Here is an 87,070-nt window from a genome sequence, read left to right on the forward strand (position 1 = left end):
GCGGCTTTGATCAATTGACGGATGGTTGCCGACTTATGGCTGCCGAGATTGTCCATGACGACAATGTCGCCTGGCTTGAGCACCGGGACCAACTGCTGCTCGACATAGGCGCGGAAACACTGGCCGTTCATCGGTCCGTCGAAGACACAGGGTGCTGTAAGCTGATCGTTTCTCAAAGCGCCCAGGAATGTCAGCGTGCGCCAGTGGCCATGCGGTGCAAATGCCCGCAGTCGCTTGCCTTTTGGACCCCAGCCTCTGATCGGCGACATGTTGGTCTTGATCCAGGTCTCATCAATGAAGACCAGCCGTTCGGGATCAAGGTGATTTTGCAGGGTCTTCCAGCGCTGTCTTTTGCGAGCGACGTCGGCACGAGCTTGCTCAAGGGCGAATAGTGTTTTTTTTGAAGCGCAGCCCTTCACTGCGAATGAATTCCCAGATCGTATTGTGCGAGACGGAAATACCCCGCTCGGTCAACGCCGCCTTCAGGCCATGGAGTGTCAGGTGTGGGTTCTCGGCGAGCCGTTGCACAATGATATCACGATGCGGTTCGAGTATCCGCTTGCGGTGGCCGCCCATCTTGCCGGGATGAACCGATCCGGTCGCACGATGGCGCTGGGACCATTTTACGACTGAAGATGCGGCAATTTCAAACCGCGTCGCCACTGAACGAACGCTTTCGCCACTCAGCACGGCGGCAATAACGCGCTCTCGAAGATCATTCGATATCGGTGCGGTCATCCAACGCTGGCCTCCATCCAGCCAGCATCAGTGAATCAGAACAAAACTGATTTGGGAAGCGCATTCGATTCAGAGAAAAACGGAAACGCTCTAGCACTGGGCTTCACCACCGCCGCGAATGCAGATTCCGTCGCGAAAAGATCGAAGGATTTTACAGGCAACTATCAGACACTCGTGAAGGATCAGCAAGCGGCTCCACAGATCGCCGATTGCGTTGCCAGCGCTTATGATTACGTCAAGAAAAGTAAAAAATATGATCGTCTCGGCTTCACCAAAGATGACATCTCTTCGGCAGAAACCAATGATAAGTCTGGGAAATTCAGCACCAGCGACCCACGCAAGGTTTCGGCTGTCATCTCGGTTCCCGGTGAAGCACGCACCAAAGGCGCATCAACAAAATGGGATAGCGTCACGCTGCGCTGTGGCATTACCGATGGCAAGCTGAAAGCAATCGAGCTGGCTCCGAACAAATCTGGCAAGTAACCATCTGGCCAATGCGGCGAGTGCCCGACGGCGCTCGCCAATTCTATTCAGTGTTTTTTCTTGTCATCTACGTGTTCCGGCAAGCCTTTGCGCTTTGTTTCGGCAAATTCCTCCAGTTCCTTCTCGGTCATCGATTCATACATTTCCTTCGACGCACCGAAGAGTTCGCTTTTCTTGATTTCACCGCGTTTGGCAGCAAGCGCAGCGCCAGCAGCTTTCTGTTGGGCCTGGGATTTCGCGGGCATCAGACTTCTCCTGTTTGAAAGACAAACGCAAACGGACTAAGGCCGGTTCCTTTTTATTCAATGCTTCCATCAAAACGTGAGCGGGCGTCGCGAAGAAGATCGCGGTTCCTGACGGCCCATTGCCCCAGCACGTCGATAGGCACAGCAAGAGAATGTCCAAGTTCAGTCAGCGAATACTCCACTTCGGGCGGAGAAGTCGGGCGCACACGTCGAGACACGAGGCCATCCCGCTCCAGCGATCGTAGCGTAACGGTCAGCATGCGCTGTGAAATACCCTCAATGGTCCGTCGCAACGCATTGAAACGCATCGAGCCTTCCTGAAGATTGAAAATGACGAGAATGCTCCACGTGTCGCCAACCCGATCCAGCACTTCACGGATCGGGCAAGAACCGTCACCATCGTTCTCGAATGCAGGTGTCGACGAAAGCAAAGGTGTTTTCCCGTCTGGGCGTGTCGGTATTGTCATCTTTCTCTCCACAAAAACCGGTTGGCAGACCGGCGTTTTCTCCATCGGTAAAGTTAGAGAGTTTTCACTGAAATACGCATCAGCCACACGTCATAACATGCATAAAAACAATTAGTTATAGCAGCTTCATCGTTCTGATTCGACCGGAGAATCTCTGAACACTTGCCTTTGAAGCGGTTACTTCGGTGTATCCTGCTCATGTAAAAGTGCGTTCTTCACAAGCATGATGGCATCACATATGTAGTTATCAGAAATAACCTGATTATGGAACATACCTTAATTCGTTTGATACGAGAAGGTCGAAAAAAGGAGAATGCCATGACCAAGATCGCACTGATCGGCGCAACGGGTTTCGTAGGCGCTGCAATCCTCAAGGAAGCTGCTGCACGCGGCGGCGAGGTTACCGCACTCGTTCGTCATCCGGAGAAAGTCGAAAAACTGCCTGATGTGACGGCGGTAAAGGCCGACGTGTTCAATACCGACGCGCTTGCAAAGCAGCTTGCAGGGCATGACATCGTGATTTCCGCCTACAATCCGGGCTGGGGCGACAAGGACATCCGCGAAAAGCACATCAACGGCAGCCGTTCCATCACGGAAGCCACCAAAAAAGCAGGCATCAAGCGTCTTATAGCAGTCGGCGGCGCAGGTAGCCTTTCGATCAATGGTAACCAGTTGGTCGACTCGCCGGAGTTCCCTGCGGAATGGAAGGAAGGCGCACTCGGCGCCCGTCAGGCACTCGACGACCTGCGCGGTGAGAAAGAACTGGAATGGTCATTCGTGTCACCGGCGACTATTCTTCAGCCGGGCGAACGCACCGGAAAGTATCGTCTCGGCGGCGACGAACCGGTTTTCGACGACAAGGGTGAAAGCAAGATTTCAGTTGCTGATCTGGCCGTCGCCATTCTGGATGAAGCTGAAAAAAGCCAGCACATTCGCAAGCGTTTCACAGCCGCCTACTGATGCCAACCACAAAAACGCCATGTTTTCGACAGGCATTCGCCGCAAAATCGGTGGTGAAATACGCACATCACCACCGATTTTTTGCGCAAACTGAACGCAAAACGGGTTCACTGCCGCTTTGCCTTAATTTGAGCGCGCATCTTTTCCGAAAACCGTTTCACATTTTTCGGGATGCGCTCTCACTCACACCAGTTCCACATCCACGACGCCCTGAATGGCTTTCATGGCGCTGGCGATCTGCGGACTGACGCGATAGCGATGCGGCAGCTCGATCTCGACTTCACGCTGACCGTTATCCTTGATGACGATGAGGCTCACCTGCCCGTCGCCGCGCGTGTTGAAATGCGGTGCGATATGACGAACCGCATCGGCCGAACGCAGGTAAAGCCGCAAGGCCTTCTGCATACGGCAGGCCTCGTCTTCGAGCGACTGCACCGTCTGGATGCGCAAGCCGATACCTTCAGGACGGTTTTCCGCCTGAACCGTGATCACCACCGACTTGCCGCTCTCCAGAAGATCGCGATATTGCGCCAGCCCTTCTGAAAACAGCACCGCTTCGAACTGGCCGCTGGCATCGGACAATTGCACAATGCCCATCTTGTTGCCGGTGCGTGTCTTGCGCTCTTGCCGAGCAGTCACGGTGCCCGCCAGACGTCCGGCATTGGCGCCGCGTTTCACGGCTGCTGAAAAATCTGCCCAGCTTTGAACACGCATGCGGTTTAGCACATCGCGATATTCATCAAGCGGATGGGCCGACAGATAGAAGCCGACCGCCTGAAACTCCCGATGCAGCATTTCCGATGGCAGCCAGGGAGCCGCCTGCGGCAGGATAAGCGTTTCCTTCGGAGCGCCTGACAAACCAAAAATATCGGACTGACCGCTTGCGGCATTCTCCTGCGTGCGCTGGGCAAAGCCCATGATGCGGTCCATGCCCGCACTCATGGCCGGGCGCTCACGACCGAAACAATCCATCGCACCGGCATTGATGAGACTTTCCAGCACGCGCCGGTTGACGATGCGCGGATCGACCCGCTCGCAGAAATCCTCAAGGCTTTCAAAAGGTTTCTCGGCGCGCACATCGACAATATGATCGACGGCGGCCTCGCCGACGCCCTTGATGGCGGCAAGCGAATAAAAAATCTGCTTTTCGCCGACTTCAAACGGACGGAAGGACGTCATCACCGAAGGTGGCACGACCTCAATGCCCAAACGGTTCGCCTCGCGGCGGAAATCGTTGAGCTTGTCAGTGTTCGACATATCGTAGGTCATCGACGCCGCGATGAACTCGACTGGATAGTGGGCCTTCATATAGGCCGTCTGGTAGGACACAATGGCATAGGCGGCGGCGTGCGACTTATTGAAGCCGTAGTCAGCGAACTTGGCCAGCAGATCGAAGATCATGTTGGCCTGCGCCTTGTCGACACCGCCCTCAATCGCGCCATCCACGAAGCGGACGCGCTGCTTATCCATTTCCTCGCGGATTTTCTTGCCCATGGCGCGACGCAAAAGGTCAGCTTCACCGAGCGAATAGCCGGAAAGCACCTGTGCGATCTGCATCACCTGTTCCTGATAGACGATAACGCCCTGCGTTTCCTTGATCAGGTGATCGATCTTCGGGTGAATAGAGGCTATTTCCTCCTCACCGTTCTTGCGCGCATTATAAGTCGGGATGTTCTCCATCGGACCGGGACGATAAAGCGCCACAAGCGCGATGATATCTTCGATCCGGTCCGGGCGCATACCAAGCAGCGCCTTGCGCATACCCGCACTTTCCACCTGGAACACGCCGACGGTTTCGCCGCGCGACAACATCTCATAGGTCAGTTCGTCGTCGAGCGGCACATGGGATAGGTCAATCTCAACGCCCTTCCGCGCCACCAGTTTGACCGCCGTTTCAAGGACGGTCAGCGTCTTGAGACCAAGAAAGTCGAACTTGACCAGTCCCGCCTGCTCCACCCATTTCATGTTGAACTGGGTGACGGGCATGTCGGAACGCGGATCGCGATACATGGGGACCAGTTCCGACAGCGGACGGTCACCGATCACGATACCGGCGGCGTGGGTGGAGGCGTGGCGGTAAAGCCCTTCAAGCTTGAGCGCCATATCCAGCAGCCTTCCAACCACCGGCTCTTTCTCGCGCTCCTCATTGATCTTCGGTTCTGTGTCGATGGCTTGTGCCAGTGATACCGGATTGGCCGGGTTTTGCGGCACCAGCTTGCAGAGACGATCGACCTGCCCGTAAGGCATTTCCAGAACGCGACCGACATCGCGCAGCACAGCGCGTGCCTGCAGGGTTCCGAATGTGATGATCTGGGCTACCTGATCCCGCCCGTACTTTCCCTGCACATAGCGGATCACCTCTTCACGGCGGTCCTGACAGAAGTCGATATCGAAGTCGGGCATCGAAACGCGATCCGGGTTGAGGAAGCGTTCGAAAAGCAGCGAGAACCGCAAAGGATCGACGTCGGTAATCGTCAACGCATAGGCGACAAGCGAACCGGCACCCGAGCCACGGCCCGGCCCGACCGGAATGCCATGGGCTTTGGCCCATTTGATAAAGTCCGCAACGATCAGGAAGTAGCCCGGGAATTTCATGCGGGTGATGATGCCGATCTCGTATTCGAGGCGTTCGGCATATTGTTCTGTCGTGTAGCCTTCTGCGAGACCGACGGTCTCCAGGCGCATCTTCAGGCCTTCGCGGGCCTGCCGCGCCAGTTCGTCGGCTTCCTCCTGAACGGCGGCCTCCGCATCATCGGATTCGCCGGTAAACCGTGGCAGGATCGGTGCACGGGTCTGCGTGTACCAGCTGCAACGCTCTGCAATTTCGACGGTGTTGTCGAGCGCTTCTGGCAGATCGGCAAAAAGCGCAGCCATTTCCGCACGGCTTTTCATGTGATGGTCCGGCGTCAGGCGGCGGCGGTCATCGTTTGAGAGAATCTGGCCTTCCGCGATGGCAAGAAGCGCATCGTGGGCCTCGAAGTCTTCTGCCTTGAGAAAGAATGCCTCATTGGTGGCGACCAGAGGCAGATCCATCTCATAGGCAAGTGCGACGGTCTTTGCTTCCAGCGCACGGTCGTAACCTGCCTGACGCTGCAATTCGACATAAAGCCGATCGCCAAATGCTTCACGCAGGAAAGCAAGCCGTGCCTCTGCCCTGTCGGGACGGTCAGCGGCAAAAGCGCGACCGATTGGTCCCAATGCGCCGCCGGAAAGAACAATGACGTCTTTCGACAATGGTGGCAGCCAGCTTGCTTCGACATGCACCGGATCACCTGCCGGTGTTTCCAGAAACGCGCGACTGACGAGCCGCACGATATTCGCATAGCCCTCTTCCGTTGCCGCCAGCAGCACAACTGGAGCGAGGTCCAGCGCGACACGGCGATTGACGCTGCGGCCATTATCATTGTGATCGCCGAAGGCTATATCGACCTGACAACCGATGATGGGTTGCAGCCCGTCTTTCGATGCCTTCTGCGCAAATTCAAGCGCACCGAACAGATTGTTGGTGTCGGTGACTGCGATAGCCGGCGCCTCGTCGGCAATCGCCTGTTTGATGATCTTGCCGAGCGGCAATGCGCCTTCCAGCAAGGAATAGGCCGAGTGTACCCGCAGGTGCACAAAACGTGGCGTCAAAGCACCGTCTTTTGCTGCATTGCCTGCTGCTGCATCACTCATTCCATCGACCCCGATCATCTGCTGAGCCGCCCGGATGGACATACATCCGGCGCTCTAAATCCAAGCATCACGCTTTCCGAAAACCGATTCCGATTTTCGGGCCGATGCAGTAGCCGCCTGATAGCACATTGCTTGCAAGATGGGCCACACGCATGGCCCATCGCGGCTGGCGACTCTGTCGCCTGATAGCATCAGTTTCGGGGAATGATATGGCGATGTCCAGTAAGACTATCGCCACCTTGCAGCGGGTTCACAAGAACCAGCCAGAGCATCTCCAATTTTTCCGGAGTCATCGGAAATGCCCTATCGTTTTCACGCATGTCTATATCCCAAAACCGGTTCCCACTTTTGGGAGACATGCTCTATTTCCTTCAGATCGCACTCACCCAGATGGCGAAAGTTGCAATAAACAGGCTTACCGAAATGAAAGACAGAACGTCGTGGACGAGATCGGTCATGTTGGAAACTCCTCTGTGTTCACGTATGTTTATTTTTTGTTCTATTTTTGTTCCAAAGTCAACACCCGTTCTAGCCCGTCATTCATTTTAGGGTTTACGAATAGTGAATATACAACCGCAGACGTTGGCTGCGTGAGCGGGGAACGAAAGCGTCATGTTCAGGCAGAGACGCACCTCGCCCTTCGAGACGCCACCTGTGTCGGCTCCTGATGATGAGGTGCTGCTGTGACCTGAAAGGCTTACAGATCGATGACCTTGCCGTCCTTCAGCGTGACGCGCCGGTCCATGCGGCGGGCGAGTTCGTGATTATGGGTCGCGATCAGAGCCGCAAGCCCCGACTGACGCACGAGGGCCTCAAGAGCTCCGAAGACGTAAGACGATGTCGTCGGATCAAGGTTGCCGGTCGGTTCATCCGCCAGAAGAACGAGCGGCGCGTTGGCAACGGCGCGGGCAATAGCGACGCGCTGTTGTTCACCGCCGGAAAGTTCCGACGGGCGATGCGAAGCGCGCTTGCCGATCTTCATATACTCAAGAAGCTGCTGCGCACGCTCTGCTGCGGCCTTCCTGGACAGGCCGCGGATCATCTGCGGCATCATCACATTCTCCAGCGCAGAAAATTCCGGCAGAAGATGGTGGAACTGATAAACGAAACCGACGTCGTTGCGGCGCACAGCCGTGCGCTCATCATCGGACAATTTGCTGCAGGAACGCCCATCCAAGAAAACGTCTCCGTTGTCAGGACGCTCCAGCAGGCCTGCCGTGTGCAGCAATGTCGACTTGCCCGCGCCCGATGGCGCGACAAGCGCAACCATTTCCCCACGACGAAGTGTGAAATCGGCATCCTTCAGAATGACCAGTTCGCGGTCGGCTTCCTTATAGGCGCGGCCGACACGTTCCAGCCGCATGATGATTTCAGCCGCCATTTATTCGTACCTCAATGCTTCGACCGGATCGAGCTTGGCAGCGCGCCAGGCCGGGAAAATGGTGGCAATGAATGAAAGCACCAGAGCCATGACGATAACGGAAATCGTTTCGCCGGGGTCCATCTTCGCAGGCAACTGGCTCAGGAAGTAAAGTTCCGGGTTGAAGAGCATAGTTCCCGAGAGCCACGAGAAGAACTCCCGCAGGCGCTCGACATTGAGGCAGACGACAACGCCCAGAACAACACCGGCTATCGTGCCGGTGACGCCGATGGCAGCACCCGTCATCAGGAATATGCGCATTACGGCGCCACGGGTTGCGCCCATGGTTCGCAGGATCGCAATATCGTGCCCCTTGTCCTTCACCAGCATGATAAGGCCGGAAATGATGTTCAGCGCCGCAACGAGCACGATCAGCGTCAGGATCATGAACATGACATTGCGCTCGACTTCCAGCGCAGAGAAGAACGTCTGGTTACGCTGGCGCCAGTCGACGAGCGAGAGCTGGCGTCCCGCTGCCTCTTCCACCGGCGCGCGCATCGCATCCACCTTGTCGGGATTATCGACAAAGATTTCAAGCGATTGCACCTTGCCTTCCTGATTGAAGAAAAGCTGCGCTTCGGAAAGCGGCATCATGACAATCGACGAGTCGTATTCCGACATGCCGATCTCGAAGATCGCGACAATCGGATAGGCCTTCACGCGCGGATTGACGCCGAACGGGGTCACATCGCCATCTGGCGAAATCACCCGTAGCGTATCGCCGATTGAAAGGCCGAGATTTTCGGCCATGCGGGTTCCGATGGCGACGCCGCCGCCCTGATCGAAGCCCTGGAGCGTGCCCTGGCGAATATTGCCGGAGACGAGCTTGAGCTTGTCGAGATCCTCCTCACGAAGACCGCGCACCAGTGCACCCATTCCTGCGCCGATATTCCCCTGGACAAGCGCCTGCCCTTCCACCACGGGAATGGCGAACCTGATGCCGGAGATACCATCGATCCGCTTGATAAGGCTGGCATAATCATCCAGCGGACGATCAATCGGCTGCATGATGAGATGGCCATTGATGCCGAGAATTCGTGTCAGAAGCTCGGCACGGAAGCCATTCATCACCGCCATGACGATGATGAGGGTCGCCACGCCCAGCATGATGCCGGTGAAAGAAAACCCGGCAATGACCGAGATAAAAGTCTCGCGGCGGCGCGCTCGCAGATATCGCCATGCGATCATGCGTTCGAAAGCCGAGAAAGGACCCGACTTCGGAGCCTTTTGAGCTACCTTTGTCTTGTCCCCGGATTTTGCTGCCGCCGCGGTGCTCATGCTTCTGCCGTTAACAGGTTGATCGCAGCTTCAACGCTCAGGTTCTTGCGTTCGCCGGTCTTGCGATCCTTGATTTCGACTTCACCGGCAGCAACGCCACGCGGGCCAACGATCACCTGCGTCGGCAGGCCGATCAGGTCCATTGTGGCAAACTTTGCGCCCGGACGGTCATCCGTGTCGTCGAGCAGCGGATCGACGCCTGCATTGGTCAACGCTTCGTAGATCTTCTCGCTTACAGCGTCGCAGCCTTCGTCGCCCGGCTTCATGTTGACGATACCGGCACCGAACGGCGCGATAGCCTTCGGCCAGATGATGCCTGCGTCATCGTGGAAGGCTTCGATCGCAGCCGCGACGAGGCGCGACGGGCCGATGCCATAAGAACCCATCGACACCAGATGTTCCTTGCCATCCGGGCCCTGCACTTTCGCGCCCATCGGTTCGGAATATTTCGTGCCGAAATGGAAGATGTGGCCGACTTCGATGCCGCGTGCCGAAACCTGATCCTCCGGCTTTACCCTGGCCCAGTCGGCCTCATCATGCATTTCGTCGGTCGCCGCATAAGGCGTCGTCCAGCGATTGACGATATCGGTCAGTTGCGCATCGTTGCGGAAATCAGTGTCCGCGCCCGGCACGGCGAGATCAAGATAAGCCTTGTCGCAGAAAACCTGGCTTTCGCCGGTTTCTGCCAGAATGATGAATTCGTGGCTGAGGTCGCCGCCAATCGGTCCCGTATCGGCGCGCATCGGGATGGCCTGCAAGCCAACCCGCGCAAAAGTGCGCAGATAGGACACGAACATGCGGTAGTAAGCCATTTTCGCGCCCTCATAATCGAGGTCGAACGAATAGGCATCCTTCATCAGGAACTCACGCGAACGCATGACGCCGAAACGCGGGCGCACTTCGTCACGGAACTTCCACTGGATGTGATAGAGGTTGAGCGGCAGATCCTTGTAGGAGCGCACGTAGGACCGAAAAATGTCGGTGACCATTTCCTCGTTGGTCGGGCCGAAGAGCATATCCCGCTCCTGGCGGTCCTGAATGCGCAGCATTTCCTTGCCATAGGCATCGTAGCGGCCGCTTTCGCGCCACAGATCGGCTGACTGGATGGTCGGCATCAGGATTTCATTGGCGCCCGCGCGGTTCTGCTCCTCGCGAATGATATCGCAGACCTTGTTGAGAACCTTCAGACCGAGCGGCAGCCAGGCATAGATGCCGGCCGACTGTTGACGGATCATGCCCGAGCGCAGCATCAGCCTGTGGGAGACAATTTCCGCCTCCTTGGGGTTTTCCTTCAGAATAGGCAAAAAATACCGCGACAGACGCATCGTAACCACCAATCAAGAGGGAATGCCTGAGTGCTTCAAGAATCAGGCAAAAATTAAGCATATTTGTCGGTTTATTACCGGGTTATACACCGGTTGGAAACCCGCTTGAAAAAGCTTTCGCGATAGCGGATTTCCCCATCCACAACCATGATCGCCTGTCGAAAGAACCAGAGACGCGAAATGCGGCTTCCGGATTCACATTCAAATTCAATATATTACAGATATATCACTCTCATTCGGGAAAATTTGCGAAAGAAATATGACGCCATAGAAGATTTTTCGTGACAAAAGCTGTGCAGTTCGCTATTTTTTTCAGCATAAGAGCAACAACGGAATAAAACCGTTGGTTTCACGCGGTCAAAGTCTTGGGAGGATGGATCCAGGCGCGACTTTCGCAGCCGCCAGTCAAATGGAAACGGATCGAACGCGTATTTGATTAGCAAGGCGAAAGCCTTGCTTTTTTTTTGAACTTGCAGCACCTCCATGCTTTCCGCAGTTTCCCTATTTTATAGCTTGCAATAACACATTGATTTTGTGGGATTTATCGCAGCGCCCTCTGCGCATTCAAGTATTAAATTTCACTTAAGTATAAATCGATTTATATGAAGAACATTGATCAGGGAACGGTATCGCTGTCACAAATGACGCCGGGTTGTGCTGTGTCGTAAATTCAATACGTTACGCCAACAAGCTCGATATCTTATGCAGCCTATGGTAGGCGTGTCCACTTTTCTTTATACAAAAGAAAGACTGCCTATAATTTAGGCAGCCTCAAAAATTCATGTTGGAACGTGAACGAATGCTCAGGTCAGATCCGGGAAGAAATGCGGGATATCGTCGAGGCCGAAACCGCTGATCTGCGTCACATAATAATAGAGCAGGAAGATGAGTGTTGCGACGATGGTCGTCCGCAGAAAGGCACGACCGATGCGTGGTTTTGCCGGAGCGCTGGCCACCGTGCCCAAAGTCACTTCGTTTTCTTCAGCCTGCGTGCGCAAGCCAACCGGCAGCAGCGCAAACAGCGTCGTCCACCAGATGATGAAGTAAATCGCGATTCCTGAAACCAGAGACATGATTACACCTCTTCCAGTTCGATCAGTGTGCCGTTGAAATCCTTGGGATGCAGGAACAGAACCGGCTTGCCATGGGCGCCGGTCTTCGGTTCGCCATCTCCAAGAATACGTGCACCCTCCGCCTTGAGGCGGTCGCGAGCGGCAATTATGTCCGCAACCTCATAGCACAGATGGTGCATCCCACCGGAAGGATTCTTTTCCAGAAACGCCGCAATCGGCGACCCCTCACCCAACGGTTCCAGCAATTCGATCTTGGTGTTGCCGACGTCGATGAAAACCACGGTTACGCCATGTTCAGGCAGTGCCTGCGGCTCGGTGACTCTCGCACCGAGCTTGCCGCGATAAAGCGCTGCAGCGGCATCGATATCCGGAACGGCAATCGCCACGTGGTTCAAGCGTTCGAGCATCAGCACCTCCCATGCCGGTCATTTTGCAATCCGTATGACTACCGTATCCTATTCACGAATACGGTCACCACCGGCTTTTTGCCCCATGCTTCATTTGCCGCAGCGCGAACGGCACGGCGCACGGACTCCCGGACAAGCTCGATATCCTTGCGGCGAACGCGCGGGATACTATCGATTGCCTCGATGGCTGCATCCAGCAGGATGTCTTCCAACAGGTCGCCCTGCGCGTTTTCTTCCGGCACGCCGAAAGTCACGAGGTCGGGCTCATCGATGATCTTGTGCTCACGGTCCAGCAGTACCGAAACAGCGACATGACCGACATAAGCGAGCTTGCGGCGCTCGACCATGCCGATTTCCTCCTCGTCGCCGATCAGCTTGCCGTCCTTGTAGATCCGGCCCACCGGCGCTTCGTCGATAATCTCGGCCTTGCCGGGAGCCAGACGCAACATGTCGCCGTCACGTACCTGCGCAACCTGCTCGATGCCCTCCATCGCGCCGAGCGACCCCTGGGCAACCAGATGGGCAGCCTCGCCATGCACCGGCACCAGAATTTGCGGACGAACCCACGAATACATGCGACGCAATTCATTGCGCCGTGGATGGCCCGACACGTGAACCAGAGCATCTTCATCGCCGATGATCTTGATGCCGCGATCGATCAGACGGTTCTTGATATCCAGAATGGATTTTTCATTGCCCGGAATGGCGCGGGACGAATAGATGACTGTATCGCCCGCCGTCAGCGCGAGGCTGCGCATTTCGTCACGTGCCAGCTTGGCGAGTGCCGCGCGCGGCTCGCCCTGACTGCCGGTCAGGATCATCACCACGTTCTCACGCGGAATATAGCCATAGTCTTCTTCGCTGAGATATTCCGGCAAGCCTTCCATATAGCCAAGCTCAGTTGCGACTGAGATGGCGCGTTTCATCGAACGGCCAACCACCAGCACCTGACGGCCAGCATCGCGTGCTGCTTCGGTAATCGACCGGATACGACCGACATTGGAAGAGAAAGTGGTGATAGCCACACGACCGCGCGCATTTTCAATCAACTCGCGCAGGCTCTCGCCCACCTGACGTTCCGAAGGAGACTCGCCCTCGCGCAACGCATTAGTGGAATCGCAGATCAGCGCCAGAACGCCTGCATCACCGATAGCGCGGAAACGCGCCTCATCGATAACCGGTCCGAGCGATGGTTCCGGGTCCATCTTCCAGTCACCCGTATGCACGACCGTGCCGAGCGGGGTCGTAATGGCCAGAGAAACCGGCTCGGGAATGGAGTGCGTTACCGCGACAGCTTCAAGCTTGAAAGGCCCGACTTCGAATTTCTCGCCTGCCTTGTAGATCGTGATTGGGATTTCGGGGGCGCCGTGTTCCGACTGTCGCTTGGCTTCAAGCAGACCGGCGGTGAATGGCGTCGCATAAACCGGAACCTTCAGGCGCGGCCATAGATCGAGCAAAGCACCGAAATGGTCTTCATGCGCATGGGTGATCACGATGCCACGCAGATTATGCTTTTCCGCCTCGAGATAACGTATATCCGGGAGAATGAGATCAGCGCCCGGCTGTTCTGGCCCCGCGAAGCTCACGCCCATATCCACGACCAGCCATTCACGGTTGTCCGCAGGACCAAAGCCGTACATGGCCAAATTCATGCCGATTTCGCCTACGCCGCCAAGCGGCAGAAAGACGAGTTCAGTAGTATTGGATCGGGCCATGAAATTTCCTCTGTGATTAATCCCGCCTTGCGGCATCAACTGGACCTAAAGTTATCCTGTTGCAACCCTAGCAAGACAAAACAAAGCAATTATTTGCGTATTGTAGCAGCAGTTCCGAAATAGACATCGCCAGCCGTTACCGCAACTCGCGAACCTTCGTCCTCGCGAATAACAAAACGGCATGCCTCATCGATTGTCTCAAAACGACCTTCGATGATACGGCCTTCAACCTGCATGGTTACATTCTGGCCAAGGCCATGCGCGCGCTGCAGCCAGCGCTTGCGAATATCGTCGAGACCGCGCCCTTCATTCCAGACGCGATAGTTGACCGACCAGGCATCCGACAAGGCTGCGAACAAAGTCTCGGCATCGCATTTGCTGCCGAGAGCCTGCAACGACGTTGCTGCATAAGGCAGGTCATCGGGAAAGGCGACCACATTGGTCCCGATACCGATGGCAACGGCGAACAAATTCTTCGCCAGAATGGACGATTCAAGCAGGATGCCGGTGAGTTTCGCGCCATTGACCAGCACGTCATTCGGCCATTTCAGGCCGATTGTCGGCGGCACGGCAGGCCCCGTCGCAGCGAATACTGCATCAAGTGCATCGGCAAGCGACAAACCGGCAACAAAACCAAGCGTTGCCGCCGTCTTCATTTCATAGGATTCAACAAGAAGCAGCGTGGAGGCAAGATTGCCTTCCGGCGTAGACCAGGAACGGCCCCGTCTTCCGCGACCGCTTTCCTGCTTCTTCGTAACAAGCCAGAGCTTGCCCGGATCACCGCTGGCTGCCCGTTCCAGAGCAACCGCATTGGTGGAACCTACCATCTCGAAAGTTTCGAGACGGTAGCCCTCATTTGCCGCAACAGGCGAAAGCGCAAAACTCATTTATGCTTCCGCCTTTTGCATCAATCAGAAAAACGTCTTGGCTGCGGCTTCGGCAAATCCGCCGATCGGACCAGCAAGGAAGACGTAGAAGAGCACGAAAGCACCCGTTACGCCGAGAACGAGACGAAGCTCGCCTGCGACCGGAACGAAACCACCCGTCGGCTCATCGAACCACATGATCTTGATCATGCGCAGGTAATAGAACGCGCCCACGACCGAAGCCACGATACCGATGATGGCAAGCGGATAGAGGCCTGCTTCGACGGCAGCAAGGAAGGTGTACCACTTGCCGAAGAAACCGGCGAGCGGCGGGATGCCAGCGAGCGAGAACAGGAAGATGGTCATGATCGTTGCCAGCACCGGATTGGTGCGGGACAGACCGGCCAGATCCTCAATGCTCTCCACATTGCCGTCCTTGGTGCGCATTGCGAGAATGAACGCGAAGGTGCCGAGCGTCATGGCAAGGTAGATTGCCATGTAGATCATCACGCCCTTCACGCCGATCACCGTTCCGGCGGCCAGACCAACGAGCGCATAGCCCATATGGCTGATCGAGGAATAAGCCATCAGGCGCTTGATGTTACGCTGGCCGATGGCGGCAAACGCACCGAGCACCATCGACGCAAGCGCGATGAAAATCACGACCTGCTGCCAGTCATGGGTGACCGGAGCAAAGGCTTCCGAGACGACGCGGATGATGAGCGCCATGGCAGCCATCTTCGGGGCGGCGGCAAAGAACGCCGTTACCGGGGTCGGCGCGCCTTCATAGACGTCCGGCGTCCACATGTGGAACGGAACGGCAGAAATCTTGAATGCCAGACCGGCCAGAATGAAGACAAGACCGAAGACCAGACCGAGTTCGCGCTGACCGCCGGAGACGGCATGGGCGATTTCGGTAAAGCCAATGTGGCCGGTGTAACCGTAGACGAGCGAAATGCCGTAAAGCAGCATGCCCGAGGAAAGCGAACCGAGAACGAAGTATTTCAGGCCAGCTTCCGTCGAACGGACGCTATCGCGGTTGAACGCTGCCAGAACGTAGAGCGCCAGCGATTGCAGTTCCAGACCGAGATAGAGCGACAGCATGTTGGATGCTGAAACCATCAGCAACATGCCGAGCGTGGAAATCACGATCAGGACCGGGAACTCGAACTTGTCGAACTTCTCCGCCTTGGCGAAGCCGACCGACATGATCAGCGTCACGATGGAGCCGATCAGCGTCAGCACCTTCATGAAGCGGCTGAAGCTGTCATTGACGATGGCACCGCCGAATGCGGCGCCATTCGTTGGGAAAAGGACCACCAGAGCCAGCGCTGCAATAAGCACCGCGACGGATAATCCGTTGACGAGCGTGGTCGCCCGTTCGCCGGAGAACACGCCAATCATGAGCAGTGCCAAGGCGCCTACAGCAAGGAGAACCTCCGGTGCTGCAAGGGTCAGATGAGCTATCAGATCAGTCTGCATGACCTACGCCTTTATTTCTTACTGTGCCAGCACGGCGCTCGCGGTGCCCGCGAGTGCTGCGTCGTAATGTTGGACCAGGGCGTTCACGGCACCGGCGGTCACGTCGAAGACCGGGGTCGGATACACACCGAAGAAGATGGTGAGCGCCACAAGCGGGTAGAGAATGATCTTCTCACGTGGGCTCAAGTCGAGGAGCGCCTTCAGGCTTTCCTTCGTCAATGCGCCGAAGACTACCTGACGGTAGAGCCAGAGCGCATAAGCCGCCGAGAGGATGACGCCCGTGGTTGCGAACAGTGCCACCCAGGTATTGACCCGGAACACACCGAACAGCGTCAGGAATTCACCGATGAAGCCCGAAGTACCCGGAAGGCCCACATTCGCCATCGTGAAGATGAGGAAGGCCACCGCATATTTCGGCATGTTGTTCACCAGACCGCCGAACGCCGCAATTTCACGGGTATGCATGCGGTCATAGATCACGCCAACGCAGAGGAAGAGCGCGCCCGACACGATACCGTGCGACAGCATCTGGAAGATGGCGCCCTGGATGCCCTGCTCGTTCGCGGCAAAAATACCCATGGTCACATAGGCCATGTGGGCAACCGACGAATAGGCGATCAGCTTCTTGATATCTTCCTGAACCAGAGCGACCAGAGACGTGTAGATGATGGCTATGACCGACAGCGTGAAGATCAGCGGAGCGAAATCGGCGGACGCCAGCGGGAACATCGGCAGCGAGAAGCGCAGGAAGCCGTACCCACCGAGCTTCAGCAGGATACCGGCCAGAATGACCGAGCCTGCCGTCGGCGCTTCAACGTGCGCATCCGGCAACCAGGTATGGACCGGCCACATCGGCATCTTCACGGCAAAGGACGCGAAGAAGGCGAGCCATAACCATGTCTGCATCCCAGCAGGGAAGCTGTACTTCTGCAGTTCCACGATGTTCATCGTGCCAGCCTGCCAGTACATGGCCATGATGGCGATGAGCATCAGAACCGAGCCCAGAAGCGTGTAGAGGAAGAATTTCAGGCTCGCATAGACGCGACGCTTGCCGCCCCACACGCCGATGATGATGAACATCGGGATAAGGCTTGCTTCGAAGAACACGTAGAACAGGAACAGGTCGAGCGCGCAGAACACGCCGATCATCAGCGTTTCCAGAATGAGGAACGCGATCATGTATTCCTTGACGCGCTTTTCCACCGATATCCAGCTTGCGAGAATGCAGAAGGGCATGAGGAAAGCCGACAGCACCACGAACAGGACGGAGATACCGTCCACGCCCATGTGGTAGCTGATGCCGCCACCCATCCAGTCGATCTGTTCGACCATCTGGAAGCCGGGGTTCGAATTATCGAACCCTGCCCAGATGACGAGCGACAAGATGAAGACGAATATCGTCGTCATCAGCGCGACATTGCGGATATTGCGACGCGAAGCCTCGCTGTCGTCCTTGATCAGAAGGATCAGTAACGCGCCGACAAGCGGCAGAAACGTGACCGTTGAGAGAATTGGCCAGTCGGTCATCAGAAAGAGCTCCCGAGCATCATCCAAGTGACGAGCGCGGCGACGCCGATCAGCATCGCGAATGCGTAGTGATAAAGGTATCCGGACTGCATCTTGACGACGCGGTTGGTGACATCGAGCACGCGAGCCGAGATGCCATCCGGGCCGAAGCCGTCAATAAGCCAGCCGTCGCCACCCTTCCAGAACAAGCGGCCAAGCCAGCGAGCTGGACGTACGAAGAGGAAATCGTACAGTTCGTCGAAGTACCACTTGTTGAGAAGGAATTGGTAGAGGCCACGATGACGGGCAGCCAGCGCCTTCGGCGTTTCCGGCGAGCGGATGTAGAAGATCCAGGCGACGATGAAACCGAGAACCATCGAGATGAACGGCGACAGCTTAACCCACAGAGGAACATGGTGGTATTCCTCAAGTATCTGGTTGGCAGCCGAAGTGAACAGCGCGCCCTTCCAGAATTCGGCATATTCGTGGCCAAAGAAGAGTTCCTTGAACACGACACCGGCAAAGAGTGCACCGACGCCAAGGATCAGCAGCGGAACGAACATGACGGCTGGCGATTCATGGACATGATGCATGACTTCCGCCGAAGCGCGCGGCTTGCCGTGGAAGGTCATGAAAATCAGACGCCATGAATAGAAGCTCGTGAAGAGCGCTGCAACGATGAGAAGCGTCGAAGCGTAGCCGCTGGCAGCACTGTGCGAAGCGAAGACGGATTCGATGATCGCATCCTTGGAGAAGAAACCGGCGGTGCCGATTATCGTGCCCGGAATACCGAGCCCCGTAATGGCAACCGTACCGATGACCATCATCCAGTAGGTGATGGGGATCAGCTTGCGCAGGCCGCCCATGCGACGCATGTCCTGCTCTTCCGAAACGGCATGGATAACCGAACCGGCGCAGAGGAACAGAAGCGCCTTGAAGAAAGCGTGCGTGAACAGGTGGAACACGGCGGCGCCATAGGCACCTACACCGAGCGCTGCGAACATATAGCCGAGCTGCGAACAGGTCGAATAGGCGATCACACGCTTGATGTCGTTCTGCACGAGAGCGACCGTTGCCGCAAAGAAAGCAGTGGTGGCGCCGATGATGGTCACGACCAGAAGAGCGGTCTGCGACAGTTCAAAGATCGGCGACATGCGGGCGACCATGAACACGCCCGCGGTAACCATGGTAGCGGCGTGAATGAGAGCCGAAACCGGGGTCGGGCCTTCCATGGCGTCCGGAAGCCAGGTGTGCAGCAGGAACTGCGCCGACTTGCCCATCGCGCCCATGAAAAGCAGCAGACAGGTGATCGTGATCGCGCCCTGCTTGTCGAGCTGATAGCCGAGGAAGTTCAGAACGACCTGATTGGCATCGGCAGGGCCTTCAGCCGGCAGATAATTGGCTGCGGCAGCGAAGATCGTGTTGTAGTCGACCGACTGGAACAGCGCGAACACACCAAAGATGCCAAGCAGGAAGCCGAAGTCGCCGACGCGGTTGACGACGAACGCCTTCATGGCGGCTGCATTGGCCGAAGGCTTCTGGAACCAAAAACCAATCAGGAGGTACGAAGCCAGACCCACGCCTTCCCAGCCGAAGAACATCTGGACCAGATTGTCCGACGTGACCAGCATGAGCATGGCGAAAGTGAAGAGCGACAGATAGGCGAAGAAGCGCGGACGATGCGGATCGTGATGCATATATCCAATGGAATAGATATGTACGAGAGCCGACACCGAGTTCACCACGACCAGCATGACGCCGGTGAGCGTATCGACGCGCAGGGACCAGTCAAAGGAAAGCGCGCCCGACGTCACCCAGTGAAGAACCGGGATGCGGACGGTTTCTGCATCGTGGCCAAGCGGAATCTGGAAGAAGACCACCCACGACAGGATCGCGACGATGACCATGAAACCGGAAGTGATGTATTCGCTCGCCTTGGCTCCGATCTGATTGCCGAAGAGACCGGCAATCAGGAAGCCGAGAAGCGGAAGGAAGACGATCGCGTAATAGAGCATTTGCCCGTCAACCTTTCATAACATTGACGTCTTCCACCGCGATGGAGCCGCGATTACGGAAGAAAACAACGAGAATTGCCAGACCGATGGCTGCTTCGGCAGCAGCAACAGTCAGAACGAAAAGGGCGAAGACCTGCCCGACCATGTCGCCGAGCTGGCTGGAGAACGCCACAAAATTGAGATTGACCGACAAAAGGATCAATTCGATCGACATCAGGATGACGATGACGTTCTTGCGGTTCAGGAAGATGCCGAAGACGCCAAGCGTAAACAGGATGGCCGAAACGGTGAGATAGTGGGCGATACCGATTTCCATATGCTTATCCTCAGATGCCTTTGCCCGTTTCGACCTTCTTGATCTCGATCGCCGTTTCGGGCGTGCGAGCTACCTGGGTCGGGATGGACTGGCGCTTGACATTCGGCTTGTGCCGCAGCGTCAGAACGATAGCGCCGATCATCGCGACCAGAAGGACGAGACCAGCAACCTGGAAGTAGAAGACGAAGTCGGTGTAGAGAATGTCACCCAGAGCAGCTGTATTGCTCCGCTCGGCGATATTCGGGATCGGCACGGCACCCTGCCCCAGCTTCGGCGCAAACATGTTGCTTGCGAACACGAAGATCAGTTCTCCGAGCAAGATCAGACCGACCAGAGCGCCGACCGGTGCATATTGCAATGCGCCGCGCTTCAGTTCGGAGAAATCCACATCCAGCATCATGACGACGAAGAGGAAGAGAACCGCCACTGCACCGACGTAAACGACGAGCAAGATCATGGCGAGGAACTCGGCCCCGGTCAGCAGGAACAGAGCTGCCGCATTGAAGAACGTGAGGATCAGAAACAGCACCGAATGCACGGGGTTGCGTGCCGCAATCACCATGAACGCACTGGCGATCATGATGAAAGCGAACAGATAGAAAAACGCTGCCGCAATACCTGTCAGCATGGGGATCCCCCAACACCTTTCCGTGAGCAAAGCCTTATTGCCTCGCTCGCTTTAGTCTTTGTTTGCCGCGAATATTCGCGAAACTTAAATTCCAGCAACAAGATGGGCCGCCCCTTCCTGTTGCCGTTTGTCAAACCGGATGCCGAAACGAGGTTTCAGCAAAACCAATCAGCGATATGGCGCATCCATCGCGATATTCCGCGCGATTTCGCGTTCCCAACGGTCGCCATTGGCAAGGAGCTTGTCCTTGTCATAGTAGAGCTCTTCACGGGTTTCGGTCGCGAATTCGAAATTCGGACCTTCCACGATGGCATCCACCGGGCATGCTTCCTGGCAGAAACCGCAATAGATGCACTTCACCATATCGATGTCGTAACGCACCGTGCGGCGGGTGCCGTCGTTGCGTCGCGGACCGGCCTCGATGGTGATGGCCTGCGCCGGGCAGATCGCTTCGCAAAGCTTGCAGGCGATGCAGCGTTCTTCACCGTTCGGATAACGGCGCAGCGCGTGCTCTCCACGGAATCGCGGAGAGACCGGGCCCTTTTCATGCGGGTAGTTCAACGTCGCCTTGGGCGCGAAGAACTGGCGCATGGAAAGAAAGAACGCGCCGACAAATTCCTTGAGCAGGAGCGATTTGGCTGCTTGAGCGAATGAAGCCATAGTTATTACTCCTTACGCCAGACCGAAGACTTTGAGGAAGGTCGCGGTTGCGACAACCATGAAGAGCGAGATCGGCAGGAACACTTTCCAGCCAAGGCGCATCAGCTGGTCGTAGCGGTAACGCGGAACGAAAGCCTTCACCATTGCGAAGAGGAAGAAGCAGAAGCAGAGCTTCAGCATGAACCAGATGATGCCCGGAACCCAGTTGAGGAACCACACGTCCACCGGAGGCAGCCAGCCGCCAAGGAAGAGCGTCGTCATCAGGGCGCACATCAGCGTGATCGCCACATACTCGCCAAGGAAGAACAGAAGGAACGGCGTGGACGAATATTCGATCATGTGACCGGCCACGAGTTCGGATTCAGCTTCGACAAGGTCGAATGGCGGACGGTTCGTTTCGGCAAGTGCCGAAATGAAGAAGATCACGAACATCGGGAACAGAGCCAGCCAGTTCCAGTCGAGGAACGAAGCCGGAAGGCCAAGCATGGTCCCAAGGCCCGTATTCTGCGAAAGCACGATGTCGGTGAGGTTGAGCGAGCCAACCGTCAGCAGAACCGTGACAATCACGAAGCCGATGGAGACTTCGTAGGAAACCATCTGGGCGGCAGAACGAAGCGCACCGAGGAACGGATACTTCGAGTTCGATGCCCAGCCACCCATGATCACGCCGTAAACTTCGAGCGAAGAAATGGCGAAGATATAGAGAATGCCAACATTGATATTGGCGATGGCCCAGCCTTCATTGACGGGAATGACCGCCCAGGTTGCCATTGCAAGAACGGCAGAAACGAAAGGCGCAAGGAGGAAGACACCCTTGTTTGCGCCAGACGGAATGATTGGTTCCTTGAAGACGAACTTCAACAAGTCGGCGAAAGCCTGGAACAGACCCCAGGGACCGACAACGTTCGGACCGCGGCGAAGCTGTACCGCTGCCCAGATCTTGCGATCTGCGTAAAGCAGATAAGCGACGACGATCAGCAATACGACGAGCAGAACGACCGACTTCAGCGCTATGATAAGCGCGGGCAAGACGTAAGCTGCAAAAATACCTTCCATTGTTCCGTCTCTCTCTCGCTTACTCGGCAGCCTGCTGGAAGCCGCCAGCCGCGAGCGCCGAGCATTCGGCCATGACGGCGGAAGCGCGCGCAATTGGGTTCGTCAGGTAGAAGTCCTTGACCGGGGAAACGAACGCAGCGCCGCCGCCCAGATTGGATGCTTTCGCTGCCAGCGCCACGAGATCGTCGGCGGAAGCAGGCGTTATGGTGTCGATGGCCAGCATATGCGGATAGTCCGCATAGAGCTTGGCGCGAAGCTGCTGCATCGAATCGAACGGCAGGCGCTTGCCAAGACTGTCGGAAAGAGCGCGCAGGATTGCCCAGTCTTCCTTTGCCTCGCCCGGTGCGAAACCGGCGCGGCTGCCAAGCTGCACGCGACCTTCGGTGTTGAGCCAAGTGCCCGACTTTTCCGTGTAGGCTGCGCCCGGCAGAATAACGTCGGCGGCATGAGCGCCGGCATCGCCGTGCGTGCCGATGTAAACGACGAAGCTCGAACCCTTTTTGGTCATGTCGAGTTCGTCTGCACCGAGCAGGAACACGACATCAAGATTACCCAGCATGTCGCCAGCCACCTTGCCGCCCTCACCCGGCACGAAACCGAGATCCAGAGCACCAACGCGCGAAGCGGCAGTGTGCAGAACGGAGAAGCCGTTCCACTCGTCCTTGATGGCGCCGACGTCCTGAGCAAGCTTGGTGGCGGTCGACAAAACTGCAGAACCGTTTTCGCCGGTGAGCGCGCCCTGACCGATGATGATCAGCGGACGCTCAGCCTTGGCCAGCACGTCGCGGAATGCGTTCTTGCCGGAAGCGACTGCTGCGAGCGTTTCAGCGCCAGCACCCAGATATTCGTAATCGTAACGCAGTTCAGCCTGTTCGCCGATCAGAGCGACCGGGAAATGGCCCATGCGCTGACGCTTGCGGATGCGGGCGTTCAGAACAGCAGCCTCAATGCGGGGATTGGAACCGATGATGAGCAAAGCATCAGCGTTTTCAATGCCTTCGATCGTTGCGTTAAAGAGATAGCTTGCACGACCCAGTGCCGGATCGAGAGCAGCGCCATCCTGACGGCTGTCTATATTGGCGGAGCCGAGCGAAGCCATCAGGCCCTTCAGCGCATAGATTTCTTCAACAGAAGCCAGATCGCCAGCGACTGCGCCAATCTTGTCGGCGGAGGTTGCGGAGACCTTGGCAGCAATAGCGGCAAAAGCTTCCGGCCAGGTTACGGCGACCAGACGGCCATCCTTGCGAACATAAGGACGATCGAGGCGCTGGGTGCGCAGGCCATCCCAGATGAAGCGGGTCTTGTCGGAGATCCACTCTTCGTTCACCGCTTCATTGACACGCGGCATGACGCGCATCACTTCGCGGCCACGGGTGTCGACGCGGATGTTCGAACCGACCGCATCCATCACATCGATGGTTTCGGTCTTGTTCAGTTCCCACGGACGAGCCTGGAACGCGTAAGGACGCGAGGTCAGAGCACCAACCGGGCAAAGATCGATAACGTTGCCCTGCAGTTCCGACGTCATGGCGCGTTCGAGATAGGTGGTGATCTCGGCGTCTTCGCCACGACCGATGAGGCCGAGTTCCGAAATGCCTGCAACTTCCGTCGTGAAGCGGACGCAGCGCGTGCAGTGAATGCAGCGCGTCATCACCGTCTTGACGAGCGGACCGATATATTTGTTTTCAACGGCACGCTTGTTCTCGCGATAGCGCGAACCGTCGGTGCCGAAAGCCATTGCCTGATCCTGCAGATCGCACTCACCGCCCTGATCGCAGATCGGGCAATCCAGCGGGTGGTTGATGAGCAGGAATTCCATCACGCCTTCGCGGGCCTTCTTGACCATCGGCGTATTGGTGAAGATTTCAGGCGCTTCGCCATTCGGGCCGGGACGCAGATCGCGCACGCCCATGGCGCAGGATGCCGCCGGCTTCGGCGGTCCGCCCTTCACTTCAACAAGGCACATGCGGCAGTTTCCGGCGATGGAAAGCCGTTCGTGGAAGCAAAAACGCGGGACTTCAGCCCCCGCGGCTTCGGCAGCCTGAAGGAGCGTATAGTGATCGGGTACTTCGATCTCTGTGCCGTCAACCTTAATATTTGCCATCGCTTGTCCAAACCTGCGGCTTATGCCGCATCTTCCAGATCTCAAACTTTCGAGCGGTCTTCTTCAAACCGCATGCAACTAGTTAAGCCTTATTCCGCTGCTTCCAGACGGATATTGCGGCTCTGAACGGCGTTGCGGGTGTAATCGTCAATGCGCTTTTCAATTTCCGGACGGAAATTGCGGATCAGGCCCTGAATAGGCCATGCAGCAGCATCACCGAGAGCGCAGATCGTGTGACCTTCAATCTGCTTGGTCACATCGAACAGCATGTCGATTTCACGCTTCTGCGCGTTACCCTTGACCATGCGTTCCATCACGCGCCACATCCAGCCGGTGCCTTCGCGGCAAGGCGTGCACTGGCCACAACTCTCGTGCTTGAAGAACGCTGCCAGACGGGCAATTGCCTTAATGATGTCGGTGGACTTGTCCATGACGATCAGGCCGCCGGTGCCGAACGACGATTTCTTGTCGCGCATTCCGTCAAAGTCCATGATGGCATCCATCATGTCTTCGCCCTTGATAACCGGGCACGATGCACCGCCGGGAATAACCGCCAGCAGATTGTCCCAGCCGCCGCGAATGCCGCCGCCATGCTTTTCGATCAGATCGCGGAACGGAATGCCGAGGCCTTCTTCGATGACGCAAGGCGTGTTCACGTGACCCGAAATCTGGAACAGCTTAGTGCCGACATTGTTCGGACGTCCGATGGACGAGAACCAGGCCGCGCCACGGCGCAGGATCGTCGGCGCAACGGCAATCGATTCCACATTGTTCACGGTTGTCGGGCAGCCATAAAGGCCCATATTTGCGGGGAATGGAGGCTTGAGACGCGGCTGGCCCTTCTTGCCTTCAAGGCTTTCGAGCAGAGCCGTTTCTTCGCCACAGATATAAGCGCCAGCGCCGTGAGATACGAGAACATCCATATCCCAGCCGCATTTGTTACCCTTGCCGAGCAGATTGGCTTCGTAGCACTCGTCGATTGCTGCCTGCAGCGCTTCACGCTCACGCATGAACTCGCCGCGAATATAAATATAGGCGGTGTGTGCGCCCATGGCGCAGCCGGCGATCAGGCAGCCTTCGATCAGCGTATGCGGATCGTGGCGCAGAATTTCGCGGTCCTTGCAGGTACCCGGCTCGGATTCGTCGGCATTGACGACCAGATAATGCGGGCGGCCGTCGCTCTGCTTCGGCATGAACGACCACTTGAGACCCGTCGGGAAGCCAGCTCCGCCACGGCCACGCAGGCCCGACGCTTTCATCTCGTCGATGATCCAGTCACGGCCCTTCTCGATCAGGCCCTTGGTGTTGTCCCAATGGCCGCGCGCCATGGCACCCTTCAGGGACTGATCCTTGAAGCCGTAAATATTGGTGAAGATGCGATCTTTATCAGCCAGCATGTCTCACCTGTTTCCGTTCGTGTTTGCCAATATCGAAGTCATCATACCGGCTTCTTTCCGAATACCTTGATGTATTCCTCGACGCCGCCCTTGGCCAAAGCCTTGGCCTGCTTTACCCAGTCTTCACGCTCGATGCGACCGTGGAAGCTGAGATAGCCGTCGACCCACTCGCGCTCGGACTTCTTCCAGGAAGCGACCTGCTTGAAGGTGAAGATACCCAGCTCATGCAGAGTCTCCTCGATCTTCGGGCCAACGCCAGAAATCAGCTTCAGATCGTCAACAGCTTCCGGACGCTCCATGGCAACCGGACGGTTCTTGTCATCAAGCTTGAATGCCTGCTTGCTCTCGACCGAGGCAGCCTTTTCGGCAGCTTTCGACACCTTGACATCCGAAGGCGTCTTGAGCGCCGGATCGGTTTCAGGTGCATTGGTTACCGGCTTTGCAGCATTCGACGGAGCGACGTTCTTCGCTTCGTCGGCAGCTTTTGCAGCGGCTTCCGCCTTGGCCTTCTCCTCAGCTTCGGCCTTCGCCTTGGCTGCGGCGGCATCGGATGCCTTGCGAGTCTCAAGACCGACCTTCTTGTAGTCGAGATCTTCGGTCAGAGCGGTCAGGCCATTGATCGGCTCGGACGTCACACGTCCATCCTGTGGGCCCGGCTTGACGGTGTCGCCCTTGCCAGCTTCAAAAGCGTCAATGATTTCGGCAAGACGTTCCGGCGTCAGATCTTCATAGGCGTCCTTGAATATCATGACCATCGGTGCATTGGCGCAGGCGCCCTGGCATTCCACTTCTTCCCACGACAGCGTTCCGTCGGCATTGAGCTCGAACGGGTCGTGGTTGATCTTGTGGCGGCAGACATCCATCAGCGCTTCCGAACCACGCAGCATGCATGGCGTGGTGCCGCAAACCTGAATGTGGGCGCGCGTGCCAACCGGCTTCAGCTGGAACTGCGTATAGAAAGTCGCGACTTCCAGAACGCGGATCAGCGGCATGTCGAGCATGCCTGCGACATGTTCAATAGCTGCTTTTGTGACCCAGCCATCCTGCTCCTGCGCACGCATGAGCAACGGAATAACAGCCGACTGCTGACGGCCTTCGGGGAATTTTGCGATCGTCTTGTGCGCCCAGTCCTGATTTTCCGCGTTGAACGCGAAAGCGGCTGGCTGGACGGCATCATCTGCGAGACGGCGAACGGACATCAGCGGTCAACCTCACCAAACACGATATCGAGCGAGCCAAGAATTGCCGACACGTCAGCCAGCATATGGCCGCGGCACAGGAAATCCATGGCTTGAAGATGGGCAAAGCCCGGAGCGCGCAGCTTGCAGCGATAAGGCTTGTTGGAGCCGTCCGACACGAGGAAGACGCCAAATTCACCCTTCGGTGCTTCAACTGCTGCGTAAACTTCACCGGCAGGCACATGGTAGCCTTCCGTGTAAAGCTTGAAGTGATGGATGAGCGCCTCCATCGAGCGCTTCATCTCGCCGCGCTTCGGCGGCACGATCTTGTTGTCGGTATTGGAAACCGGACCGACGCGTTCCTTGCCAAGCAAAAGATCAACGCACTGGCGCATGATGCGCGCCGACTGGCGCATTTCTTCCATACGGATCAGGTAGCGATCATAGCAGTCGCCGTTCTTGCCGATCGGAATGTCGAATTCCATCTCGTTGTAGCACTCATATGGCTGCGACTTGCGCAGATCCCATGCAGCGCCCGAACCACGCACCATGACGCCCGAGAAGCCCCATGCCCATGCATCTTCCAGCTTCACGACGCCGATATCGACGTTACGCTGCTTGAAAATACGGTTCGGCGTGATGAGGTCATCAAGATTGTTGAGCGTCTTGAAGAACGGATCGATCCATTTGCCGATGTCTTCAACGAGCTGATCCGGCAGGTCCTGATGGACGCCGCCCGGACGGAAATAGGCTGCGTGCATACGTGCGCCACAGGCGCGTTCGTAGAACACCATCAGCTTTTCGCGCTCTTCGAAGCCCCAGAGCGGTGGCGTCAGCGCACCGACGTCCATCGCCTGCGTGGTCACGTTCAGAAGATGGTTCAGGATACGACCGATTTCCGAATAGAGAACGCGGATCAGCTGGCCGCGCTTCGGCACATCAATGCCCAGCAGGCGTTCGACGGCGAGCGCATAGGCGTGTTCCTGGTTCATCGGCGCCACATAATCGAGGCGGTCGAGATAAGGCAGAGCCTGGAGATAGGTCTTGGCTTCCATCAGCTTTTCGGTGCCGCGATGCAGCAGACCGATATGCGGATCGACGCGCTCGACGACTTCGCCGTCGAGTTCAAGCACCAGACGCAGCACGCCGTGTGCGGCAGGGTGCTGCGGACCGAAGTTGATATTGAAATTGCGGACCTGAGTCTCAGCCATGTTCAGCTTCCTGTTTGGCTGCAAGAGCCGCCAAGAACTCCTCGCCGGTCATCCGGTGGGTGTCATTGGCAAAATCGTAATTCGCAGGCTTGTTATCGATGAAGATTTCTTCGGCGAAATGAAAACGTTCCGGCTCGGCAAAAGCCTGCATCGAAACAACCGTCATTCCGTCATGGACACCGCGCCAGAACAGCGACGAACCGCACTTCGAGCAGAAGCGGCGTTCGCCCCACTCCGAAGAAGAATAAGTCGCCAGGGCAGCTTTGTTTTCGATTTCGACCGAAGTGCCGCAATTGACGGCCATGAAAGCACCGCCCGACCAACGCCGGCACATGCTGCAATGGCAGACATCCATTTCCATCTTCACCGGAGAAGCAGTGAATTTCACCTCTCCGCAAAGACATTGACCGTTCAATCTTTCGCCTGCGCCCATGAGTACGCCCTCAGTTCGCCTTGGCTTTCTCGTCGCCCGGCAGAACGTAATCCGTTCCTTCCCAAGGCGAGAGGAAGTCGAAGTTGCGGAATTCCTGACGCAGTTGGACAGGCTCGTACACAACACGCTTCAGCTCGTCGTTGTAACGAACTTCAACGAAGCCGGTGAGCGGGAAGTCCTTGCGCAGCGGATGGCCTTCAAAACCATAGTCCGTCAGGATGCGACGCAAATCCGGATGGCCGGAGAACAGAACGCCGTACATGTCGTAGGTTTCGCGCTCGAACCATTCGGCACCAACAAAGACCGGCACTGCGGAAGGCACCAGCGTATCTTCGTCAGCCTGAACCTTGACGCGGATGCGCAGGTTCTGGCGCGGAGACATCAACTGATAGACGACATCGAAGCGCTTGACGCGCTGCGGATAGTCGACGCCCGAAATATCCGTCAGATTGACGAACTGGCACTGCACGTCGTCACGCAGGAAGGTCAGAACGCTGATGATGCTCGCAGCCGGAACCGAAAGCGTCAACTCACCATAGGCAAGTTTCGCCTCTTCGATCGCGTCACCGAGGCGCTCCTTAATATAGCCGGAAAGTTCACCGAGAGCTTCTTCGCTCATTTTCCTAACTTCCTTCTTTAGAACTCAAACCGCACTTGCCTTTTGGGAGGCCCTTTTCAGGGGATAGCAGGCAGTAGAACCCTAACAAAACTTGTCTTGCGCGAACCGGTCGATAACCGGCTCAGCGCTCAATCGTACCCGTGCGACGGATCTTCTTCTGAAGCATCAGAATGCCGTAGAGCAGTGCTTCAGCGGTCGGAGGGCAACCCGGAACATAAATATCGACCGGAACCACGCGATCGCAGCCACGCACCACCGAATAGGAATAGTGGTAGTAGCCGCCACCATTGGCGCAGGAACCCATCGAGATAACGTAACGCGGCTCCGGCATCTGGTCGTAGACCTTGCGGAGAGCGGGTGCCATCTTGTTGGTCAGCGTGCCGGCGACGATCATCACGTCGGACTGACGCGGTGATGCGCGCGGGGCGATACCGAAACGTTCGGCGTCATAACGCGGCATGGAAATGTGCATCATTTCCACCGCGCAGCATGCCAGACCGAAGGTCATCCACATCAGCGAACCGGTACGCGCCCAGGTAACCAGAGCGTCAGCGGATGTGACGATGAACCCCTTATCGGACAGTTCGCTGTTCAGATCGTTGAAGAATGCATCGTCGGAACCGACAGGCTTGCCCGTGCGCGGGTCAAGAATGCCCTTCGGCTGCGGAGCCACGAGCGTTGTGTTGGCTGTGGTCAATCCCATTCCAGCGCTCCCTTCTTCCATTCATAAATGAAGCCGATGGTCAGAACGCCAAGGAACACCATCATCGATGCAAAGCCGAACCAGCCAATTTCGCCAAAGGATACAGCCCATGGGAAAAGGAAGGCGACTTCCAGATCGAAGATGATGAAGAGAATCGACACCAGATAGAAACGGATGTCGAACTTCATACGGGCGTCATCGAAGGCATTGAAGCCGCACTCGTAAGCAGAAAGCTTTTCGGGGTCGGGCTGTCTATAGGCGACAAGAAACGGCGCAACCAGGAGGGCTACACCAATTACCATCGCAATGCCGAGAAAGATGACGATCGGCAGGTAGGAACTTAAAAGCTCGTTCATGGTCCTTTATCCGGCTTGAATACGAGGCTGCGCCGCCTGTCATAAGCTTTTTGGAGCTGACGACCATGCGACACATTGCATCTGTTGCAACCTCGTCGCCCCAAGCAGCTTCAAAAGGCATGCCGTGCGAACTAAGCGCTTTTCGCCGGGACGGTTATCGCAGCGCGTTCGCAAGCGCAACCCCTCCGGCATGATCTATTGGGCAAAGACGAGCCAAGATGCTTAACAAGCCATGGCATCAAGCCCGCATATCCCACTGAAAACCCGTATAACATGAAAAGATCATAATTTCGTGAGGAAAAGTCGCACGGACTGGTCGGCTTAGCAATCGCCAGGAGAATCAATTGTCTGCAACTTGGGAATGAAAGGTGGGGGCAGCACTCGCTTTAAAATGAACTCATGGAGCAGCGGAAGCCGTCGCCCCGACCAGCCTGCCGGGCAGATAAAGCACAAGGGAAGCAGCTCCCTTGATTGCAGAAGCGCCATCTGCCAGCACCGCCTGCCCGGTTGTCTGCTTCTCCCGCCCGTTCAGAGCGTCCAGCGAAAGGCTGCCATCACTGACCAAAGCCATGAGCGATGGCGACGATGCAAAGACATTGTGTTCGCCTCCATCCAAATCGGTAGCGTCTATTACCGCGATTCCATATTTCTGGAGCGTCGGAATACTGGTGCCGTCCCCTACTCGCGCATGGCCGCCCGTAATAAAGGATGAGACCCCGAGTGCACGATCGCTGCGCGATGTCATCACTGCCGTTGGGCGCGGCATGGGATCGATATCCTTGATCTGCTTTTCGAAGACGTCGAGATCGATGTCCGGTGCGGCGAGCAACAGCGCATTGATGCGACGCATCACATTCTTTTCGCCACGGAGCGACAAGGTTCTCAGAGCCTCCATAGTCACGAAGCTGCCCATGGAGTGACCAACAAGAACAATACGCTCCGCCTTGCTGCGGGCGACGAGTTCCAGCAATCGCGCCAGACCGTCACGTGCGAAGTCCGCGCTATCACGATCATATACATAAAGCCCAAGATCGCCGCCCGACGGCCAGGCATATTCGACCGCCACCGACTTCATTTTGTAATCATGGACAAATTGCGCAGTGCGGAATGTGCTATCGGCAAAATTATTGTTGTAGCCATGCACGAAGATCAGGATTTCCTTGTCCTTCGGTCCCTGCTTCGCCAGGGCGGCATTCAATTGCGCGAGAAACTGCTCGGCATTGTCGTAAGGCTGGAATGCCGTGGCGGCGAAATTTTTGGCGGGATCAGGCTTGTAGCCGGTAGACTCAACCTGTCCTTTGACGTGAGTTGCCGGAATCCCGACATCAACCTGCGCAAAATTCAGCGTTTCCGAGCGCTTTGAATTGTAAGGCTGCGAGAAATTATCCGAGCGCTGGCGACTCGTCGCAACATAAATAGGAACCACCGCCGCCGGTTTTGCAGGCTTGACGATAGCGGCTTCGGCTGCGGCCACCGATTGCGGGCTTGAATTCGGTCCATGCCACAGCACGGCGCGGGGTGTGCCACACCCGGCAAGAGTCAAAAACGTTGCAAGCACACCAAGATAAGCGCGTCGGGTCATCGTCGCAGCGATCCGTTCCTGTCATCCGATTTCACACGATTGAAAACAGGAAATTCGTTCCATGGCAATGCATGGACCAAATGGGCCGCTTCCCGCCAACTCAAATTGTCGCGAAGTGCCTGCGGCGCGGACATTGAGAAATTCTGTTCGCGTTTATCGAGAAAGTTGGAATGGAAGCGTTCCAAATGCTGCAAGCTTTGCGAAGCCATGCCTTCAGATCGCGTTCGCCCCGGCTATCATGAAGCACATTGTCGGCCAAAGTATCGCAAGGAGGTCACGCATGAGCCATTATCTGCTCGCCAGCGGCGATCTTCTCGCCATTGCCGCGATCATCCTGTCAGTCGCCTATCTGTCCTGGAAGCAGTTTTCCAAATAGTAGGCGTACGGTTCGGCGAAACAGCTACGCTCCGGCAATTCCATGAAGATTCTTTGAAGATGCGCCGACCCGAGAGACAAGGCGGTGGGCACCACTTTCGGTCAACGTTCAATCTATCGATTTGTTGAGAGGAAAGTGGCGCGAGTGACGGGGCTCGAACCCGCGACCTCCGGCGTGACAGGCCGGCACTCTAACCAACTGAGCTACACCCGCGCATTTCTCGGCAACCTTGCGGCTACGTCGCACCGGCGTTTCCGTCCGGTGTGAGCGGTCGTTTAAGGGGTTCTCGAACAAGTGTCAAGCGCGTGTTTGGAGAAGAATTGCGATATTATAAAAATCATTCACAGGGCCTTTCAAGGCCCGTTCACGATCAGCAATTCTGGCTTGAGAAGAAGCAAAAACGGCGGTAGGCGCCACTTTCGTGTCAACGTTCAATCTATCGATTTGTTGAGAGGAAAGTGGCGCGAGTGACGGGGCTCGAACCCGCGACCTCCGGCGTGACAGGCCGGCACTCTAACCAACTGAGCTACACCCGCGCATTTCTCGGCAACCTTGCGGCTACGTCGCACCGGCGTTTCCGTCCGGTGTGAGCGGTCGTTTAAGGGGTTCTCGAACAAGTGTCAAGCAAGCGTCACGAAGAAAGAATAAGAATTTTCGATTTTGCTGCAGAACACCCGATTTCCTGGGTTTTTCAATGACATCAAACTTATCCACAAACCCGGCCATGCCCCCGAAAACAAACCGTTTTCAGAATCACCCGCATCGTACTCCCTGCAAGCCCCTTCCCCGCGGTGTATAGCTGGCTCCAGATACCACTTGATTTCATACCAACCAGTTGGTATTGTACGTTCGGGAGCAAACTATGGCACGTAAACAAAATCCGATGACCCGGTCCAACCTGCTTGATGCAGCATTAAGCGTTATTCGCACCAAGGGTTATGCCGCAACGACGGTCGATGACATCTGCAACAAAGCGTCCTTATCGAAAGGTGCTTTCTTTCATCATTTTTCCAGCAAGGAAGATTTGGCCGTTGCCTCCGCGAACTACTGGTCGAAAATGACTGGTTCGTTCTTTGCGGAGGCCACTTATCATGCTCCCGAAGACCCGCTTGAGCGCGTGCTGGCCTATGTCGAGTTGCGTAAGCAGCTGATTCAAGGCGAGTTGCCAGATTTCACCTGTCTCGTCGGCACCATGACACAGGAAGTCTACGAGACCAATTCCGTGATCCGGGATGCCTGCTGGGACAGCATTTCAAGCCATGCAGACACGCTCGTTCCGGATATTGCAGCTGCGATGAAACGCTATCCGGTTGCAGGTGAGTTCACCGCTGAAAGCCTGGCTCTCCATACGCAGGCCGTCATTCAAGGCGCTTTCATCATCGCCAAGGCAAGCGGTGACCCGCTGCGTGCGGTGGAAAGCGTCGACCATCTCAAGCGGTATATAAGCCTGCTCTTCAAACACCCCGCTAATGCCCATTGAACAGAAAACCGACAAAGGGAGGAAACCATGCCCAGCACTATTCGCCTGCACCGTGTATTCGCCACCAAGCCGGAGAAGGTTTATCGCGCATTCGTCGAACCGGATGCAGTGGCCAGCTGGTTGCCGCCATATGGCTTCACTTGCACCGTCTATGAGCTGGACGCAAAGGTCGGCGGCAAACACAGAATGTCGTTCCGGAATTTCACGACCGGCCACAGCCATTCCTTTGGCGGCACATATGTCGAACTCGTTCCGGCAGAACGGCTGGTCTATACGGACAGTTTTGACGATCCGAACCTGCCCGGCGAAATGAAGGTCACGATAACCTTGAAAACCGTTTCGGTCGGAACGGAAATCAACATCGAACAGCAGGGCGTACCCGATATAATTCCGGCTGAAGCCTGCTATCTCGGCTGGCAGGAATGCCTGGACAAGCTGAAAAAGCTCGTTGAGCCTGAAATCAACCAGTAACGCTGTTTCGACGATGACGCACGACTTGTTGCCAGCCGTGCGTCATCGATCCAACAATCCCTACACAGCCTGTGGCTGCCTCACCGAAGAAAGATGGCGAACCACAACAGGCACCAGCAGCAGCAGCCCCACCATCGAAGAGTAAATCTCCGGCGCGACCAGAAGGATGGCTGCAAAGATCATCAGGACATTTTCCCAAGGCCTGGTCCGCACCAGGAAGAAACCTGACAATGCCGCACCCAGAGCGGTGATGCCTATGGCGCAACCAAGGAACGCCACGAAGAAATCCGGCCAATTAAAGTCAGATGTGACCAGCAGAAGCGACGGAGAGAAGACGAAGACAAACGGCACGAGCACCTTGCCGAGTCCGAGCCGGAAGGCCGTATTGCCTGTTTTGAACGGATCGGCACCTGCCATACCTGCCGCCGCATAGGCGGCAAGCGCAACAGGCGGCGTGATATCTGCCAGCACCCCGTAATAGAAGACGAAGAAGTGGGCCACGATCGGCTCAACACCCAGCAGTCCCAGCGCGGGCGCGGCAATTGTCGCCATGATGATGTAATTGGCTGTCGTTGGAATTCCGCAGCCCATCAGAATACAGACAATCCCCGTCATGATGAGCGTGAAAAGCAGTGTCAGTGTCTGCGGACCGAACCAGGCGGCAGGCAGAATCGTGCCGAAATAGGTCGCGAGCTGTCCCGCTGTCGACGTCACGATATAGGAAATCTTGAAGCCGACGCCGGTAAGCGTCACCACGCCGACAATAATGCCGACGGTCGCCGCGGCCGCACCGACGGCAAGGGCATATTTTGCCCCGTCGCGCAGTCCGTCAAAAACCTCGCCTATCGACATGCGCCTGCGCGGATTGAACAATCCCACCGCAATACAGAGCGTAATGCCCCAGAACGCAGCCAGATAAGGCGTATAACCCGACAGAAGAACACCAATCAGCACCACCAGCGGAATAACGGTCGGCCAGTCCCGCTTGAAGGCTTCCTTGAGATCAGGCAGTTCTTCCTTCGTCATGCCTCGCAAGCCGTTGCGCTTGGCCTCAAAATGGACCTGCATCAGAACGCCGAAGAAATGCATGAAGGCTGGCACAATAGCCGCCAGAATGATCGTCGTGTAAGGCAGGTTCAGGAATTCGATCATCAGAAACGCGGCTGCGCCCATGATCGGCGGTGTAATCTGTCCGCCTGTCGATGAAGCCGATTCCACGGCGGCGGCAAAGTGGCGCTTATAACCAAGCCGGATCATCGCCGGGATCGTCAGCGAACCGACAGTAACCGTATTGGCCACCGAAGAACCCGAAATCATGCCAAACAGGGCGGAGCCGAAAATGGAGACTTTTGCCGGACCGCCGGCGAAACGACCTGCCACCCAGGCCGCACAATCCAGAAACAACTGACCGAGACCGATGCGTGTCGCAAACACCCCGAACAGCACGAAATGGAAAACATAGGTCGCAACCACACCGAGCGCGATACCGTAGATACCTTGTGTCGTCAGATAAAGATGATCGACAAGCTGGCTGACCGTTGCGCCGGGATGCACGAGAATGCCCGGCATATGTTGCCCGTAGAGCGCATAGAGCATGAACAGGACGGATATGATCGGCAGTGGCCAGCCGACGGAGCGCCGCGTCGCCTCCAGAAGGACCAGAATCAGAAGACCGCCGAGAACGACATCCGTGGTCGTCGGATTACCGACGCGGAAAGCCAGATCGTCGAGCGGTATCATCGGAACATGCGCAACGGACACGACCGCGATGATCGCCAAAGCCCAATCGATGACAGAAATGCCGAGCGGCCTAAGCCATGATGACGTGGTCGGCTTGTCGTATCCCTTGCGGGAAAACGGGAAGACGAGGAAGACGAGACCGAGCACGAAGGAAAGGTGAATACCGCGATGCACCATTTCCGACAGAAGGCCGAAACCTGCCGTATAATAGTGGAAAATGGAAAGTGCGATCAGCAGCGCACCAACGATACGGGTTGCGAGCGGCCCCAGCGGGCGGAAGCGAATCTCGGAGTCGAATTTCTCTTCAAGTTCACGTGCCTTGGCTTCATCCAGTTCCATGGGCGACAGTTTCGCCTCTTGCTCGCTCACCATACTGGCCTCTCCATCCAGAGCGCAGCTGATTCATTTGAATCAGAAAATCGCTCTAATCGATTGTTTTAAATACTTATATATCTAAAGATGCTTTGTACCGGACTGGAAGAAAATGCACGGAGTTCTGGTGAAACTCCGTGCAAGTTGTTCATCCGAACCGGGCTGGTCGGCTTATTTCAGAACGCCTGCTTCCTTGTAGAAGCGTTCTGCGCCGGGATGTAGCGGAATGCCGAGGCTAGTCGTTGCCGTATCAAGCTTGATGAGCTTGCCTTTTGCGTGCCCGGCATCGAGTGCTTTTCTGCTGTCGTCGTTAAACAGGGTCTTGGTGATGTTGTAGACGAGTTCATCCGGCTGCTTGACGCTCGTCACCCATTGCGCCGCGACCGCCAGAGTCTCGGTCTGACCGACATCCTTGTAGGTATCGGCCGGAACTGCATCCTTTGAGAAGAACGAGTATTTTTCCAGAATCTTCTGCGCTTCCGGACCGGAAATCGGAACCAGTGAAATGCCGTTCGATGTGGCAAGCTCCGAGATTGCGCCGGTCGGATAGCCGCCGACAAAGAAATAGGCATCAAGCGCGCCGTCCTTCAGACGCTCTCCCGCAGGTCCCGGCTTCAGATGTTCGGCCTTGATGTCGCTTTCGCTCAATCCATACGCTTCCAACACGATGCGGGCATCAACAATCGTACCCGATCCCGGTTCATCGATGGAAACGCGTTTTCCCTTGAGATCGGCAACGGATTTGATTCCCGCATCCTTGCGGGCGACCAGATGAATGGTTTCGGGGTAGAGCGTAGCAATCAGGCGCAGATCCTCGACCTTGCCCTTGCCGTCATAAAGACCGGTGCCTGTATGTGCCCAGTAAGCCACGTCCGACTGGGTAAAGCCGGATTCCAGCGATCCGGACTGGATGGCGTTGATATTGGCGACCGAACCGTTCGATGAAACCGCTGTAGCCACCAGGCCGGGAACGCCTTTATCCCCCGCTCCGGAAATCGCGTTGGCGATCAAGCCGCCGATCGGATAATAGGTACCTGCTGTTCCTCCGGTGCCGATGCGAAAGAAGGCAGGAGCTTGCGCAAAAGCGATGCTGGCTCCGACAGCAACAATTCCTGCAAATGCAGCAACCACACCGCGCCGGGTGAACTTTCCCATTGTCATATCTGCTCTCCGTTCCCAGAATGATTTTGTTCAAATTGTGTCGCCGAGCATGGAAAGCCGGGCGCAGCTTGTCAAGCGTCCCGTCCGTTATTGACCAGATCCGCCGACTTTTAATAAAACTTGAAATACTGGGGCGGCATCCACCACAATCACGACATCAACGAAAAAGAAAAAATGAACTATAAAAAATAATACAAGACAATAATTCAGATAAATTAATTATAAACCGAGAACCATACACCGTTACTTGTAACACCAGAAAAATGCCCTCAAAAATCGATTTCTAATTCCATAAACGACTTGAAAGCGCAAAATTTGTCGCTATCTTGGCTTCATGGCGTGTGCTGCGTGCGCCCAGGGGCTACCCTGAATACGGAGACTGTTTTAACCGTTTCTGTCAGGGAGCTGCCATGTCTGGTCGCATTCAAAATACTATACGCAATTTTCTTGATAGTGAGTCGTCAGGCGGCCTGCTGCTTATAGCTTCTGCAGCAGCGGCATTGCTGGTGGCCAACTCGCAGCTTTCAGAAGCCTATTTCGGCGCCCTTCATGCCTATCTCGGACCGCTTTCTGTCCAGCACTGGGTCAACGATGCGCTGATGGCCGTGTTCTTCCTGATGGTCGGGCTGGAGATCAAGCGCGAGATGGTCGATGGCCACCTTTCGTCGTGGCCGCGCCGTATTTTGCCGGGCGTAGCTGCGGCGGCAGGCATGGCGGTGCCAGCGCTCGTCTACCTTGCCTTCAATATCAACAATGGTGCTTCCCATGGCTGGGCGATCCCGGCTGCGACCGATATTGCATTCGCGCTCGGTGTTATATCCTTGCTGGGACCGAGAGTTCCGACATCATTGAAAGTGTTTCTTGCAGCGCTTGCCATCATCGATGACCTCGGCGCGGTGATCGTCATTGGACTGTTTTATACGACCGGTGTTTCCCTGATGGATCTGGGTTTGGCTGCGGCAGTCGTCGCTGCTCTGGTCGCCTTGAACCTGAGCGGTGTGAAGCGTCTGACACCTTATCTGCTGCTGGGCCTCGTGCTGTGGTTCTTCACCTATCGCTCTGGCGTTCACGCGACCATTGCAGGCGTTTTGCTGGCGCTCACCATTCCAATCAAGCGCACGCCCGCGAAACCTGAAGCGACTGTCTCCGAAAGCCCGCTGCATCTGCTCGAGCATAGCCTGATCAAGCCGGTTTCGTTCATTATTGTGCCCATATTCGGATTCGCCAATGCAGGCGTCAGTTTTTCCGGCCTGGGCATGGAAGCATTTTTCGCACCTGTCACAATGGGCGTTGCCGCCGGTTTGGCCATCGGCAAGCTTGTCGGCATTTTCGGCGCGGTGTTGCTTTTGGTGAAAACCGGAATCGTTGACCTGCCTGCCGGGGCAAGCTGGCCGCAAATGCTGGGAACGACGCTTCTGTGCGGTATCGGCTTTACCATGAGCCTGTTCATCTCGCTCCTCGCTTTCGATGACGTTCTCCTGCAGAACGAAGCGAAGATCGGGATATTGATTGGCTCGCTCGTTGCCGGACTTGCCGGGTTCGTCGTGCTGCGTTTTGCAAAACGCGCAGATGGGCGAAACTTCATCCAGTAAGTTGGATATAAACAATACCGGATGCTGAGCATCCGGGCATTGTTCCGTCAAACAATCCGAACTTATCGAGGCTCTGCTATCCTCGTTGCGCGTTGTGCGTTTTGTTGGATGGCTTCCAGATTCTATAGCGGATTTCGAAGCCATCTTTCGCATAGATGACAATCGGAAGCCGGCTGTTGTAGCGCAGCATGAAGTTCTCGCCCCGAACCGGCACGAAATCGGTCCGCTTGCTGTCCTCCGGACAAGCCATAAGCGTACCCGACATGCGGTCGCTTGCCGCCAGAGTGAAATAATCGAAGCCCCAACCCTCGACGGTGCTCGGCGTTAAACTTCCACCGAACCAGCTGATATTGCAGTCCACGGTTGCGTTGCGACCTGCAATAATTTCAACCTTGGCATCCTGTTCCTTCTCCAGTGGCGGAAGATGGATGACATAACGGTAGGAACCTGATGGGGCTGCAGGGAAAGCTTCGAGATTCCTTTCAGATTCGGTCTTGTCCTGAGCGCTCGCGCCATGTGGGACGCCGAAGCTGGCGGCGACCAGCGCCATCTGTAAGAAATGTCTGACTTTCATATTCATGCTCTCATTTGTTGCAAGTTTCATAGCACTCACTCGGCCAAACCACCGGTTCCGGTCGCGGTTGCGCTATCGAATATCAGGAAGACGATTGGCGTGCCCGGCTCGCATGAGGCATCGGTGCGCCTCGCACCGACCTTACCTGCTACGGGTGCGGAATATTCAGCCACAACTTCCCCGAATGAATTTCTCTGAGTAGCCAGTTTTTGTCCCGCTTGCACCTGTTCATTCAGTTCGACGTGAAGTTCGATAAACCCGCCATGGCTCGTCAGAACCGGTGCCATTCCATCGCCAGTGAAGATGCCGGAATCCTTACCCGTTTTACCCATATTGCCCTCAATGACCTTGTGGTGTTTGAGAACATTCATGGTGCCTTCGACAAAAAGGGCGATCATCGCATAATCGAAGATGCGCGGTCGACCTACTTCCGGCGTGAAGGCCGGAATACCAGCATCTATCAGTGCATTTGCGAGAAGGCCGTGGGCGCCGAAATTGTCGAAAATCTGCTCTATCGGATAAAGCTCCGCCATGGCCCGCACTTCCGGCTGGTCCATTCGCGCCAGATGAAATGAGGTCATATCCATGCCCGTTGCCGCGGTATGAAAATCGATCCCGTAGTCGAGATTGGGCAGCAAGATTTGATTGAACACCAGCCAAGCATGACGTGCCGCCGCTTCCGGTGCGTTTTCATTGCCCGGAAACAGCCGGTTAATATCGACAAGATCAATCCCGCGTCCTGAACTTGGCCATCGTCTTGCCATCGCTTCGAGCGCCGGACGAGACACGTCGAAAACGGCCACCACGGAACCAGACATCGTCTGAGGGTCGAGCTGGTTCACAATGGTGTGCAATGTGTGCACGGGGCTCATTTCGTCACCATGGATGCCGCTGATCAATCCAATCCGCTTGCCCGGCGATTTACCCTTCATCACGGTAACCGAAACATGCCAATGCTGGCCCGTCGGCATCTGCACACCTTGAAAATAGAAATCGTGCCGCTTGCCTGCTTCCAGATCGGAAATATCAAGGAAGGAGATCACCCGCTTACCGTCTATAACGTCACCGGTATAAACCGTGCCTGAGCCCTTGCCGCCAGTTTCCTGCTTCGCATCACCCGTCTGGGCCTCTGCCTGCCCCGACGCGAGCGCCACAGACCCGGCTGCGGCGATGGATGCGAGCATGAAATCGCGCCGGTCGATGCTCTGTGATTTTGTCTCGGTCATCAAGTTCCCCAGTATCGGACAAGAGTGGAGGGTTCCCCGGTATTTTATTCGTGCGCAGGTTCAGTGGCTGGATCCTTTTTCTCATCCGTTTGTCTTCCGAGGCGCTCAGTCAGGCGCTGAATGACGAAGTAGAGACCGGGAGTCAGAAGCAACCCGATCGTGGTCGCTGCAACCATTCCGCCGAAGATCGTCACACCGACAGCCTGACGTGCACCGGCGCCCGCACCCGAAGACAGAATAAGGGGAAGAATACCAAGGATGAACGATACCGCAGTCATCATGACGGCGCGGAAACGCTGCTCGGCCCCGGTACGGGCCGCTTCTGCAGCCGTCAGGCCGGTCTCGCGTTTTTCCTTGGCGAACTCCACGATCAGGATCGCATTCTTTGCCGCCAACCCGATCAGCAACACCATTGCGATCTGAACATAGAGGCTGTTCTGCAACCCGAAAAACGTAAGAGCAGCAACAGCACCCAGCAGCGCAGCGCCCAGTGAAAGGATAACCACCGCTGGCAAGGCCCAGCTTTCATATTGGGCCACAAGGAAGAGATAGGCGAAGAGGAAGGCCAGCGCGAAGACGATTGCCTCCTGACCGCTGCTTCTGCTTTCCTGGAAAGACAGACCCGACCACTCATAACCATAACCATCCGGGAGAGCTTCCGAAGCGACCTGCTCCATAGCCGCCATGGCCTGTCCGCTACTGGCGCCGGGGGCCGGAACGGCATTCACCTGCGCCGAAACCGAGAGATTGTACCGGGTGATGACGAAAGGCGCCAATATCGTGGTCAGCGAGACCACGCTGCGCAATGGCACCATGGTTCCATTCCGGCTCCTGACATGGAGCTTGAGAATATCTTCGCTATGCGCGCGGAAATCGGAATCAGCCTGAAGATTGACCTGAAACACACGGCCATTCAGCGTGAAATCATTGACATAGCGCGAGCCGAAGTTCGCACCGATAGAGGCATAGATATCAGACACGCTGAGTCCCAGCGCTTCAGCGCGGGAGCGGTCCACGTCGACATAGATCTGCGGTACATTCGCATTGAACGTGGTCGCCGCGCCGCCAATCTCCGGTCGCCGGTTGAAGTAACCGAGCAAGGCACTGGTGACCTGCGCTATTTCCTGCGGAGACTGGCCCTGCAAGGCCTGCAGACGGAAATCGAGACCACCAACAGCGCCGATACCGGCAATTGCGGGTGGCGCGAATACCGAGATATTCGCTCCCGGCACCTGTGAGAACTGAGCGCGCAAGGTGTTAATGATGTTGTTGAGCTGCAGCGCCTCCGTCTCGCGATCTTCCCATGGTGTAAGGGCCGCAACTGCCATGGCGCCGTTTGGCGTGCTGGTCGACTGCAGGATGCTGAACCCGGCAACCGTTATGACGTCCTGAACGCCTTCGGTCTCGCTCAGAACCTTGCGCACATTTTCGACAATAAGGTTTGTGCGGTCGAGCGAGGCAGCACTTGGCAGCTGGATATCGACAAAGAGCGCGCCCTGATCCTCATCGGGCAGGAACGTCGCCGGAAGATTAACGAAAACGAAATAGGCCAACGCAAAACAGGCGATGATGCCCGCAACCGGTACAATCCAGTATTTCACCAGAAAACCGACGATCTTGCCGTAGCCTTCGCGGGTTTTCTCCATGAAGCTTGAAAACCAAGCCAGAGGACCTCGCCTGTAGCCACCCTGGCCGCGTTTGAGCAGAAGGGCTGCAAGCGCCGGACTGAGCGTCAAGGCGACGAACGAAGAGAGGATCAGCGCCGACGAGATCGTCACGGCGAATTGCCGGTAGAGCTGACCGCCAATGCCTTCCAAAAAGGCCGTGGGTGTGACCACCGCCAGCAGAACCAGTGTTGTGGAAATGATTGGCCCGGTGATCTGGTGCATCGCCTTACGCGTGGCTTCGACAACCGAAATGTCCGGTGTATCGTCCAGCACATGTTTGACGTTTTCAACGACCAGAATTGCGTCATCCACCACAAGCCCGATGGCGAGGACGAGAGCCAGGAGCGAAATCATGTTCAGCGAGTAACCAACGGCGAGCAGCACTGCTACCGCGCCCAGCATCGAGGCCGGTATGGCAAGGGCTGAAATGAGCGTTGCCCGCCAGTCCTGCAGAAAGATGAACGTGACCACGAGCACGATCACGAAAGCTTCGAACAATGTTCGCGCCGTCAGCTGCAGACTGGCCTCGACGAACCGCGTTGCATCGTAGACGACATGATATTGCAGTCCCGGAGGAAATCTGGACGACAGACGTTCAAGCTCTGCTTGCACGGCATTAGCGGTCTGGATCGCATTGGCATCGGGCGACTGGTTGATCTGCAGCATGGCGGATTCATGACCGGCAAAACTTGCCCGCGATGCGTAATTGCGCGCGCCAAGTTCAAGACGTGCAATATCGCGCAGGAACACTTTTGAGCCGTCCGCTCCGGTGCGAATGACGATGCCTCCAAATTCATCCGTATCGCGAAGCCGCCCCTGTGCCACCAGCGTATATTGAAGCTCGGTGCCCACCCGCATCGGCGGCGCGCCCGCCTGCCCCAGCGTTGCCTGAATATTCTGACGCTGGATCGCTGCCGAAACTTCATCGACCGTTATGCCCAGCGCATCCATTCGTTGCGGGTTGAGCCAGACGCGCATCGAATATTCAGATGCACCAACAACGCTCGCTTCGCCGACACCAGGGACGCGCGAGATTGCATCGACAATCGTAGTCGTCGTGAAATTGGTGATTTCAAGCGCGTTCAGGCTGTCGTCCGGCGAATAAAATGCGATTCCCAGCACGAAATCGGGTGAACGGGAACGGACCGATACGCCCTGCTGGGCCACCGCGGCAGGCAGTCGGGAAATCGCCAGTTGCGCGCGGTTTTGAACATTGATCTGTGCAAGTTCGGAATCGGTGCCGACTTCAAAAGTGACGGACAGTGAATACTGTCCTGCGTTGGAGCTGGTAGATGACATATACATCATGCCATCCACGCCATTGATTGCGGTTTCCAGCGGGCCACCGACAACGTCGGCAATCACCTCCGCACTCGCACCGGGATAAACCGCCGATACGTTAACCGTTGGCGGCGTAATCTGCGGATACTGCTGGATGGGCAGTGAAAAGATCGCAATTGCACCGGCAATGGAAATGATGATCGATATGACGATTGCGAGGCGGGTTCGTCGTATGAAGACTTCAGAAATCATTGCCCCACCCCTGCAGTACCGGAGATCGGGTCACGCGGGGATACGGCCTGCCCATCGGCAATGCGTTGCAAGCCCTCAACAACAATCGTTTCACCAGCCTTGAGGCCATCTGTAACCGACCAGCCGTTGTCGATACGCGTGCCGGTCATGATCGCACGCCGGGAAACCGTATTACCCTCATTGAGAACATAGACATATTTGCCCTGCCGGTCCTGCAACACGGATGACATGGGAACTATCGGCAATTCACCAACCGTTTCATCCAGCAGATTGACGGCAACCACCTGCCCCGGAACCAGAATATGGTTGGGATTGGCGAACAGGGCGCGCACCGCCACTGTGCCGGTCTGCGCGCTCACTTCATTGTCGATGAACTGGATATTTCCCCGCTCGCCATATTGCGTACCGTTGGCCAGCGTCAGAGTCAGCTTGAAGCTTTCGGGATTGACCGTCCCGCCTCCTGCTTCCTTCTGGCGTATAGCGATCAGAGCGCGGTCCGTGATCGAAAACACAACACGCACGGGATCAAGCTGCACAATGCGGGCGAGCGGCCCCATGCTCGGGCCAACGAGGTTACCGACGGTAAAGAGCGAACGCCCTATTGTCCCGTTGATCGGTGATCTGACCTGCGTATAGGAGAGATTGAGCCGGGCATTGTTGAGTGCGGCTTCTGCGTTCCGCACGTCCGCCGTAGCGATATCAAACGCTGCCTGTGCATCGTCGAGGGAGGCCTGCGAAGCGGTGTTCCGGTTGGCGAGCGTCCGCGTTCGCGACAATGATTGCCGGGCAGCATTCTGGGCTGCTTCGGCACGTGCAACCTGTGCTTCAGCAGACATAACTGCTGCCTGCATCTGGTCCGGCTCAATTTCGAAGAGGAGATCGCCTGCCTTGACCGCGGTCCCCTGTTCGAACGCCTTTTCCTTCAGGAAACCGGTGATTCGCGCCTGAATATCGACAGCTTCAATCGCCTCGACTTGCCCGTTGAAACGGAGTGGCGCGGTCGCAGGTGCCAGTTCCACCTGGCGCACGATCACGGGAGGCGCTGCGCCAGCTGGAGCCTGCTGAGCCAGACTTGGCTGCAGAAGCAAAGGCGACAACACGGCTACAAAGGCAGCGTTCACAGAACGACGAACGAGAGTCTTCTTCAATTGCGCGTCCTCCCTCCGGCCGGAAGTCGACCGATCACTCACGCATTTCGGGTACTCAAGGCTATTCCGACATAGGCAACACCAGCGATCAACAGCGCAATTCCCGCTATCGATCCTGATGGCAGGTCACGAGTCCACGGCCATTTTACCACCAGCGCCGCGCTGGCAGTCCAGGCGATCAGGCCTGAAAGAGTAAACCACCACCAACCGCTTGCCGGTCTGATTTTCCAGGACAACGCCAGTTGAAGGAAACCATGCACAAACACCACGATGGCAATCAGAAGCGTGATGGCGAGCGCACCCTTGAGCGGATTCAGATAAATCATGATCCCGCCGACAAGCTCCACGGCTCCGGACAGTTCCTGCCAGACAAAGCCCGCCCAGCTTTTAACCCAGAGCGACTGGATTATCTTGACAACGCCGATAGCCACAAGGACGAGGCCAAACATCGTGCTGGCTGCAAATTCAGAGAATACTGGCAAGAACAGACAGAGTATTCCGCCCGCCATAAGCAAAGCGCCGATCCCGAGAAAACCTTTCCATTTTCTCTGTTCGACAGTTTTGCGTTCCAATAGCTGCAGTTGCTGAACGTCCATTATGGACCCCTCTATGTTAAAAGGGATGCGTTACTGCGAAAGCGAAAGTATGTGCATGTTTCGGTGTAATAGTATAGCCCGTAGGCAACAAATTTAGTGAGCTACCGACCAATCGGTATCTTCCAGTTTCAACCAGCTTGTAGACTTGATGCTGGAACGCAAGCTGAGTTGCGCTACCAACCCTTCGACCAGACGATCATCTTCCTTGCCAGCGAACAGCGTTGCCTCAACCTCGACCTCATCGCTTCCTTCTATGTGGTGACTTCGGATCGCGTGGAAGCGAAGCTTTTTGAGATCAAGCGTCTGGATCAGCAGCGCTCTCACAGAAACTTCGCTTTCCGCAGGACATCGGAATTTTACGAGATAGAACTGCTCGATTTCTGGCTCAACAAAGGAATAGCGGTTCACGAGCACCGCAATCCTCGGCAGGGAAATATTGAGGCAGACGATGAAAAATGCCGTCTCAATGGCAAGCAACCACAGTCCGTAGCCTGTCAGGACACCAACCGCACCAGTGCTCCAGATGGTAGCGGCGGTACTGAGCCCCTTGATGCTTGCGCCGTCCTTGATAATCAGCCCCGCACCAAGAAACCCGATCCCTGTAACAACCTGCGAACCCATTCTCAGATCGCCTACGAGACCGAGAGCATGCGGCAATGAAGCGTAGGCTGCGGCGCCCAGCGCCACCAGACCATGCGTGGCAAGGCCGGAATGGCGTTGCTTCAACTGACGTTCAAGACCGATTGCAGAGCCAAGCAGAAGCGCCAGACCGAGATCGATCATGATGGATTGGATTGGGACGACTTCCGACATGCAGGTCCTTTGTATGCATCGGACGACCAGACAAGAAATTACGTGAATGACGACAGCCAAAACCGCTGAAATGAGCCGATTGTAGTATAGACATTATTTGAAGGAGTTAGGAAGTCTTCCTGTATGACCCACATCATATTTAATTATAGTACTTGAATTATGCCAACTAAAGTAGTTTCATCTACAAATTCCGGACGCATTCTTTCCTACATCGACTGAGGGGTCAGATAGCATGGGTTTGCTTGGAATACTGCTCGGACTAGCTTTACTCATGTGGTTTGCCTATCGCGGCTGGAGTGTGCTTCTGCTTTCTCCTGTGGCGGCACTGCTCGCCGCGCTTATTTCCGGCGAACCTCTTCTGGCGAACTGGACATCGACCTTCATGGGCGGAACGGCCAGTTTCGTAGGCCGATGGTTTCCACTTTTTCTGCTTGGCGGTATTTTTGGAAAGTTGATGGATGACAGTGGCTCCATCACGTCTATCGCGCGATATCTGACGGAGAAACTGGGCGTAAAACGCACCATGCTTTCCGTCGTGCTTGCATCTGCCGTTGTCACCTATGGCGGTGTCAGCGTATTTGTCGCCTTCTTCGTGCTGGTTCCCATGGCACGTGAAATGTTCAAGGCAGCCAACATTCCCGCACGTCTGATGCCAGCCGCCATCGGGCTCGGCGCCTTCACCTTCACCATGTCGGCAATGCCGGGCACGCCCTCCACGAATAATGCTATTCCGATGCCCTATTTCGAAACCACGACCTTTGCGGCACCGGGGCTCGGGATTATCGCATCCATCATTACACTGGCCTTCGGCATGTGGTGGCTGCAGCGCGCCGAAGGCAAGGCGCGGGCTGCGGGCGAAAACTATGTCGATGACACTGGCGATCTTGAAATTACGGAGAAAGTCAGAGAACAATCGACGCTCTCGGGTGACTTCGATCCGGCAGAACTCGAACACGGTGCACGCACTGACAACCAGCCGCCGTTTTTCTTTGCGGTTCTTCCCCTGCTTGTCGTCATCATCGTCAATTTCCTGATGGCGCTGATCATTCTGCCCCGCATAGACTTCTCGTTTCTGGAACAGGAGCCGTGGGGAATTGACGTCGGCTCATCGATTGGCCTGTGGGCGGTTCTGATCGCTTTGGCAGCAGCTATCCTGACCCTGATAGCGGTCAATTTCGGACGGCTGCGGGCAATCCGCGAAAGCCTCGACGCAGGCGCCAACTCTTCTGTTCTGCCAATCCTCACAATAGCCAGCCTCGTCGGCTTCGGTGCGGTCGTGGCTGCCATGCCTGCTTTTGCGGTGGTTCGCGATGCGGTGCTCGAAGTGCCGGGTGGTCCGCTTGTCTCACTGGTCGTCGCCATGAACGCGCTCGCGGCCCTCACCGGAACAGCATCCGGCGGCATGGCTATCGCGCTCAATGCGCTGGGTGAGGAATATATGCGGCTGGCCATCCAATACGGGATCAATCCCGAACTCATGCACCGTTTGACCGTCATCAGTGCAGGTACGTTGGATGCGCTGCCACATAACGGTACAGTGCTTCTCCTCCTGCAGATCAGCAAGCAAACCCATGCATCGAGCTATTTCGACATGGTCATGACCGTGATTGTCGGTGTGATCATATCGCTCGCAGCGGTTTTCGTGCTGGGATCAATGTTTGGCTCCTTCTGAGCATGGCCATTGTTGTTGAAAGGAAGTTGAAATGAAACGGACTTCTCTATTGATTGCCGTCCTGCTCTCCTTGATGGCAAGCCCTGCACTCGCGCATCTCAACCCGGCAGAACACGGTTCGTTTGCTGCAGGGTTTACGCACCCCCTCTCCGGAGCCGACCACATACTTGCGATGGTTGCCGTGGGCCTTTGGGCCTCAATGCTCGGCGGACGCGCACTCGTCGTCGTTCCGCTAAGCTTTGTGGGCGTCATGCTTCTGGGATTCGTGGCAGCACTTAGCGGAGTAACACTCCCCTATGTCGAACCGATCATCCTTGCGTCGGTAATTGTGCTTGGCCTCCTCGTCGCCATGGCATTCCGCGCATCGACCCTGACTGCAGCACTTATCGTCGGGTTCTTTGCATTCTTCCATGGCTATGCCCATGGCGGAGAAATCGGCAGCGCTGCGTTTCTTTCCTATGGCGCAGGGTTTGCTCTTGCGACGGCGTTGCTCCACGCAGCGGGCATTGGTGTAGGTCTTGCAGCTGGTCGTCTGCTGCAGGGGCGCACGGGACAGATACTAATGCGGATAGCTGGCGGCTTTGCTGCCCTGAGCGGACTCTACCTTATGGCCGGGTGATGTGAGTATCATCTTGCTGAATCATTCGAAGAGACACGCTGACGCTGATATTGAAAATGACGGGCCAGAGCCGGAAATGCCAATGCATTCTCCGGCGCTTCCTATGCTGCATCTCATGCGGCTTGTCAGCCCCAGCCAGCCGGTTGGCGCGTTTTCCTATTCGCGCGGCCTTGAATGGGCGGTCCATGCGGGAACAGTGACGAATGAGGAAAGTTGTGCCGGATGGGTGTTCGGCCTTCTGGAACACAGCTACGCTGCGCTAGATGGCGGGATTTTCTGGCGCATGATTTCGGCATTGATGCGAAACGATGACGCCGAATTCCATCGCCTGAATGACTGGCTTGGGGCCGGCCGCGAAAGCAGCGAACTTGAACTTGAGGATCGCCGCATGGGCGAATCCTTGCTCACTCTGCTGTCGGAACTTGGTGTCGAACGGGCCCGTAGCTTCGCTTTGGAACAAAGCGCCACCTACCCGGCAGCCTTCGCCATTGCAGCATGCCATTGGAATATCGAGCCCGTCGATGCGCTGCGCGGTCTCATGTGGAGCGTGGTTGAAAGCCAGATCATGGCTGCAATCCGTCTCGTCCCACTCGGTCATACCGCGGGCCAGAGGATACTTATCGCTGGAGCGGCGAAGATTGAACGGGCCGTCGAAAAGGCACGTACGCTAAATGACAACGAAATCGGCAACACGGCCCCCGCACTGGCCATGGCCAGTGCCTGGCACGAAACACAATATAGTCGCCTATTCCGGTCGTGAGTGCAGCGTTTCACGGTATCGCTTGAGGTTGTCCTCAGCTGAAGTCGCATCAGCCGGTGCGACGGGCACCAGCGCCTTGAAAGCATACTGACCGATCAGCATGACCCAGGTGACGAGCACAAATGTTGAGGTCAGCACCGGCATTCCGATCGGTTTCAGGAAAATGGCGACCGAAGCCCAAAGCCATGTGGCCACGATGGCGCCGAAGATGGCGTAAAGAAAACTGCTCCAGCTGAAAACGAGGAAGAAACCGCCGAGCGCAATTGCCGTCAACGCCGCATTATAACCGAAAAGCCCGTCGCGAATGGCGCCTTCCGGACCACCGAATGCGGCTGCCACCACTGCTCCGGTTACCGCTCCCAGAAGCCCCATCAATGCGCTTATTCGCGAATGGATCGCGATACCGGCCAGGATGATGTAACCGGTGACCCAGTTATCCTGAAAGAATATCTGCCCAATGGCAGTACCGATGCCCATATACCAGGTCGGAAGCACATAAGGGACGGCGTAGGAAAACTGTTCCGGCGAAACCGGCTTTGCCATCGGACCGGCATCTATGGCGTCGAATTTCAGTATCGCAAACAGAAAGAGCCAGCCGACCAGCACAAACGGCATTGTCAGTGGCGCAACTTTGTGCGGCCCTAGCAGTGTGGCGATACTGGCGAAGGCCATGGTGGAGAAAGCGGCGCCACAGATGAGATAGATCGTCATGGCAGGCGACGGCAGTGCGCCGCTGCGGAAATCCGCACTGGTAAACGCAATCAGCGCAAGAGCGACCAGAGCTCCGTTGAACCCGAACAGGCCATCCCGGACAAGCCCCTTGTCAGCCTTGAGGATGATTGCGGTCAGCGTGCTGGCGACAACGCCAAGCACGCAGATAAGTGCATAGATCCAGGAGTTGACCAGAATGGCGAACAAAATGACCAGCCCCGACAGAGGGTTGTTCTGGAACACCACCTGCCCGATACCGCGCAGCGTCCAGTCGACAAACCCCAGAGAAGGATGATCCTGCAAGGCATTGAGCTGCATGAACTTTACCCCTTCTTCGCCGTTTAGAGCGGTTCCAGTGAAAACAGAGCCATTGGAACCGCTCTATCTCTTTGTTTTTACGCATGCCTCCCGAAACCGCTTTCCACTTTCGGGGGACATGCTCTAGTTATCTCTGTCTAAAAGAGAAAATAGCGCTGCGCCATCGGTAGAACTTCAGCCGGTTCGCACGTGATCAGCTCGCCGTCCACCCGCACCTGATAGCTCTGCGGATCGACCTCCAGCCTGGGCGTAAGCCCGTTATGGATCATGTCCTTCTTGCGGATCGTCCGGATGCCCTTCACCGCAACCAGTTGCTTGCTGAGTTTCAGCTTCTCGCCGATGCCGTCATCCAGCGCCGCTTTCGAGACGAAGGTGACGCCGGTGGAACCAAGCGCCCGCCCCATCACGCCATACATTGGCCGGTAATGGACCGGCTGGGGCGTCGAAATAGATGCATTCGGGTCGCCCATCGGTGCAATCGCAATCATACCGCCGATCATGACGAGGCTCGGCTTCACGCCGAAAAATTCCGGCTTCCACAACACCAGATCGGCCCGTTTCCCGACTTCGATTGAGCCGATCTCATGGGCAAACCCGTGTGTAATTGCGGGATTGATCGTATATTTGGCGACATAACGTTTGGCGCGGAAATTGTCATTCCGGCCGCTATCCTGGCTTAGCGGGCCTCGCTGCACCTTCATCTTGTGAGCAGTTTGCCAGCAACGCAACGTGGTTTCACCGATACGGCCCATGGCCTGGGAATCCGACGACATCATCGAAAACACGCCCAGATCATGGAGAATGTCTTCGGCGGCAATGGTTTCACGCCGGATCCGGGATTCCGCGAATGCCACGTCCTCGGGGATTTTCGGGCTGAGATGGTGACAGACCATCAGCATATCGAGATGTTCATCGACTGTGTTGATGGTGTAGGGGCGGGTCGGATTGGTTGAGGACGGCAGGATATTTTCTTCGCCCGCCGCCGTGATGATATCAGGGGCATGCCCGCCACCGGCGCCTTCCGTATGGAAACTGTGGATGGTCCGCCCCTTCATGGCAGCAAAGGTGTCTTTGACGAACCCACTCTCGTTCAGCGTATCCGTATGGATAGCGACCTGAATGTCTTCCTCATCGGCGACGTTCAGGCAATTATCAATGGCGGCTGGTGTCGTTCCCCAGTCCTCATGCAGCTTCAGGCCGACAGCACCGGCCCTGATCTGTTCGCGAAGCGGTTCAGGCTTGCTTGCATTGCCTTTGCCGAGCAGCCCCACATTGATCGGAAGCGCTTCGACAGCTTCAAGCATGCGATGGATAGCCCATGGCCCCGGTGTAACCGTGGTTGCGAGCGTGCCGACCGTCGGCCCCGTTCCGCCACCGACCAAAGTCGTGGTGCCACTGGCCAAGGCTTCCTCAGCCTGCTGCGGTGCAATGAAGTGAATATGTGTATCAATGCCGCCCGCAGTGAGAATCTTGCCCTCACCCGCGATTACATCGGTCGCAGGCCCGACGATAATATTGACGCCCGGCTGAATATCTGGATTACCGGCCTTGCCGATCCCGGAAATACGACCCTCCTTGATGCCGACATCCGCTTTAATGACGCCCCAATAATCGAGAATGATGACATTGGTGATGACCAGATCGGCTGTTTCGGCAGAGGGTCTCTGTCCCTGCCCCATACCGTCGCGGATAACCTTGCCACCGCCAAAGGTTACTTCCTCGCCATAGATACAGCGATCATCCTCGACCTCGATGATGAGCTCGGTATCCGCCAGACGCAGACGGTCCCCCTTGGTCGGGCCATACAGTTCGGCATAGGCCTGTCTTGAGATCCTTCCCATCTGTCCCTCCTAGAGTTTTCCGTCGATTTTTGCATTAAAGCCGTAGACTTCCCGGTCACCATCCAGTGCAACCAGTTCGACTTCACGGTCCTGCCCCGGCTCGAACCGCACCGCAGTCCCGGCCGGAATATTGAGCCGGAAACCTCTCGTCCGCTCCCGGTCGAAGGCAAGCGCCTCGTTCGTTTCATAGAAATGATAATGCGATCCGACCTGTATTGGCCTGTCGCCCGTGTTCTCCACGGCAATGGTGCGCGTTTCGCGACCGTTATTGAGGTCGATCGACCCGTCTTCGATGAAATATTCACCCGGTATCATGATCGTCTCCTGAAGCGCATCCCGAAAGAAGTGAAACGTTTCGGAACAAGATGCGCGTAAAAACAAAAAACCAGAGCGTTTCCCAAGATTTAGGAATGCTCTACGGAATGGGGTTGTGAACGGTCACAAGCTTGGTGCCATCCGGAAAGGTGGCTTCTACCTGAATGTCGTGGATCATTTCAGGCACCCCCTCCATCACCTCATCACGGGTGAGAAGCGTGGCGCCGTAGGACATGAGTTCCGCAACTGTCTTACCGTCGCGTGCGCCCTCCAGAATTTCGGCGGAAATGTAAGCCACAACTTCCGGGTAGTTAAGTTTCAACCCCCGGGCTCTCCGTCGCTCCGCAACCAAAGCTGCGGTGAAAATCAGAAGTTTGTCCTTTTCACGTGGCAATAGTTCCATTTGTAGGCCCTCTCCAAAGTGAGTTATGTTGCCCAGATGCGTGGCGCAGCTGCCGGTTTCCCCAGTCCGGTTTCGCGCAGAACTTCCCAGGCTTTTCGAAACAATGTTTTGGCTTCCGACATGCGCCCGCCGAGATAACGACAGACGATCACCCGCTCGAGCCGTGACACCGAGAACAGATTTCTGGCAGTATCTCCAACTGCTCCGCGAATGGCGTGCAGCGCACTTTCATCTGCCGGTCCGGCATAAACCATCGTCGCGACAATCGGTTTTGCACAGAAGGCAAAAGCGGCATTCATCGCCGGCTCAGCACCGTGAAGACGAAACTGCTCGAACCAGATCGGCTTGCCGTCCCTGAATATTTCGACCCGCTGACGGACTTCGCCAGTGTCAAAACTTTCCTGACAAGCGGGCCGTCCGAGACTGATAATGTCCCACCCCAAATAGACCGCATCTCCACTCAGGGAGACTTTCGTGCCTATGGACGCCTTTGCGCCATTAAAAACGATTGTCTCCTGCGGGAGATATTCGCATATGCCACCCTCACCCACATCGATCCTGGTCGTCTGGATGCTCTGGCCCCGCTCACTGCGATAGAACTTCGTAGCGCCCGGCGTCGTCAGAACTGTTCTGGCGCTCCGACCTAAAAAACAAGAAATATCAAGGACATCATCCCCTGCCACACCACCGGGCGGATGAAGAAGATAGACGTGAGCGCTGCCGTCCTTTTCAGGATAGAAGGGTTGCTGCACCGCAAGAGGCCCCACATGGCGTCGCCGCATGAGCCGCGTCACTTCGCGATTATGCTCAAACCGCAGTTCAAGCTCGGCATGCCAACCTGTGCTCATGGCCGATTGCCACCTCTATGTTCTCTGAGAACTACGTGCGTTATCGATACCGAACAATAAAACCAAGGCAGGATGAAATATTCAGGCAGATTAACTCGCTGGATCACTATAGACAAGTTCAATTAGGGACTTGAGTGATACACCATCAACTTGTTGAGTGTCGAACCGCACAAGAAGCTTAACCTGGTTTATCATCGAGGGCTCACCATGAAGGTGTCGTGTCCCTAACGCGCACCCAGGCGATCAATCACACGTGCAGGCAGATGAAGGGCCAGTGAGGCCTGTTCGAATGTACCTTGCCCGGCGGCGATGAAAGTATCATCCATGCCTGCATACTCATCCGTAATAAGCCTGCGCAGCAGATAGCCCGAACCCAGAAACTTGATCAGCGTATTCGAGCTGGCAAACAGGCTATGACCACCGCTATCGACCTGAGAAATATCAAGAACCTGAATATTCTTGTTCTGCAGGAAGGCGATATCAAAGCCGCTACCGACCCGTGGCGCGCCCCCTGCCAGTCTGCGCGAGATATCGAGTGCCCGATCACGCCTGGATACGACAATCGTGAAAGGTTGAGGCAAATAGTCGATATCATCAATCTGGCTGCGGAAAAGATCCGGATCGAGATCGGGAGCCGCAAGCAGCACGCCTTTGATGCGCTTCAATACGTTAAGGCGTTTATCTGCAGACAGTGTGCGCAAGGCTTCCATGACGACAACGGCACCCATCGAATGACCGACAATAACGATGCCACTGGCTTTTGTCTGTGCCGCGATTTCGAGTGTTTCAGCCAATCCCCTGCGTGCGATGATCGCGCTGTCACGGTCATAGAGATAGCGTGTAAAGGCCGCAGCCGACGCCCATGAAAAATGAACAGGCACCGAAGAGACATCATAGTCATGGACAATCTGCGCATTACGGAAAAGTCCCTCGGCAAAGTTGTTGTTATAGCCGTGGACAAAAACGAATATTTCACGCTGCGCCGCCGGGCGGCTTGCCAGCTGCCGGTCCAACTCCCGGACCGTAGCTTGTCGATCAGGCAACGGTGCATAGTTCGACGCCATGAAATTCCTTCGGGGATCAGGCCTGACCGACGCGGTTTCTACGTTTCCCGCACGGTGCATTTCCGGGATGTGTACGTCAATCGTCGAAAAGTTCAGTAGCGGGGATCTGTTGCGGGAATAGGCGATACTGGGATCGTCAATTCGCTCTCGTACCGTCGCGACCGTAAACGGAACCACCGCTTTGGAATGGGTCTGGCAAGCCACATCTATTCCCAGACCAGTGACAGCTCTGTTTCCGGCACATCCCGTTGCGATAAGCAGAACAAATGCAAGGGTGAAAATCAGCTTCAAATCATGCCCTCGCTCGAGAATCGAGGCAGAACGGCCACGTTGTCACGATGGTGCAGCATCGCCGGGTTTAGGGCAACACCACATTATGAGGTTGTCGGCAACGCTCCTTCGAGTGCTTCCTTGAGGCGCTGCTCCTGCTCGAGAGACAAGGACGTTTTCAGTACCCGGCCACGCAGGTCGGGGAAATCGGCCATGACCCTGTCCCACTGAATTTTGCGCAGGAGAACGAACAAGGCGGACGAGTTCTCCGGGATGGTTTCTCCAAGAGACACGATGAACTTGTCATCAATACCGTAGTCGGCGAGCGAGCCGGACAAGGCTCCAGCACCTGCCCCTACAGCGCCACCAAGCGCCATGCCGGCAAGTGGATTGAGGAAAATAAGCCCCACCAATCCACCCCAGATCGCACCGGAAAGGAGCCCCGATCCAGCGCCCATGGCGGGCAGATTATATTTTTGCTTGAGATGAACCTTGCCTTGTTCATCCCTCACGACAATCACCGCGTCCTCAAGGTCGACGAGATATTCTTTCTGAAGCTGATTGAGCTTCAAAAGAACAGCATCCGCCTCTCCCACCGTATCAAATCCAATAACAACCAGTTCGGACACAACCTTGCTCCTTTCCTCGAAAAGCCTGAAATAAGGACATCACATGGATCAGCGACGCCATCTCACGGTACGAACATTTGTTATTCTTCCGTCTCTCGCCCGCACCGTGACATCGTAGGTTCTACGAGACCGATCAGCTCGATACAGAAAATGACTGCCACGGCAATCAAGGGCGCGGACATTCCGAAAACCACGCATTCTCAGCAATCTGGTACCTTCGGAACAGCGTATCCTATGGCCGTTGTTTATCCGAACTCCGACGGTAATCGACTGGTTTTGACTGAAAGCGGGAACCGTCCCTGCAACGGTTCCAATCGTGAAGATGGCAGTGAATGCAAGAAAAGCGCCGACCGCATGCAGCTTCATGTTCCCCTCCAAAGTAACAAAGAACCACAACTCACAAGCCGAAACTGTTCGCCGGTTTCATGATTGGCGACAGGCATAAAAAGTCCCGAAGCGGATGAGCAGGTTCGGGAAAATATCACGAAAACAAGCTTTTGGAGCGCCTGTCTGATACAATCAGATCGAGAGACGCTCCAGATATCCAATGCATAGATGCGGCACAGCCGTATCAGGACCGCAAGTCTCTATCCCGAAACCGGTTCCCGTTTGCGGAAGACATGCTCTAGCGGCAACGTGCTTCGTAAATACGGCCGTGCTGATCGCGATAGCGGCAGTACTGAACGCCATTACGGGTCTGTGCGACGCCTACGAGCGTACCTGCGGCTGCACCGATGGCTGCGCCGGTGAGCGCGCCACGCGTGTCACCTCCAATGGCAGCTCCGGCAAGCCCGCCAATCGCGGCACCGCCAACACCATAGCCGGCTGTTCTTCTTTCGTCGGTTGTGCACCCGCTCGCAGTGGCGCCAATTACGGCCATCGTCAAGACACTGTACAGGATCGTTCTCATAGAAATATCCTTCCCATTTTGATTATGCCCATTCCCAGATATTACATAGGCTGCATCTTGAAAGGTCAAGGCACCCGCTTGAGGCCCGATTACTGGTTCTTCCATCGTAAAGCTTTGAACGTTATTCGCGGGAAAAGCCGAATATTTCCGCAAACCAGCTTGTTGCGGAGTATTGCGCGCAGAAAGTCAGGGCAACGATCGTGATCGGAACGCCGATAAAAGCTCCGAAGACACCCCAGAGCGAGCCCCAGGCGAACACGGAAAAGAGCGTTGCAAATGGCGACAGGGAAATTGTCTTTCCCGTCAATCGAGGCTCTATCACGCTTCCGATGACGGACTGTATGATGTTCAAACCGACAAAGACTGCGAGCACCCATTGCCAATTGGCAAAGTGCGTGAAGGCAAACGCGGTAATGAAAAGCGTAGCGATCAGCGGCCCAAGGAAAGGGATGAAGTTCAGGATGAACGCGACAAATCCCCAGGTTTCGGCGAATGGCAAGCCGATCAAACGGGTCAGAAGCCAGACAAGTGAGCCCGTTGCAAGGCTCATCAGGCCCCTGAGCAGCATGTAGAACCGGATTTTTGCGGCCGCTGACTGGCTGGCGCGCAGGAATGAATTTGCAGCCTCCTGATTTTTCAACTGTTTGATCCGCGCGCGAAACTCGTCAGTTTCGGCAAGCCCCAACAGAACATAGACCAGCGCCACGAGCCAGAAACTGAATGTGTTGTTGAGGCGGCTTCCTATTGATTGGAGCGTACGTAAAGTCCAGCTTACGCTGAAATTCTCCGACCACAGAACTGATGCCGCGATGCCATGCCCATCAAGCCACGTTGTGAACTGCTCATAGAGGAGCTGATACCGAACTGCGTCGATCAATATGCGGCGACCGACCTGTCCGACTGTCCATGCAATCAGCCATCCAAAACCGAGCAGAAGGAAAACCACCAGAAGAAACGTGATCACCAATGCGAGATAGCGCGACAGGATCGATGAAAGTCTGCGCTGAACCGGCCAGACGAGCATAATGATGAACAGCGCAAAAACGACGGGCGCAATTACGGCCCTGCCATAATAAAGCAATGCAATCAGTACGCATCCCGCGATCAGGGTCAGGGTTGCATTGCCAACCTTCAGCATAAATCCTCCCCGCCGTCAAAAATGAAAACAAGTTATGCGTTCAGGGTATTCTTGTGAACCTGACCGTCTTTCATGACGACCGCCAACGTCTGCTCCGGTTTTTCAAGCACGTGAATATCGTCGAGCGGATTTTCGTTCAGAACCAGAAGATCGGCGAAAGCGCCAGGTTCTACAAGGCCGAGCTTGCCGGGATAAGGATTGCGCAGATTGGAAAGCGCGAGCAATTCCGCATTGACCGATGTAGCTGCACGAAGCACCTCCGCGTTCGAATGCCATTGGCTCAAATGGGTCAGCATGAAATTCTGGCGCGGGGTCAATGCGGGTGAAAACAAAACGTCGGAACCCCAAGCTGTCTTGATCCCATATTTGCGCGCGAACTCGTAAATCCTTGGCGTGCCTGCGAAAAGCTGCTGAATCCGTTCGGCGCCTGGCCCTGTCTGTGACGCCGCATCCTCCATCGTCAGGAAAGGCTGCATGCTCAACCAGACATTCTTTTCTGCAAACATACGCGCAGTTTCCTCATCCATCAGATGTGCATGTTCTACACATGCTACACCGGCCCTGATGGACCGCTGGACCGTATTCGACGCATAGGCATGAACTGTGACGTAGGTGTTCCAGTCCTTTGCCACATCGACCGCCGCGCGAATTTCGTCCTCACTGAATGTTGACATGTCGAGCGGACTGCGGGGCGAGGAAACACCGCCGCCAGCAACGATCTTGATCTGCGAAGCGCCCTGCAACAGTTGCTCGCGCACACGAAGCTTCAAGCTGCCTGCATCATCGACGATTGCTGCAGCCCCCATCAATTCACCGGTGCTGAGTTTGCTGCCATCGCGCGGAATTTCCGTTGGCAGTCTGAGATCACCATGACCGCCGGTCGTCGTTATCATCGCGCCTGCGGGAAAGATGCGCGGACCGGCGATGATCCCCGTGTCGATCGCGCGCTTGAATGAAAACGTTGGTCCACCCATATCGCGCACTGTCGTAAAGCCCCGCAGAAGTGTGCGTTCTGCTTCTGCCGTAGATGCTGCGAAAATTATACCCAGATCTCCCTCCAGAAGCACCGGCAGTGGCACCGCCGCATAGACGGCGTGCCAGTGCGCGTCGATCAGGCCCGGCATCAATACGCGGTCTCCGCAATCGATGACTGTTGCCCCTTCGGGTGGAGCACTGTTTGTCGTATCGACAGCTGCGATGCGATTGCCCTCGACCAGAACCTGCACACCGGATTTCAGAGCGTCCGCCCTGCCGTCGAAAAGCCGCGCTCGCGTCAGGAGAATTTTGGGAGACTGTGCGAAAGAACGATCTGCAATCATCGTTGTCGCAGCAGTCGCTGCCGCACCTGCAAGAAAATGTCTTCGCGATAATCGGTCCAGTCGCCGGGAAACCTGTTGCAGTATCGGATTGGAGCAACCGCAGCTGTCACCGTGAATGAGATGCTGATATTTTCCACCCAGTCTAAACATAGCAACTCCCGATTAAATCAGTTACTCAAACCAACTATTCGACTATCTTGAAGTAATATACGTCGATGAACCTTCCCCTGACGTCGTTTTCGACACGACCCCGAAGTTCGATCTTGTTTTTTGTATTTATTTCTCTCCCACGCCAGACTTCGCGCTCGATCCGAACTCGGGTTCTTCCGGTATGATCCTGAAAAACATACTGAGCCCTTCTGACATTGCTTTTGATCGAACCGGCGAGCAACACACGGGTTCCGACTGGCGTCCGCGTTACGGCATCTGCGGTTATTGTATTTCGAGCTTTGAAAGAATCAAGAAACTGGGCATGGGAAACATCAATGAGGCCTAGAGAGAAAACGCCCAACATCAACGCAAATTGAATCACATACTGCTTTACCGAGGTCATGGATTTTCACCTTCCTCATAGCAATGATCGAACTTCATCTTCGGGGTCAAAGAAACTGCTGCGTTGATGATTAGCTTTATCGTGGGAAGAAACAAGGCTCTCCCCACAAGAAAACTCAGAATCTCAAATGCCGGACAATGTTTCACCTTTGGAAGGCGTCTGTCACATCATGCTCAGAGCAACCGTTACACAGCTTAAAGCGCCGGAGACAGCTAACATTGATGCTGCGGCCCCTATTGAGCGACTCGCCCATGATGGGTTCGCGCTGCTGGTCCCGCATATAATCCAGAAAGCGTGCGCAATCATGTTCGAAAAGAAGGCCGTAAGAAGCAGGTCACGCTTCATCAGCGGGCTCTCCATTGTTCGGTGAAACAGTCCAAAACCGTAGTGAACCTGACTGCCATTCATGACAATCCCCATCATCTGATTGACCAGGACCTCTCGCCTAACCTGTTCACCGAAAAGCCTGCCCCGGTTATCAACGGGCAATGTGTCAACACGTTCCTTCATCGCTTTTCAATATTGGCTGATGGCTGGTGTCAGGTTCATCTCATCGATAGCCACAGGCTTTGCGTTCCGCTTGCCGGAGCGTTTGGAAAGCAATTTACCGGTATAGACCGCGTCTGCCGGAAGTGACTAAACTTCATAGCTGCGAAAAGCGCCATTCAGCGGATAGCGAAGACTGGATACAATGTCCGGCATCGCCATTTTGTCGAGTTTGAGGGCCTGCCTGTCAGTGAAATACAGCACATCGATGTTATAACCGCAGCGCACGCAGCATTCTGACAGAGCGACCTCATCCTTCCTGATGGCATGAGGCCTGACATCTGACGAGCGATATCGCAATCAGAAACGTTGCACTGCGGCATCGTTGAATACTTTGCCGCCCGATTAGTACAGCCTTCTTTAATGAGCACAGACCCGTACCCCAAAACGATTCCTCGCACCGGTTGCTGTAGCCTCAGCAGTTTTGTCAACCGAACAATGTTAGCTAACATCGACAGACCTGCCCCCTACAAAACCTGCAGCTTATCTATGGATGGCAGCCTCCGACAATATGACGGCAGATTTAGGCATGATGCCTGCCAAGACGGCATTTTACCGGATGAAGTGCGGCGGGAGATATGACAGCCTCGACGGTCAAGCGGGAACACAAAGCGGGGCATAGCGCACGCAGATATTCGACTGATTGCGCCCCGTCACTCACGCAGGGTTTGGGTCTGTACCGATTGTTCGCGGGCAGATTTATCAAAGGGTAGTCAGGGACGACAAATGGTGCGGGGGCGGAACTGAAAACGTTGGAACTGGCTCAAAGCGAGCAAAACTATATGCGCGAACTGCGCAGGGAGTTTCACAGACATCCTGAGCTTTCCTTGAATGAAAGACGTACTTCTGCGCGCATCAGGGACGAGCTTGATGCAATCGGCGTCCCGTATACCCAAGTCGGCGAATTTGGGATTGTGGCAACAATCGTCGGGTCGCAGAGCGAACGGGTCGTTGCTTTGCGTGCCGACATGGATGCATTGCCAATCGAAGAAGACAACCCTCACCTCGATTACAGATCTGAAGTGTTTCGCGTGATGCACGCCTGCGGTCATGATGGACATGTCGCGATGTTGCTGGGCGCCGCGCGAGTTCTCGTCAACGCTCGCGATCAGCTTCATGGGACGGTCAAGCTATGCTTTCAACAAGCCGAGGAAGTTGGCGAGGGAACGGACGACATTCTGAAAGAACTTGCCAGATACAGAGTTGAAAGCGTGTTGGGCATTCATCTCTGGTCTGAGTTGGAGACCGGCAAAATCTCCATTGAGGCTGGCCCTAGAATGGCTGCAGGACAATCAATTGACCTCACGATCCATGGCGTGGGAACACACGGCGCTTATCCCAACAGAGGCGTCGATCCCATTATCGCGACGGCAGCGATTATTATGAATTGCGCAGCACTCGTCAGCCGTGAATTCGAACCCACGGAACCTGTCGCGCTGACTTTTGGCAGTATCTGCGGCGGCAATACAGATAATGTCATTCCAGACAAGGTCAGAGTCTCTGGCACCATGCGTGCAACGCGCCCTGAGACAATGAATTATCTCGAAGAAGCGCTGAAGCGGACAATAACAAACACAGCCGATGCTTATCGTACACGAGCAGAAATCATTTTCAGCGGCGGCGTTTCAGCCGTCACCAACGATCCTGCATGCAGCAATGTTGCTCACCGCGCCATCGAGGCTCTCGGTCTGGAGAATGACTGCACAAGCTTCAATACGATCATGGCTTCGGAGAACTTCGCCGACTTCCTGAAAATCTACCCGGGTGTCTTTGCTTTTATCGGTGTGCGTAACGAAGCAATAGGTGCCGTTTATCCCCACCACCATCCGAAATTCAACATTGATGAAGATGTTCTTTTCAAGGGTGCAGCCCTCTACGCACAATACGCAATAGAATACTTTCATTCAGACAAATAAATCAATCCAATAAAAAATCTTTTCATACCCGATCTCTATTTAAATCTAAACAAAATGGGAGGAAGCCATGAACTATTTAAAAACAGCAGCACTCACGCCGTCAGTACTCGCGATGACGTTTTCTTTAGCAACAGGCATGGCTTATGGTGAAGAGCCTTTGAAGCTCATCATCGGCACTGAGGGTGCCAATCCGCCGATGAACTATCAGTTGGCAGATGGAACGCTCGCCGGTTTCGAGGTTGAAATCGCCAAAGCGCTCTGCGATCAGATGAAGGCGCAATGTGAAATTGTCGCTCAGGATTGGGATGGCGCTATCCCCGCCATTCAGTCCGGGAAGTTTGATGCATTTATTGCTTCCATGTCGATCACCGAGGAACGGAAGAAGCAGGTCGATTTTTCCAACAAGTACTTCAACCCGCCTCCTGGAATGGTGGCATTGAAGGATTCGGACATCAAGGGCGTCACCAAAGACGACCTTGCTGACAAGACTATCGGTGTGCAAGGCTCAACGACCCATGCAAACTATGCAGAAGCCTATTTCACCGACAGCACGGTGAAAGCTTATCCGACCTCTCAGGAATTCAAACTGGACCTCGTGAACGGTCGTCTTGATGCCATTAATGATGACAGCGTGTCGCTGGCAGAGTGGCTCAAGACGCCGGAAGGTGCCTGCTGCAAGATGATCGGTACATATCCACCGGTGGCACAATATCACGGTGCTGGTGTTGGAGCCGCTATAAAAAAAGGACGTCCGGAAATGGTTTCAAAGTTCAACGAAGCGATCAAGGAAATCCGGGCCAACGGAAAATATAAGGAAATCAACGACAAGTACTTTGATTTCGATGCTTTCGGAAATGACGGCTAGTTCAGCTTTGTCGGCGGGAGAAACACCATCAAGACTTGAGCGCTGATAGCCGCCTCTCGAAATCGTAGGCGATGCGCTATGGGTGACCAATAGTCCATAGCGCATTGATTGACCGGGCTTGACGTTGATTTCAATGGTTCATTCGAACTTCGGTATCTTATTAAAAATGCACCACTAGCCCTAGGTCCTTTTTGAACTACATCGTAAACGAAACCGTCGTGACTATAGTCGAAACCAAGTGCGCGATAACCTGCAACAGCAAATAGATTGTCCCAGAACTGATATCCAAGCGTTCCGGCAATATCCCAATTTATGCTGCGTTCCGTTGTTACGTTGTCCTGCAGGCATGCCATAACAGCAAAGAGGCAAGTGCCGGAACTCCAACGAATTCCGGCTCATGCTTCATTTTCCCGCGGCCATCCGGTCATTATGCGTTCTGGAGCGATTGCCCGTAGCGATCGTGACGGCGAACCCAGTCCATTCCTCCGGCTTCGTTGCGACCTTTCGGAGCAAGATCGAGCATATTGTAAGTGCCCATCATTACCTCGACGCCGCGTCCATAAGTGGAGTAAGTCCGGAAGACCTCGCCCGAACCGTCTTTGTAAAAGGCGCTGACGCCCGGCCATTCTTCGCCAACTTCCCTCCATTCGCCGAAGTTGTAGTCGATTTTTCCGCCGGCGACTTCATCAGGTGTGAAGCTTACTCGAAAATCGTAGTTGAAGTCGGTACCGAAGGACGACACCCACTTGAACTGCCAGCCCATACGCTCGCGGTAACGTTCAATGTCGGCAAGCGGGGCGCGGGAGACGGCGATCATGGTGACGTCGTGATGCGCAAGGTGCTTGTTCATACCATCGGTGTGGTCAGCCATGAAGGAGCAACTGGGGCAGCCTTCCTTCCATCCCGGCGCGAACATGAAATGCTGCACCAGAAGTTGGGACCGGCCATCGAAGAGATCGGCCAGCGTGCGTGAGCCGTCCGGCGTGTCGAAAACGTATTTCTTGTCGATGCGCACCCACGGCAAGGCGAGCCGCTGCTGGTCAACCTTGTCGCAAAGACGTGTCAACTCCTTCTCCGCTTTCAGAAAGTCCCGGCGAGCGGCTAGCCAATCCTCGTGTGAAACAACAGCATGTTGCATTGTGAGTCTCCTATAGTTTGGTATTGGGGAGTTGGAAACTGGCAGTAAAAAGCTTCATCCACGGCGATAGGTGAAAGAGGCTCATCAACACGTACATCACGGCCATACTGTTGACGGAGGCGAAGGTCGATGCGCCAGAACACATCGTGATGTCCTGCGAGCCGACCGCAGAAATCCATGCCATCAGCGCGAATGTCGGGGTGGCGGCGAGCCCAATCCAACCGGACGCATCACTCGTCAGCCTGGATGGCGAACCAACTTTTTCTGTTACGGTGCGCATTGGCATTTCTGCTTCTCCCATTGAATTGCCGTTTCCAGCCGTTGCGATACAATGAAGCTAGCTCAGATGGAGGGGTGAGTGAGAGTTACAAGTGTGACGGGATTTCAATGGACCTGCTGATTGCCGCCGCTGCAAACGCTCTCTCGGCAGGCGACCCCCTCGCTGCCCTGAAAAGAGTTGCATTACGCGACGATCCGCCAGCGCGGGCATTGCGTGGCATAGCAATGGCGCAACTCGGCGACTTCGTGCGTGCCAGAAGACTGCTGCGAAGCGCGGCGCGCAGCTTCGGCTCTAAAGAAATCGTAGCCCGTGCGCGTTGCGCCGTTGCCGAAGCAGAAATCGCACTTGTTTCGCGCGATCTCGGTCGGTCATTACAAAGGCTCAATGCAGCCCGGTCGGCACTTCAAGCGTTCGGTGACCGCGGCAACGCGGCCCACGCCGGCTATCTCGAAGCCCGGCACCTTCTCCTGATCGGTCGCCTTGATGAAGCCGAAGCATTGCTCATTCAATTGGATGACAGCGCTCTGTCTCGCGCGTCGCTGGCCGGTCGCGAACTGGTGGCGGCTGGCATAGCCATCCGCCGCGTCAAAACAGCGCCAGCGAAAGCGGCGCTGGAACGGGCAAGGCAAGCAGCCACAGACGCACGTATTCCAGCGCTCTCGACCGAGGTCGATCGGGCGGCACAAGCATTCGGCGCGCCAGCAGCTCGCTTGGTAACCTGTGGCAAAGAGCGCTTGCTCCATCTCGAAGACATCGAAAGGCTTTTGGCCTCCGATACACTCATAGTGGACACCTGTCGCAATGTGGTGCGTGGAGGGACAACAATAGTTCCACTCACCACCCGTCCGGTACTGCTCAAACTCATGCGCGCTCTAGCGGAAGCTTGGCCGAAGGATATAGCACGTGAGACGCTTCTCAAACGCGCTTTCAAAGCGCGGCAAGCTGATGCGTCACACCGCGCGCGCCTGCGTGTTGAAGTTGCCCGGCTGCGTGAGGCCATCAAACCGCTGGCGACACTGAATGCAACCAAGGATGGGTTTGTTCTGCAACCTTACACCACGCGCAATGTCGCTGTGCTGCTGCCGCACGTAGAAGGCGGCCGTGCCGAAGTCCTTGCTCTGCTGGGCGATGGAGAAGCCTGGTCCAGTTCGGCATTGGCGCTGGCGTTGAATGTGAGCCCGCGTACGGTGCAGCGAGCACTCGAAGAGCTTGCCCGGGACGGCAAGGCCGAAGCGTTCGGGCGCGGAAGGGCGTGTCGCTGGATCGCATCGGGCGTACCTGGATTCCCGACAAGCTTGTTGCTTCCCGCTACGCGGATTTACAGCTAGGATAAAGACATGAAACATTCAGCCGCTGAAATCATCCGCGAGTATGGCCCCTTCCCCGATGCAGATGACGTGGCCGGGGTCAGCTTTGACGGCAATCAAGTCTGGTTCGCAACGGGCAACAGACTGAACGCCCTTGATCTGGAAAGCGGAGAAATACTGCGTTCACTCGACGTCGCCGCCGATGCGGGAACTGCATTCGACGGCGAGCACCTGTTCCAGATCGGCGATACCATGATCCGCAAGATCAACCCCAGGACCGGCGAGGTTGTCTCCACAATCCCGGCGCCCGGCGGTGGCGGAAACTCCGGCCTGGCATGGGCAGAGGGATCGCTCTGGGTCGGACAGCATCGCGGTCGCAAAATACATCAGGTGGTTCCCGAGACCGGAGAAGTCCTGCGCACGATCGAATCCGATCGGTTCGTCACCGGTGTCACCTGGGTTGACGGCGAACTTTGGCATGGTACGTGGGAAAACACCGGGAGCGATATTCGCCGTATCGATCAGAAAACAGGTGCCGTGCTTGAACGCTTGAACATGCCGGATGGGACCGGAGTATCGGGGCTTGAGTCCGATGGCGGCGACCTTTTTTTCTGCGGCGGCGGAAGCAGTGGAAAAGTAAGAGCCATTCGTCGTCCCCGGCGCAGCATCTAACGGCATCGGGAAAAGTGCGTATTAGAACAAATAGTTAGAGCGTCGACCTAATCAGATCGGCGCTCTAATGTTGATCACGCACGATAAGTCTATCAGTGATCCGATTGGGGCTCATGAATTTTGGGCAAAAACCACGCCAGAAGTCCAAATAATGGGAGGTAAGAGCACAACCGATAAACGGTTTCCACGCCATATTGATCCGCGAGCATACCCAGGATTGCAGCAGCGATACCGCCAAGCCCGAAATTCAAGCCATAGAAGAGGCCACCAATAAGCCCGATACGATTTGGCAAGAGTTCCATCGCATAGATGAGGATCGATGCGAACGCACTCGCCATAATTAGATTAATGAAAACGGTGAGAACTCCTGTCCAGAAAAGATCGACATAAGGAAGCATCAATGTCAGTGGCAAGGGCCCCAGCACGGAAATCCAGATGATCTTGTAGCGGCCTATCCGATCTCCCACGATGCCACCAATCAATGCCCCTGCAGCAGAGGAGATAAGAAAGATAAAAAGCATCATCTGGGCAGAAGGAATGGACAGTCCGAATTTGTCCATAAGATAGAACGTGTAAAATGAGCGAAAGCTTTCGCCATATGCATTCTTTGTAAACATCAGAAGGGTCAATACGACCAACCCGATTGCGATTGTGGCGGGTGCGTGACGGACGGATTCACCACCTGCGCTCGCCCCTGCCCGCACCGCAGTGAATGCCGCACGAATTTCATTCTGCTTACTGCCAATCCAGACCAGGAGCGACATCGCGAGCAATGCCAATACTGCAAACCAGGCAAGACTTTGCTGCCCCCACGGCACCAGTATCAATGCCGCAAGGACAGGTCCAAGTGAACCGCCTGCCTGCCCGCCAACCTGGAAAATACCCTGTGCAAGCCCCTGGCGTCCTCCCGCCGCATATCGAGCCATCCGCGTGGCTTCTGGATGGAAAATCGAAGATCCGATGCCGATCAGCGCCACGGAGACCAGTATCACCGCATAACTATGCGCGAAAGCCAGACTCACCAGTCCAGAAAGCGTGAACATCATACCAACTACCGGCGAAAAAGGCGCGGGCCGTTTGTCGGTAACCATTCCAATGACTGGTTGAAGCAAAGACCCAGCTATCTGGAAAGTTAGAGTGATCATCCCGATCTGCACGAAGTCGAGCGCATAGGCATCTTTGAGGATCGGATAAGACGCAGAAATCAGGGATTGCATCAAGTCGTTCAAAAGATGCGTGAAACCCAAAACGAGCAACACAACCACGTAAGACTTGGAACGCATTCTGGTGGAACTTGATGCTATTACGTTCACTGATCTTCTCCAACGGCAATAGAAAGAAATATAATCCTTGCTTTACGTCATCCTCTAATCCACGTCTATCTGATGTGGCAATAATACTCTGAATACATGCCTTACAAGAACATGGCCAAGCGCGCTGTGTTGCTCGAGAACTTTCTTCACAAGAGCTACCATCATTATCATTAGATGCGATGTCTTGACGGAAAATGGAGACTGGTCGAGCATGCGGTTCAGTATCTGAACCTTTTTGATCTGCGCCAGGGAGTAAATCATGGGTGACAATCATCATGAACATTCGGATCGTTGGAAGCACGACGGCGTACGCGTGATCAAAGGAGACCAGCTCGATCCGAATACTGCGCAAACGCCAGGTATGTTTCGTCAGGCTGCGATCAATCACGCGCGCGTTGGAGCGCAGAAAATCTGGGCAGGGACGGTCGCAATCGAGCCTAATGCGAAGACTGGCGTACATCACCATGGCGCACTGGAAAGCGTCATTTTTGTTCTTCGAGGCAAAGCGCGGATGCGATGGGGAGATCATCTGGAATACGTGGCCGAAGCAGGACCGGGCGATTTTATCTTTGTACCGCCCTATGTTCCTCATCAGGAGATAAACGCCGATCCTGACAACGTGTTGGAATGTGTTTTGGTTCGATCCGACAACGAAGCGGTTGTCGTGAACATCACCGACGTCGATCCGATAGAAGATCCTGAGGAGGTTTATTGGGTTGATCCGATACATCCTCATCCAAAATAACGCCATCCGCCTGTCCGGCTGGAGTCTGATCACCCAGCGCTTGGGCATCCAGATACGGAAAACCATTGAACCACGGTAAGCCTGAAGCCAACCTTTTATGCCTGGGAAATTTGGAAGCATTCATCTGCTTCGTAGACGGGCAGCACCGGGAAGCGGTTGACATCGCCGCTTACCGTACTGCCCCATCACCTCTTGACGGACTGACAGTTGATCACCCTCAATCTTTTTATGAGGACTTGTTGCGATGCGACCGGGACATGGCGTTATTTTTAGATGAACGCGATGGAAAGCTCGCCATTCTTCGCAGAGTGCCATCGTGCCGGATAAGATGGTGATGAAGCGCTGCGATAACATGCAGCGCGACAACAACGATGGTGCCATAAACGAATGCGGTGTGCAGCCACGACCAGAACGCTTCGTCGGCGTCTGAGACAATCAACGGCAAATTCGGCATGACGAACAATTCAAAGACGTAGCTCGGTATATCGAGAGGCGAAGAAGACACGACAGCCCATCCGGTGAGTGGAAGCAAGATAGTCATTGCTAAAAGTATTCGATGAGTGGCCCCCGCAAGCAGCACCTCCAACCGGTTCGTATTCTTGTAGGACACGGGGTGAATGCTCGCTGCAAACCAAAGCACCCGGACGAGCGCCAAACCCAAAATCGCGAAGCCAAGTGATTTGTGCCACTGATAGAGCCTGAACTGGAGTGCCGGATCAGAATCCGTTGCCTGTGTGAGAAAGCCGAGACCGATCTGAAGAACAAACAGGCAGGCAATCAGCCAATGTAGAAGCTGCGCCACAACTCCGTATGTGGTTTCAGTATTGCGCCACATCACAATCTTTCCGAAAGGCTTTAAACCTGTTTCATTCGAACTGCTTATAGGCACTCAAGGCAATTTTCTGGAGACGTGCACGTGGCATGTCTCCGACAAGCACACAACTGATGGCATTGTCTGTCCATACAAGCGCTTCCAGATTATTCTGAGACAAATAACGCAAGGATGTCTCCTTCATATCGTCCGACGGTACGATGAACAGAGTGACGCGCTTGCCCTCCGGATCTTCATACATCAGCTGCGCGGCTGGTCCGCCCTGAGCAGGCAGCAGGCGTCCACCAACGAGAGAAAGCTCTTCCGCCCGCAAATCGGGGACATTAAGGGTGCGATCAAGCCGTCTGGAGAGCCAGGCTGAAAGATGTTGCTCCTGCTCGGCTTTCACCTCCACAGGATGCACGATCTCGCTGGCGTAAAGGCTGTGGGCCACCATAGCCTCTCTTGCGAGTGGCCATGGTGGCGTCAATGCGCCACCCGAAAGATCGCGCCCGAACCAACCGCCAAGCCCTCCTAGCGCGGCCAGAAACACCGCAGCTGCCGCCATGCGCCACCATTTTTGCCGTGCCACAAGAACCCGCTTGTTGACATTGTCAGGGAGAATTCGCGGGGGCAGCGGTTCGTCCAAAGCTTGAGCATATAACGCCCGCAACGTCTCATTCTGCCTTTGCCAGATAGCAACCTCCGACTGCAAGGAGGGATTGCATAAAAGTTCGGCCTCCACTGCCTGACGGCGTTCTTCGCTTAAAAAGCCGTCGACATAAGCCTGCAATTCGGTGTCGCTGATCAGATTGCTCTTCATTTCACGACCCTCAATTGCGTACCTGTCTCCTCTGTAAGCCTGCGTAATGTAGCCCGTGCACGCCCCAACCGCGACATCAGCGTGCCGAGCGGAATATCCAGGACGTCAGCGGCTTCCGTGTAAGTCATACCCTCGATAGCGATAAGCAAAAGCGCTTCGCGTTGTTCGACAGGCAGCAACTGTATCGCGCGCACAGTTTCGGCAAAAACGAGCCGAGAGGGAGATGCGCTGGCAACCTGCGGTTCTGTCATGACGCTCGATAACGGCGCATTATCCGGGGCGCGCTTCCTGTGACGCAATTCATTTCGCCAAAGATTGATAAGCATTCGAAACAACCATGCACGCAAGGGGCCGGAAGGTTGCCAAAGACTACGCTTTCGAATGGCGCGCTCCAGACAATCCTGAACGAGGTCGTCTGCCTGGTCGGCGTCATGTGTCAGCGCCCGGGCGTACCGCCGGAGTGCCGGAACACATTCTTCCATTTCATCCAGGAAGCGCGTCATGTCTTTTTACCCGGCTTTCTCAATCCTTTGCGACATGCCAGACGCCACCGACACCATCGCCAGAAACGTCGCCCGGCTTTTGATCGCCTTGCCAAAGATAGAGAGGCTTGTCTTCATAGGCCCATTGCTTCGTACCGTCCTTGCGAGCAACAAGACTGAATTCTTCACCACCAGTCGCCTTTCCGTCGGCTTTCAGTGGCGGCCACTTCTTCGCACAATCGTCGTAACAGTTGGATGTCCCTTTGGTGTCCTTGTCGAAGACGTAAAGCGTCATCCCCTCGGCGTTCGTGAGAACCTCTCCTTTCGCCGTTTTCATCGTTTTTATGGTTCCCGATGCGTAATCTTCAGCATGCGCAACTAACGGCAAGCCAGTCACAAGAGTGGCGGCTACGAAAAGTATTGTCGATCGGCACATGATAATCCTCCTTTGCTGTGTTGTCGTTGCCTCCATTCACAACAACACCGCGCCCTTGAAATTAATCCGCAACCGGCAACATTATTTTGCTCCGCGCAAATTCATCTCGAATTTGACCACGTTGGAATAGATCGGAGTGCCAATATCCATCCCGTATGGGGAACGGAGCACATCGCCTGTCACGTGAAATGTAACGGTTCTCGCATCGTTGCCGACAAGAGCCGCAAAGAATGTCTCACCATGGGTTTTACCCCGCGCTGTCAACATCCCGTCGATCCGGGCCGTGCGGGGGCCCGTTTGTGTAATACGGGTCGATTTAAAAGTCAGAACCGGATAGTTACGCACATCGAAGACTGCGGAAGACTTCAGAAAGTCCGTGATACGGGGTTGCCTTGCATCGACGCTTGCGGGACGGAGCCGAAACGATACGGAGGACCTGGAGAGATCCTGTGCGTCGAGCTCGAGATTGCCGGTGAACTCGCCAAATGAGCCCCTGAGACCGCCACCGCCGACCTGGCTCACAGTGAAGGCGATGAGTGACGATTGCTGAATGGTATAATGCCCGCCGGCGATACCGAACGTGTCGGCATGTGATGAGATCGGCATGGCAGCCAGAACCATTATGATAGCGAATGGTCGGACCATGACGACCTCCCGTGTTTACTGTATCCAGCATCAACACCGGTCGTGCGTTTTTAATCCGTCTGTAAGCGTATTTTTTTGGTCGCAACGGCTCGTTCGCGATTCAAAGCGACACAACCCGATTGTCTATGACTGAACCATCAATACATGATGAACGCCAGACCGGCGACCACAAACAAGGCCCCTAACCAAGCTCCGGCTGCGGGACGTTGTCCAGTTCGCAGCCACAACAGCGGAAGGATAATGACAGGCGTCGTTGCCGAGATCGTCGAGACCACGCCTGTCTCCCCACCTGACAAGGCAAAGAGCAGCAACGTCATTCCCATGGCGAGTGACAGAAAACCGGAAAATGCAGTCATGGCGGTTACCTGCCATGTCAGCGGATTACGTGGACGAAAGGCTGCGACTGGAAACATCGAGACGAAGCTGAGGCAACAGGCTGCTGTTCCCACACGCAGCAGTGAGGCCAGAAATGGATCGATTCCAGTTGCCATAACCGGTCGCACGATGATCGATCCTACGGCTTGTCCCAGTGCGGCAAGCAAACCGAACAATAATCCAATAGCCAGAGAGCCTTTTACCGTTTCCCAGGGATGAATCTGGGTTCGGCGGTTGCTGAAAAATATCGCCAAGCATACACCCAGAATGGTGAAAGCAATGCCGATGACAACCGAAGTAGTAAGCTTTTCACCGAGCACGACCCAACCCAGAAGGGCAGCAATAGGGGCATTCATCGCAAATAGAATTCCGGACCGGCGTGGCCCTAAGCGGTTCAAGGTCACGAAGAGGATCGTGTCACCAAGGAAGATGCCTATAAAGCCCGAAAGAATGAGCGGAAAAGCGTTGCCAGGATGGATTTGTTGCCACGTTCCGGTTGCGATCACATAGACGACAAGCAGGCAGCTGACGAATATCTGTCGTACCTGATTGAAGGTCAGTGCACCCAAATGGCCTGCAGGTCCCGCCGAGATAAGGCCCGTAAACGCCCAGCAGATAGCAGCCCCAAGCGCTGCCAGCTCATAAATAGGCATTGAAGCCCCTCAGCAAATTCGCGGATTACGACTCGGAATCGGGAAACAATAAAGCTTTCCCAAACTCGCCTCTTTTCCTATCGGACCTTCGATATACTGGCAATACGATGCTACTAGGCGGTATAATTCCGCAGTGCTTCTTCCAGACGCGCGATACCTAGTTCAATGTTCCCTAGCGAGACGGAAGAAAAGCTAATCCGCGCGTGATTGATCTCGGGATGTTTCGCATAAAACGGGTCACCCGGAACATAACCAACCTCGAACTTCGGGATCGCGTGGTCAATCAGAAATTTTCGTGCATCAAAACCGTCTGGGAAAGTCAGCCAGGTGAACAGACCACCGGCAGGGTCGGTGAAACGAATATCCCGCGGCAGCTTGTTGTACAGCGCATCAAGCATAACTTCCTTTTTGCGCCTATAATGTTTTCTGATCGTTGCGATATGTCTCTCCAAGTCATAAGTTTCCAGAAGATTGGAAATCGCGGTCATATTCAAGGTGCTGCACTGGGTATCGGCACCAAGCTTAAGCAGCGTTAGTTTGTGAATGATCTCTTCAGAAGCAACAGTCCAGCCAAGCCGCAGCCCAGGGGAGAGTATCTTTGAGAAGCTGCCCAGATAAATGACACGCCCCTCTTTATCCAGGCTTTTCAACGGCACCGGCGGTGGCGCATCAAAATGCACCTCGCGATAGGGTGTGTCTTCCAGAATGATCAGTCCGTATTTATTTGCGAGCCGGATCAAGGCCTTTCGGCGCTCCAGGCTCATAGTGACACCAGTCGGATTGTGATAATCTGGAATTGTATAAAGTAGTTTTGCATTAGGTTGGCGCAGCAAAAGGGCCTCCAATGCGTCCGTGTCGAGGCCGTCATCATCTACCGGCACGGTTTCATATTGCGGTTCGCAAGCCGCGAACGCACTAAGCGCGCCCAGAAATGTCGGAGCCTCAGTAATGATGACATCGCCCTTGTCGATCAGCAGGCGTGCCACAAGATCGAGCCCCTGTTGTGCGCCCTGCAGGATCAGGATGTTGTCCATTGTGCAATGGATGTGCTCCTGTTTCATGCGGTCCGCGATCTGCTGGCGCAGCTTCGGCAAGCCGACAGAAAAGGAGTACTGCAGCGCCTCACGACCTGAATTAACTATAGCCTCATCGAAGGCAGTCTTGATTGCATCGAACGGAAAAATGTCCCCATCGGGATATCCCCCACCGAAGAAAATCATCTCGGGATTGGTATTCAAGCTGCGGATAGCCGACGGCTTGATGCCGTCCATACGGGATGCATACTGAATATTCATATGGCTCATCTCTTGTCTGAAGAATGGCGCAGACGGGGTCAGGATCCCGTGGGCAAGGCGAGAAGGGCAGGCAGCTGTCGAGCATCGGGAACCACGTCGAGGTTCATGACGAAATCGCAAAGCTCGCGGCAACGCACCTCTGGCAAAACACGTCCGGCAAGCACCTCGAATTTGGCCATGACCGCAGTGTCGCTCATCGGATTGGCCATGCCCCCCAATGGAAACTCAACCGTCTCGCTGAACATACGACCATCCTGCAGCGTTACCGCGATTGTGGGTTCTGCGTTGGCAGCCACGGCAGAATTAATTCCGACATTGGTGAGTGCAAGCCACTGTTCTATTACTGGGGCAGACCATGCCTCCTTTTCGAGTTCATCGAGCCCGACCTTGCCATATTGGAGCCGTGCAGCAACCGCATAAGCCAGGCTCATCTGCGCGTCGGAGCGGCTGGCTATGTTCTTGCCACCGCACATGCCTGCCTGAAACTCACTCATCGTCACGTCGATACGAGCGATTTCCTGCGACGCAATACCGCGTTTGGTCAGAATCTTATCGATAGCGTCGATAGCCGAATGGGTGCCACGGCATGTTGCATAGGGCTTTATGGAGCAACGGTTGACACGCCAGAACTGTCCGAAATCAGCGTTAAGCAGATCCGGCCTGGCTTCGCTACAACAGAAGGTCGTAAAGAAATTACCCCAACCTGTGGCATCCAGTACCGAAAGCGGACCACCGAACCCGGAGGCAGCAAGCTTTGCAGCGATAAAGCCGCCTTCAGCAGCACGACCAGCATGCAGTTTCTTGGTCTGGCTACCATCGTGGATGAACGCCCACGTGCCACCTGCATACGAACCGGCGATGCCCAATGCCGACGCATGCCGGTCGGCACCAAGACCGAAAAGTGTGCTCGTGGCAGCGGCGGCAGCGAAAGCCCCGCATGTGCCGGTGGAATGCCAGCCCAGTTCGTTGTGACTTTCGTAACCGCCGCTAGCTTCCAACATTCGTCGCCCCACCTCGTATCCAGCGAGAACTGCGGTCAGAAAATCCTGCCCTGTGACTGTATCGCGAACCTCACCTAATGCTGCTATTACCGCAGGCATCACGACAGCGCCTGAATGGTCGCAGCCACCACTGTCATCGAGTTCAAATGCGTGTGCGGCGACACCATTGATAAAGCTAGCCGTACGGCTGTCGACCATCAGCGTCGTGCCCCAGACCGGCGCTTGACCGGTTCCGCCGTTGTGGGCGAGACCAAAGGCTTGCAATACCGTCTGCGTCTCAAGGGAAGTGATACCTGCGATGGCCGCTCCCAGCGTATCGAGGATATGGATTTTTGCCTTATGAATCGTCGCTGCCGGAAAGTCGGCAAAGCGCATAGCCGCGACATTCCGCGCCAGCGTTACGGACGGGTGGTCAGTCACGGCCCTGTTCCTTACGATAGTGTTCGAAGATGTTTAGAGGATGCCCGGTTTCGAGCGTGCTTGCCTGCTGTGCTGTCCAAGAGGCAATCTCGCTACCGGTGGCGAGCCAAACATCGTCATGTTGAAGTATGTGTTGCAGAAGCTCTTCGAGAATGAAAATACGTCCTGGTGTTCCGATCATTTCGGGCCGCACTTGCAGCACAAAACAGCATCCATATTGGTGGTAGGCGTCGAATTCCACCTTCCAGTTATGCAACACTCCCTCATAGGAGGCGATGCGACCAAGCCCTTTAGGAAAAGCGGGGGCGAAATTGAACTGGAAATAAGGCCGATCCTCAAGTTCAACATGAACCGGAATCTCAACCAGAGACGAAGAATGGACATAAGGCGCGTCGTCACCGTTGAGTGAAGCTGACCAGTCGAAACCTACCTCTTTCAGCACCTGATCGAAATGGCGCGGCCATAAACCTCGCGGCAGGCGGAATCCGTTCGGACGCTGTCCTGCCACTTCAGCGAGTATCTCTGCAGAACGCAAAAGAACATTCTTTTGCGCCTGACGCCCGAGCGTGGAAAAATCCTCGAACCCCACTCCCCGCGCTGCAATTTCGTGACCGGCTCCGGCCACGGTCGCCACGGCGTCACAATTCTTGATTGCAACTTCACCCGGAACGAACCATGTGGTCTTCACACCAAGATCATCGAAAAGCGTGCACAGGCGGTCAACACCGCGCGCCGCGCCATATTCCCAGACAGAGAAACTCTTGGCCCGTTCTGCGAGATCGGGCGCGCGGGCTATGGCATCGAGCCCGTCATCAAACAATACGGTAACCGCTACGGCACAACGCTTGCCGTGCGGCCACGGGAAGGTCGGGATCATCGTGCTTCTCCTTCACCGTATGGTGCATTTTGGTCTATCCACCATTGAGCGATGTCTCGGCCCCGCGCGATCCAGACATCGTCATGGGCGCGGATTGCCTCGAACAGGCCCTTTATAATGCTGAGCCTGCCCAGTTTCGCCGAAACTTTCGGGTGCAGGATTGTCGTCCAGCACAAACCATGACGGTGAAAGCCCTCGAACTCGGCGCGCCAATTGGCTTCCACAGCGCGAAAATCCGCTATGCGGTCGTGACCGGTTGGAAAATCCGGCTCCTCGAAGTAGGCGAGCGCTGTGTAATCGTCGATGTCCCAGCGGCCCGGAATCTCCACCAATCCCGGTTTGCCGTCCGGACCCGGATGAAAATAAGGCCGATCATCGCCACGCATCGAGCTGGAATAGAGAACACCGAATTCCTTGAGGATCGTCGCGGTATGCGGGCTCCAATCGCCGGATGGCGTGCGAAATCCGACCGGTCTGATGCCGAGACGGCTTTCAAAAACCAGCGCCGAACGCTGCATGATAGCGAGTTGTTCTCCAGGCGTCCGGTCGATAAAAACTTCGTGGTAATGGCCGTGATAAGCCATCTCGTGACCAGCTTTCAGGATCGCCTCGCAGCGCTCGGGCCACTGTTCCACTACCCATGTGGGGGTGAAGAACGTGGCAACCAGATCGTATTCGGCCAACAGACCCAGTAAGCGCGGCAAGGCCCGCCATGGCCCATAGGATCCTTCGGTAAAGTAGCGCAGATTGTCTAACAGGCTGCCATCGAGCATAGCGCCACCGGTCGGACCATCAAGATCGAAGGCAAGTGCCACCGCCGAACGCTTGCCGGACGGCCACTTCGGCGAACCGGGACAACGTCCTCTTACACCTAAATCCTCCACCTTCACCTCCGCAATTTTCGCAAATTTTCACGGGACGGCACCGCGTTGAAGCGGAACCACCCTGTGACGTTCTCGCTGTTGATTTGTGCAGGCCGCTTCCGGTCCCGCTAGCTATTTCAGCGGCTCTTCATTGATCTTGACCGTCTTGACGCCGGCAGACTGCAGTGCCCATTTCTTGAGAACTGCGTCGTAGGAACCGTCGGCAATCATGTCCTTGAGTGCCTTGGCAATGAGATCGCGCAGCTGCTCGTCCTTCTTGCTGATGGCAATCCCCTGATGCACGGTGGTGAATGGCTCGCCGACGATGGCGTAAGTATCCGGCTCCAGATTCAGAAGATACGGGAGCGTTTCGCTTCCCTGTACGGCTGCGTCGAGACGTTTCTGACGTAGTTGGGTACGGGCATCGGCCGACCCTTCCGTGCCAACGATCTTCAGAGCTGGCTTCCCGTTCTTTTCACAAGTTTCCTTGCTCCAGGCTTCCATTTCCTTAGGGAATGAAGTGCGGCGGCTGGCTCCGACTGTCTTGCCGCAGAAATCTGCCGGTGTCTTGTATTGCTCCGCCCGGTCGGCGGTGGTGTAGAACTGGGCACCAGAAGCAAGGTAATCGACGAAATCCAGTGTTTCGCGACGTCCCGGCATATCTGTCATACCGGAGATGATCATATCTGCGCGCCCGGTATTGAGCGCACTGACCATCTGCTCGAAACTGATCTCTTCCCATTTGACGGCGACGCCGAGTTTTGCACCAATGGCATTGCCCAGATCGATATCAAGACCTGTCAGGGCACCTGTTTTCGGATCCTTGAATTCGAGTGGCGGATAGTTCGGAACATTGGCAATGACGATTTCTTTCTTTGCCGCGATGCGTTCAGGCAGCTCCTGCCCCGACGCGGCGTGGCTTACTGCCGTCAAGGCGAGAACGGAAAGTATTAACTTGCTCTCGATCATGTCCTTATCCCCTTTCTTATGAGTTCGGTGTTACTTCTTGTGCACGGCTTTGATGAAGTTTTGCGTTCGCAACTGCTGCGGGTTTGCAAGAACCTGTTCAGGCGAACCGATCTCGATAATTTCGCCCTGATCCATGAAGGCGACGCGGTCAGCAACTTCACGGGCAAAGCCAAGCTCATGGGTTACGACGATCATGGTCATACCGCTTTGTGCCAGATCGCTCATGACACGCAGAACTTCCCCGACGAGTTCTGGATCGAGTGCCGAAGTCGGTTCATCGAACAGCAGCAGCGTCGGTTGCATGGCAAGCGCGCGTGCGATGGCGACGCGCTGTTGCTGGCCACCTGACAGCTGGGCTGGATAGGCATCACGCTTCTCGTAAAGGCCGACCCGTTCGAGAAGTGCATGAGCACGTTTTCTGGCGGCATCAGGTTTCTCACGCAGCACCTGTACTGGTCCCTCGATGATGTTCTCTGTCACCGTCAGATGAGGGAAAAGGTTGAAGCGCTGAAACACCATACCTATGGAGCGCCGTTGGCGGGCGACTTCGGCATCGCTCAGTTCATGCAGGTGATTGCCTTCGCGACGATAGCCGATCAACTCACCATCGACCCAGATTGCACCGCCATTCATATGTTCGAGCTGATTTATGCAACGCAGGAACGTGCTCTTGCCGGACCCCGAAGGACCGATAATGCAAAGCACTTCGCCCTTGATGATCTGAAGACTCACTCCTTTCAGAACTTCAAGCGTGCCGAATTTCTTTCGAACATCCGCGGCAACGACCAGCGGCCCCTGAGAAGAGAGATTTTGTTCCTTGCCGTCAGTTGAAACAGTATTCGCCATGTCTATCGCCTCCATCACTTCGATTCACCTGGCGACATGACGCCCTTCGAGAAGTATTTTTCGATACGCCCCTGAATGAGACTGAGGATGGTCACGACGATCAGGTACCAGAATGCTGCGACGATCAGGAGTTCTACGACGCGAGAATTCGCGTAGTAGATGTTCTGGGCGCTGTGCAGGATTTCCGCGTACTGGATCACGCTGGCCAGCGAAGTGAGCTTCACCATACCGATGAACTCATTCCCCACCGGCGGCACAATGACACGCATGGCTTGTGGCATAATGATCCGGCGCAGCAATTTCAGGCGTGTCATGCCGATGGTCTGGGCGGCCTCATATTGACCCTTGTCGACGGAAAGAAGCCCAGCGCGGACGACTTCGGCGGTAAATGCCCCCTGTTGGATGCCCAAGCCGAGGAGCGTTGCCACAAAAGGCGTCATGATTTCAACAGTCGAGACCGAAAAGACCCCCGGTATGCCCATAGTAGGAAAAACCAGTGCCAGATTAAACCACAACAACAGTTGCAGAAGCGCTGGGACTGCCCGGAAGAACCAGACATAGCCGATGGAGACATAGGAAAGTACCGGATTATCCGACAAGCGCATCACGGCAAACACAATTCCGAGTGCTATGCCCAGCGCCATGGCCAGAACTGACATAATAATGGTGTTCACTAACCCGGTCATGATGGCCGGAACGGTGAGAAATTCTCCCACATAGTTCCACTCGATCTGCCCGACAGCAAATGCATGGATGATTGCGGCAAGCGCGAGAACCACGACCGCAGCCGCGAAGAGACGGCCATAATGGCGTCGCGGTACATGCACGAGATGGCTGATTTGATAGACGTTATCAGTCATTGTTGTTTAACCTTTCGCATTCCGGTCGGCGTCGCCCCTAACCCTGAGAATGATCTTTCCAACATGCTGGCCGCTTTCCATGTAGCTGTGTGCACCTGCTGCATCCGAAAGAGGAAATTCCCGATCGATCATGGGGTGGATCCGCCCGGTTTCGATATCAGGCCAGATATCCTTGAGGACGCCTGACACGATACGCGCCTTGTCCTCGACAGGTCGGTCCCGCAACGAGGTGGTGAAAAGCGAGCCGCGCTTGCCCATCATCTTGCCGAGATGAATTTTGGCTTCACGGCCTCCCTGAAGACCGATCATGACGATACGCCCGTCATGAGCCATCGCGTCGATGTTCCGGTTGAGATAGAGACCACCCATATTGTCGAGAATAACATCTGCGCCGCGACGGCCGGTTTCGTCCATGATGACCGAAACGAAGTCTTCGTTCCTGTAGTCGATGGGACGGTCTGCCCCAATACTCCGACAGTATTCCATTTTTTTGTGGCCACCCGCCGTTGCAAAGATACGTGCGCCACGCACTCTGCCCACCTGAATGGCGAAACTACCAATACCCCCCGCCCCACCATGAACGAGAAGCGTATCACCCGGCGTAAACCGGGCGATATCGATCACATTGGACCATACCGTACAAGCCGCCTCAGGCAAGGCCGCCGCCGTGACCAGGTCGATACTCGCAGGAACCGGAAGGACCAGACCAGCGGGGACACAAACCCTCTCGGCATACCCCCCGCCGTTGATCAGAGCGCAAACTCTATCGCCGATATTCCAGCCTTTGACGTCGGATGCGATGTCCACAATGACGCCCGAGCATTCGATGCCGAGAATGGTCGGGAGCGAAATGCCCCCGCCATAAGTTCCCCGGCGCTGCAACAGATCGGCGTGATTGAGCGCGGTGGCATACACCTCGATCATCACACTTCCCGGTGTAAGTGCGGGTGCGGCCACCTGACCGAGCTTCAGGATATCCGGATTCCCGTTGCACAAGAGTTCGACGGCACGCATGGTATCGACTGGAAGAGTTTCCACCATTGACATACTCATTTTCCTGCGTCGATTGCCACTTCGGTGACGGCCTGGCGCTCAAGTCCATATTTTTTCAGGATTTGCGCATAGGTCCCATCCTTTATGAGACTCTGAACTGCTTCAGCCACGCCATCGCGAAGGCCGGTTTCGTTCTTGTCGAAGGCGAGCCCAAACAGACTTTCCATCAGCGGATTTCCGGCCAGTGCATAGACGCCCGGTTCGTCCTTCATAAGGTAGGCCACATATTCAGGTCCAAGCACCGCAGCATCGAGTCGCCCCTGTTTCAGATCAAGACGTGTTGCGGTAGCTCCCGCGGTTCCATTGACTGTAATTGCCGGTTTGCCGCTTCCAACACAGTTGGCCTCGCTCCATTTCTGCGTTTCTGGATAGTAGCTTGTGGTGCGTGGTGCCCCGACCTTTTTCCCACACAGATCGCTCTCGCTCTTGATATCGCCGCTCTTGGCAGCAAGCGTGAATGGCTGTGCGCCGGAGCGCAGATAATCGACGAAGGTGAGCTTGTCGCGACGCGACGGATAATCGCTGATAGCAGTGCCGATCATGTCGATGCGCTTGCTGGTCAGTGACGTCATAAGCTGCTCGAAGCTCATCTCCTGCCATTCGACTTCAAGCTTCATCTCCTTGGCAAGGCTGTTGACAAGATCGACGTTGAAACCGACGCGCTCATTAGTGACCGGGTTCTTGTAACCCATCGGCGGATAGGTGGTCTCTATCCCAACGATGATTTTACCTGCGCTCTTAACGCGGTCGGGAAGATCACCTCCGGCTGCTGAAGCGGCACTGACGCCAGCAACATATGCAATTGCGATACCGCAGCCGAGTGCTTTCAAGGTATGCGTTGTCCCCATGATTGTTCTCCCATTTTTGGCCTGGTGCTTCCGGCGTGTTTCACCGGTATTGATTGGCGCGTGACGGATGATCCGTCACGCGTTCTTGCTGTTCCCGAATGCGCTCAGTTCTGGTCCGCCCATCGGCGTTGCGATTGGAGGAGGAGTTGCAGCCGCTCAATCTGCTCTCCCACTCGTTCTGGCGCGGTGCCGCCATATCCCGTGCGGGCCGCAACCGCAGCTTCGGGCGAGAGGTGCGTGAGGACATCGGCCTTCAAACGCTCATCAACGGCAGACAGATCGCCATCCGAAAGGTCTTCCAAGCCGATTGTTTTTTCCTCACAATAGCGCACAAGAGCACCGGTAATTTCATGTGCTTCGCTAAACGGAATCCCCTGCCGCGACAACCAGTCGGCCACTTCCGTCGCAAGAGTGAAACCTTCAAAGGATTGTTCTCTCAACCGCTTCGTATCGACCTTCATCGTTGCGATCATGCCCGCCATTGCTGGCAGCACGAGTTCAAGCGTATCAATCGCCTCGAAGCATGCCCATTTGTCTTCGCTGAGATCGCGGTTATAAGCGAAAGGCAGGCCCTTGAGAGCGATCAGCATTCCGTTCAGCGACGCGATCAGACGTGCTGAGCGACCGCGAGTCAGCTCTGCAATATCGGCATTCTTCTTCTGCGGCATGATGGACGAGCCGGTAGCGTAACCGTCATCCAGCTCTATCCAACGAAACTGCTTGGAAGACCACAGGAAAATCTCTTCTGCCAGACGGGAAAGATTGACACCGAGCATAGCGGTCACGAACAGAAATTCGGCGACATGATCGCGGCTGCCCACGGCATCAATTGAGTTTTCACATGACGCGTCATAACCAAGTTCGCCTGCCGATAACTCTGGATGTAAAGCGATGGCCGACCCAGCAAGTGCAGCAGCTCCCAGCGGCGACCGTCCTGCTCTCTTGTGCCAGTCAGTGATCCGCTCGATATCTCGTGAAAATCCCTGCGCATGAGCCAGAAGCTGATGTCCGAACGTCACTGGCTGTGCGGGTTGAAGATGGGTAAAACCGGGCGCCAGTGTGTGCTGGTGTGCTTTTGCCTGGGCCACAAGAGCATCCTGGAGTGAGGCAATGCTCGCGACAAGCTTGCGAGCAATCTGACGCAGATGAAGCTTGAGATTGTTGGCAGCCTGATCGTTGCGCGAACGTCCAGCACGCAATTTTCCGCCGAGAGCACCCAGCCGGTTCGTCAGCACGCGCTCCAAAAAGGTATGAACATCCTCGTCATCTTCGGTAGGTTCGAGGCGGCTGGCCTGCCAGTCCTGACCGATAGATTCCAGCGTGGTAGTGATTTTCTCTGTTTCGGCTGCATCAAGGATGCCGGCGCGCTCCAACTCATGGGCGTGGGCTATCGACGAGCGCAGGTCTTCTGGAACGAGCCTGAAATGGTTTTGGGGAGAGCGCGACAGGCGCACCAGTTCGGGGGATGGAGGAGAGCGGAAACGAGCTCCCCAAAGCCTTACAGATTCATTCATGATTGTCCTCCTGACCGGTCGGATAGTTGCAAACGGTCGTTGACTGGACAATTGAATTGATTTCCGGGATGGTAGTCCAAAAAGGAATAGGGGAGCTGAATCAAAGATGCGCCAGCATTTACCAACGACCACGGGTCTCCGTGTATTAGCTGCTCTCGCACAACACGGAACGATTTCCGAAGCGGCAAAATTTCTTCACATGACGCAAAGTGCTGTGAGCAAACAGCTCAAAGGTGTAGAGGACCTGGTCGGTCTCGGGCTCTTCTCGCGTACCAGCCAAGGCCTCATGCCGACCGAGGCCGGGACGGTTTACATAGAGCAGGCTCGGGTCGCGCTGGGGGCTCTTGAAACTGCCGCTGCACGGGTCATGCACCTGCGTTCCAACAAACCAACATTGCGACTGCACGTTCTGCCAATACTTGGCGACCGTTGGTTTATTCAGCGTTTCGTGCAGTTTGCCGAAGCTCATCCCGACATAGACGTTCAGTTCAGTTCATTTGCACCTAGCGATACGGAAGACGAAGCGGACGTTGTCTTCCGATTTGGCGAAGGTGAGTGGCCCGGATGGCATATGGACTATTTTCTCGGTCGTGATGTCGTGCTGGTTGGCTCTCCGCATTTCATTGCGCGTCGTGGCAGCATATCAGACCCCGCGGATATTTGCAGCTTTCCGATGTTGGAGCACTTAAAAACGCCCCTTTACTGGAACGACTTCGCTATCGCGAACAACATCAGCAAATTTCGCCCCGAGCGAATTCTGAAACTTGGCTATTATTCTCTGGTCATTCGCGCCGCGATCGGCGGCCACGGCCTGGCGCTTATCCCCCGAAGCCTGATCCTTGACGAGCTTGAAAGCGGCCAGCTCATCAATCCGTTGAATTTGCGCTACGACAGCCGCAATTGTTACTGGCTAACCACCCATGCGGATCGCGACCGCAATCCGCAGTTGGAAGTGTTCCGCAATTGGGCACTGCAAGAAGCGCAAAAGACCGAAAACAGCATATTCGCACGAACATCATAGGGTTCCCAACAGGCCGCACGGTACGGTTTGCAATTGGAGCAATTTAAAAAGGCTTGCCGTCCGGAACGCAGCGCTTTCGCAACAATCCGATCGCCTGTAGCGTAGTGGAATTGAGGATGCTCTCCTGACGATGGATAAATCCAATCTCAGTGGAATACTGTCGCCGTTCCGGATGAACTTTCCTTATTTGTTGCCTGTCTTCAAAAGCCGCTGCAAAGTGTCCAGGCAGGAAGCCTAGATATTTTCCTGATAAAACAAGTGTTAGCACCGCGTCCAGCTGGAGAGCAGACGGACCCTCGCTGCTTTTATTCTTAAGTGCCGGGATGAAACGTCTGTCAACATAGAGATGTTCCACGCAGGGTGCAGCATCGACAGTCTGGGAGTCCAGTTCTTCATCTCGATCCGCAAAAAATGGATGCAAGCGACCGCAGTAAAGGTAGGAAATTTCGTTATACAGCGACGAATATTGCAGATCTGGATTTCGGTGATAGATCGGCGTGATGCCAATATCGAAAATATTTCCGCAAATGCCTTTTTCGATTTCTTCGGGCTTTGATACAAGCACACTCACGTGACAGTCTCTGGCATCAAAATAGCTGATGAGCCATGGCAACGGAGAGTTCTCATCAGTAATGATGTTGTCGATAACTGCAATTCGAAGCAACTCTTTCTTCTTTTTGATTCTATCGACATCGTTTCGAAAAATCTCGATTGATGAAAATAGCTGCGTACTCGCCCGGTAAATTTCACTACCGTCTGGCGTAAGCTCGAACTTCGAGCCGCCACGAATGCACAAGCGGATACCGAGTCTAATTTCCAGATCTGAGAGTTGTTTGCTGATTGTCGGCAATCCGACGTTCAGCGCCTTTGCAGCACCTTTCAATCCTCCATTGGCAACAATGGTTCTGAAAACTTTCAGTAAACGCACATCCAGATTGGTCATCGGCACTAGATTGGAACCACTATGGTTTGATGCTCATGAAACCTTCGTTTCCATCAATGATATCGCCCAATTGGGAGGATGTCTCTATCCTATGGTGCCAAACGCAACATTCTTGGAGAAGTGGCCAGCAGCACAATTTCGTCGTTGCGGGCTTTCTCAACCGATGTTTCTCACTGGGAGCCAGTTATAACAAGGGGATGGGAGATCGATATGGACCATAAGACGCTAGAAGCGCTCCGCGAAAAATATGCAGAAACCGAAGGCGGGGACATTTTTGATCCGGTTTTTCGCAAGGCAGCTAGCGCTCAATTTTCAGAGGCCGGGAAACGTGCCTTTCCCTACGCAAATGTCTCGACATTTCTCGATCTGCCTTATCTGCCCGATGCTATTGCCGATCCATCTTTCTGCGGCCTGGAAGCCGCTATTGTCGGCGTGCCGATGGACCTTGGCGTGACCAATCGCTCAGGCGCGCGTTTCGGTCCAAAAGCTGTGCGTTCGATAGAAAGAATCGGACCGTTCGATCATGTTTTACAAATGGCGCCCTCCACCGAAATCAAAGTGGCCGATATCGGCGACGTGCCACTCAGTTCGCGTTTCGACCTGGCACGCTCACACGCTGACATCGAGGCATTTTATACCGCAATCACTGACGCCGGAATCTACCCACTTTCAGTCGGTGGCGACCATTCGATCAGTGGATCCATTCTCCGCGCTTTGGGGCGTGAAAAGCCTGTCGGAATGATTCATATTGACGCCCATTGCGACACGAGTGGGCCTTATGAGGGTTGTAAGTTCCATCATGGCGGCCCCTTTCGACAAGCAGTTTTGGACGGTGTTCTCGATCCGCAGAGAACAATTCAGATCGGCATCCGGGGCGGTGCCGAATATCTTTGGGAATTCTCAAGTGATTCCGGCATGACAGTTTTGCATGTCGAAGATGTAGTATCGCTTGGCGTCGACCGGGTGATCGAGATCACGCGCGAGGTTGTCGGCGAAGGTCCAGTCTATCTTTCCTTTGATATCGATAGCCTTGATCCCGGCTTTGCGCCAGGTACCGGCACGCCTGAGGTTGGCGGCCTGCAGCCTCGTGAAGCAATGCAGATCATCCGCGGCCTTAACGGCTTGAATTTCATAGGATCGGATGTGGTTGAGGTGGCACCGCAATATGATCCAACGACAAACACGGCACAGGCCGCCGCCCAAATCCTTTTCATCCAGCTATGTCTGGCGGCAACAGCAATCAGATCAAACAGTGGAAAGACAGGTCTTTAAGGGGCGACAGGCGTATTCGGCGATAAAGCCAAGCGCGGAACCCGCTGACCCAACCGTTGATGTCAAAACGCTGCACGCCAAGATCGGCAAGTTGACACTGGAGAACGACGTTTTCTCAGTGCGCTCGGCAAAGCTCCTAGAGCGTTTCACCTTTTAACGGAACCATATCCGGCGTTTTCCAAATAGTTTTGGCATTCGGCGGGCTGGATGGTTTCGACCAGCCTGCCGATATGACGCCATGTGTCTTCGATGGTGCGCTTTTGT

General features: G+C 55.4%; 79 protein-coding genes, 2 tRNA genes and 4 pseudogenes. 16 read left to right on the forward strand and 69 right to left on the reverse strand.

The features are described from left to right. A pseudogene (locus tag AAE521_RS20875) lies at nt 1–738 on the reverse strand (IS630 family transposase); the annotation flags it as partial. Between the two features lie 51 nt (nt 739–789). Between AAE521_RS20875 and bspC the strand changes: the two are divergent. Continuing rightward, a complete protein-coding gene (gene bspC / locus AAE521_RS20880; RefSeq protein WP_374865052.1) occupies nt 790–1,221 on the forward strand; it encodes a type IV secretion system effector BspC in 432 nt (143 codons plus the stop codon). A gap of 47 nt (nt 1,222–1,268) precedes the next feature. Here the strand turns inward: bspC and AAE521_RS20885 are convergent, their stop codons facing one another. Next, a complete protein-coding gene (locus AAE521_RS20885; protein WP_029925012.1) occupies nt 1,269–1,466 on the reverse strand; it encodes a DUF3008 family protein in 198 nt (65 codons plus the stop codon). A gap of 53 nt (nt 1,467–1,519) precedes the next feature. Then, nucleotides 1,520–1,933 (reverse strand): winged helix-turn-helix transcriptional regulator, encoded by a 414-nt coding sequence (locus AAE521_RS20890; RefSeq protein WP_071631742.1) that lies wholly within the window; start codon nt 1,931–1,933, stop codon nt 1,520–1,522. 318 nt (nt 1,934–2,251) lie between these two features. On the opposite strand from AAE521_RS20890, the gene AAE521_RS20895 reads away from it, so the two are divergent. Further along, the gene (locus tag AAE521_RS20895; RefSeq protein ID WP_342062330.1) at nt 2,252–2,893 is read left to right on the forward strand and encodes an NAD(P)-dependent oxidoreductase; all 642 of its coding nucleotides are present in this window, start codon (nt 2,252–2,254) and stop codon (nt 2,891–2,893) included. A gap of 183 nt (nt 2,894–3,076) precedes the next feature. Here the strand turns inward: AAE521_RS20895 and dnaE are convergent, their stop codons facing one another. The 26 genes from dnaE to AAE521_RS21025 all read right to left on the reverse strand — a co-directional run bounded on the left by dnaE (nt 3,077) and on the right by AAE521_RS21025 (nt 32,810). Beyond that, nucleotides 3,077–6,568 (reverse strand): DNA polymerase III subunit alpha, encoded by a 3,492-nt coding sequence (gene dnaE / locus AAE521_RS20900; protein WP_071631856.1) that lies wholly within the window; start codon nt 6,566–6,568, stop codon nt 3,077–3,079. A 697-nt stretch (nt 6,569–7,265) separates the two neighbouring features. Beyond that, nucleotides 7,266–7,949, reverse strand: coding sequence for an ABC transporter ATP-binding protein (locus AAE521_RS20905; RefSeq protein ID WP_342062331.1), 684 nt, complete (start codon nt 7,947–7,949; stop codon nt 7,266–7,268). Beyond that, a complete protein-coding gene (locus AAE521_RS20910) occupies nt 7,950–9,266 on the reverse strand; it encodes a lipoprotein-releasing ABC transporter permease subunit (RefSeq protein WP_342062332.1) in 1,317 nt (438 codons plus the stop codon). It lies immediately after the preceding gene. Further along, nucleotides 9,263–10,591, reverse strand: coding sequence for a proline--tRNA ligase (gene proS / locus AAE521_RS20915; RefSeq protein ID WP_342062333.1), 1,329 nt, complete (start codon nt 10,589–10,591; stop codon nt 9,263–9,265). Before proS ends, AAE521_RS20910 begins: the two co-directional genes overlap by 4 nt. Nucleotides 10,592–11,394: 803 nt before the next feature. After that, nucleotides 11,395–11,664 (reverse strand): DUF1467 family protein, encoded by a 270-nt coding sequence (locus AAE521_RS20920; RefSeq protein WP_012092254.1) that lies wholly within the window; start codon nt 11,662–11,664, stop codon nt 11,395–11,397. A gap of 2 nt (nt 11,665–11,666) precedes the next feature. Beyond that, the gene (gene mce / locus AAE521_RS20925) at nt 11,667–12,071 is read right to left on the reverse strand and encodes a methylmalonyl-CoA epimerase (protein ID WP_342062334.1); all 405 of its coding nucleotides are present in this window, start codon (nt 12,069–12,071) and stop codon (nt 11,667–11,669) included. Between the two features lie 38 nt (nt 12,072–12,109). Further along, nucleotides 12,110–13,786, reverse strand: coding sequence for a ribonuclease J (locus tag AAE521_RS20930; RefSeq protein WP_342062335.1), 1,677 nt, complete (start codon nt 13,784–13,786; stop codon nt 12,110–12,112). 89 nt (nt 13,787–13,875) lie between these two features. After that, nucleotides 13,876–14,673 carry a biotin--[acetyl-CoA-carboxylase] ligase gene (locus AAE521_RS20935; protein WP_342062336.1) on the reverse strand — a complete coding sequence of 266 codons (798 nt, stop codon included), beginning with the start codon at nt 14,671–14,673 and terminating at the stop codon, nt 13,876–13,878. 24 nt (nt 14,674–14,697) lie between these two features. Then, the gene (nuoN, locus tag AAE521_RS20940) at nt 14,698–16,134 is read right to left on the reverse strand and encodes an NADH-quinone oxidoreductase subunit NuoN (protein WP_342062337.1); all 1,437 of its coding nucleotides are present in this window, start codon (nt 16,132–16,134) and stop codon (nt 14,698–14,700) included. 18 nt (nt 16,135–16,152) lie between these two features. Beyond that, the gene (locus AAE521_RS20945; protein ID WP_342062338.1) at nt 16,153–17,661 is read right to left on the reverse strand and encodes an NADH-quinone oxidoreductase subunit M; all 1,509 of its coding nucleotides are present in this window, start codon (nt 17,659–17,661) and stop codon (nt 16,153–16,155) included. After that, nucleotides 17,661–19,655: an NADH-quinone oxidoreductase subunit L gene (nuoL, locus tag AAE521_RS20950; protein WP_342062339.1), complete on the reverse strand. Its 1,995-nt coding sequence runs from the start codon at nt 19,653–19,655 to the stop codon at nt 17,661–17,663. The genes AAE521_RS20945 and nuoL overlap by 1 nt, the downstream gene beginning before the upstream one ends. Before the next feature lie 7 nt (nt 19,656–19,662). Next, complete coding sequence (nuoK, locus tag AAE521_RS20955) at nt 19,663–19,971, reverse strand: NADH-quinone oxidoreductase subunit NuoK (RefSeq protein WP_006466598.1); 309 nt, start codon at nt 19,969–19,971, stop codon at nt 19,663–19,665. 10 nt (nt 19,972–19,981) lie between these two features. Further along, nucleotides 19,982–20,599 (reverse strand): NADH-quinone oxidoreductase subunit J, encoded by a 618-nt coding sequence (locus AAE521_RS20960; protein ID WP_012092259.1) that lies wholly within the window; start codon nt 20,597–20,599, stop codon nt 19,982–19,984. A gap of 168 nt (nt 20,600–20,767) precedes the next feature. Beyond that, nucleotides 20,768–21,259 (reverse strand): NADH-quinone oxidoreductase subunit NuoI, encoded by a 492-nt coding sequence (gene nuoI / locus AAE521_RS20965; protein ID WP_007874549.1) that lies wholly within the window; start codon nt 21,257–21,259, stop codon nt 20,768–20,770. Nucleotides 21,260–21,271: 12 nt separating this feature from the next. Further along, nucleotides 21,272–22,315 (reverse strand): NADH-quinone oxidoreductase subunit NuoH, encoded by a 1,044-nt coding sequence (nuoH, locus tag AAE521_RS20970; protein WP_010661179.1) that lies wholly within the window; start codon nt 22,313–22,315, stop codon nt 21,272–21,274. A gap of 19 nt (nt 22,316–22,334) precedes the next feature. Beyond that, complete coding sequence (nuoG, locus tag AAE521_RS20975) at nt 22,335–24,419, reverse strand: NADH-quinone oxidoreductase subunit NuoG (RefSeq protein WP_342062340.1); 2,085 nt, start codon at nt 24,417–24,419, stop codon at nt 22,335–22,337. A gap of 89 nt (nt 24,420–24,508) precedes the next feature. Next, entirely contained in the window at nt 24,509–25,816 is a 1,308-nt protein-coding gene (gene nuoF / locus AAE521_RS20980; RefSeq protein ID WP_342062341.1) for an NADH-quinone oxidoreductase subunit NuoF, read from the reverse strand. A 41-nt stretch (nt 25,817–25,857) separates the two neighbouring features. After that, a complete protein-coding gene (locus tag AAE521_RS20985) occupies nt 25,858–27,015 on the reverse strand; it encodes an NADH-quinone oxidoreductase subunit E (protein ID WP_342062342.1) in 1,158 nt (385 codons plus the stop codon). Further along, nucleotides 27,015–28,205 carry an NADH-quinone oxidoreductase subunit D gene (locus AAE521_RS20990; protein WP_342062343.1) on the reverse strand — a complete coding sequence of 397 codons (1,191 nt, stop codon included), beginning with the start codon at nt 28,203–28,205 and terminating at the stop codon, nt 27,015–27,017. The genes AAE521_RS20985 and AAE521_RS20990 overlap by 1 nt, the downstream gene beginning before the upstream one ends. Next, on the reverse strand, nt 28,198–28,638 hold the full coding sequence (locus AAE521_RS20995; RefSeq protein ID WP_374865044.1) for a GFA family protein: 441 nt from the start codon (nt 28,636–28,638) through the stop codon (nt 28,198–28,200). Before AAE521_RS20995 ends, AAE521_RS20990 begins: the two co-directional genes overlap by 8 nt. Before the next feature lie 10 nt (nt 28,639–28,648). Beyond that, a complete protein-coding gene (locus AAE521_RS21000; protein ID WP_071631752.1) occupies nt 28,649–29,257 on the reverse strand; it encodes an NADH-quinone oxidoreductase subunit C in 609 nt (202 codons plus the stop codon). A 121-nt stretch (nt 29,258–29,378) separates the two neighbouring features. Then, nucleotides 29,379–29,960: a NuoB/complex I 20 kDa subunit family protein gene (locus AAE521_RS21005; protein WP_071631753.1), complete on the reverse strand. Its 582-nt coding sequence runs from the start codon at nt 29,958–29,960 to the stop codon at nt 29,379–29,381. Continuing rightward, complete coding sequence (locus AAE521_RS21010) at nt 29,951–30,316, reverse strand: NADH-quinone oxidoreductase subunit A (RefSeq protein WP_006466588.1); 366 nt, start codon at nt 30,314–30,316, stop codon at nt 29,951–29,953. Before AAE521_RS21010 ends, AAE521_RS21005 begins: the two co-directional genes overlap by 10 nt. Nucleotides 30,317–30,713: 397 nt before the next feature. Further along, a complete protein-coding gene (locus tag AAE521_RS21015) occupies nt 30,714–31,898 on the reverse strand; it encodes an alpha/beta hydrolase (RefSeq protein ID WP_071631754.1) in 1,185 nt (394 codons plus the stop codon). Nucleotides 31,899–32,410: 512 nt separating this feature from the next. Continuing rightward, nucleotides 32,411–32,487: transfer RNA gene (locus tag AAE521_RS21020), tRNA-Asp, on the reverse strand. A 246-nt stretch (nt 32,488–32,733) separates the two neighbouring features. Then, nucleotides 32,734–32,810: transfer RNA gene (locus AAE521_RS21025), tRNA-Asp, on the reverse strand. A gap of 326 nt (nt 32,811–33,136) precedes the next feature. Here AAE521_RS21025 and AAE521_RS21030 point away from each other — a divergent pair. Both AAE521_RS21030 and AAE521_RS21035 read left to right on the forward strand, forming a co-directional pair. Continuing rightward, the gene (locus AAE521_RS21030; protein WP_342062345.1) at nt 33,137–33,754 is read left to right on the forward strand and encodes a TetR/AcrR family transcriptional regulator; all 618 of its coding nucleotides are present in this window, start codon (nt 33,137–33,139) and stop codon (nt 33,752–33,754) included. Between the two features lie 27 nt (nt 33,755–33,781). Beyond that, nucleotides 33,782–34,225 carry an SRPBCC family protein gene (locus AAE521_RS21035; protein WP_071631757.1) on the forward strand — a complete coding sequence of 148 codons (444 nt, stop codon included), beginning with the start codon at nt 33,782–33,784 and terminating at the stop codon, nt 34,223–34,225. Between the two features lie 60 nt (nt 34,226–34,285). On the opposite strand, the gene AAE521_RS21040 is transcribed toward AAE521_RS21035, so the two are convergent. Continuing rightward, complete coding sequence (locus tag AAE521_RS21040) at nt 34,286–36,337, reverse strand: TRAP transporter permease (RefSeq protein WP_342062346.1); 2,052 nt, start codon at nt 36,335–36,337, stop codon at nt 34,286–34,288. A 171-nt stretch (nt 36,338–36,508) separates the two neighbouring features. After that, nucleotides 36,509–37,498, reverse strand: coding sequence for a TAXI family TRAP transporter solute-binding subunit (locus tag AAE521_RS21045; protein ID WP_342062347.1), 990 nt, complete (start codon nt 37,496–37,498; stop codon nt 36,509–36,511). Nucleotides 37,499–37,908: 410 nt separating this feature from the next. On the opposite strand from AAE521_RS21045, the gene nhaA reads away from it, so the two are divergent. Continuing rightward, entirely contained in the window at nt 37,909–39,090 is a 1,182-nt protein-coding gene (nhaA, locus tag AAE521_RS21050; protein WP_342062348.1) for a Na+/H+ antiporter NhaA, read from the forward strand. A gap of 76 nt (nt 39,091–39,166) precedes the next feature. On the opposite strand, the gene eco is transcribed toward nhaA, so the two are convergent. The 6 genes from eco to AAE521_RS21080 form a co-directional block, all read right to left on the reverse strand. Next, entirely contained in the window at nt 39,167–39,664 is a 498-nt protein-coding gene (eco, locus tag AAE521_RS21055) for a serine protease inhibitor ecotin (RefSeq protein WP_342062349.1), read from the reverse strand. 35 nt (nt 39,665–39,699) lie between these two features. Further along, nucleotides 39,700–40,890, reverse strand: a complete 1,191-nt coding sequence (locus AAE521_RS21060) for a succinylglutamate desuccinylase/aspartoacylase family protein (protein ID WP_342062350.1) — start codon at nt 40,888–40,890, stop codon at nt 39,700–39,702. Nucleotides 40,891–40,934: 44 nt separating this feature from the next. Then, nucleotides 40,935–44,090 (reverse strand): efflux RND transporter permease subunit, encoded by a 3,156-nt coding sequence (locus AAE521_RS21065; RefSeq protein ID WP_342062351.1) that lies wholly within the window; start codon nt 44,088–44,090, stop codon nt 40,935–40,937. Next, nucleotides 44,087–45,238 (reverse strand): efflux RND transporter periplasmic adaptor subunit, encoded by a 1,152-nt coding sequence (locus tag AAE521_RS21070; RefSeq protein WP_342062352.1) that lies wholly within the window; start codon nt 45,236–45,238, stop codon nt 44,087–44,089. The genes AAE521_RS21065 and AAE521_RS21070 overlap by 4 nt, the downstream gene beginning before the upstream one ends. Nucleotides 45,239–45,276: 38 nt before the next feature. Next, a complete protein-coding gene (locus tag AAE521_RS21075) occupies nt 45,277–45,834 on the reverse strand; it encodes an HdeD family acid-resistance protein (protein WP_342062353.1) in 558 nt (185 codons plus the stop codon). A 93-nt stretch (nt 45,835–45,927) separates the two neighbouring features. After that, nucleotides 45,928–46,647 carry an MgtC/SapB family protein gene (locus tag AAE521_RS21080; RefSeq protein ID WP_342062354.1) on the reverse strand — a complete coding sequence of 240 codons (720 nt, stop codon included), beginning with the start codon at nt 46,645–46,647 and terminating at the stop codon, nt 45,928–45,930. A 232-nt stretch (nt 46,648–46,879) separates the two neighbouring features. Between AAE521_RS21080 and AAE521_RS21085 the strand changes: the two genes are divergently transcribed. The 3 genes from AAE521_RS21085 to AAE521_RS21095 all read left to right on the forward strand — a co-directional run bounded on the left by AAE521_RS21085 (nt 46,880) and on the right by AAE521_RS21095 (nt 49,698). Continuing rightward, a complete protein-coding gene (locus AAE521_RS21085) occupies nt 46,880–48,319 on the forward strand; it encodes a GntP family permease (protein ID WP_342062355.1) in 1,440 nt (479 codons plus the stop codon). A gap of 31 nt (nt 48,320–48,350) precedes the next feature. Beyond that, on the forward strand, nt 48,351–48,938 hold the full coding sequence (locus AAE521_RS21090) for a HupE/UreJ family protein (RefSeq protein ID WP_342062356.1): 588 nt from the start codon (nt 48,351–48,353) through the stop codon (nt 48,936–48,938). A 76-nt stretch (nt 48,939–49,014) separates the two neighbouring features. Next, nucleotides 49,015–49,698: an urease accessory protein UreF gene (locus AAE521_RS21095; RefSeq protein WP_342062357.1), complete on the forward strand. Its 684-nt coding sequence runs from the start codon at nt 49,015–49,017 to the stop codon at nt 49,696–49,698. Here the strand turns inward: AAE521_RS21095 and AAE521_RS21100 are convergent. From AAE521_RS21100 to AAE521_RS21150, 11 genes are all read right to left on the reverse strand, one after another. Next, on the reverse strand, nt 49,684–50,727 hold the full coding sequence (locus tag AAE521_RS21100; RefSeq protein WP_342062358.1) for an urea transporter: 1,044 nt from the start codon (nt 50,725–50,727) through the stop codon (nt 49,684–49,686). The two genes, AAE521_RS21095 and AAE521_RS21100, sit on opposite strands and share 15 nt — an antisense overlap. A gap of 137 nt (nt 50,728–50,864) precedes the next feature. Continuing rightward, complete coding sequence (gene ureC, locus AAE521_RS21105) at nt 50,865–52,568, reverse strand: urease subunit alpha (protein WP_342062359.1); 1,704 nt, start codon at nt 52,566–52,568, stop codon at nt 50,865–50,867. A gap of 9 nt (nt 52,569–52,577) precedes the next feature. Next, nucleotides 52,578–52,883: an urease subunit beta gene (locus tag AAE521_RS21110; RefSeq protein ID WP_061345482.1), complete on the reverse strand. Its 306-nt coding sequence runs from the start codon at nt 52,881–52,883 to the stop codon at nt 52,578–52,580. Between the two features lie 100 nt (nt 52,884–52,983). Further along, complete coding sequence (gene ureA / locus AAE521_RS21115; protein ID WP_071631770.1) at nt 52,984–53,286, reverse strand: urease subunit gamma; 303 nt, start codon at nt 53,284–53,286, stop codon at nt 52,984–52,986. Nucleotides 53,287–53,309: 23 nt separating this feature from the next. Next, nucleotides 53,310–54,134 (reverse strand): urease accessory protein UreD, encoded by an 825-nt coding sequence (locus tag AAE521_RS21120; RefSeq protein WP_071631771.1) that lies wholly within the window; start codon nt 54,132–54,134, stop codon nt 53,310–53,312. Between the two features lie 224 nt (nt 54,135–54,358). Then, nucleotides 54,359–55,198 carry an alpha/beta hydrolase gene (locus tag AAE521_RS21125; protein ID WP_235817624.1) on the reverse strand — a complete coding sequence of 280 codons (840 nt, stop codon included), beginning with the start codon at nt 55,196–55,198 and terminating at the stop codon, nt 54,359–54,361. Between the two features lie 374 nt (nt 55,199–55,572). Further along, on the reverse strand, nt 55,573–56,097 hold the full coding sequence (locus AAE521_RS21130) for a DUF1269 domain-containing protein (RefSeq protein ID WP_071631773.1): 525 nt from the start codon (nt 56,095–56,097) through the stop codon (nt 55,573–55,575). Between the two features lie 625 nt (nt 56,098–56,722). Then, nucleotides 56,723–57,007, reverse strand: coding sequence for a glycine zipper 2TM domain-containing protein (locus AAE521_RS21135; RefSeq protein WP_342062360.1), 285 nt, complete (start codon nt 57,005–57,007; stop codon nt 56,723–56,725). A gap of 121 nt (nt 57,008–57,128) precedes the next feature. Next, a complete protein-coding gene (locus AAE521_RS21140; RefSeq protein WP_342062361.1) occupies nt 57,129–58,145 on the reverse strand; it encodes an AI-2E family transporter in 1,017 nt (338 codons plus the stop codon). Nucleotides 58,146–58,177: 32 nt separating this feature from the next. After that, the gene (locus tag AAE521_RS21145) at nt 58,178–59,614 is read right to left on the reverse strand and encodes a metal-dependent hydrolase family protein (RefSeq protein ID WP_342062362.1); all 1,437 of its coding nucleotides are present in this window, start codon (nt 59,612–59,614) and stop codon (nt 58,178–58,180) included. Nucleotides 59,615–59,648: 34 nt separating this feature from the next. Beyond that, on the reverse strand, nt 59,649–60,017 hold the full coding sequence (locus AAE521_RS21150; RefSeq protein ID WP_342062363.1) for a YgiW/YdeI family stress tolerance OB fold protein: 369 nt from the start codon (nt 60,015–60,017) through the stop codon (nt 59,649–59,651). Nucleotides 60,018–61,315: 1,298 nt separating this feature from the next. Between AAE521_RS21150 and AAE521_RS21155 the strand changes: the two genes are divergently transcribed. Together AAE521_RS21155 and AAE521_RS21160 are read left to right on the forward strand one after the other, a co-directional pair. Next, entirely contained in the window at nt 61,316–62,479 is a 1,164-nt protein-coding gene (locus tag AAE521_RS21155) for a M20 metallopeptidase family protein (protein WP_342062364.1), read from the forward strand. A gap of 67 nt (nt 62,480–62,546) precedes the next feature. Continuing rightward, complete coding sequence (locus AAE521_RS21160; RefSeq protein ID WP_374865047.1) at nt 62,547–63,344, forward strand: transporter substrate-binding domain-containing protein; 798 nt, start codon at nt 62,547–62,549, stop codon at nt 63,342–63,344. A 427-nt stretch (nt 63,345–63,771) separates the two neighbouring features. Here AAE521_RS21160 and AAE521_RS21165 read toward each other — a convergent pair whose 3' ends face one another. Next, on the reverse strand, nt 63,772–64,482 hold the full coding sequence (locus tag AAE521_RS21165; RefSeq protein ID WP_342062365.1) for a DUF899 domain-containing protein: 711 nt from the start codon (nt 64,480–64,482) through the stop codon (nt 63,772–63,774). Nucleotides 64,483–64,492: 10 nt separating this feature from the next. Continuing rightward, entirely contained in the window at nt 64,493–64,783 is a 291-nt protein-coding gene (locus AAE521_RS21170) for a hypothetical protein (RefSeq protein WP_342062366.1), read from the reverse strand. Nucleotides 64,784–64,869: 86 nt separating this feature from the next. Between AAE521_RS21170 and AAE521_RS21175 the strand changes: the two genes are divergently transcribed. Then, complete coding sequence (locus AAE521_RS21175) at nt 64,870–66,090, forward strand: helix-turn-helix domain-containing protein (RefSeq protein WP_342062367.1); 1,221 nt, start codon at nt 64,870–64,872, stop codon at nt 66,088–66,090. Nucleotides 66,091–66,099: 9 nt separating this feature from the next. After that, nucleotides 66,100–66,741: an NHL repeat-containing protein gene (locus tag AAE521_RS21180; RefSeq protein WP_342062368.1), complete on the forward strand. Its 642-nt coding sequence runs from the start codon at nt 66,100–66,102 to the stop codon at nt 66,739–66,741. 92 nt (nt 66,742–66,833) lie between these two features. Here the strand turns inward: AAE521_RS21180 and AAE521_RS21185 are convergent, their stop codons facing one another. Then, nucleotides 66,834–68,024, reverse strand: a complete 1,191-nt coding sequence (locus AAE521_RS21185) for an MFS transporter (RefSeq protein WP_374865054.1) — start codon at nt 68,022–68,024, stop codon at nt 66,834–66,836. Between the two features lie 289 nt (nt 68,025–68,313). Between AAE521_RS21185 and AAE521_RS21190 the strand changes: the two genes are divergently transcribed. Next, on the forward strand, nt 68,314–68,799 hold the full coding sequence (locus AAE521_RS21190; protein ID WP_342062370.1) for a cupin domain-containing protein: 486 nt from the start codon (nt 68,314–68,316) through the stop codon (nt 68,797–68,799). A 226-nt stretch (nt 68,800–69,025) separates the two neighbouring features. Here AAE521_RS21190 and AAE521_RS21195 read toward each other — a convergent pair whose 3' ends face one another. The 16 genes from AAE521_RS21195 to argH form a co-directional block, all read right to left on the reverse strand. Then, the gene (locus AAE521_RS21195) at nt 69,026–69,634 is read right to left on the reverse strand and encodes a cytochrome b (RefSeq protein ID WP_342062371.1); all 609 of its coding nucleotides are present in this window, start codon (nt 69,632–69,634) and stop codon (nt 69,026–69,028) included. A gap of 31 nt (nt 69,635–69,665) precedes the next feature. Continuing rightward, the gene (locus AAE521_RS21200; RefSeq protein ID WP_342062372.1) at nt 69,666–70,433 is read right to left on the reverse strand and encodes an anti-sigma factor family protein; all 768 of its coding nucleotides are present in this window, start codon (nt 70,431–70,433) and stop codon (nt 69,666–69,668) included. Continuing rightward, nucleotides 70,430–70,936: a sigma-70 family RNA polymerase sigma factor gene (locus tag AAE521_RS21205; protein ID WP_342062373.1), complete on the reverse strand. Its 507-nt coding sequence runs from the start codon at nt 70,934–70,936 to the stop codon at nt 70,430–70,432. The genes AAE521_RS21200 and AAE521_RS21205 overlap by 4 nt, the downstream gene beginning before the upstream one ends. A 19-nt stretch (nt 70,937–70,955) precedes the next feature. Beyond that, nucleotides 70,956–71,252, reverse strand: coding sequence for a COG4315 family predicted lipoprotein (locus AAE521_RS21210; RefSeq protein WP_425286375.1), 297 nt, complete (start codon nt 71,250–71,252; stop codon nt 70,956–70,958). A gap of 180 nt (nt 71,253–71,432) precedes the next feature. Continuing rightward, nucleotides 71,433–71,996: a YceI family protein gene (locus AAE521_RS21215; RefSeq protein ID WP_342062375.1), complete on the reverse strand. Its 564-nt coding sequence runs from the start codon at nt 71,994–71,996 to the stop codon at nt 71,433–71,435. A gap of 137 nt (nt 71,997–72,133) precedes the next feature. Beyond that, nucleotides 72,134–73,024, reverse strand: a complete 891-nt coding sequence (locus AAE521_RS21220) for a DMT family transporter (RefSeq protein WP_342062376.1) — start codon at nt 73,022–73,024, stop codon at nt 72,134–72,136. Between the two features lie 113 nt (nt 73,025–73,137). Continuing rightward, a complete protein-coding gene (locus AAE521_RS21225) occupies nt 73,138–74,319 on the reverse strand; it encodes an aminotransferase-like domain-containing protein (RefSeq protein ID WP_342062377.1) in 1,182 nt (393 codons plus the stop codon). Nucleotides 74,320–74,357: 38 nt separating this feature from the next. Next, nucleotides 74,358–75,740: an MmgE/PrpD family protein gene (locus AAE521_RS21230; protein WP_342062378.1), complete on the reverse strand. Its 1,383-nt coding sequence runs from the start codon at nt 75,738–75,740 to the stop codon at nt 74,358–74,360. Continuing rightward, nucleotides 75,733–76,617 carry a polysaccharide deacetylase family protein gene (locus AAE521_RS21235; protein WP_342062379.1) on the reverse strand — a complete coding sequence of 295 codons (885 nt, stop codon included), beginning with the start codon at nt 76,615–76,617 and terminating at the stop codon, nt 75,733–75,735. The genes AAE521_RS21230 and AAE521_RS21235 overlap by 8 nt, the downstream gene beginning before the upstream one ends. Beyond that, nucleotides 76,614–77,501: a polysaccharide deacetylase family protein gene (locus tag AAE521_RS21240; protein WP_342062380.1), complete on the reverse strand. Its 888-nt coding sequence runs from the start codon at nt 77,499–77,501 to the stop codon at nt 76,614–76,616. Before AAE521_RS21240 ends, AAE521_RS21235 begins: the two co-directional genes overlap by 4 nt. Nucleotides 77,502–77,612: 111 nt before the next feature. Next, entirely contained in the window at nt 77,613–78,449 is an 837-nt protein-coding gene (locus AAE521_RS21245) for an ABC transporter substrate-binding protein (RefSeq protein ID WP_342062381.1), read from the reverse strand. Nucleotides 78,450–78,479: 30 nt separating this feature from the next. Next, a complete protein-coding gene (locus tag AAE521_RS21250) occupies nt 78,480–79,295 on the reverse strand; it encodes an amino acid ABC transporter ATP-binding protein (protein ID WP_071631866.1) in 816 nt (271 codons plus the stop codon). 14 nt (nt 79,296–79,309) lie between these two features. Further along, on the reverse strand, nt 79,310–80,155 hold the full coding sequence (locus tag AAE521_RS21255; RefSeq protein WP_342062382.1) for an amino acid ABC transporter permease: 846 nt from the start codon (nt 80,153–80,155) through the stop codon (nt 79,310–79,312). A 6-nt stretch (nt 80,156–80,161) separates the two neighbouring features. Further along, nucleotides 80,162–81,196, reverse strand: a complete 1,035-nt coding sequence (locus AAE521_RS21260; protein ID WP_342062383.1) for an NAD(P)H-quinone oxidoreductase — start codon at nt 81,194–81,196, stop codon at nt 80,162–80,164. 8 nt (nt 81,197–81,204) lie between these two features. After that, nucleotides 81,205–82,056, reverse strand: a complete 852-nt coding sequence (locus tag AAE521_RS21265; protein ID WP_342062384.1) for an ABC transporter substrate-binding protein — start codon at nt 82,054–82,056, stop codon at nt 81,205–81,207. Between the two features lie 104 nt (nt 82,057–82,160). Next, nucleotides 82,161–83,570, reverse strand: coding sequence for an argininosuccinate lyase (argH, locus tag AAE521_RS21270; RefSeq protein ID WP_342062385.1), 1,410 nt, complete (start codon nt 83,568–83,570; stop codon nt 82,161–82,163). Nucleotides 83,571–83,676: 106 nt separating this feature from the next. Here argH and AAE521_RS21275 point away from each other — a divergent pair, with 106 nt between their 5' ends. Further along, nucleotides 83,677–84,591: a LysR substrate-binding domain-containing protein gene (locus AAE521_RS21275; RefSeq protein WP_342062386.1), complete on the forward strand. Its 915-nt coding sequence runs from the start codon at nt 83,677–83,679 to the stop codon at nt 84,589–84,591. 43 nt (nt 84,592–84,634) lie between these two features. Here the strand turns inward: AAE521_RS21275 and AAE521_RS21280 are convergent, their stop codons facing one another. Further along, a complete protein-coding gene (locus AAE521_RS21280) occupies nt 84,635–85,534 on the reverse strand; it encodes a LysR family transcriptional regulator (RefSeq protein ID WP_342062387.1) in 900 nt (299 codons plus the stop codon). Nucleotides 85,535–85,744: 210 nt separating this feature from the next. On the opposite strand from AAE521_RS21280, the pseudogene speB reads away from it, so the two are divergent. After that, nucleotides 85,745–86,791 (forward strand): annotated as a pseudogene (gene speB / locus AAE521_RS21285) (agmatinase); the annotation flags it as partial. Beyond that, nucleotides 86,767–86,939 (forward strand): annotated as a pseudogene (locus AAE521_RS21290) (IS3 family transposase); the annotation flags it as partial. The pseudogenes speB and AAE521_RS21290, both read left to right, overlap by 25 nt. Nucleotides 86,940–86,952: 13 nt before the next feature. Here the strand turns inward: AAE521_RS21290 and AAE521_RS21295 are convergent. Further along, nucleotides 86,953–87,070: pseudogene (locus AAE521_RS21295) on the reverse strand (IS630 family transposase); the annotation flags it as partial.

Origin of the sequence: Brucella cytisi (genome assembly GCF_038433355.1) — a bacterium.
GTDB classification, from domain to species: Bacteria; Pseudomonadota; Alphaproteobacteria; order Rhizobiales; family Rhizobiaceae; genus Brucella; species Brucella cytisi.

Coding starts and splice junctions, on each gene's coding strand:
- AAE521_RS21170 (WP_342062366.1), bottom strand. CDS start 64,783: ATGGGAGAAGCAGAAATGCCAATGCGCACCGTAACAGAAAAAGTTGGT.
- nuoH (WP_010661179.1), bottom strand. CDS start 22,315: ATGGAAGGTATTTTTGCAGCTTACGTCTTGCCCGCGCTTATCATAGCG.
- AAE521_RS21250 (WP_071631866.1), bottom strand. CDS start 79,295: ATGGCGAATACTGTTTCAACTGACGGCAAGGAACAAAATCTCTCTTCT.
- AAE521_RS20990 (WP_342062343.1), bottom strand. CDS start 28,205: ATGGCTGAGACTCAGGTCCGCAATTTCAATATCAACTTCGGTCCGCAG.
- proS (WP_342062333.1), bottom strand. CDS start 10,591: ATGCGTCTGTCGCGGTATTTTTTGCCTATTCTGAAGGAAAACCCCAAG.
- AAE521_RS21150 (WP_342062363.1), bottom strand. CDS start 60,017: ATGACCTCGGTAAAGCAGTATGTGATTCAATTTGCGTTGATGTTGGGC.
- AAE521_RS21015 (WP_071631754.1), bottom strand. CDS start 31,898: ATGACCCGACGCGCTTATCTTGGTGTGCTTGCAACGTTTTTGACTCTT.
- AAE521_RS20920 (WP_012092254.1), bottom strand. CDS start 11,664: ATGTCTCTGGTTTCAGGAATCGCGATTTACTTCATCATCTGGTGGACG.
- AAE521_RS21000 (WP_071631752.1), bottom strand. CDS start 29,257: ATGAGCGAAGAAGCTCTCGGTGAACTTTCCGGCTATATTAAGGAGCGC.
- AAE521_RS20960 (WP_012092259.1), bottom strand. CDS start 20,599: ATGCTGACAGGTATTGCGGCAGCGTTTTTCTATCTGTTCGCTTTCATC.
- AAE521_RS21185 (WP_374865054.1), bottom strand. CDS start 68,024: ATGCGTTCCAAGTCTTACGTGGTTGTGTTGCTCGTTTTGGGTTTCACG.
- nuoK (WP_006466598.1), bottom strand. CDS start 19,971: ATGGAAATCGGTATCGCCCACTATCTCACCGTTTCGGCCATCCTGTTT.
- AAE521_RS21225 (WP_342062377.1), bottom strand. CDS start 74,319: ATGAATATTCAGTATGCATCCCGTATGGACGGCATCAAGCCGTCGGCT.
- nuoI (WP_007874549.1), bottom strand. CDS start 21,259: ATGGCTTCATTCGCTCAAGCAGCCAAATCGCTCCTGCTCAAGGAATTT.
- AAE521_RS21160 (WP_374865047.1), top strand. CDS start 62,547: ATGAACTATTTAAAAACAGCAGCACTCACGCCGTCAGTACTCGCGATG.
- AAE521_RS20985 (WP_342062342.1), bottom strand. CDS start 27,015: ATGTCCGTTCGCCGTCTCGCAGATGATGCCGTCCAGCCAGCCGCTTTC.
- nuoL (WP_342062339.1), bottom strand. CDS start 19,655: ATGCTCTATTACGCGATCGTCTTCCTTCCGCTTCTCGGCTTCCTGATT.
- AAE521_RS21200 (WP_342062372.1), bottom strand. CDS start 70,433: ATGAAGAGCAATCTGATCAGCGACACCGAATTGCAGGCTTATGTCGAC.
- AAE521_RS20890 (WP_071631742.1), bottom strand. CDS start 1,933: ATGACAATACCGACACGCCCAGACGGGAAAACACCTTTGCTTTCGTCG.
- AAE521_RS21180 (WP_342062368.1), top strand. CDS start 66,100: ATGAAACATTCAGCCGCTGAAATCATCCGCGAGTATGGCCCCTTCCCC.
- AAE521_RS21265 (WP_342062384.1), bottom strand. CDS start 82,056: ATGGGGACAACGCATACCTTGAAAGCACTCGGCTGCGGTATCGCAATT.
- AAE521_RS20885 (WP_029925012.1), bottom strand. CDS start 1,466: ATGCCCGCGAAATCCCAGGCCCAACAGAAAGCTGCTGGCGCTGCGCTT.
- AAE521_RS20895 (WP_342062330.1), top strand. CDS start 2,252: ATGACCAAGATCGCACTGATCGGCGCAACGGGTTTCGTAGGCGCTGCA.
- AAE521_RS21040 (WP_342062346.1), bottom strand. CDS start 36,337: ATGGTGAGCGAGCAAGAGGCGAAACTGTCGCCCATGGAACTGGATGAA.
- AAE521_RS21145 (WP_342062362.1), bottom strand. CDS start 59,614: ATGTTTAGACTGGGTGGAAAATATCAGCATCTCATTCACGGTGACAGC.
- AAE521_RS20935 (WP_342062336.1), bottom strand. CDS start 14,673: ATGAGTTTTGCGCTTTCGCCTGTTGCGGCAAATGAGGGCTACCGTCTC.
- ureA (WP_071631770.1), bottom strand. CDS start 53,286: ATGGAACTATTGCCACGTGAAAAGGACAAACTTCTGATTTTCACCGCA.
- AAE521_RS20945 (WP_342062338.1), bottom strand. CDS start 17,661: ATGACCGACTGGCCAATTCTCTCAACGGTCACGTTTCTGCCGCTTGTC.
- AAE521_RS21140 (WP_342062361.1), bottom strand. CDS start 58,145: ATGCTGAAGGTTGGCAATGCAACCCTGACCCTGATCGCGGGATGCGTA.
- AAE521_RS21135 (WP_342062360.1), bottom strand. CDS start 57,007: ATGAGAACGATCCTGTACAGTGTCTTGACGATGGCCGTAATTGGCGCC.
- AAE521_RS21165 (WP_342062365.1), bottom strand. CDS start 64,482: ATGCAACATGCTGTTGTTTCACACGAGGATTGGCTAGCCGCTCGCCGG.
- AAE521_RS21090 (WP_342062356.1), top strand. CDS start 48,351: ATGAAACGGACTTCTCTATTGATTGCCGTCCTGCTCTCCTTGATGGCA.
- AAE521_RS21080 (WP_342062354.1), bottom strand. CDS start 46,647: ATGTCGGAAGTCGTCCCAATCCAATCCATCATGATCGATCTCGGTCTG.
- AAE521_RS21210 (WP_425286375.1), bottom strand. CDS start 71,252: ATGAAAACGGCGAAAGGAGAGGTTCTCACGAACGCCGAGGGGATGACG.
- AAE521_RS21005 (WP_071631753.1), bottom strand. CDS start 29,960: ATGGGATTGACCACAGCCAACACAACGCTCGTGGCTCCGCAGCCGAAG.
- AAE521_RS20995 (WP_374865044.1), bottom strand. CDS start 28,638: ATGGGCGCAGGCGAAAGATTGAACGGTCAATGTCTTTGCGGAGAGGTG.
- AAE521_RS21275 (WP_342062386.1), top strand. CDS start 83,677: ATGCGCCAGCATTTACCAACGACCACGGGTCTCCGTGTATTAGCTGCT.
- AAE521_RS21255 (WP_342062382.1), bottom strand. CDS start 80,155: ATGACTGATAACGTCTATCAAATCAGCCATCTCGTGCATGTACCGCGA.
- mce (WP_342062334.1), bottom strand. CDS start 12,071: ATGCTCGAACGCTTGAACCACGTGGCGATTGCCGTTCCGGATATCGAT.
- AAE521_RS21260 (WP_342062383.1), bottom strand. CDS start 81,196: ATGGTGGAAACTCTTCCAGTCGATACCATGCGTGCCGTCGAACTCTTG.
- AAE521_RS20910 (WP_342062332.1), bottom strand. CDS start 9,266: ATGAGCACCGCGGCGGCAGCAAAATCCGGGGACAAGACAAAGGTAGCT.
- AAE521_RS21175 (WP_342062367.1), top strand. CDS start 64,870: ATGGACCTGCTGATTGCCGCCGCTGCAAACGCTCTCTCGGCAGGCGAC.
- AAE521_RS21035 (WP_071631757.1), top strand. CDS start 33,782: ATGCCCAGCACTATTCGCCTGCACCGTGTATTCGCCACCAAGCCGGAG.
- nuoG (WP_342062340.1), bottom strand. CDS start 24,419: ATGGCAAATATTAAGGTTGACGGCACAGAGATCGAAGTACCCGATCAC.
- AAE521_RS21245 (WP_342062381.1), bottom strand. CDS start 78,449: ATGATCGAGAGCAAGTTAATACTTTCCGTTCTCGCCTTGACGGCAGTA.
- AAE521_RS21085 (WP_342062355.1), top strand. CDS start 46,880: ATGGGTTTGCTTGGAATACTGCTCGGACTAGCTTTACTCATGTGGTTT.
- AAE521_RS21095 (WP_342062357.1), top strand. CDS start 49,015: ATGCCAATGCATTCTCCGGCGCTTCCTATGCTGCATCTCATGCGGCTT.
- AAE521_RS21060 (WP_342062350.1), bottom strand. CDS start 40,890: ATGACCGAGACAAAATCACAGAGCATCGACCGGCGCGATTTCATGCTC.
- argH (WP_342062385.1), bottom strand. CDS start 83,570: ATGAATGAATCTGTAAGGCTTTGGGGAGCTCGTTTCCGCTCTCCTCCA.
- nhaA (WP_342062348.1), top strand. CDS start 37,909: ATGTCTGGTCGCATTCAAAATACTATACGCAATTTTCTTGATAGTGAG.
- nuoN (WP_342062337.1), bottom strand. CDS start 16,134: ATGCAGACTGATCTGATAGCTCATCTGACCCTTGCAGCACCGGAGGTT.
- AAE521_RS21045 (WP_342062347.1), bottom strand. CDS start 37,498: ATGACAATGGGAAAGTTCACCCGGCGCGGTGTGGTTGCTGCATTTGCA.
- AAE521_RS21235 (WP_342062379.1), bottom strand. CDS start 76,617: ATGATCCCGACCTTCCCGTGGCCGCACGGCAAGCGTTGTGCCGTAGCG.
- AAE521_RS21280 (WP_342062387.1), bottom strand. CDS start 85,534: ATGACCAATCTGGATGTGCGTTTACTGAAAGTTTTCAGAACCATTGTT.
- AAE521_RS21030 (WP_342062345.1), top strand. CDS start 33,137: ATGGCACGTAAACAAAATCCGATGACCCGGTCCAACCTGCTTGATGCA.
- ureC (WP_342062359.1), bottom strand. CDS start 52,568: ATGGGAAGGATCTCAAGACAGGCCTATGCCGAACTGTATGGCCCGACC.
- eco (WP_342062349.1), bottom strand. CDS start 39,664: ATGAAAGTCAGACATTTCTTACAGATGGCGCTGGTCGCCGCCAGCTTC.
- AAE521_RS21195 (WP_342062371.1), bottom strand. CDS start 69,634: ATGTGGCGCAATACTGAAACCACATACGGAGTTGTGGCGCAGCTTCTA.
- AAE521_RS21010 (WP_006466588.1), bottom strand. CDS start 30,316: ATGAACGAGCTTTTAAGTTCCTACCTGCCGATCGTCATCTTTCTCGGC.
- AAE521_RS21100 (WP_342062358.1), bottom strand. CDS start 50,727: ATGCAGCTCAATGCCTTGCAGGATCATCCTTCTCTGGGGTTTGTCGAC.
- AAE521_RS21215 (WP_342062375.1), bottom strand. CDS start 71,996: ATGGTCCGACCATTCGCTATCATAATGGTTCTGGCTGCCATGCCGATC.
- AAE521_RS21125 (WP_235817624.1), bottom strand. CDS start 55,198: ATGGCGTCGAACTATGCACCGTTGCCTGATCGACAAGCTACGGTCCGG.
- AAE521_RS21190 (WP_342062370.1), top strand. CDS start 68,314: ATGGGTGACAATCATCATGAACATTCGGATCGTTGGAAGCACGACGGC.
- AAE521_RS21220 (WP_342062376.1), bottom strand. CDS start 73,024: ATGCCTATTTATGAGCTGGCAGCGCTTGGGGCTGCTATCTGCTGGGCG.
- AAE521_RS21065 (WP_342062351.1), bottom strand. CDS start 44,090: ATGATTTCTGAAGTCTTCATACGACGAACCCGCCTCGCAATCGTCATA.
- nuoF (WP_342062341.1), bottom strand. CDS start 25,816: ATGCTGGCTGATAAAGATCGCATCTTCACCAATATTTACGGCTTCAAG.
- AAE521_RS20905 (WP_342062331.1), bottom strand. CDS start 7,949: ATGGCGGCTGAAATCATCATGCGGCTGGAACGTGTCGGCCGCGCCTAT.
- dnaE (WP_071631856.1), bottom strand. CDS start 6,568: ATGAGTGATGCAGCAGCAGGCAATGCAGCAAAAGACGGTGCTTTGACG.
- AAE521_RS21075 (WP_342062353.1), bottom strand. CDS start 45,834: ATGGACGTTCAGCAACTGCAGCTATTGGAACGCAAAACTGTCGAACAG.
- AAE521_RS21205 (WP_342062373.1), bottom strand. CDS start 70,936: ATGACGCGCTTCCTGGATGAAATGGAAGAATGTGTTCCGGCACTCCGG.
- AAE521_RS20930 (WP_342062335.1), bottom strand. CDS start 13,786: ATGGCCCGATCCAATACTACTGAACTCGTCTTTCTGCCGCTTGGCGGC.
- AAE521_RS21120 (WP_071631771.1), bottom strand. CDS start 54,134: ATGAGCACAGGTTGGCATGCCGAGCTTGAACTGCGGTTTGAGCATAAT.
- AAE521_RS21110 (WP_061345482.1), bottom strand. CDS start 52,883: ATGATACCGGGTGAATATTTCATCGAAGACGGGTCGATCGACCTCAAT.